The 115,343-nt window shown below is 42.5% G+C and carries 113 protein-coding genes, 1 riboswitch and 1 other annotated feature (2 of these 115 running past the window's edge); of the genes, 30 read left to right on the forward strand and 83 right to left on the reverse strand.

Annotation, left to right across the window (positions count from 1 at the left end; genetic code table 11):
• The 7 genes from ACQKMP_RS01850 to ACQKMP_RS01880 form a co-directional block, all read right to left on the reverse strand.
• On the reverse strand, positions 1–345 hold the beginning of the coding sequence (locus tag ACQKMP_RS01850; RefSeq protein WP_339803238.1) for an MFS transporter. Its footprint begins 909 nt before the window's first position; only the first 345 of its 1,254 coding nucleotides appear in the window; it begins with the start codon at positions 343–345; the stop codon falls past the left edge of the window.
• Between the two features lie 233 nt (positions 346–578).
• Complete coding sequence (locus tag ACQKMP_RS01855; RefSeq protein WP_042187644.1) at positions 579–1,343, reverse strand: ABC transporter permease; 765 nt, start codon at positions 1,341–1,343, stop codon at positions 579–581.
• Positions 1,340–2,284 (reverse strand): daunorubicin resistance protein DrrA family ABC transporter ATP-binding protein, encoded by a 945-nt coding sequence (locus ACQKMP_RS01860; protein WP_042187642.1) that lies wholly within the window; start codon positions 2,282–2,284, stop codon positions 1,340–1,342. The genes ACQKMP_RS01855 and ACQKMP_RS01860 overlap by 4 nt, the downstream gene beginning before the upstream one ends.
• 11 nt (positions 2,285–2,295) lie before the next feature.
• Positions 2,296–2,649 (reverse strand): DUF1048 domain-containing protein, encoded by a 354-nt coding sequence (locus ACQKMP_RS01865; protein WP_052404266.1) that lies wholly within the window; start codon positions 2,647–2,649, stop codon positions 2,296–2,298.
• Positions 2,642–2,971: a PadR family transcriptional regulator gene (locus ACQKMP_RS01870; RefSeq protein ID WP_042187640.1), complete on the reverse strand. Its 330-nt coding sequence runs from the start codon at positions 2,969–2,971 to the stop codon at positions 2,642–2,644. Before ACQKMP_RS01870 ends, ACQKMP_RS01865 begins: the two co-directional genes overlap by 8 nt.
• Positions 2,972–3,200: 229 nt before the next feature.
• Complete coding sequence (locus tag ACQKMP_RS01875; RefSeq protein ID WP_427468735.1) at positions 3,201–5,438, reverse strand: M56 family metallopeptidase; 2,238 nt, start codon at positions 5,436–5,438, stop codon at positions 3,201–3,203.
• Between the two features lie 5 nt (positions 5,439–5,443).
• Positions 5,444–5,821 carry a BlaI/MecI/CopY family transcriptional regulator gene (locus ACQKMP_RS01880; RefSeq protein ID WP_042187637.1) on the reverse strand — a complete coding sequence of 126 codons (378 nt, stop codon included), beginning with the start codon at positions 5,819–5,821 and terminating at the stop codon, positions 5,444–5,446.
• Positions 5,822–6,002: 181 nt separating this feature from the next.
• On the opposite strand from ACQKMP_RS01880, the gene ACQKMP_RS01885 reads away from it, so the two are divergent.
• Positions 6,003–7,493, forward strand: a complete 1,491-nt coding sequence (locus ACQKMP_RS01885; protein WP_427468736.1) for a 4-hydroxyphenylacetate 3-hydroxylase family protein — start codon at positions 6,003–6,005, stop codon at positions 7,491–7,493.
• 136 nt (positions 7,494–7,629) lie between these two features.
• On the opposite strand, the gene ACQKMP_RS01890 is transcribed toward ACQKMP_RS01885, so the two are convergent.
• Positions 7,630–8,889, reverse strand: coding sequence for an MFS transporter (locus tag ACQKMP_RS01890; protein ID WP_427468737.1), 1,260 nt, complete (start codon positions 8,887–8,889; stop codon positions 7,630–7,632).
• 229 nt (positions 8,890–9,118) lie between these two features.
• On the opposite strand from ACQKMP_RS01890, the gene ACQKMP_RS01895 reads away from it, so the two are divergent.
• Positions 9,119–9,700: a TetR/AcrR family transcriptional regulator gene (locus ACQKMP_RS01895; RefSeq protein WP_042187630.1), complete on the forward strand. Its 582-nt coding sequence runs from the start codon at positions 9,119–9,121 to the stop codon at positions 9,698–9,700.
• A gap of 119 nt (positions 9,701–9,819) precedes the next feature.
• Positions 9,820–10,197, forward strand: coding sequence for a PilZ domain-containing protein (locus tag ACQKMP_RS01900; RefSeq protein WP_042187629.1), 378 nt, complete (start codon positions 9,820–9,822; stop codon positions 10,195–10,197).
• 113 nt (positions 10,198–10,310) lie between these two features.
• On the opposite strand, the gene mnhG is transcribed toward ACQKMP_RS01900, so the two are convergent.
• The 7 genes from mnhG to ACQKMP_RS01935 all read right to left on the reverse strand — a co-directional run bounded on the left by mnhG (position 10,311) and on the right by ACQKMP_RS01935 (position 16,904).
• Positions 10,311–10,715 carry a monovalent cation/H(+) antiporter subunit G gene (gene mnhG, locus ACQKMP_RS01905; protein WP_042187627.1) on the reverse strand — a complete coding sequence of 135 codons (405 nt, stop codon included), beginning with the start codon at positions 10,713–10,715 and terminating at the stop codon, positions 10,311–10,313.
• On the reverse strand, positions 10,690–10,983 hold the full coding sequence (locus ACQKMP_RS01910; protein WP_042187626.1) for a Na(+)/H(+) antiporter subunit F1: 294 nt from the start codon (positions 10,981–10,983) through the stop codon (positions 10,690–10,692). Before ACQKMP_RS01910 ends, mnhG begins: the two co-directional genes overlap by 26 nt.
• On the reverse strand, positions 10,983–11,456 hold the full coding sequence (locus ACQKMP_RS01915) for a Na+/H+ antiporter subunit E (protein ID WP_042187625.1): 474 nt from the start codon (positions 11,454–11,456) through the stop codon (positions 10,983–10,985). Before ACQKMP_RS01915 ends, ACQKMP_RS01910 begins: the two co-directional genes overlap by 1 nt.
• A 5-nt stretch (positions 11,457–11,461) precedes the next feature.
• Positions 11,462–12,940: a Na+/H+ antiporter subunit D gene (locus ACQKMP_RS01920; RefSeq protein ID WP_427468738.1), complete on the reverse strand. Its 1,479-nt coding sequence runs from the start codon at positions 12,938–12,940 to the stop codon at positions 11,462–11,464.
• Positions 12,937–13,275: a Na(+)/H(+) antiporter subunit C gene (locus tag ACQKMP_RS01925; protein WP_076282807.1), complete on the reverse strand. Its 339-nt coding sequence runs from the start codon at positions 13,273–13,275 to the stop codon at positions 12,937–12,939. The genes ACQKMP_RS01920 and ACQKMP_RS01925 overlap by 4 nt, the downstream gene beginning before the upstream one ends.
• Positions 13,275–16,139, reverse strand: a complete 2,865-nt coding sequence (locus ACQKMP_RS01930; RefSeq protein ID WP_427469200.1) for a Na+/H+ antiporter subunit A — start codon at positions 16,137–16,139, stop codon at positions 13,275–13,277. Before ACQKMP_RS01930 ends, ACQKMP_RS01925 begins: the two co-directional genes overlap by 1 nt.
• Before the next feature lie 126 nt (positions 16,140–16,265).
• Complete coding sequence (locus ACQKMP_RS01935; protein ID WP_231573438.1) at positions 16,266–16,904, reverse strand: universal stress protein; 639 nt, start codon at positions 16,902–16,904, stop codon at positions 16,266–16,268.
• A 343-nt stretch (positions 16,905–17,247) separates the two neighbouring features.
• Between ACQKMP_RS01935 and ACQKMP_RS01940 the strand changes: the two genes are divergently transcribed.
• Both ACQKMP_RS01940 and ACQKMP_RS01945 read left to right on the forward strand, forming a co-directional pair.
• Complete coding sequence (locus ACQKMP_RS01940) at positions 17,248–17,580, forward strand: ArsR/SmtB family transcription factor (protein WP_341125390.1); 333 nt, start codon at positions 17,248–17,250, stop codon at positions 17,578–17,580.
• Between the two features lie 18 nt (positions 17,581–17,598).
• Positions 17,599–18,132 carry an SRPBCC domain-containing protein gene (locus ACQKMP_RS01945; protein ID WP_340969101.1) on the forward strand — a complete coding sequence of 178 codons (534 nt, stop codon included), beginning with the start codon at positions 17,599–17,601 and terminating at the stop codon, positions 18,130–18,132.
• 57 nt (positions 18,133–18,189) lie between these two features.
• On the opposite strand, the gene ACQKMP_RS01950 is transcribed toward ACQKMP_RS01945, so the two are convergent.
• From ACQKMP_RS01950 to ACQKMP_RS01970, 5 genes are read right to left on the reverse strand one after another with little or no spacing between them, the layout of a single operon-like run.
• Positions 18,190–18,933 (reverse strand): alpha/beta hydrolase, encoded by a 744-nt coding sequence (locus tag ACQKMP_RS01950; protein ID WP_427468739.1) that lies wholly within the window; start codon positions 18,931–18,933, stop codon positions 18,190–18,192.
• Positions 18,934–18,953: 20 nt separating this feature from the next.
• On the reverse strand, positions 18,954–19,754 hold the full coding sequence (locus tag ACQKMP_RS01955) for an alpha/beta hydrolase (RefSeq protein WP_427468740.1): 801 nt from the start codon (positions 19,752–19,754) through the stop codon (positions 18,954–18,956).
• A gap of 19 nt (positions 19,755–19,773) precedes the next feature.
• The gene (locus ACQKMP_RS01960) at positions 19,774–20,811 is read right to left on the reverse strand and encodes a FecCD family ABC transporter permease (RefSeq protein ID WP_231573437.1); all 1,038 of its coding nucleotides are present in this window, start codon (positions 20,809–20,811) and stop codon (positions 19,774–19,776) included.
• Positions 20,804–21,820, reverse strand: a complete 1,017-nt coding sequence (locus ACQKMP_RS01965; RefSeq protein WP_341054298.1) for an iron ABC transporter permease — start codon at positions 21,818–21,820, stop codon at positions 20,804–20,806. Before ACQKMP_RS01965 ends, ACQKMP_RS01960 begins: the two co-directional genes overlap by 8 nt.
• A gap of 13 nt (positions 21,821–21,833) precedes the next feature.
• Positions 21,834–22,847 carry an ABC transporter substrate-binding protein gene (locus ACQKMP_RS01970; RefSeq protein WP_339803195.1) on the reverse strand — a complete coding sequence of 338 codons (1,014 nt, stop codon included), beginning with the start codon at positions 22,845–22,847 and terminating at the stop codon, positions 21,834–21,836.
• 210 nt (positions 22,848–23,057) lie between these two features.
• Here ACQKMP_RS01970 and ACQKMP_RS01975 point away from each other — a divergent pair, with 210 nt between their 5' ends.
• Positions 23,058–23,192, forward strand: coding sequence for a hypothetical protein (locus tag ACQKMP_RS01975; RefSeq protein ID WP_339803192.1), 135 nt, complete (start codon positions 23,058–23,060; stop codon positions 23,190–23,192).
• A gap of 987 nt (positions 23,193–24,179) precedes the next feature.
• On the opposite strand, the gene ACQKMP_RS01980 is transcribed toward ACQKMP_RS01975, so the two are convergent.
• From ACQKMP_RS01980 to ACQKMP_RS01995, 4 genes are all read right to left on the reverse strand, one after another.
• Complete coding sequence (locus ACQKMP_RS01980) at positions 24,180–26,249, reverse strand: M56 family metallopeptidase (RefSeq protein WP_427468741.1); 2,070 nt, start codon at positions 26,247–26,249, stop codon at positions 24,180–24,182.
• A gap of 2 nt (positions 26,250–26,251) precedes the next feature.
• The gene (locus ACQKMP_RS01985; RefSeq protein WP_042187606.1) at positions 26,252–26,614 is read right to left on the reverse strand and encodes a BlaI/MecI/CopY family transcriptional regulator; all 363 of its coding nucleotides are present in this window, start codon (positions 26,612–26,614) and stop codon (positions 26,252–26,254) included.
• A gap of 143 nt (positions 26,615–26,757) precedes the next feature.
• Positions 26,758–27,150 (reverse strand): hypothetical protein, encoded by a 393-nt coding sequence (locus ACQKMP_RS01990; RefSeq protein ID WP_149644280.1) that lies wholly within the window; start codon positions 27,148–27,150, stop codon positions 26,758–26,760.
• 81 nt (positions 27,151–27,231) lie between these two features.
• Complete coding sequence (locus tag ACQKMP_RS01995) at positions 27,232–27,570, reverse strand: winged helix-turn-helix transcriptional regulator (protein WP_042187604.1); 339 nt, start codon at positions 27,568–27,570, stop codon at positions 27,232–27,234.
• A gap of 155 nt (positions 27,571–27,725) precedes the next feature.
• On the opposite strand from ACQKMP_RS01995, the gene ACQKMP_RS02000 reads away from it, so the two are divergent.
• Positions 27,726–28,454 (forward strand): SDR family oxidoreductase, encoded by a 729-nt coding sequence (locus tag ACQKMP_RS02000; RefSeq protein ID WP_042187603.1) that lies wholly within the window; start codon positions 27,726–27,728, stop codon positions 28,452–28,454.
• Positions 28,455–28,545: 91 nt separating this feature from the next.
• Here the strand turns inward: ACQKMP_RS02000 and ACQKMP_RS02005 are convergent, their stop codons facing one another.
• Positions 28,546–29,349, reverse strand: a complete 804-nt coding sequence (locus tag ACQKMP_RS02005) for a DUF2785 domain-containing protein (protein ID WP_427468742.1) — start codon at positions 29,347–29,349, stop codon at positions 28,546–28,548.
• A gap of 232 nt (positions 29,350–29,581) precedes the next feature.
• On the opposite strand from ACQKMP_RS02005, the gene ACQKMP_RS02010 reads away from it, so the two are divergent.
• Complete coding sequence (locus tag ACQKMP_RS02010) at positions 29,582–30,370, forward strand: tyrosine-protein phosphatase (RefSeq protein ID WP_379421782.1); 789 nt, start codon at positions 29,582–29,584, stop codon at positions 30,368–30,370.
• 86 nt (positions 30,371–30,456) lie between these two features.
• Here the strand turns inward: ACQKMP_RS02010 and ACQKMP_RS02015 are convergent, their stop codons facing one another.
• From ACQKMP_RS02015 to ACQKMP_RS02040, 6 genes are all read right to left on the reverse strand, one after another.
• On the reverse strand, positions 30,457–31,179 hold the full coding sequence (locus tag ACQKMP_RS02015) for a sensor domain-containing protein (RefSeq protein WP_052404263.1): 723 nt from the start codon (positions 31,177–31,179) through the stop codon (positions 30,457–30,459).
• Positions 31,180–31,305: 126 nt separating this feature from the next.
• The gene (locus ACQKMP_RS02020) at positions 31,306–32,445 is read right to left on the reverse strand and encodes a toxic anion resistance protein (RefSeq protein WP_427468743.1); all 1,140 of its coding nucleotides are present in this window, start codon (positions 32,443–32,445) and stop codon (positions 31,306–31,308) included.
• A 24-nt stretch (positions 32,446–32,469) separates the two neighbouring features.
• Entirely contained in the window at positions 32,470–34,158 is a 1,689-nt protein-coding gene (locus ACQKMP_RS02025; RefSeq protein WP_042187594.1) for a vWA domain-containing protein, read from the reverse strand.
• 13 nt (positions 34,159–34,171) lie between these two features.
• Entirely contained in the window at positions 34,172–34,918 is a 747-nt protein-coding gene (locus ACQKMP_RS02030; protein WP_331281433.1) for a hypothetical protein, read from the reverse strand.
• Between the two features lie 225 nt (positions 34,919–35,143).
• Positions 35,144–36,379: a molybdopterin-dependent oxidoreductase gene (locus ACQKMP_RS02035; RefSeq protein WP_042187590.1), complete on the reverse strand. Its 1,236-nt coding sequence runs from the start codon at positions 36,377–36,379 to the stop codon at positions 35,144–35,146.
• 45 nt (positions 36,380–36,424) lie between these two features.
• Positions 36,425–37,303, reverse strand: a complete 879-nt coding sequence (locus tag ACQKMP_RS02040; RefSeq protein ID WP_042193785.1) for a LysR family transcriptional regulator — start codon at positions 37,301–37,303, stop codon at positions 36,425–36,427.
• Positions 37,304–37,416: 113 nt separating this feature from the next.
• Between ACQKMP_RS02040 and ACQKMP_RS02045 the strand changes: the two genes are divergently transcribed.
• On the forward strand, positions 37,417–38,706 hold the full coding sequence (locus ACQKMP_RS02045; protein ID WP_042187588.1) for an adenylosuccinate synthase: 1,290 nt from the start codon (positions 37,417–37,419) through the stop codon (positions 38,704–38,706).
• A 77-nt stretch (positions 38,707–38,783) separates the two neighbouring features.
• Here ACQKMP_RS02045 and ACQKMP_RS02050 read toward each other — a convergent pair whose 3' ends face one another.
• Together ACQKMP_RS02050 and ACQKMP_RS02055 are read right to left on the reverse strand one after the other, a co-directional pair.
• On the reverse strand, positions 38,784–38,972 hold the full coding sequence (locus ACQKMP_RS02050) for a hypothetical protein (protein WP_076121390.1): 189 nt from the start codon (positions 38,970–38,972) through the stop codon (positions 38,784–38,786).
• A 190-nt stretch (positions 38,973–39,162) separates the two neighbouring features.
• Positions 39,163–40,350: a stalk domain-containing protein gene (locus ACQKMP_RS02055; protein WP_042187586.1), complete on the reverse strand. Its 1,188-nt coding sequence runs from the start codon at positions 40,348–40,350 to the stop codon at positions 39,163–39,165.
• Between the two features lie 240 nt (positions 40,351–40,590).
• Between ACQKMP_RS02055 and ACQKMP_RS02060 the strand changes: the two genes are divergently transcribed.
• Positions 40,591–41,127 carry a GNAT family N-acetyltransferase gene (locus tag ACQKMP_RS02060; protein WP_427468744.1) on the forward strand — a complete coding sequence of 179 codons (537 nt, stop codon included), beginning with the start codon at positions 40,591–40,593 and terminating at the stop codon, positions 41,125–41,127.
• 268 nt (positions 41,128–41,395) lie between these two features.
• On the opposite strand, the gene ACQKMP_RS02065 is transcribed toward ACQKMP_RS02060, so the two are convergent.
• From ACQKMP_RS02065 to ACQKMP_RS02095, 7 genes are all read right to left on the reverse strand, one after another.
• Complete coding sequence (locus ACQKMP_RS02065; RefSeq protein ID WP_081951105.1) at positions 41,396–42,802, reverse strand: GNAT family N-acetyltransferase; 1,407 nt, start codon at positions 42,800–42,802, stop codon at positions 41,396–41,398.
• A gap of 197 nt (positions 42,803–42,999) precedes the next feature.
• Positions 43,000–43,995, reverse strand: a complete 996-nt coding sequence (locus ACQKMP_RS02070; protein ID WP_042187584.1) for an ROK family protein — start codon at positions 43,993–43,995, stop codon at positions 43,000–43,002.
• A gap of 19 nt (positions 43,996–44,014) precedes the next feature.
• Positions 44,015–44,686, reverse strand: coding sequence for an N-acetylmannosamine-6-phosphate 2-epimerase (locus ACQKMP_RS02075; RefSeq protein WP_042193777.1), 672 nt, complete (start codon positions 44,684–44,686; stop codon positions 44,015–44,017).
• Positions 44,687–44,703: 17 nt separating this feature from the next.
• The gene (locus ACQKMP_RS02080; RefSeq protein ID WP_042187582.1) at positions 44,704–45,621 is read right to left on the reverse strand and encodes a dihydrodipicolinate synthase family protein; all 918 of its coding nucleotides are present in this window, start codon (positions 45,619–45,621) and stop codon (positions 44,704–44,706) included.
• Positions 45,622–45,680: 59 nt separating this feature from the next.
• On the reverse strand, positions 45,681–46,568 hold the full coding sequence (locus ACQKMP_RS02085; protein WP_339247595.1) for a carbohydrate ABC transporter permease: 888 nt from the start codon (positions 46,566–46,568) through the stop codon (positions 45,681–45,683).
• 12 nt (positions 46,569–46,580) lie between these two features.
• Positions 46,581–47,477, reverse strand: a complete 897-nt coding sequence (locus ACQKMP_RS02090) for a carbohydrate ABC transporter permease (protein ID WP_427468745.1) — start codon at positions 47,475–47,477, stop codon at positions 46,581–46,583.
• A gap of 125 nt (positions 47,478–47,602) precedes the next feature.
• Positions 47,603–48,994, reverse strand: a complete 1,392-nt coding sequence (locus tag ACQKMP_RS02095) for an extracellular solute-binding protein (RefSeq protein WP_339247592.1) — start codon at positions 48,992–48,994, stop codon at positions 47,603–47,605.
• Positions 48,995–49,288: 294 nt separating this feature from the next.
• Here ACQKMP_RS02095 and ACQKMP_RS02100 point away from each other — a divergent pair, with 294 nt between their 5' ends.
• The gene (locus ACQKMP_RS02100) at positions 49,289–50,917 is read left to right on the forward strand and encodes a response regulator (RefSeq protein ID WP_339247590.1); all 1,629 of its coding nucleotides are present in this window, start codon (positions 49,289–49,291) and stop codon (positions 50,915–50,917) included.
• A gap of 6 nt (positions 50,918–50,923) precedes the next feature.
• Positions 50,924–52,729, forward strand: coding sequence for a sensor histidine kinase (locus ACQKMP_RS02105; RefSeq protein ID WP_339247588.1), 1,806 nt, complete (start codon positions 50,924–50,926; stop codon positions 52,727–52,729).
• Between the two features lie 2 nt (positions 52,730–52,731).
• Here the strand turns inward: ACQKMP_RS02105 and ACQKMP_RS02110 are convergent, their stop codons facing one another.
• The 3 genes from ACQKMP_RS02110 to ACQKMP_RS02120 form a co-directional block, all read right to left on the reverse strand.
• Positions 52,732–54,303, reverse strand: a complete 1,572-nt coding sequence (locus ACQKMP_RS02110; RefSeq protein ID WP_339247586.1) for an ABC-F family ATP-binding cassette domain-containing protein — start codon at positions 54,301–54,303, stop codon at positions 52,732–52,734.
• 186 nt (positions 54,304–54,489) lie between these two features.
• Entirely contained in the window at positions 54,490–55,611 is a 1,122-nt protein-coding gene (locus ACQKMP_RS02115) for a DUF4179 domain-containing protein (RefSeq protein WP_427468746.1), read from the reverse strand.
• The gene (locus tag ACQKMP_RS02120; RefSeq protein ID WP_042187570.1) at positions 55,604–56,140 is read right to left on the reverse strand and encodes a sigma-70 family RNA polymerase sigma factor; all 537 of its coding nucleotides are present in this window, start codon (positions 56,138–56,140) and stop codon (positions 55,604–55,606) included. The genes ACQKMP_RS02115 and ACQKMP_RS02120 overlap by 8 nt, the downstream gene beginning before the upstream one ends.
• Before the next feature lie 224 nt (positions 56,141–56,364).
• Here ACQKMP_RS02120 and ACQKMP_RS02125 point away from each other — a divergent pair, with 224 nt between their 5' ends.
• Positions 56,365–56,733, forward strand: coding sequence for a winged helix-turn-helix transcriptional regulator (locus ACQKMP_RS02125; protein WP_042187569.1), 369 nt, complete (start codon positions 56,365–56,367; stop codon positions 56,731–56,733).
• A gap of 56 nt (positions 56,734–56,789) precedes the next feature.
• Here ACQKMP_RS02125 and ACQKMP_RS02130 read toward each other — a convergent pair whose 3' ends face one another.
• Positions 56,790–57,215, reverse strand: a complete 426-nt coding sequence (locus tag ACQKMP_RS02130) for a hypothetical protein (protein WP_427468747.1) — start codon at positions 57,213–57,215, stop codon at positions 56,790–56,792.
• A 201-nt stretch (positions 57,216–57,416) separates the two neighbouring features.
• Positions 57,417–57,700 (forward strand) — a binding site (T-box leader).
• Positions 57,701–57,802: 102 nt separating this feature from the next.
• On the opposite strand from ACQKMP_RS02130, the gene trpS reads away from it, so the two are divergent.
• Positions 57,803–58,798, forward strand: a complete 996-nt coding sequence (gene trpS, locus ACQKMP_RS02135) for a tryptophan--tRNA ligase (protein ID WP_042193769.1) — start codon at positions 57,803–57,805, stop codon at positions 58,796–58,798.
• 238 nt (positions 58,799–59,036) lie between these two features.
• Here trpS and ACQKMP_RS02140 read toward each other — a convergent pair whose 3' ends face one another.
• Complete coding sequence (locus tag ACQKMP_RS02140) at positions 59,037–60,269, reverse strand: aminopeptidase (RefSeq protein WP_042187565.1); 1,233 nt, start codon at positions 60,267–60,269, stop codon at positions 59,037–59,039.
• Positions 60,270–60,435: 166 nt separating this feature from the next.
• Positions 60,436–60,783, reverse strand: coding sequence for a hypothetical protein (locus ACQKMP_RS02145; protein ID WP_042187563.1), 348 nt, complete (start codon positions 60,781–60,783; stop codon positions 60,436–60,438).
• A gap of 149 nt (positions 60,784–60,932) precedes the next feature.
• Here ACQKMP_RS02145 and ACQKMP_RS02150 point away from each other — a divergent pair, with 149 nt between their 5' ends.
• Complete coding sequence (locus ACQKMP_RS02150; RefSeq protein ID WP_042187561.1) at positions 60,933–62,069, forward strand: VanZ family protein; 1,137 nt, start codon at positions 60,933–60,935, stop codon at positions 62,067–62,069.
• An 86-nt stretch (positions 62,070–62,155) separates the two neighbouring features.
• Positions 62,156–63,598 (forward strand): serine hydrolase domain-containing protein, encoded by a 1,443-nt coding sequence (locus tag ACQKMP_RS02155; RefSeq protein WP_379421799.1) that lies wholly within the window; start codon positions 62,156–62,158, stop codon positions 63,596–63,598.
• Between the two features lie 66 nt (positions 63,599–63,664).
• On the opposite strand, the gene ACQKMP_RS02160 is transcribed toward ACQKMP_RS02155, so the two are convergent.
• The gene (locus ACQKMP_RS02160) at positions 63,665–64,429 is read right to left on the reverse strand and encodes an exodeoxyribonuclease III (RefSeq protein ID WP_076283362.1); all 765 of its coding nucleotides are present in this window, start codon (positions 64,427–64,429) and stop codon (positions 63,665–63,667) included.
• Positions 64,430–64,587: 158 nt separating this feature from the next.
• Positions 64,588–65,004, reverse strand: a complete 417-nt coding sequence (locus tag ACQKMP_RS02165) for a hypothetical protein (protein ID WP_339247570.1) — start codon at positions 65,002–65,004, stop codon at positions 64,588–64,590.
• Between the two features lie 186 nt (positions 65,005–65,190).
• Between ACQKMP_RS02165 and ACQKMP_RS02170 the strand changes: the two genes are divergently transcribed.
• Entirely contained in the window at positions 65,191–66,360 is a 1,170-nt protein-coding gene (locus tag ACQKMP_RS02170; RefSeq protein ID WP_042187555.1) for an MFS transporter, read from the forward strand.
• A 106-nt stretch (positions 66,361–66,466) separates the two neighbouring features.
• Here ACQKMP_RS02170 and ACQKMP_RS02175 read toward each other — a convergent pair whose 3' ends face one another.
• The gene (locus ACQKMP_RS02175; protein WP_339803105.1) at positions 66,467–67,315 is read right to left on the reverse strand and encodes a helix-turn-helix transcriptional regulator; all 849 of its coding nucleotides are present in this window, start codon (positions 67,313–67,315) and stop codon (positions 66,467–66,469) included.
• Positions 67,316–67,439: 124 nt separating this feature from the next.
• Between ACQKMP_RS02175 and fabF the strand changes: the two genes are divergently transcribed.
• Positions 67,440–68,678 carry a beta-ketoacyl-ACP synthase II gene (gene fabF, locus ACQKMP_RS02180; RefSeq protein ID WP_339247561.1) on the forward strand — a complete coding sequence of 413 codons (1,239 nt, stop codon included), beginning with the start codon at positions 67,440–67,442 and terminating at the stop codon, positions 68,676–68,678.
• Between the two features lie 87 nt (positions 68,679–68,765).
• Here fabF and ACQKMP_RS02185 read toward each other — a convergent pair whose 3' ends face one another.
• From ACQKMP_RS02185 to ACQKMP_RS02195, 3 genes are all read right to left on the reverse strand, one after another.
• Entirely contained in the window at positions 68,766–70,232 is a 1,467-nt protein-coding gene (locus tag ACQKMP_RS02185; RefSeq protein WP_042187550.1) for a glycoside hydrolase family 43 protein, read from the reverse strand.
• Between the two features lie 187 nt (positions 70,233–70,419).
• Entirely contained in the window at positions 70,420–71,487 is a 1,068-nt protein-coding gene (locus ACQKMP_RS02190) for an ABC transporter ATP-binding protein (protein WP_042187548.1), read from the reverse strand.
• Between the two features lie 507 nt (positions 71,488–71,994).
• Positions 71,995–72,957: a phosphotransferase family protein gene (locus tag ACQKMP_RS02195; protein WP_052404261.1), complete on the reverse strand. Its 963-nt coding sequence runs from the start codon at positions 72,955–72,957 to the stop codon at positions 71,995–71,997.
• Positions 72,958–73,086: 129 nt separating this feature from the next.
• Here ACQKMP_RS02195 and fabV point away from each other — a divergent pair, with 129 nt between their 5' ends.
• The gene (gene fabV / locus ACQKMP_RS02200; protein ID WP_427468748.1) at positions 73,087–74,277 is read left to right on the forward strand and encodes an enoyl-ACP reductase FabV; all 1,191 of its coding nucleotides are present in this window, start codon (positions 73,087–73,089) and stop codon (positions 74,275–74,277) included.
• Positions 74,278–74,297: 20 nt separating this feature from the next.
• Here fabV and ACQKMP_RS02205 read toward each other — a convergent pair whose 3' ends face one another.
• The 5 genes from ACQKMP_RS02205 to ACQKMP_RS02225 all read right to left on the reverse strand — a co-directional run bounded on the left by ACQKMP_RS02205 (position 74,298) and on the right by ACQKMP_RS02225 (position 78,610).
• Positions 74,298–74,555, reverse strand: coding sequence for a DUF2164 domain-containing protein (locus ACQKMP_RS02205; RefSeq protein ID WP_042187544.1), 258 nt, complete (start codon positions 74,553–74,555; stop codon positions 74,298–74,300).
• Between the two features lie 97 nt (positions 74,556–74,652).
• Positions 74,653–75,621, reverse strand: a complete 969-nt coding sequence (locus ACQKMP_RS02210) for a sugar phosphate isomerase/epimerase family protein (protein WP_042187542.1) — start codon at positions 75,619–75,621, stop codon at positions 74,653–74,655.
• 26 nt (positions 75,622–75,647) lie between these two features.
• Positions 75,648–76,724, reverse strand: coding sequence for a Gfo/Idh/MocA family protein (locus ACQKMP_RS02215; RefSeq protein ID WP_427468749.1), 1,077 nt, complete (start codon positions 76,722–76,724; stop codon positions 75,648–75,650).
• A 22-nt stretch (positions 76,725–76,746) separates the two neighbouring features.
• A complete protein-coding gene (locus ACQKMP_RS02220) occupies positions 76,747–77,844 on the reverse strand; it encodes a Gfo/Idh/MocA family protein (protein WP_427468750.1) in 1,098 nt (365 codons plus the stop codon).
• On the reverse strand, positions 77,837–78,610 hold the full coding sequence (locus ACQKMP_RS02225) for a sugar phosphate isomerase/epimerase family protein (protein ID WP_427468751.1): 774 nt from the start codon (positions 78,608–78,610) through the stop codon (positions 77,837–77,839). Before ACQKMP_RS02225 ends, ACQKMP_RS02220 begins: the two co-directional genes overlap by 8 nt.
• A 320-nt stretch (positions 78,611–78,930) precedes the next feature.
• Between ACQKMP_RS02225 and ACQKMP_RS02230 the strand changes: the two genes are divergently transcribed.
• Positions 78,931–79,749 carry an AraC family transcriptional regulator gene (locus ACQKMP_RS02230; protein ID WP_042187534.1) on the forward strand — a complete coding sequence of 273 codons (819 nt, stop codon included), beginning with the start codon at positions 78,931–78,933 and terminating at the stop codon, positions 79,747–79,749.
• 110 nt (positions 79,750–79,859) lie between these two features.
• Here ACQKMP_RS02230 and ACQKMP_RS02235 read toward each other — a convergent pair whose 3' ends face one another.
• Positions 79,860–80,591 (reverse strand): class I SAM-dependent methyltransferase, encoded by a 732-nt coding sequence (locus ACQKMP_RS02235; protein WP_076282853.1) that lies wholly within the window; start codon positions 80,589–80,591, stop codon positions 79,860–79,862.
• A gap of 61 nt (positions 80,592–80,652) precedes the next feature.
• Positions 80,653–80,859 carry a hypothetical protein gene (locus ACQKMP_RS02240; protein WP_042187530.1) on the reverse strand — a complete coding sequence of 69 codons (207 nt, stop codon included), beginning with the start codon at positions 80,857–80,859 and terminating at the stop codon, positions 80,653–80,655.
• A 145-nt stretch (positions 80,860–81,004) separates the two neighbouring features.
• Here ACQKMP_RS02240 and ACQKMP_RS02245 point away from each other — a divergent pair, with 145 nt between their 5' ends.
• Complete coding sequence (locus ACQKMP_RS02245) at positions 81,005–81,685, forward strand: TIGR00266 family protein (protein WP_042187527.1); 681 nt, start codon at positions 81,005–81,007, stop codon at positions 81,683–81,685.
• A gap of 366 nt (positions 81,686–82,051) precedes the next feature.
• Here ACQKMP_RS02245 and ACQKMP_RS02250 read toward each other — a convergent pair whose 3' ends face one another.
• Positions 82,052–82,525: a Fur family transcriptional regulator gene (locus tag ACQKMP_RS02250; RefSeq protein ID WP_042187525.1), complete on the reverse strand. Its 474-nt coding sequence runs from the start codon at positions 82,523–82,525 to the stop codon at positions 82,052–82,054.
• A gap of 320 nt (positions 82,526–82,845) precedes the next feature.
• On the opposite strand from ACQKMP_RS02250, the gene ACQKMP_RS02255 reads away from it, so the two are divergent.
• Entirely contained in the window at positions 82,846–83,508 is a 663-nt protein-coding gene (locus tag ACQKMP_RS02255) for an S-layer homology domain-containing protein (RefSeq protein ID WP_042187523.1), read from the forward strand.
• 93 nt (positions 83,509–83,601) lie between these two features.
• On the opposite strand, the gene ACQKMP_RS02260 is transcribed toward ACQKMP_RS02255, so the two are convergent.
• From ACQKMP_RS02260 to ACQKMP_RS02270, 3 genes are read right to left on the reverse strand one after another with little or no spacing between them, the layout of a single operon-like run.
• Positions 83,602–84,354 (reverse strand): amino acid ABC transporter ATP-binding protein, encoded by a 753-nt coding sequence (locus ACQKMP_RS02260; RefSeq protein ID WP_427468752.1) that lies wholly within the window; start codon positions 84,352–84,354, stop codon positions 83,602–83,604.
• A gap of 14 nt (positions 84,355–84,368) precedes the next feature.
• The gene (locus ACQKMP_RS02265; protein WP_042187519.1) at positions 84,369–85,037 is read right to left on the reverse strand and encodes an amino acid ABC transporter permease; all 669 of its coding nucleotides are present in this window, start codon (positions 85,035–85,037) and stop codon (positions 84,369–84,371) included.
• 51 nt (positions 85,038–85,088) lie between these two features.
• Entirely contained in the window at positions 85,089–85,925 is an 837-nt protein-coding gene (locus ACQKMP_RS02270) for an amino acid ABC transporter substrate-binding protein (protein WP_076282859.1), read from the reverse strand.
• A gap of 223 nt (positions 85,926–86,148) precedes the next feature.
• A riboswitch (TPP riboswitch) is annotated at positions 86,149–86,252 on the forward strand.
• Between the two features lie 267 nt (positions 86,253–86,519).
• On the opposite strand from ACQKMP_RS02270, the gene ACQKMP_RS02275 reads away from it, so the two are divergent.
• From ACQKMP_RS02275 to thiE, 6 genes are read left to right on the forward strand one after another with little or no spacing between them, the layout of a single operon-like run.
• Entirely contained in the window at positions 86,520–87,215 is a 696-nt protein-coding gene (locus ACQKMP_RS02275; RefSeq protein ID WP_197071285.1) for an ABC transporter ATP-binding protein, read from the forward strand.
• Complete coding sequence (locus ACQKMP_RS02280) at positions 87,196–87,969, forward strand: ABC transporter permease (RefSeq protein WP_081951101.1); 774 nt, start codon at positions 87,196–87,198, stop codon at positions 87,967–87,969. The genes ACQKMP_RS02275 and ACQKMP_RS02280 overlap by 20 nt, the downstream gene beginning before the upstream one ends.
• Positions 87,966–89,000: an ABC transporter substrate-binding protein gene (locus ACQKMP_RS02285; protein ID WP_042187513.1), complete on the forward strand. Its 1,035-nt coding sequence runs from the start codon at positions 87,966–87,968 to the stop codon at positions 88,998–89,000. Before ACQKMP_RS02280 ends, ACQKMP_RS02285 begins: the two co-directional genes overlap by 4 nt.
• Before the next feature lie 41 nt (positions 89,001–89,041).
• Entirely contained in the window at positions 89,042–89,836 is a 795-nt protein-coding gene (thiM, locus tag ACQKMP_RS02290) for a hydroxyethylthiazole kinase (RefSeq protein WP_042187511.1), read from the forward strand.
• Between the two features lie 22 nt (positions 89,837–89,858).
• Positions 89,859–90,686 carry a bifunctional hydroxymethylpyrimidine kinase/phosphomethylpyrimidine kinase gene (gene thiD / locus ACQKMP_RS02295; protein WP_042187509.1) on the forward strand — a complete coding sequence of 276 codons (828 nt, stop codon included), beginning with the start codon at positions 89,859–89,861 and terminating at the stop codon, positions 90,684–90,686.
• On the forward strand, positions 90,676–91,332 hold the full coding sequence (gene thiE, locus ACQKMP_RS02300; RefSeq protein WP_156113226.1) for a thiamine phosphate synthase: 657 nt from the start codon (positions 90,676–90,678) through the stop codon (positions 91,330–91,332). Before thiD ends, thiE begins: the two co-directional genes overlap by 11 nt.
• Here the strand turns inward: thiE and ACQKMP_RS02305 are convergent.
• The 14 genes from ACQKMP_RS02305 to ACQKMP_RS02370 all read right to left on the reverse strand — a co-directional run bounded on the left by ACQKMP_RS02305 (position 91,313) and on the right by ACQKMP_RS02370 (position 106,111).
• Complete coding sequence (locus tag ACQKMP_RS02305; protein WP_339803072.1) at positions 91,313–92,005, reverse strand: pseudouridine synthase; 693 nt, start codon at positions 92,003–92,005, stop codon at positions 91,313–91,315. The genes thiE and ACQKMP_RS02305 overlap by 20 nt on opposite strands.
• 108 nt (positions 92,006–92,113) lie before the next feature.
• On the reverse strand, positions 92,114–92,296 hold the full coding sequence (locus ACQKMP_RS02310) for a DUF3934 family protein (RefSeq protein WP_042187505.1): 183 nt from the start codon (positions 92,294–92,296) through the stop codon (positions 92,114–92,116).
• Positions 92,297–92,411: 115 nt separating this feature from the next.
• Entirely contained in the window at positions 92,412–92,735 is a 324-nt protein-coding gene (locus ACQKMP_RS02315; protein ID WP_427468753.1) for a hypothetical protein, read from the reverse strand.
• 189 nt (positions 92,736–92,924) lie between these two features.
• The gene (gene asd / locus ACQKMP_RS02320) at positions 92,925–94,010 is read right to left on the reverse strand and encodes an aspartate-semialdehyde dehydrogenase (protein ID WP_076282867.1); all 1,086 of its coding nucleotides are present in this window, start codon (positions 94,008–94,010) and stop codon (positions 92,925–92,927) included.
• A gap of 125 nt (positions 94,011–94,135) precedes the next feature.
• The gene (locus tag ACQKMP_RS02325; RefSeq protein WP_042187498.1) at positions 94,136–94,738 is read right to left on the reverse strand and encodes a response regulator transcription factor; all 603 of its coding nucleotides are present in this window, start codon (positions 94,736–94,738) and stop codon (positions 94,136–94,138) included.
• Complete coding sequence (locus ACQKMP_RS02330) at positions 94,738–95,874, reverse strand: sensor histidine kinase (RefSeq protein WP_339271607.1); 1,137 nt, start codon at positions 95,872–95,874, stop codon at positions 94,738–94,740. Before ACQKMP_RS02330 ends, ACQKMP_RS02325 begins: the two co-directional genes overlap by 1 nt.
• Positions 95,875–96,035: 161 nt before the next feature.
• A complete protein-coding gene (locus ACQKMP_RS02335; protein WP_042187494.1) occupies positions 96,036–97,100 on the reverse strand; it encodes a fatty acid desaturase in 1,065 nt (354 codons plus the stop codon).
• A 169-nt stretch (positions 97,101–97,269) separates the two neighbouring features.
• A complete protein-coding gene (locus ACQKMP_RS02340; protein ID WP_427468754.1) occupies positions 97,270–98,868 on the reverse strand; it encodes a response regulator in 1,599 nt (532 codons plus the stop codon).
• Positions 98,869–98,884: 16 nt separating this feature from the next.
• Positions 98,885–100,231, reverse strand: a complete 1,347-nt coding sequence (locus ACQKMP_RS02345) for an ABC transporter substrate-binding protein (protein ID WP_427468755.1) — start codon at positions 100,229–100,231, stop codon at positions 98,885–98,887.
• A gap of 33 nt (positions 100,232–100,264) precedes the next feature.
• Positions 100,265–101,989, reverse strand: coding sequence for a cache domain-containing sensor histidine kinase (locus ACQKMP_RS02350; RefSeq protein WP_427468756.1), 1,725 nt, complete (start codon positions 101,987–101,989; stop codon positions 100,265–100,267).
• 83 nt (positions 101,990–102,072) lie between these two features.
• Positions 102,073–102,936 carry a carbohydrate ABC transporter permease gene (locus ACQKMP_RS02355; RefSeq protein WP_094868591.1) on the reverse strand — a complete coding sequence of 288 codons (864 nt, stop codon included), beginning with the start codon at positions 102,934–102,936 and terminating at the stop codon, positions 102,073–102,075.
• The gene (locus ACQKMP_RS02360; RefSeq protein WP_427468757.1) at positions 102,933–103,886 is read right to left on the reverse strand and encodes a carbohydrate ABC transporter permease; all 954 of its coding nucleotides are present in this window, start codon (positions 103,884–103,886) and stop codon (positions 102,933–102,935) included. Before ACQKMP_RS02360 ends, ACQKMP_RS02355 begins: the two co-directional genes overlap by 4 nt.
• Positions 103,887–104,042: 156 nt before the next feature.
• Positions 104,043–105,398, reverse strand: a complete 1,356-nt coding sequence (locus ACQKMP_RS02365) for an ABC transporter substrate-binding protein (RefSeq protein WP_341127938.1) — start codon at positions 105,396–105,398, stop codon at positions 104,043–104,045.
• A gap of 119 nt (positions 105,399–105,517) precedes the next feature.
• Positions 105,518–106,111 carry a manganese efflux pump gene (locus ACQKMP_RS02370; protein WP_042187478.1) on the reverse strand — a complete coding sequence of 198 codons (594 nt, stop codon included), beginning with the start codon at positions 106,109–106,111 and terminating at the stop codon, positions 105,518–105,520.
• A 182-nt stretch (positions 106,112–106,293) separates the two neighbouring features.
• Between ACQKMP_RS02370 and ACQKMP_RS02375 the strand changes: the two genes are divergently transcribed.
• The gene (locus ACQKMP_RS02375) at positions 106,294–106,506 is read left to right on the forward strand and encodes a hypothetical protein (RefSeq protein WP_042187476.1); all 213 of its coding nucleotides are present in this window, start codon (positions 106,294–106,296) and stop codon (positions 106,504–106,506) included.
• Between the two features lie 72 nt (positions 106,507–106,578).
• On the opposite strand, the gene ACQKMP_RS02380 is transcribed toward ACQKMP_RS02375, so the two are convergent.
• From ACQKMP_RS02380 to ACQKMP_RS02390, 3 genes are all read right to left on the reverse strand, one after another.
• Positions 106,579–106,743 carry a hypothetical protein gene (locus ACQKMP_RS02380; RefSeq protein ID WP_188114458.1) on the reverse strand — a complete coding sequence of 55 codons (165 nt, stop codon included), beginning with the start codon at positions 106,741–106,743 and terminating at the stop codon, positions 106,579–106,581.
• A gap of 173 nt (positions 106,744–106,916) precedes the next feature.
• Positions 106,917–107,510 (reverse strand): TIGR00730 family Rossman fold protein, encoded by a 594-nt coding sequence (locus tag ACQKMP_RS02385; RefSeq protein ID WP_379421812.1) that lies wholly within the window; start codon positions 107,508–107,510, stop codon positions 106,917–106,919.
• Positions 107,511–107,598: 88 nt separating this feature from the next.
• The gene (locus ACQKMP_RS02390; protein ID WP_427468758.1) at positions 107,599–109,155 is read right to left on the reverse strand and encodes a stalk domain-containing protein; all 1,557 of its coding nucleotides are present in this window, start codon (positions 109,153–109,155) and stop codon (positions 107,599–107,601) included.
• Positions 109,156–109,347: 192 nt separating this feature from the next.
• Here ACQKMP_RS02390 and ACQKMP_RS02395 point away from each other — a divergent pair, with 192 nt between their 5' ends.
• A complete protein-coding gene (locus tag ACQKMP_RS02395) occupies positions 109,348–110,019 on the forward strand; it encodes a tetratricopeptide repeat protein (protein WP_042187471.1) in 672 nt (223 codons plus the stop codon).
• 96 nt (positions 110,020–110,115) lie between these two features.
• Here the strand turns inward: ACQKMP_RS02395 and ACQKMP_RS02400 are convergent, their stop codons facing one another.
• The 3 genes from ACQKMP_RS02400 to ACQKMP_RS02410 all read right to left on the reverse strand — a co-directional run.
• On the reverse strand, positions 110,116–111,519 hold the full coding sequence (locus ACQKMP_RS02400; RefSeq protein WP_042187468.1) for a lytic polysaccharide monooxygenase: 1,404 nt from the start codon (positions 111,517–111,519) through the stop codon (positions 110,116–110,118).
• Positions 111,520–111,802: 283 nt separating this feature from the next.
• A complete protein-coding gene (locus ACQKMP_RS02405) occupies positions 111,803–114,964 on the reverse strand; it encodes an MMPL family transporter (protein ID WP_427468759.1) in 3,162 nt (1,053 codons plus the stop codon).
• Positions 114,961–115,343 carry the 3' portion of a MarR family winged helix-turn-helix transcriptional regulator gene (locus ACQKMP_RS02410; RefSeq protein WP_076282879.1) on the reverse strand. 73 nt of this gene lie beyond the right edge of the window, so 383 of the gene's 456 nt are visible here — the last part of the coding sequence; its start codon lies off the right edge, out of view — the gene reads right to left on this strand; its stop codon occupies positions 114,961–114,963. The genes ACQKMP_RS02405 and ACQKMP_RS02410 overlap by 4 nt, the downstream gene beginning before the upstream one ends.

Here is a 115,343-nt window from a genome sequence, read left to right on the forward strand (position 1 = left end):
TGCAGCAATGGCGAACAACAACCATATCTCATCATAACCAAGCAAAAATGTAATGGCTAAAATCAGTGTAACAAAGGCAATCATGGCATCTGCTATCATAATAAGATATTTCCGGTTGAAACGGTCCGCCCATACACCTGCAAACGGTGATAATAAAAAGGTAGGAATGAATCCACAAATAATAAATAATGTCATCATCATACCTGATTTTGTTGTAAGCGTAACGTACCACATAATAGCATATTGAACTAAAGCAGAACCGAATAACGAAAATGTTTGACTACTTAGAAAGATAATTATATCCCGTTTCCAATGTTTTTTGTTTTGTGCTTCGTTTGGTATCACTATAACTTACTCCCCCATTTTTAAAAAATATCCTTCATTCCCCATTCGCCTATTAAAATTAATTACCAAATCCGGTACTTCTAATTCTATGTACAAAAATTTTATATAAATCACATTTCTAGAATAGCACAGAAATATTCACCCCACCATTCAGCCAGCATCTTAAAATTAGCCTGTGCACACAAAGAGCCGGTATCCCCCTCTTTCGAGAAGCCACCGGCTCTTTTTTACGTCTATTTCATTCTCCGTTTATACACTCGCATTGCGGAAGCCCAGAAAAACGCAAGTATTGCTAAACTCCATAATACCGCCACAAGCGTAGTTTTATCTGCCGTTCCTCCGAGTAAAAGTGAACGAATACTCTCGATAAGCGGTGTCATGGGCTGATATTCTGCGAATACGCGTATAGCCGAAGGCATGCTGTCGGTCGGCGCAAAGGCAGAACTAACGAATAAAAGTAACATCAAAATGTAAGAAAATACTCCTGCTCCTTCGAATGATTTAGCAAGCAAGCCGAAGGTGACGGCAATCCAAGTAAACGCAAGTACGCTAAGCAACAAAATACCAATGGCTAATACCCAACCGAGCACATCCGCTTTCGGCCGAAATCCCATTCCGAAGGCAACAAGGAAAATGGCAAGCAATGAAATGACGTTAAAAACTAATGAAGCAACCACATGACCGCCTAGAATAGAGGCTTTTGCGATCGGCATGGAGTGGAAACGCTCGAATATGCCTTTCGTGAGATCGTTATTGATACGAAGAGAAGAATAAGCCACGCCACTAGCAATGCAAAAGAGCAATATTCCGGGCACAATATAATTGATATAGCTTACATCACCGGTGTTCATCGCTCCGCCAAAGATGTAAACAAAGAGCAGCATGATCATGATCGGCATGGCGATGACGGTAATAATCGTGTCGATGCTACGTGTGGAATGGCGAATGACACGCCCACTCATGACGGCGGTATCGCCTAGAAAATGAATGAATTTCATCGGGAGTCCTCCTTTTTGCTAGTGACGATCGCGAGAAAAACATCCTCAAGCGAGGGCAGTTTCTGCGCAAACTCGGCAATTTCTATGTCAGCTTCCGCTGCTTTCGTTAGCAGACGCATCATCTGTCTCGTACTTCCGTCTGTAATGACGGAGAGCGTGAGATTGTTCGAATCTGCAGTCGCGTTAAATTCCTTTAACAGATCTTGTGCTTGATTTAGCGTTGTTTCATTGTCGAATCGAAGCTCGATATGACCCTTAGGCAATCTATTTTTTAGCTCCGCGGGACTGCCGCTTGCCACGATATGACCTTCGTGTAAGATCGCAATTTGATCAGCTAGATGGTCAGCTTCCTCTAAATACTGCGTAGTTAAAAAAACAGTGACACCTGATCTCGCTAAATCCTTGATCATATCCCACATAGCAAGACGCGCTTGCGGGTCAAGTCCGGTGGTCGGCTCATCGAGAAAAATGACCGAAGGGTTACCCAATAAGCTCATGGCCAAATCCAAGCGCCGACACATCCCTCCGGAATACGTGGAGATTCGGCGATCGGCGGCATCGAGCAAGTCAAAACGACGTAATAACTCCTCGGCTTGTTTGTCAGGATCGGGCAAATGGCGGAGTTTGGCCATCATTCGCAGATTCTCGCGTCCGGTCAGGATATAGTCAGCGGTGACGCTTTGTCCTGTCAGGCTGATCTCCTTACGTACTTGCTCTGGTTGCTTAGTTACGTCGGCTCCATTAATCTTTGCGCTTCCGTTGTCGGGCTGGAGCAGGGTGGCAAGAATTTTAATCATAGTGGTTTTACCCGCGCCGTTGGACCCTAGAAGAGCAAAAGTTGAACCCTTCTGAACAGTGAAGTCCACCCCCCGCAACACTTCCACGTTCTTATAGGATTTTTTGAGGCCTATTACTTCAATCGCCCAATTGTTCGATGTCATCCTAATCCCCCCTATCTTCCAAGTTTTTTGTGAATGGACTCGTTCATTTTGGCTCGCATTTTCCCTGTCCAAGTCTGAGCGGAAACGTCCTCGAGCAGCCCGTCACAGAACGCCATTACGTCATTCCCTACGATCTCCAGAACATCTCGACCTTCAGCAGCTCCCATCTCAAACATGTCAAGCATTTCGGGAAACAGGTTGATGACGCTAGAATCGTTAGTTGAGAAGTTCAGCATGTAGCGCGATGCGATATTGTAAACTTCTCGGTAATCGTTCGGGAGCGCTTTTGAACGTTTTACGCACTCTTTATAAGCCTTTTTTTGTTCACGTAAATCTTTAAATTTAGCGAGCATGTTCTTATACACGGCTATCCTCCTTCAGTTGGGTAAGTCTTGACGAAACATATCCCCATTTCTCCCAAAACATGGACAGTTCCCGCCATCCCTCTTCATTTAAACTATAAAATTTCCTTGGTGGTCCTATTTCGGACGGTTTTTTCTCGATATCGACGAGTTTATTTTTTTCTAACCGTATCAAGATGGTGTAGACCGTTCCTTCAACAACATCTTCGAAACCGAGCGCATTTAGCGTTTTTACGATTTCATACCCATAGGTTTCTTTCCGGCTGATGATTTCAAGTACACAGCCTTCCAAAACTCCTTTCAGCATTTCTGTTAGGTTATCCATTTAAATCCTCCAATGCTACTCTGTATTGCTTAGTACCACTATATAGTAACACCGAGTAGTGGAATTGTAAATAGGAGGAAAAGCGGATTGCTGAAAATAAATACGACAGCAGTAGGGACTGGATTTGGTATGAGTGGAAAGCATTTGCTTTAAGTCAGTAACAATAAAGAAAGCCCGCGCTGGGCACGGGCTTTCTTTATTGTTACGAGGTTCTTCGACATCGACATAACTATTTATACGGATCAGCAATTTCTTCCCATTGACCAGTGAAGACATCCACTTTTATCGTGAACTCCCTGCCGCCTTGCCTAACATTACTGAACAAATAACCATCTCCAATAAAGCCGGAAATCCAATCCTCATCTATTGGCTCGAAGCCTTCTGTATCAAAGATTGGCTGAAGTAACTTATACAGCTCCTTCTTGTATTCCGTACCGTTAGATATGTTCCACAGATCTATCGCTTCTCGATTCACAAGGCTTCTCACTGGACTGCCAGAAGTTGTATCATGAACCGTTCCGGTAAGAGGATTAATTTTATAGCTAAGGCCTTCCCCTACGCCATTCGGTGGATCCATAAAATTAATCGTGTATTGATCGCCTTTTTTACCAAAAGTCCAGCCGCTAGCTGGAAGCTTTTTTTCCAGCAAGGACTTAATATCCTGTTCACTGTGCGGAGGAGAAATAAACGACCCATAGTACATCTGTACACTCTCAATGGTCAATTCCTTGCCGTAAACGACAATAACTTCAAGCGGAAACTCAGAGATGGATGCTGCACCTGCCAAACGAGCTACAATACGGTCCCCATCAAGCTCATACGAAACTACGGCGCCAAATCCAATCTTCTCGCCCCAAGCCCCCTCAGTGTAATCATACACTTTAGTCAAATGCTTTCCGTCTAGTTCAGCGGATACGTAAGTGTGGTTATTCCGGTGTGTAATGGAGGATTTCACCCTCCGATTTAGCGTCTTGACCGGGTCCTCTACCACAAGCTCTTCCAGAGTGACAGGCTGGAGCACATGAATCTCACTCATTGAGAGCCCTGTTCCAGTGCCGGTAGTAATACGAATAAAGATTTCTTTAGTACCATCCCCGTTAAGATCAGCTTCTTCAATGGAAGGAGGCCGCGTTTCATCTTCACCGGCATTCCACAAAAACGTTCTGTTAACCTCACCGCGCACATCTACCGTGACTTCATGCAAAAGTGCATGCTCAGCCGTGGGCTTTGCAGTTACAGTAATTCCGTTCTTCTCCGCTAATAGGGTTCCTTCGGGATCGATTGCAGTTGAATCTTTAGCCTGAGAAGCTGATGGGATAACAACACTCTTCTCCGGGGCTGACGTAGAACTCAGCTTTGCCCCAGTCAAGGTACAGCCACTTAAGACCATAATTACTGCTAACCCCAACACCGTGTTTTGTACAGTGATTTTTTTATGCCTGGTGATCATGGTTATCCTTCTTTTCATTTCCTTCTTGCTGCTTGAAATGCCGGCCGCACCAGCCACTCGGATTGGATCGGTCAATGTTTCCAATAGTTTAAGAAGAGTCCGTGCGTAGTCTTTGTGGTGCTCCGATGCAAGATGCTTTAAAGCCAGCGCATCACAGGCGACCTCTTGATCCCGTTTCATTTGGCTAACGGCATACCAAAGCAACGGATTGAACCAATGCAGGGCCAGCAGCAGTCCTGTCAGCAGATTCAGCGAAATATCACGACGTTTCACATGCGCCAGCTCATGCAGAAATATATGACGCAGTTCGTTTGCCTCCAGCGTGTGCAACATGGATGTCGGCAGCAGCAGCTTGGGGCGCATCACACCAAGCAGTGTGGGCACGGCAATCTGCTTCGTCTCAACCAGTTTCACTGGGCGCCTTACCTTCATCTCTCGTTGACACGTTTCGAACAACCACAGGATATCTGCGGAACGGATCTCCGGTTCCCGTCGAACCCGTGCCGTGAATCGCAGCTGCTCACGAACCGACAGACTTATCATTACCACTGCTCCGCTAAGCCAGATCAGAACCAGCAAATGCATCGGCGTCCAGCCTGTATTGAATGTCTCATAAGGATCGTAGATTTCCGGAGTCACCAGTGTCATACTATCTGGTCTCTCGGCTTGCTTTGAAGTTCCTGTTCCTGTTATTTCAGCGACCTTGGTCGAGTCCACCTCTTGAATGTTCATCCCGGACACAGGCAAATCACCTACATCCGGCTGCGCAGAAGGAATATTGAAAGTCAGAGCTGATTCTGTCTCCAGCGGAAACAAATTAAAAATGCTGAACGCACTTTCCGGTGTCCAAGGGACGGCTAACCTCACGATCAGCGGTATCCACAGAAGATACGTCCAGGTCGGTTTTAATCTATTCTTGATCAAGAAACGGGTTGCCAGGATCAGCAAAGCCAGCACGCTCGCCACAGCGAATAGTGACAATATCTTAACGAACAGATTGTATGCAGCTTCCAGCAAGCGACTCAGTCCTTTCGCTCATCCAAAATTCTCTTCAATTCTTCAATATCTTCTCGGGACAGCTTCTCATTCTGTAAAAAGTTGACTAACATCGGGCGCAGCGTTCCACCGTAGATCCGCTTCAGAAAAGATTGTGTCTCCGATTGGACGCATTCCTCTTCCCGCACCAGTGGGTAATACGAATACACCCTTCCTGTCTGGTTGTAACCGATAGCCCCTTTCTCCGTCAGACGCTTAATCAGCGTCCGCACCGTTTTTGGGTTCCAGTCCCGGCTGCCCTCCAGAGCTTCAACAATCTCTCCTGCCGTGCGCGGGGCTCCAGTCCACAGCACCTTCATTACTTCCCACTCGGCATCCGAGATTTTTGGAATTTCCGTAGACATAATCCTATCCGCCTTTCTTTCCATTGTATGACTATTTGGGGAGATAATTGTGAATATCCTCTTTTTATAGTTTAAATTAAGGTTGGCCCCTTCACTGACCCGGTGTATGGACAATGTACAAGAAGAATTATGATTACGTACATTAAAAATATTAATACAACTCTCCAAAGAGGTGGAATGTGTGCCTATTAAAAATGGTAATCAATACATCGAACGAATCGATCAGCAAAATATCAATATTTGGTACAAAGGGACGCGTATCGAAGGACCATTATCCAAACATCCTGCATTTCAAGGCCTCATACAAACACAAGCCGAATTGTACAACATGCAGTGTGACGAACGTTATTTAGCGCAGATGACCTACCCTTCGCCTGATACTGGAGAGCTTGTTGGTCTATCTTTTCTCCCACCCAAAAGTGTTGATGATTTAGAACGTCGAAGAAAAATGATTGAACTCTGGTCAAACAGACATCACGGTTTTTTAGGACGCTCCCCAGATTATATGAATACGGCAATCATGTCCCTGTTTACTGCTGCCGATATCCTTGAGGACCTTCATCCGAAATATGCTGAGAACCTCAGGAAATACTATGCCTACTGCCGAGATCATGACATAACTTTATCCCATGCATTCATCCAGCCTCAAGCAAGTAAAATATCCGGTCAAGTTGATGCCACAGAGGATTCTATCGCTGCTAAAGTCGTAGAAATCAAGGACAAAGGGATGGTTGTGACCGGTGCTTTTATGATGGCAACACAAGGGGCTACATGCGATGAAATGCTAGTATTCCCTACGCCTTCACCATCCCTTGTAGATGATGATAATCCCTTCGCATTTGCCTTTGCAGTACCTAATGATCTGCCTGGGATAACTTTTTTTTGCCGTGAAAGTTACTCAGCCACATCTACTTACGACCATCCCTTAAGTTCTAGATATGAAGAAATGGATACGCTTGTTATATTTGACCGCGTACTCATCCCACATGATCGAATATTTTATTACGGAGATGAGATCTACTGTGCCCGATTGTTCGGTGAGAGTCACTTTCATACCCATATGGGTCACCAAATCATCACCCGCTATATTGCTAAGACTGAGTTCTTTCTCGGTGTGCTAGAATCTTTGGCAGAAGAACAAAATGCTGAGCTCGAGTCCTTCACCATTCTGCCGATTTCAAGAATACTGACGTTTCTAGAAACATTCAAAGCGTTAAGACTCGCTTCTGAAGTAGGAGCATCCCACGATAAATTTGGATTTCTTGTTCCTGATAAAGGCCCCCTTCTAGCTTCAACCATTCACTTTTCAGAGTTTTATCCGAAGATGGTTGAAATGGTTCAAAATCTCAGTTCAAGCGGGCTTATCATGATCATCTCTGAATCGGACTTCAGTTCAAGTGCCGGTTCATACCTCCATCAGTATTTGAAGGGTAATGTCTCGGATGCTTGGTACCGAAATGCCTTATTCCGGGTCGCATGGGAACTGGGAGCGGGTGCATTCGGTGGCCGCCAAACCCAATTTGAGCGGTTATTTTTTGGGAATTCAGAAACAATGGCCTGGCGTATGTACAATAGCTACGATAATCATGAATACTTCCGTCAAATCATTCACGAATTTATTTCACCAGAAGACCCCCTCCCTAATTCAACAACAGATGTAGTTTCTAATTGAGCTTTCTTTTTGTATATTTTTCATGTTGAATTGAACTTTTCGAATTGCTCCCACGGCCAGGTGACATGAAATACTATAGCCCTGGCTGGAGCGTTAAGACTTAGAAATCGCACCTAATTATACGAGATCAGTGCAGTTACTCCTTTGTTAATAACCAAAAAAGAAGAGCCAGAGCACTCACAATTGCACCTAACAAACTCACTCCGTTCCAGCCAAAGTAAACATAGACACTGGTAGATGCGATCGATCCAGTGGCGCTGCCAATGGAATAAAAAATCATGTAACCGGCAGTAAGCCTACTGCGTGCCTCAGGTCGCAAAGTAAGGATCATGCTCTGATTGGTGACATGTACGGCTTGTACTGCAAGATCAAGAAGGATAATACCAACGATTAATGCAATAAGAGAATGTTGAACATAACTTATTGGCAACCATGATATGAGCAAAAGAATCAAGGCTACACCTGTGGTCTTCTGCCCTAAACCCCGATCGGCGAGGCGACCTGCTCGCGCTGCTGCTAACGCGCCTGCAACACCTGCGAGACCAAACGCTCCAATTGCAGTATGTGAAAGAGAAAACGGTGGGGCGCTGAGAGGTAATACTAGAGATGTCCATAATATACTGAAAGCAGTAAAAATCATCATGGCTAGTGCAGCACGGATTCTAAGAGTTCGTTCCTGAGCAAACAACGTGAACATTGAACGAATCAGCTGTAGGTAAGATAATGATTCTCTTTTATGCTCATAATGTGGCAACACCCGAAACAATACACATGCCATGATTAGTGTTAATACCGCGGAAACAAGGTAGACAGAACGCCAACCTGCTAAATCCATTAATACGCCAGCGAAAGTTCGCGCCAGTAGAATACCAATTACGATTCCACTTGTCACAACACCAACGACACGCCCACGTTCGGCTGGAGCAGCCAAAGTTGCCGCGAATGCAACGAGCGTCTGTGTCACTACGGCTAGAAACCCAACCGCTGCTATACCTATGAATAACACTATACTGCTGGTGGCAGTACCAACGACAATTAAAGCCAATACGGATAGAAGCATCTGTCCAGCGATCAGCCAACGCCGATTTAATAGATCACCCAGAGGCACTAGTAATAACAGTCCAAGTGCATAAAAAATTTGAGTGATTGTAATAACAAGTCCAACGAATGAATGAGAAATACCAAACTCGTTCGAAATAGCGTCCAGTAAAGGTTGCGCATAATAAATGTTAGCAACAACTATTCCGCAGGCGATGGAAAATAAAAGTGCCACATTACGAGATATTATTGATACAGGCACTGGTTCCGACGCTCTAAGCCCTCCTCGTACTTTTTCAGTTTTTTTGACTGTTTGATCCGCTATAATAGCTTTCGATTCCTCAACAGATTCCCCCAAAGATAACGCCTCCTGATTAACTTTTATCAAATTCATACATTACATACCAATCAGTACGTAAATACGTTTGACAAATATAACTCTAAAAAAAGATAACTGTCAAGAGATTAGCTTATAGAACAACCAAAAATTAGAATCCGACTATTTATACGTTCATTTCTTATTGACATAATAATATTCAAACCATAAAATAATATCATACCGTTCGATATGAAAAGAGGGAGTTAGTATGGCTCGACCACGTGAATTTGATGAGGAAAAAGCATTGGATGCAGCTATGCAAGTATTTTGGGAAAAAGGGTTCGAGGCTACCTCTTTAAGCGACCTGACATCAAGAATGGGTATTCAGCGGCCTAGCATCTACTCTACCTTCGGGGATAAAAAAGGACTATTTGAAGCTGCGTTGCGGAAATATACGAGTTCTCATGCTGCCTATGTTCGTAACAAGCTTCAAAACAATTCTTCTGTTAAAGAGGCATTCCGTGACTTTTTCGAAAATATAGTGACAAAAGAATATGGACAACATCCGAACTGGGGATGCTTTTGCATTAATTCGATGGTTGAACTTTCACCCCACGATGAGAAATTTGAGCTCCTGACAAGAGAACACCAGATGTATCTCTCGGTAATATTTCAAGAAACGATTGATCGGGGTTTGCGCTCAGGTGAGCTTGATTCAACTATTAACGCAAAAAGTTTAGCGCAGACACTAGTCATATCATTAATTGGACTTACTGTGATCATGAAATCCCGTCCTGAAAGATCATTTGTAGATAATTCTGTAAAAGAAATACTTACATTGTTACGATAAAATCAAAAATTAGATATGCAGCTTTTGTAACTTTGAAACTTTAATATGTTTAATAACTCTTCACTAATCCTGTTTTCCTGTCGATAATTTATAGTAGATGGAAAAGTATGGAGGAGCATATGAACACTAATCGCAGAACTGAACCTTTTCGATATACCCTTAAAGAACCTGTAACCCTTGATCTTCATATTCTTAGTATTAACGGAATCCAGGTTCCTTCTAAGCCTGTAAGAGCTGTACTGTTCAACATCAGTCGAACAGGCTGCCACTTATCGTTACCCCTCAACATTAATCCAGAAAATAACCTGGTACGGATTGGTATGGAAATGAATCTTACGGATGAATCTATTTACTTAGAAGGAATTCTAAAATGGAATAGAGAACAGCAGGACTGTTTCCATTACGGTATTCAATTAGACATACCTGAAGCTGACATTGAGTGTCTTCCGAGGGTGCTACGCAGGCTCGCTGGAGAAGGTAAAATATTGGTTCGTTGAGATGTTAACAAAAGAATAGTACTCCATTAATAAAAAAACAAACCCGCGTGTAGACGCGGGTTTGTTACAGTTTTTGCTGCTGTTATTGAAAATCAAGATAATTCCTAACACTTCTACCTTTGTTCTTGAGGTATATCTCGTTCAGGGGTTACTGGTATAACTTGCTCTTTCTCCAGCACCTCTTTTAAATCATCCTGAATTCTTCGATCCCAATGAGGAACACCGGAGCGATATGCCGCTCTACCTGTTAGGTGGGCGGATAAAGGTGCAGTTATAAATACAAAGACAATTCCTAGTAATAGCTTTGCACTAATATGATTCTGAAAAAATGCAAAATATAGAAATGCCCCAACTAAGACACATAACACACCGAGAGTGGCACTCTTCGCGGCAGCATGTGATCTTAGATAAACATCAGGTAGCCGTATCAAACCAATAGCACTAACGGCGCTAAGCAATGCCCCTGTAAGAATTAACAAGGCAAACAGCAACTCACCTGTAGTCTTGATCATTTCCATTTTCTAGCACCACTCCCTTTTCGATATATCTGGCAAAGGCTGTCGTTCCAATAAAGGAAAGAATTCCAATCAACAAAATAATTTCTATAAAAGCCTGCGTTTGGAGAAAGACAGATAACACGGCCACCATTGCTAGCAGATTAATTCCAATCGTATCTAGTGCAGCGACTCGGTCAGGTAAAGAAGGTCCTTTCACCAAACGCCAAGCACATACGCCTATAGCTAAAGCCATGATCGTAATGGATAGCATAAGAATAAAATGAATCATTAGCGGGTCACCTCCAGTATCGCTCGCTCAAAGGTATCACGGATATTTGCCCTGAACTGTGCAGGGTCATCAACATCCATTGCGTGAATATACAATGTCCGATTATCATCCGACACTTCAAGCACCACCGATCCAGGAGTGAGGCAGAGCATCGTGATTAACGTTGCCACTTCCCAATCTGATTTCAGCTCTGTAGTATATTTGAGGATAGCTGGACGTATATTAAGCTCCGGTCTTAGAACGGCTTTTACCACTACATAACTAGAAACGACCAGCTCCCGCAGCAGCAACAGGATTAGCTTAATGATCGCCCACACTTTTCCAAGATATAACCTGGGCCAAAAGCGTCGCATTCCGAGCAGAATGAGTATACCGAGCAGGAAACCAATGACGAAACGTGGCCCAGTCCAATCATTGTGCAGAAACATCCACAGGAATGCTATCATGAAATTCAATAATAGTTGAAAAGCCATAGTATCTACTCCTTCATGACAGCGTTAATGTATAATGCTGGATCGGCCAGTACGGCTCCGGCTTGGCTGACATATCCGTTTACCGTCTCAGCACCTACACCCATCAGAATTACAATCGCGAACAGAACAGCTGCCGGTGCCATCATAGCTTTATAATGAAGCGGTTTGACTTGTTCTTCCCTTTTCTCGCCACCCCAGAATACCTGCTGGAATACCTTGATCAAGGAATATAACACTATGAAGCTTGATGCAAGTGCAATTAGTGCCAGAGCCACATGATTCTGTCCAAATCCGCTACGCACCATCATCACTTTTCCAGCGAAACCACTAAGTGGTGGAACACCAACCAACGCCAAAGTCAGTACGAAGAACATCCAGCCGGTCCACGGATAGCGTCGGATTAAACCACCCATTTCTTTTAAGCGGTCGGTGCCCGATGCTGAGATAATCATCCCGCCCAGGAAAAATAATAATGCTTTGGCAACCATGTCATGCATTAAATAAAACACTACACCATTTAACGAATCCTGAGTCGCGACAGAAATCCCAAAAGCAATAAATCCAACACTGATGATGATATTATAATTAAAAATCCGCCCCAGATCGTTGTAAGCCAGTGCACCGATTGCACCAAGGATCATCGTCGCTCCCGCCATCCAGGCAATCAGTGAATGGGTGAGTCCCGGTTCTTGAATAAAAATCAATGTAAAGGTACGTGTAATGGCATACAATCCCACTTTCGTTAACAATGCTCCAAACAGTGCTCTAACAGCCACAGGTGGTGCACTATAAGAATCCGGAAGCCAGAAAAAGAGCAACAAACCTGCCTTTATCGAAAATACGATCAGCAGCAGGACCGCAATGACGTTCATTACACCGCCTTGTCCCGCCTCTGCTACACGCATAGATAGATGTGCCATATTCAGTGTTCCTGTCGCGGCATATAAATAAGCAAGCGTTGCTACAAACAAGGAAGAGGAAATCACGTTAACTAATACATATTTTAACGTCTCTCTCAGTTGACCTTTGGAGCCACCAAGTACAATTAAAGCGTACGAGGCAACTAACAGGACCTCAAAGCAGACGAACAAATTAAACAAATCTCCGGTGAGAAAGGAGCCAAATACCCCAGTTAATAGAAAATGGAAAAACGGATAGTAATAAAACCTTTCTCTTTCTTCCCCAATGCTGGCGAAGGAAAAAAACAGACATGCCGCACCAACAATAGCACCGACTAGCACAAGTAAGGCCGCAAACATATCGGCAACAAACACAATGCCATAAGGTGGAAGCCATCCACCCATATATAGGGTCTGGATGCCCTTTGTACTTACCTGGTACACAATGATGCCAGAAACCAATATATTTAAAAACACACTGACGGCACTGATAATACGTTGCAGATCCACTCGGTCTTTTAGAAAAATCAGTATAACTGCCGTAAAGGCCGGAATCAGCAGAGGCAGCACTAGCAAGTTGTTCATTGTTGTCTCTCCTCCTTGGTTCCTTCCACATCATCCGTGCCCGTCGAACGGTAAGTCCGGTATGCCAAAACAATGAAGAATGCTGTTACTCCAAAACTAATTACAATAGAGGTCAAAATGAGCGCCTGCGGTAACGGATCTACATACGCCTCCGCTTTTTCACCTAGCAAAGGTGGAGCACCTGTCTTGAGACCCGACATTGTCAGTAGCAGTAAATGAACACCATGGGTAATTAAATTAGTACCCAGCAGGATGCGTAGCAAGCTTTTGGAAAGGACTAGATAAACACCTACGGTAAACAATACGCCGATCGCCAAGGCAACAACAAGCTCCATTAGCTATCCCTCCCGATCGTAAGTATGATATTCATAGTGACACCAATAACAGCTAGATAAACACCAAGATCAAAGAACATTGCAGTGGTTAATTCTGTTTTGCCCATAAGCGGCAATTGGAAATACCCAAAATTTTGGCTCAGGAAGGGTACGTCGAATATAAATGAGCCAACCCCGGTAAGAAAAGCAATCGAAATCCCGATCGCAATTAACTTACGATAATTAATAGGCAGCACCTTCTCAACCATATCCATCCCAAAAGTAATAGCAAGTAGCACCAAACCTGCAGATGCCATCAAAGCCCCAATAAATCCGCCTCCCGGATTATTATGACCGGCAAAAAACAAAAACAACGAAAATATCAGAATGATAACGAATGCTACTTTAGCTACCGCTTGCAGTAACACATCATCACTTCGGGAATAACGAGGCTTATTATAGGGAACAACCCTCTTCAGTTGGTCTGCTGTACCCTCTCCATCCAACTGCAGCTTGATCATGGAATAAATAGCAAGTGAGGCAAGGCCTAGTACTGTTATTTCAAACATGGTATCAAAGCCGCGGAAATCAACGAGCAGAACATTGACAATATTTTTACCGCCACCCAAAGTATAGCTATTCTCCACATAATATTTCGAGATGGATTCGAACGGACTACTGCCTAAAGCAGCAAGTGCAACCAATGTCATCGTTACGCCCATCCCGATGGAAATAATTAGTTTCAGGAAATGCGCACGAGGTTTGAGCTTCTCTTTTTCCAGCCTAGGCAAATGCCTGAAACATAATAGGAACAATGTAACAGATACCACTTCAACAATCATTTGCGTAAGCGCCAGATCAGGAGCTCTGAACAGAACAAAGAGCAAAGTAACCATATAACCAACCATTCCTGTTAACAAAATGGCTGTTATTCTGGAACGCACAAACGGAATAGCTAAAGCACCTAGAAGCAAAACCATTACAGCAATAACCTCAAACAAAGAAAAAGGAGTATACTCAGTCGTACCAAGTGTAATTCCATCTGAATACCAGACCACACCGCAAATCGTTACGATCAAGAAGGAAAAAATATACATTAAATAATGTCTCATGGAACCAGTCATATAAGAACCAGTCACCCATCTAGACAATTTCTCAACCAGCCGGATTACTCCGTCATAGACTTGATTTAAAGTGTAGCCACTGCCCCATTCTTTATCGACCAGACTTAAGCGGCCATAGATTCGGTATACAGTAATACCAAGAATCACAACACCAAGTGTCATCCATACTTCTGGTGTAAAGCCGTGCCAGAAATGGATATTAACAACAAAAGGTTCCCCGGTCTGCAAGATAGGGTGAATAGCATTCATTGCAGGGATAATAAGTGTATTAGATAATATATTCGGGAAAAAACCGATAAATATAGACAGCACTGCTAGCAGGCACGGGGCAAGCAGAAGTCCAAATGGGGCTTCATGCGGTTTTTTGTCCAGCTTCTCAGGCTGATATTTTCCGAAAAAAGTGTGGAATACCAAAATCATACTGTATGCAAAAGTAAACACGCTGGCAATCCAGGCCAAAACCGGGAAGAGCGTAAACAACGAGGGAATAGAGAATATATCCAAGTTTCGGATATTCAGGACAGCTGTAAAAAACATCTCTTTACTTAAAAATCCTGAAAATGGCGGCAAACCAGCCATGGAGAAACTGCCGATCATCGCTACCGTAAAGGTAACCGGCATAATGGAAATCAGTCCGCCCAGCTTTCGCAGATCGCGGGTACCCGTCTCATGGTCAACTATACCGACCATCATAAACAAAGAGCCTTTAAAGATGGCATGGTTAATAAGGTGAAAGATAGCCGCTGTTGTTGCAGCAGTGTAAAAGACTGAATCTTCCCCTGCATAAAATGCCGCTGCCGATCCCATTCCTAGCAATCCCATAATCAGTCCAAGTTGACTAATCGTTGAATAGGCTAATAGAGCCTTCAGGTCCGTCTGCTTCATCGCCTGGATAGAGCCATAAATCAAGGTGATCAAACCGACGCCTGACACAACCCAGAACCACTCATATTGCCCCGCAAAAATAGGGCTGAAACGGGCGACAAGATACAATCCAGCTTTAACCATCGTTGCTGAGTGAAGATATGCGCTGACGGGTGTCGGTGCCTCCATGGCATCCGGCAGCCAGATATGGAACGGGAACTGCGCTGATTTGGTGAATGCACCTAATAGAATTAATAGCATCGCTGGAATAAACAACGCATGCCCACTAATATCGCCAACCTCGCTCCAAATTTCCCGAATACTAAAGGTGCCTGTCATCACATACAGCATTAAAAAGCCGGCAAACATCGCTAAACCACCAAATACGGTAATCAACATAGATTTAAGAGCACCATACCGCGATTTTTGCCGCCGATGCCAGAAAGCAATCAGCAGAAATGACGAGACACTTGTTAATTCCCAAAAACCGTATAGCACCATCAAGTTATCCGAGAGCACAACGCCAAGCATCGCTCCCATAAACAACATTAAATAAATATAAAAAGGGGTCAACGCTTCTTTTCGCTTGTCTAGATAATAAATCGAATAGATAATTACAAGACTACCCATTCCAGTGATTAACAAAGCGAACAGTAAACTTAATCCATCCAGATGGAAAACCAAATCAATGCCTAGGGAAGGAATCCATGAAACGGTTTCATATCCCAAATCCCCTCCCTTAATAACGGGAATCCGGGTTAAAAAATATACAAACAAAGCGAGTGAACCGGGGAAAACAAGCCATCCTCTATGAAGGTTGGATGCTCTCTTGGTCAAAAGTGCGATTACTAAGGCCATTAGAAACGGAACAAGTATGATTACATGCAGCAAAGGCAGTCCTCCTTTTCCACTTGAGCTTATCAAGTTGTGAACTTTAGTACTTACTTTTTTACCAAAAGCCAAAGATCATATGATTGGAAGGGCCCTTAATAATAGGCCCTCATGAAGATAAGGGCACGCCGATTATAAAGAATCGGTCAATGTGCCATCACAAATATGCAAATATCTAGCCTTTCCATCCTCTTGCTCAATTCTGAATAAACCGTTCTCAAATTCTGTGTGTAATTCGTGAAAGAACTTTCCTTTAAGTGAATACTCACCCTTAGGTTCATCACTGAGCTGATACTCATCCCCGATTTTGACCAGGTAGGCGATTACGCCTTCCTCATGGGTTTCTTCCAGCCCGGCGCGCATCCGTTGAACGGCAACTACATGCAGATCCATCATTTTCATTTTACCAATGAGTTCATTGATGAAATTGCGTTTGGTAAGCTCCTGCCATCGAGTCTGAGCAGATTGTCCAATTACGATCTGTGTAACCTCATTCTTTTCAGCTACTTCTACAATAATATCAGTTGTTTTTCGGCCTTCACGTTTCCGAATGATAAATTCTGCGCCAGCTTCATCGGCAAGACGTTTCCAAACCGTCATATACATTTCTTTGCTCTGATTATATTCATCATTGTCCGAACTATCGACATTTAATACAAACAATGGGGCCCCTATTATTTCAGATAGTTGCACACCACGCCGGATTAAACGCTCCCCATGCGGACCATAATGAACACAAACCATAATCTTTTCATTGTGTATGACCTTCACCCTCCTGTAACATGGCCAAGAAATACAAAAGGAGCCTACTGGCGTTAGGCCCCTTGCGTAAATCTAAAACCGATAAGTTATACTTAATTATATCTATTCCTATGTTTTTTGTAAAGTTTAATGGTTATCATGGAACATATTTCTACGTAATGATTGTACTATGCCCTTCTTTTGAAGTTATCATACAATGAAAATTTTAAATATCCCTTTACAGGAATATTCACTTAATGGTATATTGTAAATGCAAACAGGAAATACAAGGAAGTAGGCCTGTTGAGTCGCTCCATCATGGCCCGTCATATGAAATCCGAATCAAATCAATGAATCGAAGTGATGATTGTTTATGAATACTAACGTAATGAGTGCTTTAGCAGAGCCTAATCGTATGCAGATCGTTGAACTATTACGCGAGAATCCCCTAACCGTTGGAGAGATCGCAGAAAGTCTTCAGTTGCGTCAGCCTCAAGCGTCCAAGCATTTGCGTGTTCTCAGTGATGCAGGCCTTATTGAAGTTCAAGCTGTTGCTAATCGGCGCATTTGCAAGCTCCGCCCTGACCCTTTTAAGGAATTAGACACTTGGTTAGAATCCTACCGTCATATGTGGGAGGAACGCTACGATCGACTGGATGATTATTTGCAGAAGCTACAAAGCAAGGAATTAGATAATGAAAAGTAAACGAGGAGGATTTATCCAATGACAAATTCTAACCAAACCAACCAACTAGTATCCAAAGTTGAAGGCAGCACTCTAATATTAGAGCGTATTTTTAAAGCTCCACGTGAGCTAGTTTTTAAAGCTTTTTCTGAGGCTGAGCATTTGAAGCATTGGTGGGGGCCAAAAGGTTGGACACTTCCCGTATGCCATGTCGATTTCCGTCCAGGAGGTACTTGGCATTATTGCATGAAGTGCGAGGATAAGAGTCAGGGAGATTTCTACGGTATGGAGTCTTGGGGTAAGGCAATTTATGGGGAAATTTCGATTCCAGAGCAAATTATTTACACGGACGGGTTCTCAGATGCCGAAGGTAATATTTCAAAAGATCTGCCCGAGACACTAGTCCAACTAGATTTTATCGAGCTGGATGGTCAAACGAAGCTGGTTAACACCGGTAAATACGCTTCTCCAGAAGCGTTACAACAAGTGATTGATATGGGGATGCTACCGGGTATTTCACAAACCTTTGATAATTTGGACGTACATCTTGAGAATATACAGAAGCATAGCTAAGAGAAGATAAGATAAATAGGACGATGCAAGGATACTCTCTCCTGCTCGTCCTTTTATTCATTTTGCGGGAAATAAGAACCTGATGCTACTCGGAAAATATTGCAGAAAAAACGTGTCATTATGCGTGCCTAATGGATCTGTCTCAAACATCACCCGCTGATCAGCTCCATCTATCTTCTCTTTTAAAATATCAAAAGCACGTTTACTATTAGGCACCATGTCCTTTTGTGCATTAGTCTTCTGGATACCTTCCTCTTCACCTACATACATATAGACTTTGCATTCCCTATCTAACCTTGAAGTCTCCATATAATGTATAAAATCTTTAAACCACACAGACGCGGATATGAATATAAAATTATCAAAAACAGACTCTGTCTTGTACATCGCGTACATACTTATTAACCCACCTAGTGATACACCGCCTAATGCCAATTTGCCCGGCTCATGAGAGATGCGAAAGGAACGAATTATATGCGGGACCAGTTCCTTATATACGTAATCCAAATAATCATCCCCCTTGCCCCCAAAGGACCAATCCTTAAAAAGTGCAGGCATTTCCCAAGGTGTATATTCATCATTACGAAGCTGAGAATCAATCCCGATAAAAATAACCGGCTCTGTAATCCCCTCCTCCACATCCCTTTCTATATCAGCAATCGACTCTTTGAACAAGAAATCGCCATCCTGTAAGAAAACCGCCGGGAAGCTTCGCTCAGTAAACAAATGATATGCTTTAGGGAGATACACGATAATTTGTCGCCCCATATGTTCAAAAGCAGTAATTTTTCCTAACATCATCCTGCATCATAGCCCCTTCCTTAACAATTCAACATACGGAACGCTCTGCTCATGATGGTCGGTACTACTGACGCGTGGTTTTCATCTGGCGCTATGTAATGCTCAACCTGCAAATCAGACAAAGAATACTCACACAATTTTGAAAATAATCCTTTAGCATCATCGACCATAAACGCCTCTTCACTGCCCACTGTGATCAATAGCTTTCTTTTCTCGGATCTTATCGTTTGACCCTTCTTATAAAACGCCTCCGCATACGCCAAGATTTCATGATCATTCCACCAAATCGAGGGGCTAGAGGCCAAATAATACTGGAATAGCTCGGCACGAGTGAACAGCGTCCAGAGGACAAACAACCCGCTTAATGAGTGACCAAACAAAACTTGCTTATGCTGATCGATATTATATTTTTCAGAGACCAGGGGCATTAACTCTAACTCTAAAAAAGATAGGAACTTTTCAGCACCACCATGTGGTCCTATGTCAGCATTTTTCAATCGATCCGGATATACATACTGCTTCGCAGGAGGCGTGAAATCATAAAATCTTCTTTTGGAGACCTCATCATCCGAACCATAATGCCCAATGCCAATCACGATGGCTGGTGCAATCAAAGTTTTCGGCGCATTTCTTGACTGCAATTTCACGACATCCCGGCCCAATTGAAAATATGAATTACCATCGAGCATGTAATAGACGGGAAATCCATTCTCAGGGGCCTCTTCTCTCGGAATTGAGACCTTTATATCATACGTGTAGCCCATATACTGAGATTCTAGCTTCCATGATTCTGTGCGTTCGAGTTCAACTTGTGTTGACATATGTGCTGCTCACTCTCCCCTACACTCTTGACTTGGCTAATAAATATAAGAAATAGGGAATGCCAATAATGGAAACGACTATTCCCACAGGCAACTCTGCTGGCTGAAATAATGTTTTGGCAAAATAATCCGAGATCACAAGCAAGAACATCCCAACCACTGCACTGGATAACATAATATAGCGGTGATTAATCCCTACTAATCTTCTGGCGATGTGAGGAGCCATCAATCCTATAAAACCTATAGAACCGGATACAGATACACAGACACTTACAATCCCCACACTGCATAACAGAAAGATTAGCTTTTCTTTTTCTACGGAGATCCCCAAGCTTTTTGTGCTGGAATCCTCCAATTGAAAATAATTGAGCAAATAGCTTTTTCGATACATCACAAATCCTAAAATCAGTACCCAAGGTGTGATCATTATGATATAAGTCCAATTCGCGCTGTAAATACTTCCGACACTCCATACCGCAGCCATTTCATAATCACTTGCATTCATTTTTAAAGAAAGATACAACGACAACGCGCCAAAACCACTGCTTATCGCGATCCCTGTCAATATCAAACGTTGCATATCAAGTGCACCATTCCGCCAAGAGAAAATAAAGATAACCACAACTGCGGCAAGCCCCCCCACAAAACCAAAGAGAGGCATGGCTAGTATCGAAAACCAGCTTTCTTTAAAAAAAGTAACCCCTGACATCTGAAAGAAAAACATAAATGCAACGATGGCAGCTCCGGCACCGGCATTAATCCCAAGGATACCTGGATCAGCCAGTCCGTTTCGGGTAATACCTTGAATGACCGTTCCAGCCATCCCCAGACCTATGCCTACTAATGACGCAATAATGATCCGTGGTAGTCGAAATTGAAAAATAACCAGGTCAAATTTAGGATTGGGATCTATTCGCAGCAGCGTTTTTATCACATCCATGACAGACATATCAAAAGCGCCATTCGTTAGATGAAAATACCCCGCCACAAGTGTTAGCAGGATAAAAGCTAGTAGCGTCAATATATAGCGACTAAACTGTATTCTGCCTCTATCCACGTTGCTCTCCCCCTTTAACCCGAATTAAATAAAGGAAGAACGGGATTCCAATAAAGGCTGTCACAACGCCAATTGGCGTCTCAAACGGAAAGTTAATATACCGGCTTAAGACATCACAAAATGCTAAAAAAACAGCCCCAATGACTGCTGAGCAAGGAATGATGAAACGATAGTCGATACCAACGATAAAACGTGTAATATGAGGAATGATTAGACCTACAAAGGCAATCTTACCTACTAAGGCCACTGCTGTCCCGGTCAGACATACAACAGATAAAATACTGATGATTTTCACCCATTTTGTTCGTTGACCCAAGCTAATTGCCGTTTCATCCCCTAGGGAGGCAACCATTACAGATTTAGAAATACTAACTGCCAAGAGCAGACCAACGATTATAAAAGGAATGGACAATATTAGCATATCTGGATTTACAGTATGTATTTTCGAGCTATACCAAACGCTAACATTTTGTGAGACTTGAAAAAACATTGCTACTGCTGAGGCAATACTACTTAAAAATGTACCAATTACAGTACCAATAATGGCTAGTCTGACTGGAGATAAGCCGTTTTTGACCAATGAGCCAAATCCGAAAACCAAACCCGCTCCGATAGCGGAACCCACCATGGATAAAAGAATCATATGAACATTCGATAATCCAGGATAAAACACCATAGCCAACGTAATAACAAATGCCGATCCGTCATTTACTCCCATAATCGATGGTGATGCAAGATAATTCCGTGTAACGCCTTGCATTAACGCCCCTGAAACAGCTAGAGCCGCTCCAACTAATAAAGCGGCGATTACACGCGGTAATCTAGATGTCATAATAATGTTGTGGTCCACATTATTTGCATCGAAGTGTGTAATCGCCTGCCAGATTGTTACTATTCCAATATCCTTAACACCATATAAGACGGATACAACCATTGCTAATACGATGAATAATGGAGAAGTTGATAGGATCAATATAACTTTCCAATTTTTTGTATTCATCTTATTCATCGCACCTTCGGTTTTACTTCAAGAGATTTTCAATTGCAGCATCCAGGAATCTTACTTTAGACCAAGCTGTACCACCTTGCGCCAACGGATCAATTGCATTTACAAAGACATGATTGTTTTTGACTGCATTTACGCTTTTGAAGATCGGATTCTTAAGTAAATCATCAAGTGCCGTTGCATTATCCGTATTCTCGCTGGTCTCAAACTGCAAGAAAATATAGTCCGGATTAATTTCCGCTAAAGCTTCTAGTGAAAGCTCAGCTTGAGCTTTAGTAGTTGTTATTACTTCGGGAATGGTAGCACCTAAATCTTCGTAAATAACCGGATTCAGGTAAACACCCGCTGGGTACACACACATACTACCCTCACGAATACGAATAACTAGAATTGATTTATCTTTCAACTTTTCTCCAATGTCAGCCTTTGCACTAGCAGCTTTTGCTTCATAATCGCTAATAATCTTTTCTGCTTCTGAGGTCTTTCCGGATATTTGACCTAGTAAAAGCAGATTATCTTTCCAATTCGTTGATATATGTGAATAAGGAATCATCGTTTGAATTTTATTAAGCGCACCCGACACATCTTCACCAAACTTGGAAGACCCTAAAATAACATCTGGATCTAGCTGCAAGATCGCCTCATTACTTGGAGCAAATTTATCCCCCACTAAAGATGCACCCGCTAATTCAGTTGATAAATAAGCTGGAATGGCATTTGCTATGGCTAGCACGCCTACAGGTTTCACTCCTAGAATTGCAGCATCTTCCATAGATTCCAGACTTGCAGCTACGATATTGTGAATCTCTGTAGGTACAACATAATCCTTACCTAGATATGTAATGGTTTGTTCAGTGGCAACTGCCTCCTGAGCCGCATTTCCTTTGTTATTTGCATTTCCCTCAGCTGCTACCGCTGCATTATTTGCACTTTTTGAAGCTGCGTTATCCTTTTCATTGTTACCGCAAGCCGCCAAACTCAAAGCTAAAACCGCTGATACCCCTGCTAATAAAACTTTTTTCTGATTCATTTTCTATCTCCCCATCTATATTTTATTTATCATTCTTTATAGCAAAGTAATGATAATGAGAATCGTTATCATATTAAATCATATGAGAATAATTATCAATAGATTTCTTTAAATATATGAAATTTTGTAAATTGTCAGATCATTATAAAGGGAGAAATTTCCGCAGATGACGTAATTGTTAAAAAAGGAAATGGAGCTGGCGGTGCATCCGTGTCACATGTACTGCATCTAATGCAGGTTGGTCTTCAAGAGGCGTACGCTCTGGCAAAGTTTGTCGTGCTAGATGCACTCTCTGTCGTAGTTCGGAATAAGTTTCGTAAACAGTTGGGTCTGCCAGTGGCCTAGACTCTACCATCCTATTAAGAACACCGAAGGCGTTTATGCTTGCTATAATAGAATTTTTAAAATTTCTAGATTGCGGAGAAATGTGAAATGAACTCAAGGGATGGGCCTATATTCAACTGTTGGCCATGGGGAGCCCTGTTTTTAATTAAGCACACGCCTCTTTGGGATGACGGACCGAGCGAACCTTAAATCCTTAAAATACATGTTTTAGTCGAGCTTACGGACAAATGTATGCGAAAAACCGAATACAATGTGCCGACGCTAACGTAAAGGAGCCAATTGTATGCGAAAAACCGAATACATTGTGCCGAAGGTAACCTAAACGAGCCAATTGTATGCGAAAAACCGAATACAATGTGCCGACAGTAACGTAAATAAGACAAATGTATGCTTAAAACCGAATACAATTTGCCGAAGGTAACGTAATAAGCCAAATGTATGCGAAAAACCGAATACAATGTGCCGACAGTAACGTAAATAAAACAAATGTATGCGAAAAACCGAATACAATGTGCAGAAGCTAACGTAAATAAGCCAAATGTATGTGAAAAACCGAATACATTGTGCAGAAACTAACGTAAATAAGACAAATGTATGCGAAAAACCGAATACAATGTGCCGACGCTAACGTAATAAGACAAATGTATGTGAAAAACCGAATACATTGTGCAGAAGCTAACGTAAATAAGACAAATGTATGCGAAAAACCGAATACATTGTGCCGACGGTAACGTAAATAAGACAAATGTATGCGAAAAACCGAATACATTGTGCCGAAGGTAACGTAAATAAGACAAATGTATGCGAAAAACCGAATACAATGTGCCGACACTAACGTAAACGAGCCAAATGTATGCGAAAAACCAAATACAATGTGCCGGCAGTAACGTAAACGAGCCAGCGCCGATACACATGCAGAAGAACCCGCACCAAGTGCGGGTTCTTCTGCGCTTAAATATAAATTCAACTTTTTCATCAGCATATAAATTACGGCATATATTTCTCAGCAATGCTGGTGACATATCCGTCTTTTTTAGTAATCACACACGGGGGCACAAAATCAGTATATTGCTTGAAATATTCAATAAACTCCTGCTTGCTTAATTCTTTTAGAGCACCCGTATTAGCATCAACTATAGAATATCTCGTATCCTCTGTAACCTCTAATGGATCGGTATACGTATATTTGTTGAGGATATAAAATCCATTGGGCATATCCTCATCTGGATTAATATTCAACCCTTTAAAGCGAGCGGAATCCTCCATTGTTAGCCATTCAATGTTATCAAAATCAAAGGAATGATTCTCCAGGCTAAGATTAAAAACATAGCCCATTAATATACTCTCGGGTGTGATCGCAAAATCATCAGCTGTAGCCTCATAGTCCACCACAAGCTGATCCAGCTTAACATGCTGACCCATTCCAATATCATTGCTTATATAATTCATGGCGACCTGTAAAGGATCAAGTAGTGCTGGCTCCTCCCCCTGATCAGCTAATGTCTGCAGACGGGCATAATATTCAGCTATCATAACATCAGTTTGAGGTGTATTGTAATATTCATTTCCATTCGAATCCTTCCAGCGTTCTACGCTCCAAATTCCTGAATCTCCTTGAATAACAGGTTGGGATAACAACAGTTGGCTTGTTTCGCCTGTCGTTAAGGGGAATTTCACTAGAATATGCTTCCCACTATAAGTTTCATGCGGAAGGTGATGGTTTGCTTCAAGAAACACACGCACTGCAATTTCCTGACCGGCTGGTGTGGATATGTCATTCTCTCCACTCCTGATTACGCCCAAATATTGTGGTGTTGAATTCATAATGGAAAAAATAAGTATCGGTTTTCCCATGCTTCCTTCTTCGGTGATAAATCCATCAACCACATTTTCCGTCATCTTCAGCTTAGCTGGATCATCCGGTTTCAAGCGATATTCTAAACTCCAAATTTGCAAGGGTGTTGCAAACAGATCGTCGAATGACGCTATTTTTTCAAGCTTAGTAATTTTACTGTCAACCATCTTAACATTTGTACTATTCTCATAGTTCGTAATGTTCTGCTCCATAAATTGCTCGGCATAATCCTTTACGGTTAATGGATCATTTTTCGGATTACTTATGAGTCCGACACACAGCGCAGCCACGACTATGATTGCGACTAAAACAACCCAAAAGGCTGGTTTTTTGTAATTTAAAATATTTTTTATCCGCCCTTTCGTGTTGCTCTCTCCAAAGGCAAGCGGTGAACCGCTAATAAATCGTCTTCCAGTAGATAAGGACAAGAGTGAGGTCGAATATTCTTTTTTGATTCCGCTGCCCATCTGTCTTATGACGCTTTCGTCACAGGATTTCTCCATATCATCACTCATCAGATAAAAAGCAAGCCAAACCACTGGATTAAACCAATGTATACACAGAACAGCGAACGCGAGAGGTTTTATGATGTGGTCGCATCTGTGTATGTGCACTTGCTCGTGTTTGATGATATAAGCTTTTTCATGATCGGACAGACAGTTTGGAAGGTATATTCTAGGCTTAAGGAAGCCGAATACAAAAGGTGTGGAGATGCCGTTATGTTCATATACATTTTCGAAAAGAGGGGTTGCGGCTCTTAAGTTTCGTGAAAGTCGAACAGTGGCAGCAATGCTGTAGATGAGCAGCAGCCCAATCCCGATCAACCATATATATTGGCCTATGTTAATCCACGCATCTGAAGGATTTGAAGGGATTATACCACTTGGTGCAGCAGGTGAAGAGGAGATAGGTACGGCTGATATATTATTTACGGCTTGCTCGGATGTGTTGATTACATTTTGGATTTGAGGCGTTTGTGTGTATAGCTTATTTAGAGGTGAGTTCTGTACTTCAGATGGGATAAAACTAAATATACTCTCAATCGAGAACGGACACAGGAGTCGGATCAAAACCACAGACCATAAGGCATAGGAGAATATTTTGGGAACTTTTCTTAAGAACAGCCGTGCCACGATGATAAACACAATCACATAACTTCCCGTAATGCTCATGTTTAAAAGTTGTTCAAACAGCTGTTCCACCGTTACTCCTCCTTATGCTCATGGATTAGTCTTAGAACATCATCAATTTCGCTGTCGCTTAATTTCCGGCTCTTTGTGAAAGCAGCCAAAAATTTGGGTAACGAACCGCCGAAGGTTTCCTTCACAAACGCCTTGCTCTGCTCCGCATAAAAGTCATCCTTTTTGATAAGAGAACCTACCACACCATTATCATTTTTAAAAATCTCTTTAGCTTCAAGTCTTTTTAACATCGTATACGTCGTAGATTTCTTCCAGTTGAGCTCGGATTCACATAACTTCACCAGATTCCCTGACGGAATCGGTTCATGATCCCATATTAATTCCGCAAATCTACCTTCCATTTCGGTCAGTCTGAGATCCTTCAACCTTGTGCCTCCCGTTGGTCTACAATTCCTAGACCTTCCATTTGAATTAGAGTTTACAACTTGTAGACCGTTTTGTCTACAAAAATTTCCAGTACAAAAAAAGAGACTATGTCTTTGCAAACATCGCCTCATTGTTATCTTTATTAAGGATAAAACACAGATAAGTCACGGAACAATAGTCCGCTCTCTTCTAGTCTGTTAAGCACCTCTTCTACATCAGTTACAATATGGCTTTCTCGCTCATGAGCTGTATTGATTAACCACGGTTGCCCCTGTCTTAAAAAACAAAGATCATCGGGCACTCTAGTCTGCACCCATGAGTACAAGCTCGTAGAATAGGATAGTAGGATATCGACCGCATCCGGTGAACATCTAAAATAATAAACATCTGCATAATGTCCCATAAGCCGAGTTCCCGGCCAATAATCATCTTTGACGATCTCTTTGAGAAAAGGCTGTAACCGTTCCAATAGTTCATATCCTTCTGACTCTAACTCCATCTGATCCCGTTTGACCAAAATAAATTCATCACACACTTCCATAGCTACCTGTATCAGCGTCTTATAGGCCTGACCCGTTGGGTCCTGCAAAATAGTATTTATAATAATGTCCGCCCCTTACTTATTTGTATTATTTAAATACTCCTGATGCATCCTTCCCCAGCCACACATGCTATCCAAAACAGTAATTAGTGATTTGCCATGTTCTGAAATACTATATTCCACCCTCAATGGAAGCTCATGAAAAATCACACGATCGATAAGTTGATCCTCTTCAAGCTCCCGTAGTTGCTTCGTTAATGTCCCTTGAGAGACATCTGGAATGATCCGTCGCAGTTCGCCAAATCGTTTGGTACCATCTATCAATAAAATAAATAAAATGAGCGGCTTCCACTTTCCACCGATCTTATCAAGCGTTGTAAGCACTCCGGCCAATCTCGGCTCAAGTAAATCCATGTGATCATCTCTTTCGATAGTTATTCTATTTCACAGCTAGTACGAACAATCGTACCTAGTACGAAAAAAGTGCGTACTGTGCAGAATTTCTTTTATACCTAATAATAAAAAACAGAACTTAAAAGTCCATTTAACTATGAACGGAGTAGATAAAAATGTCCAGTATTTCATTAAAAAACCAGCGAATTGTCATTATCGGAGGAAGCTCCGGAATAGGGCTCGCGACTGCCAAACAAGCGCTTGAACAAGGCGCATATGTCATAATCGCTGGGCGTTCACAAGATAAATTAGAAAAAGCTCAACAAATTCTAGGGTTCGAATCTACCGAAACTCATTCGCTTGATAATCAAAATGAAGAAGACTTAAAGTCTTTTTTTGAAAAAATCGGCAACTTCGATCATTTGTTCACTCCCGGCGCCTCTTATGTTAGAGGACCGATTACTTCAAGCTTAGAGATTGCGCATAGCTGCTTTAATGCAAAGTTCTGGCCTCAATATAATGCTGTGAAATGCGCGATCCCATATATAAGTCCAACCGGCTCTATTGTTCTGATGTCTGGCGCATTCAGCCAACGACCTCTTGCAGACGGTGCCTCCTATGCAGCTTGTAACGGCGCGATTGAGAGTCTAGGAAAAGCATTGGCTGTTGAGTTAGCTCCGATTCGAGTAAATGTCATCTCCCCAGGCACCATTCATACCAACTTTAATTGGGTAGGAGCAGAACAAGAAACTAGAGACAAGTCTTATGATGAATATACGAATATGAATATCCTTGGCAGGGTAGGACATGCCGACGAAGCAGCACATACAACCATTTATTTGATGACTAATAACTATACTACGGGAAGCACCCTATTTCCTGATGGGGGTTATATTTTGCGATAAGAAACAAAAAAAGCCCATATATCTTTTGGGCTTTTTTTAATAAACATAATCCTATGTAAGCGCCTGAATCCGTACCTAACTTTTTTCTTAATTAGGAATAGTATACTTTTTCCACTTTATATAATGTATGCTCGATAGTTGGGCAGAGATCGGTATCTACTTTATAAAATTTAACTCGAAAGTATAAACTTTTCAGAAAGTTCTTTATATTATTTTTTTGCCTAAAGGCAGGAAGAAACTCTGGATTTTTCTCCACATCACCAAAACTTTGAATCCATTGCTCTACATAAGTCTGACTAAGTATTTTTCTATTTAAAACACTAATTATGGGTCTTACCATTCTCTCATCTTCCCCATCGGAGTAAATTCGATCTGTTATGATCATCTTTTCATAAACCAAATGGAGAATCGTTATGAGGTCATTGTTATCCAGTTCGGAACATTGAGCTAAATCGTCTAAAGCATCTGCTGCATGGGCTATAGCATGAGCCCAGCCTTTTTCTTCATCATACCCGCGGTAATCTCGCTCTTCTTGTACATTATAAAATACTTTCTCTTTTATCTGATGAATTTGCTCTCTTGAGAGAAATGGTGATTCTCTATGTCTCTCTAAGACGAGTGGTATGACTAGCATTGAGAAAGATCGAGTAAAGACAGAGTCTGTATTTGTTTCACCAAGCTTAAAATGCAAATGGTTATGATCCAAAATAACTGGAAGAAGTTGTTCTAGTTCATTTGCAGTTAGAGAATTACCAGGAATCCAGTGTGATAAGATTGTATAAATCAGGTCATCACGCAGCTCGGCATCCACAGAACCGATGTTATGTATCATTTCTTGTATCAACTGGAATGTATCGGGAGGTGCTTGGTAGCCATTTTCTTTTATTACTATCAACTTTTCTTATAAATTCATTTTACACACTCCTACTAGAATTTTTCCGTATACAGCGTAATAACGCGACAATTAACAGAGATATTAGTTTATAAAATGTCACACTATCCTTTCGGGTTGTCGGCATTTATCATGGTACTATATATAGTATTAAGGGCAAACTTTTATTGTTACGCGACACCCTTTCTACATTTTAGAATAGCCTATTCAATAACCAACCAAAGGTGGTACGAAAATGAACCAGAAACTAGAAACAACAGATTCTAAGCGTCGTGTTCTCCCCTTTAAAGGCGTCCTCAATTTCCGAGATATGGGGGGATACACCACCTCAGATGGCCGTAGAGTCAAATACGGTTTGTTTTTTCGATCAGCCGAATTAACAGGAATGAGCGATCAAGATATAAAGCTCTTTAAATCACTTGGAATTAAGACCATATTTGATTATCGGGGAATAGAAGAAATTCGTTTAAAACCAGATCCAGTCATTCCAGGAGTTAATAACATTTGTGTACCTGCGCTAAAACAAGAGGTGCCTGGAGACATGAGAGATGTGGTTCGTTCTGGATTCCTTGAACATTTTACGACAGACTTCTTGGTTAATATGTATTTGGATATGGCCTTTAATAACCCTTCCTTTAAGCGACTTATGGCAACCATTATGCTTCCAGATGAATTCAGTATCCTGCATCATTGTGCCGGCGGAAGAGACCGCACTGGCGTAGGATCAGCATTCATCTTCCTAGCACTTGGGGTTCCAAGAGAGACGATTATAGAAGACTATTTGCTCTCCAATCAGACACTGGGTCCTTTGAATGAACAAATAAAAAAGCAAGCCTCACAGCATCTGTCACCGAAGGAAGTCGATACTGTTATGGCTGCGCTTATATTACGCAGAGAATTCATGGAAGCCATTTTCTCTGCCATTGACGCGCGTTATAAAAGTGTAGAGATTTTCCTCGAACAGGAATTCGGCATGACTGCTGATAAGCGCAAGCAGCTACAAGCCTACTGTTTAGAAGCTTAACAACTTATTGAGCTATGGACTAATTCATTAAGATAGCGATAAAAGTATAAGAAGCGTAGCTCTTTAAGAGCTACGCTTCTTTCCAATTAATACTGACGTTCTTCCTCGTAGGATACAAACAACATTCTACGCTGTACATCCATCAACGATTTAATCACCCAAGTAGCGATCACAGAAACGACGAGTCCCGCTACAACATAGGAAATGTATTGCTGAGATAATGTCCAGTCGATATTAAATAAGGCAAACACACTATTCTCCAAAATGTTCAAATCCATCGTTTGCAAGAAAATCTGATGTAGCACAGGTAGTGTGATCAGACCTAGCGCAGCCGCTACCACAGTTATCGTTAGTGAGAAGAAGATAATGCTGGATACGAATCGTCCCATAATCAGCATGATGTTACGTGCAAACTTTGCACCATCAAAACCTAACTTCATGCGTTGCAGGAAGCCCGCTCCCTCTTGCTTCATATCCGTTCTGCGCTCTTCACTCGGTCTAGGAATATCCAGTAGTGATCTTACTAGCTCTTGCTCAAATTTCACAATGTAATCTAACCCTTTAGCTACTGCGAAAAACAAGGGTATACCGATGAAAATTGGTGTTAAAGCAATAGATAATGCTAATCCTGTCACCATAAACACGAAATATACAATCGTAATCGGCAAAGAGATTATAAAATACAACATACTCCGATAGGTCTTGGGACTTGATCGACGTTTGCCTGGTTTAGATTGTGATTTCGATTCTACGGGAATCTGCATGGAATCTACCGCTCCGATCGGCATTGTATACAACTTATCGTTCATTTCTTATGTCCTTCCTCTCACGTTATCAATTAATCTCATTATACGTGAGAAAGAGAAGGCTCAAAACAGTCTTAGGACCGGAGTCTTACCAGACTAAAGGCTAGGATGGGTTTAGACTGGAAATAGCTACAAGCCCAGCTTATTCCCCTTCTCGAGCCGCACGATCTGCTGTTCTCCGCTATCTGCCAGCTCTCTGAACTGGTTAATGGTTTCACGCATTTTAGGAAGAGCTTCCTGCTTATACGTACTTATCGAATCTAAAGCGGATAGCACATCTGTAAATGCCTGTTTTAAAGTATCTACTGAAATGCTAGATTCTAGGGATTGCTTATGGATCGCCGCCCCCTGATCTTTCAACATTTTTGAGGTGCCGCTTATTAGCGTGTTGGTTGTTTGATTTAGGAGTTCAATCTTTTTCAAAACAATTCGTTGATTATAAAGTGCACTGGCCACCGTAACGGAGATTTTCAGGGCAGAAACCGTAACATTTCTAGCTCTGTCCACCCCTCTAATTAGCTCTTTATTATTTCGTATAACCACTTCAATCGCCATAATTCCCTGCTGATTTACTACCAGCATCTGTTGCAGATCCATCACACGCTGCCGCAGAGGAAACAACACCTCCTCCGTTATGAACTTTACTCTTTCTTCAGACTCATTACGTAACTTGGCTGCATCTAGCTGAGCCTCAATCTCCTGATCCATCAGCATTCCCAGCTGAATTTCTTTCTGCAGTTTTTTAGTGAGCTCTCTAAGCGATTGCTGCTCAAACTCTAATGTAGTGTTATCATTTTTCAATACGGTTTTGCCTTTATCTAAAGAAATGATAATATCTGAGATTATAGCATCTGCTTTTTGATACTTCGCAAAATAACTCCGCAATGGGTTAAAGAACTTCCCTAGAAGACCACTTTTGGCAAAATCCACTGCACTTGGGTCTAAATCTTTCAACTGGAGGTTTAGTTCCGTTAATCCTTTAGCTACTTGCCCGCCTTCATCCCCTGTTTTTGATAAATTCCCTACAGAAACTTGCAAAAGAGAGTTCTTGTCTGAAGACGATCTCATGGTGCTCATCCCGAAGCTGTCTATGGATTGCAGCACTTCTTTTCGTTTATCCAAAGATTCTAAATCCAGCTCCAAAATCGTCGAGACATTGGTTATCGCCATTTCCTTCAGTTGCGTTACTTCCTGTGGCTCAGGTTTAACCTGTTCTTCAATCGCTGATTTCAATTTCTCCGGACTTACCACTTCCATCGTAAAAGACATAGAACCCCTCCTAAAAGTTGTAACTTACATTTGAACATTAAGCAGGTTTCCGATTTTATAGACTACGTCGTCTGTATCCGCGTTGATGTTAGCCGCTTCATTAATACTTGAAATGCTCTCCAGTGCTTTAATATTTGCGTTGTAGCCAATGGTGTAAATCGGAATTTTATAGGTTTCAATTAAGCCCCTGATATCGTTCAGTGAATGACCTTCATTCGTTTCTCCATCACTTAATACAAAGATTAAAGGTTTGATTTCCGGGTTTATCTTCATTTCGTCTTGAAGCATTTTGAGTGCCACCACAATTCCATCAAAAGTCGCTGTCCCCCCATTCGCCTGAAGACTATCTATCGCCCCAACAAACATCGACTGCTGATTCGTGTCATATTTGCCGATTGGAAGATTTATCGTAACGTTATCGGAGTAGGAAACAAAACCAATACTATTATCTTTGCCCAAGTACTTCTGTCCTGTTAATAATGATTGCTTTAAACGATTTAATGGCTCCCCGTTCATGCTACCTGAGACATCAGCTACAAATACTGCCGCAATGGGTTTATTGCCGTTTTTCTTCTCCTTCCACAGCTTTTGAGCCGAGGATAAAAGACTGCCATCCACTGGATTAACCTCCGAATGATAGTCATTCAGTCCATTAAAACCTTTTTCCTCACCCAAACGCTGATACTTATCCTGTTCAACAAACTCCGCGAATTTCTTAATAATGTCCAGCTTCTCTTGTGGAAGATCACCTAATGCGTAAAGGGGGCTGTCATGCCTTACACCAAAAGGAGTAAATACATAACTACCCTTTAGTTCGGGGGCATTTGCGTAAATTTGATACTCTAATACAAAAGCATCCAGCTTCCCCGTTTTAGCCGCATCACGCATTTGTAAAGTAGTCGATGCGATAAAAGGTACATTCGCTTGGAATTTCTCAAAGCCCTGAACCGCTTGCTCTCCAAGCAAATCAGAGCTGTCAAACGTCCCAAGTGCAGTCACAAGAAAGTTCAAACCTGTTGAGCTGGCAAAAGGATCTGTGTAACCCATAGATAATTCATTATTCGCTATCGCATCAGTAATCGTCTTAACGTTTAAAGAACCATACTTTTCTACTAACTCATCATATTTCGTTTTATTCGTGACAATACCGGCTACATTACCAATAAGACGATTGGTTATAAGCTGCGTATTCATTCCGTTCGCTTTTACCATCTCACCCCATAACTCATTGGATGGTGTAAACGCATCTGGTATATATTTACCAGACCTTATGTAATCCGTCGCTGTTCCTGAAGCAATATTGCGAATTTTTACTGAAACAGGTAATCCGTTCACTTCTATATTGGAACTATTAAAGTCTGTCGCCACTTCATTAAGCCATCCATCATTACCCGTTCCTGATTTCTCTGTGGATGAAAAGATTTCGACAAAGCTATCCGTTGTATTGGTTACTGATATAGGAAATTTAGAAATATCCGGTAAGGAATCACCAATCGCTACAGGATCAAGGTCGATTTGTCCTTTAACTTGCTCCGCGATATTTACGTTAATTTTTTTATAAAGTTTTTCCAGCCGCCTTCCTGCATCTTCTGACGAAACCTCAGTAGTGGTTTTACCTAAATTAGATGTTAAGGTGATCCCAAAATACACAAGAGCAAAAACTACCACTGTTATAATTCCGAGGACTAAAAATGTTCTCCCTTTCCTAGCCATTCGCATCTTCCTTTCATTGCTTATAGAATTTCGTCTGTTTGATCAATTCATCGATCTCCTTCATACAAGGCATATCTTCAACATCTTTATAATTCGTACTGTCTAATAGCGATATTTCGAGAAGTAATTGATCTAACTTCAGCAAAATCTCTTCGTTTGCACCGAGATAACCTGTTACATAAGCCAAGTATTCATTGTATAGCGCTGTTTTTTTCTGCACCAATTTATCCGAGAACTGCGCAGGTCTCTGCTGACTGGCAAAAAGGGAGAATTCCGAAGCGTCAAAAACACTTAACTTATTAAGTATCCCTCGGATATTCAGATAGAAAAGCTTCTCTACTTCATAACTGACCGCACCAAACTTCTTGTAGCTTAGCTCCGACTGCTCAAATCTCTGACCAAGGACAACCATTAACGTGTTTTTCTTCTTTTCCATCCGAATGACCTGATCCAAAGCCAGTGTAATGTCCTTCTTCAGCACCTTTACATTTTTGTATTGCGTGAGCGCTGCTATATAATCCTCATGCGTCTTTATCTCTTTTACAGGTGGAACCACCGAAGCTTTAAACAGCAAATTATAACTTCCATAAAGGACAACAAGAAGACTGATCACTACTAATGTCACGCCAAAGGAAGTCTCTAGAACGCTTACTCCCCCAATTTCGACCCCTAATAACCCTGGTGACAAAACGATAATATTCAGTAACACCACGCCAACTATAAGTCCTAATAGCTTTACGGATCTCGCACCGTTCAACATAAACACCTCCCTAACCGATCCGGTAACTTTTTCCATCATTTGCTTTATTTTATCAGAAACTAACTCACCATACTCCTTTTATTTACAAAAAAACTAATTTTCCGCAGATGATCTCTGCCCTACGTTGATTCACTTCTATATATATGGAATTATTTCTGTGATTACATCCCTAATCACAAAAAAACCTTAACAGGCCCAAAGCCCATTAAGGTTAAGTAAACTCATTTATACCCAAGCGTCATTCGAATAGCCTCGTTGCTCCCAGTATCCTGTATGCTCTCCCTCGATCAGTTCAATCCGGTTCAGCCACTTCACTGACTTGTAAGCGAACATTTTGGGGACAATTAGCCGAACCGGTCCACCGAGATCGCTTGGAATCGGTTTCCCATCATGCATCACCGCGACCATAACATCGTCCATATCCGCCTGCTCCAGCGTAAGGGTATCTGTATATACCCCATCCCCTGAGTAGAACTTCACTGTCTTTGCAGTGGACTTCACACCAGCCATTTGTAGAAGATCCTTCAGCTTGATGCCCTCCCAGGTATTCTTATAGACGGACCAACCTGTCACGCAGTGAAAATCACTCACTTGAACCGTACGTTGCAATTGAACGAATTGCTCCCAATTCCATGTAAAGCTCTGATCAACAAGACCATCCAACTTAAAGGACCAATTATCGTTCGTGAACTCAGGAATAGGGGTTACAGTATAAACACGGAATTGACCCTGCGACCCACCTCCAAGAGGCGGTGACGATGCCGCCAGTGGCTGCGGTGCTGGCAACAGCTGATTGCGGTCATTCTCGATTAATTTATCGATCGTTTCGCTGCCACCGATGTTTCCAATCGAGCTGCCTAACCATTTTACAAATGAGGGTCCGATTGTAAGGGCAAGCCCTACACCGATCGTCCCTCGAATGAAAGCTCTACGTGTATAGACTGGCTGCGGAGTATTCTGAGATGTTGTAATGGCACTCCCCTCGCTCTTGATGATCCTACGATTCGGCTCCTTCAACCACTTCACACGAGTCAATGAGTGATAGATAATGTAAGGCAGTCCAATCCATGTCAGGACATCATGAACGACCAATGAAAGATTAGATACTTGCGGTCCTACCGTACGAAACTGCCATAACAATACACCAGAAACGAACCACCCAAGCAACAGGAAGAGCACAACAAGTACATTGAACCGCTGCCAAGGTTTTTCCTTTAGCTGTTTCCAATGTTTACTGGCCAGCAGAAGATAATAGATCACTGGAAGGATAGATGCAATTCCTACCACAATATGCAAGCCTTTAATCCATACCCTGCCTTCACCGAGGAAACCTCGCCAGAAACCGCCTACTAGCACAAGCCCAGTCAAGGCCAATATCACGACGATCCAGCCGTTCCAGGTGTGAAGTGCACGCAGCTTTTTCCCGTATCCCTTACGTAGCCGACCAAGCAAATCACTCATAGCTTAGCCTCCTCCTCATGTGTATAATCCCGCACCCGATTTAATTTAGTCCAATAAGGTTAGAAAGGACTTTGATGCAGCAGAGAGTGGAACCCCTCGAAGAGTCGCTATCCCGATGTTACGCTCTGGAAATGGCGGATCTAAAGGGATTTCTACAAGCTCCCCACTTTTTAATTCTTCCCTTACATAATCACGAATAACAAAAGCTAGACCAAAGCCACGTAAAGCGAACTGAACAAGAAGATCTACACTGCCTAGTTCAAACTCTGGTGTTATCGTCACATGATTGGAGGCAAGAAACCCATCTATGTACTTTCTTGTGCTGCCTCCTGGCTCCAGGAATAATAATGGGTACTGCTTGATGTTTGCAAGCGGCATCGTATTATCTGCTAAATGACGGAAGCCCTTGCCTCCTACAAGACAATCTTGGAGCCGTGTACTCTTACGAAATTCAATCTGCTTGTCAGATGCCGGTAAGCTTACGATGCCGAAATCAATTTTGCCTTCTTTTAAAAGCGTGAGCGTTTCCGGTGTTGTTCGATTCGTAATATGAATACGTACGTTAGGATATTGTTCATGATATTGCTCGAGATAAGATAACAAGTAATATTTGCAGAGGGTATCGCTTGCACCGATATGAATCTCCCCACTATTTAAATTGTTCATTTCTGCAATCGCTCGCTCACCCATCTCCACATTCTGAAAGGCTTGCTCAATGAATCGCAGCAGTACTTTTCCTTCTGTTGTTAGATCCACCCCTCTAGAGGTACGGAAAAATAAGGGGCCGCCCATCTTTTCTTCCAATTGCTTAATCGTGTGACTCACCGCGGGTTGTGTGATATTCAGCCGTTCTGCTGCCGCAGTTAAGCTGCCTGTTTGTGCTACCCAATAAAAAGAGCGATACCATTCCAAGTTGATGTCCATTCCCAAGTCATTACCTCACCTTATAATAGATATTACATATATCAATTTTTCTAATGTTATATCTAGCATTATACTTAGACCTGTAGCCAATCACAAGCTTGGGAGGTAATCACGTGACCGTAATCGCAATTGTAGGAGCTAACTGGGGAGATGAAGGCAAAGGAAAAATGACAGATGTACTAGCCGCTCAATCATCCTATGTAGTTCGTTTTCAAGGTGGAAGTAATGCTGGGCATACTATCATTAACCAGTATGGAAAATTTTCGCTTCATATGCTGCCTTCTGGTGTATTTTACCCTTCAGTTACAAACATTATTGGACCAGGAACAGCTCTTGATACAGAAGTATTAGTAAAGGAATTACAAGCATTAGCAGATAGAGGGGTTCCACAGCCGAAGTTGTACGTATCTGAGCGTGCTCAAATCGTACTCTCGATCCATCGTTTGTTTGATGAGCTGGAAGAGGAACGACTTGGGTCACAAGGGTTCGGTTCAACCAAACGAGGAATAGCGCCATTCTACGCGGATAAATATGCGAAGCTCGGGATACAAGTTGCAGATTTGTTTGATCCCGCCCGACTTGAGAAACGTCTCGAACAATTACTTGCTTCAAAAAATGTATTGCTGGAGCATTTATATAAGAAAGCCCCATTCCAAGTCTCGGAATTAATGGCTCAGTTGCAAAAGGAAGCTGCGCAATTGGCACCATATGTTGCCAATACAACAGAAATACTACAAGAAGCTTATGCAAAAGGAGAAACGATTCTGCTTGAAGGGCAATTAGGCGCTCTGCGCGATCCTGATCACGGTATATATCCTTACTCTACCTCTTCATCGACACTTGCCGGATACGCACCTGTCGGCGCGGGTCTTCCTGCAGCTGCCATCACGAATGTCATCGCTGTAACGAAGGCATATTCAAGCTGTGTTGGTGCCGGACCTTTTGTATCTGAATTAGAAGACCCTGTAGCGGATGAACTTCGCACACGAGGTGGTGATGCTGGGGAATTTGGAGCAACAACGGGTCGTCCTAGACGTATGGGTTGGTTTGATGCAGTAGCTACACGCTATGGTTGCCTGATGCAAGGTGCAACGGAGGTTGTGCTGACCAATCTGGATGTTCTTGGTTATTTAAATGAGATTCCGGTTTGCGTTGCCTATGAGCTTGAAAATGGGGAAATCACCGACAAGTTTCCAGCAACCAATAAACTAAACGCAGCAAAGCCGATAATAACGTATTTATCTGGCTGGAACTGCGATATTTCCCATATCACGAACTTCAACGAGCTGCCAGAGCAAGCTAAAAGTTACGTAGACTTTATTGAAACGTCTATTGGAATACGTATTTCTACTGTTTCTGTGGGACCTAGACGTGATCAGGTCATTCATCGTACGCTGAAATAATTTCAAAATAAGGATGCCTAGTTGTACCTACATGCAAAATGCATATAGCTGCAACTAGGCATCCTTGCGTTACTCTTTTACACCAACACTGCATCCACTTTCGTCTGAGGCGCCTTGTCACAACGCTTACAAACCTTAACGACTGATCCGTCCGTTTTTCTTTTTGGATAAAGCAGTTTGATCCGTGTGCTCTGACAGACCGGACAAGTACCCCGACCCCTGGATGGTAAACTCCACAGTGCATGTCCACGTTTTGACTTTGCCATGAATAAACCCCTCATTTCGGTCAATAAATAGTCAACATTTCATTCTGAAAGTGCTTCTTTCAAAAGATATGCTTCAGAGACAGGCTCTATGACTAAATCAATGATGAGGCGTTCGAATATATGAAAAGGACGCCCGGTGATGAACCTGAAGGCGTCCTTTGATTTAAAATGAAGTTATAGTTCCCTTACATTAATTTGTGTAAATCATAGAGACAACACCATTTGTAAAGGTTACGTAATTATAATTTCTATATTGCCAAGTCTCAACTGTAATTCCACTGCCGGATAGACTTGATTTATCAATTGGAGTGCCCCAGCTTAATTCTACTTGCTGCTTCGTCATCCCTGTCGAAATTGTACCCGCCTTGATTTTGGCCCAAATCGCATTAGACCATTTATAGATTTTGGTAGGATCAGACGTAAAGAAATACTCTTTGTTTGCCAGATCGCGAGTGACCTGATCATATTCCATATCATAAGAATTCACAATTTTACCTGATGCCAATTGAAAAGAAATCGAAAACTCATTATCGTCGTTCACAAGAATATCAACAATCGTTGCTTTTTGGAATTTATAGTCGGAATCATACTGGTTGAACCAATAAGTCTTTCCGATTAGCTTGGCGAGGTCACCTTGAGATTCTCTTTTGGCTATTTTTAACGTATTTTTTGTGTACGCAAATAACTCCGCTTTACCGAAATTGATGTTCAAAGACTCATAATGAGCACCAAAGTCCAATACTGCTCCCAATGCTGTTTTTAAGAGGGTAGCAGGGAATACTGCTCCTCCATCCACGGTTTGCACTTTACCACTCATTTTCACCTTATTCCCATTCACCATAGCAATATCGCTGCCCAGTTGAAGCTGAATAGGCAAATCCCCTACACGAATTCTAAAAGTCTTAGTGGCTGTATTCGTCTGAATAGTTGCACCTAAACTCTTAAAGGTAGTTTGTACAGGCAAATACATCGTGCCATTGATTAATACACCTGTTTCGATGTCCTTATCAGCACTGATAGATAACTTTAACGTTTTGGAATTAGCTCCTGAACGTACGGTTACATTTGTTTCGCCAACGGCTAATGCTTTTATTGAACCATCAGGCAGCTTTTGCAATAAGTAAGGCTTCTCAATAACCATATCTGCTTGAGACAGTGGAACACGTTCGGATGAGCCATCTGGACCTTTTGCAAAAATCTGCACCGGAACCTTGTCACCAACGGTCATCTCCGTATAGTCCATCTTAAAGATTAGATCATCGTTGTTTTGAGTCGTAGTCTCTGCTTGTACACTTGTATCTGCTGCCTTCGCTGTATGAATTGGACCAAACATAGATACTGCCAGCGCTGCAGTGATGCCCCATTTAATCATTTTCATTTCCAAAATCCCCCTCTAGTAAATAAACCAATATTACTTTATCACAATTCCACTATTTTTGTAGATAAAAATGGAAGGTTGTTAAGCTTATATTTTTATAATGTGTAAATATTATGAAAAATAAAGGAAATTACATGGATCTACAAGAAATTACAGAGTACGTATAACAGAGTCTATGTAATCGTTTTTGGCGGTAGCAACTGAAGAACAGTTAAAACTTAAACCAGGAGTGTTATGTTCATGGAAATAGTATCGAACCGATTAATTTTAAGAGATTATACAAGCAGTGATTCTTCTTTTTATGAAGAACTAGAACAAAATCCCCTCTCCTACAAATATGAGAACACTGCACCTGATGCAAAACAAATTAAAGATGACTTCCTTTCGATCTTGTCTCAAGCAACAAGTGATCCACGGCAATATTATGATCTTACAATATGTACAAAGCTGGATATGAAGCCCATCGGTAATGTCAGCATAAAGTTAAACTGGGAAGAAATCAGAGAATGGGAAATCGGTTGGGTCCTACTCCCGGACTATTGGAAAATGGGATATGCAACTGAAGCCGTAAAGTCCCTGATAGGTTATGCCTTTAGCTCTCTTAATGCACATAGGGTTGTTGCTTATGCCAACGCCGAGAATATGCAATCTGAGAAAGTAATGATTAGAGCAGGAATGTTAAAAGATGGGGTTCTTAGGGAGACTAGATTCTGTAATCAGCAATGGTGCAACGAGATCGTCTATTCCTCTTTAGAGCAGGAGTGGGCTAATATTTGATGGTTTAAAACTGATTAGGGAAAAACTCCCTATAAAAAGTCGATATCCGCTAATAATGAATGAAATTAGGGAATTCCTCCCTATAAATCAGGCTAATTCCTTTGATTCTCATCAAATCAGACGAATTTAGGGGAGGTTTTCCCTAATTGTTCTATTGAAACTTCACTTGGAACTTCACTTGGATCATCATTTGGAACTTCATTTACAGGATAACAAGAAGTGCCGCTCCCGAGTAGTTAAAAACTACTTTTGGAACGGCCTCTTTTCTTTACACTATCAACTCACGTATAACTTCAACCTCATCCCTGCTCATTTCAACGAATCCAAGGGATGTATATAAGTTCGAAGCACGTTCGTTCTCTATTCGATGTCCAATAACGATTTTGTCGCAGTGATGTTCCGCTTTTATAGTTCGAATCAAGGCATCCATTCCGGTTCTACCGAATCCTCTATTCTGATATTTCTGATCAATCATAAAAGCCATAATCCAATAACTTCCGTCCTCAGGATCTACGGCATATACTGAGAATCCTACCAATTCTTCATCTGCGTATAAAGCCAACGGAGTCATTCCGCAATAAGCCGATTCTGCTAACCAATAGACTACTGGTACAGGAAAAACCGTTTTTTGCTCATTGGACACCTCTAATTGCGTACAGGCATACCAGTTATTCTCAGTGATTGTCTTCAGCGCAATATGTGGATGAAAGCCATCCCGAATACGATCACAGATTGCATCTAATTTAGCTTTAAGCTGTAGTGCCCATTCCGGACAAATAGAAACGTCCAAATTCTCTAAACTTCGAAGCAACCTAGCGAATCCATATAAGTCAGAGAACCTTTGGAATTCTGGCAATAACTTGATATATTCATCGTCCAGCCGCTTTACAGATCTATATCCACTAATAAAAAGATCGATGTTCTTCTTGCTCTCATCATCATTCTGCTTGGATAGATCTCTTAACGCTGATGTGATATCCATCGCAAACCAGTGATACATAGAGTCATCAAAGTCGATCGAACTATATCGAGACGTCTCTTTCATATAAAAGATATTGTCTGTCTCAAAATCAAAATGGATCAGCCCCGTATGTCCTACGCCAAAAGAGAGCTCACTTAACCACGCCTCAATTCGTTCATATTCCTTAAGCGCTTTATGCTCCTCGGGATGTCTTCTTAATACGGATAAAATAAATTGAAGCGAATCGACCCAGCTTTTACGCGCGGGTGTGCTCGGAGCATAAGTCTCAGATAAATTATGCAATCTCGCGAGCGTTTGACCCCAATGTTGGAACTGCAGCTCCGACATCTCTTCAAGCGGAACGTACTCCCCTTGGGCTTGTTCAAAAACAACCCCGTGATATCTACCATTTCCAGTTAAAAGGGTCTCAATCCACTTCCCTTGCATGGAGCGTACTGGCGCCACGGTCTCATAGCCCTGTTCCAATAAGTACATCATAAAATCTAGTTCAGCCTGAATATTCTCTGCGCTATTATCCTCTTCGTGAGTAAACCTTAAATAATAGTGCTTACTATTCCATTGAAACGTATAAATAAAATTGCTACTTGCTCTCACAAGCTTCAAAGTTCCAGGCTCATGATTCCAATACTTGATCATCTCTTTGGCAGGTAGATCGTTCTCTGTTCCCCTCACCATGTTCATTAAAGTCATCATTTCCGATAGTGCCTCCCGTAGTCATTGAGAGGTGTTCTTCCCTTACGAATACTGACCTCTCTCGGACTTCATTGTGGTGTTGTTCGTACTCAAACATCATCACTCCTTATAAACGGATTAGGGACCCCAGAAAGATTTGACCTTTACTCTCATCCCCTTTAACATTATCGGTAAATTATTCTATTTAATCAAGAGATTTAGATAAAGCCTTCATTACTAGATGAAAGGGATGGGACTCCGTACTCCCAGATCTGTAATGCCGCACCGATCATTCCACAGGAATTGCCACGATAGGCTGCTTCAATGCGGACGCCTTCCAGCATCGATGGCATCGTTCTCGTAGCCACTTCTCTTCTTATTCCTTCGAATAATAGCTCACCTGCTTCAGCCACTCCACCACCAATAACAATAACCTTTGGGTTAAAAATATGAATAAACGAAGCGATAGCTGAACCAAGCGCAGCAATTGTTTCTTCCATTACTTCTGTAGCTAGACGGTCTCCTTCTCTCCATCTCGCGATCACGTCTCGTGATTCTAAGTTATCAAGTGGCTCATTGTTTAAAGTTAGTTTTTCCCGCATTCGACGAGCAATGCTTGTGCCTGACGCATAATGTTCTAAGCAGCCTCTTCCTCCACAAACACAAGCAGGCCCTTTGAAATCTACAGACATATGCCCTAACTCTCCAGCCCCACCCCAAGAACCATGAACAAGGCGACCTTCTACAATAATTGCTCCGCCTACACCCGTTCCAAGTGCAAGACAGATAAAATCTTCTACACCTATACAAGAACCTAAATATTTCTCTGTTAATGCCAGTACATTCACGTCATTATCTACGATTACTGGAAGCTGGAACTGAGTCTGAAGCAACGCTTTCAAATCTGTCCCAGCATATCCAGGAATAAGCTCAGAGGCTGAGCGAATACTCCCTGCCTCCCAATCGATTTGTCCTGCCGTTCCTACACCAATCCCTTTAATCTGAACGCCTGCATGCATGGCTGTAGCTTCTTCTATTAACCTTTGAATAGCCTGAAAAGCTCGGTCCACGGTCTTCGTGAACCCAGCCTTTGTGCTCAGACTTACAGTATGTACTACGTCCCCCTGTGGTGTAACCAGTCCAGCATTAATTTTCGTTCCCCCGATATCCACTCCTACAGCATATTCCTTTAGAGGATCATAATCTTCTAACACGGACTCGCCTCCTTAAGTCTCAGCAATCGATCACGGCTTTGACATATCGTGAAGTGATCAACTGTGGCCTTGTAATCGCACTTCCTACAACTACATAAGATGCCCCAGCCCTCTTAGCGCTCGCCGCATCTTCCGGTGTCCATATACGCCCTTCTGCAACTACGGGAATCTTCACGAACTCGCATAACTGCTGAAGCAAGACAAGATCTGGTCCTTCTTGTTGTGTGCTGTATGGTGTATAGCCCGAAAGTGTTGTACCAATAAAATCTACACCTAATTCTTCCGCTGCCAGTCCTTCCTCCAAAGTCGATATATCTGCCATTACAAGCACACCCATTTGATGGGCATATGCGATTAAAGGCTTAACCGACGCTAAGCGACCTTCCCGATTCGTAACATCTAATGCAACAATATCCGCTTTAGCGGACACGATTGCTTTCACCTCATCCAGAGTTGGCGTAATAAATATGGCTGATCCGGGAATATCCCGTTTAATAAGTCCAATAACCGGTACATTTACTTCTTCTTTAATCGCTAGAATATCTGGAACCCCATTCGTGCGAATTCCAATTGCCCCTGATTGAACCGCCGCTCTTGCCATTTTTGCCATTGTATCCCCACCATGAAGCGGCTCATGCTCAAGTGCCTGACATGACACGATCAGACCTTTCATCGGAAAGATATCGCTCATTCGAGTCATTATAAACCCTATCCCTTCGCTTCAAGAATATACTCTAATATTCTATTGTTGAGAGCTTCCACCCGATCCTGATCCGAAGCATTGATGGGTAAAAGTGGCATTCTCGGTTGACCCGTTTCAAATCCACGCAAACTCAGAATTGCTTTGCATGCACCATATAATGATGGAAAGGATAATAATTCTACAATGAGATCATTGATAATGAACTGCCATTTCTGCGCCTCAGCCATATCGCCTTGCCCATAACATTGTTCTACTTTTAAAAATAGCTCGGGCATAACCCCGTAGGTTCCACCAATCCCACCATCTGCCCCAATGCTGCGGCCAGCTAAGTACTGCTCATCTGGTCCATTCAATACAAGAAAATCATTTCCACCTGCTGCCTTAAACTGCTGAAGCTCAAATGTACTTTCTGCTGAAATCTTCACGCCAATCACTTTATCCTGCGCGGCCATCTTCACTAACAAGCTTTTCGATAATTGAAAGCCTGTCGTTTGCGGGATGTGGTAGATAATAAATGGAAGTGAAGTACTATCAATGATCGCCTGCCAATGACTTTCAACACTGTCTGGAGACAAACGATAATAGATAGCCGGAACAGCCGATACCGCATGTGCGCCAACTAATTCAGCATGTACTGCTAGCTCAACACTGTCTCTTGTAGATGGAGCACCTACATGAGCAATGATCGTAAGCTCATCTCCTACTTCCGCTATAACTGCTTCGAGCATTTGTTTACGCTCTTCTACAGATTGCAGCATGCCTTCGCCTGAGCTTCCGCCAACATAAAGTCCTTTCACACCTGTAGAAGCATAATGACGAGCTAATTTGCGTGCCGCTTCTTTATCTATATTCCCCTCGGCATCATAACTGGAGTACAAAGCGATAATAATGCCTTTAAAAGCTTCAAGATCAGTTGATTTCATAAATAACAGCCTCCGTCGTTTAAGTCACAGATCATTAATTTACGTTGTTATAAGAATATTTAACCCTTAACAGCACCCATCGTAATCCCTTGTGTGAATGCCTTTTGAAACATTAGGAAAATCGCAATCATAGGAATTGAAGCTAACGCAGCTCCTGCCATAAGCAGTCCATAGTTCGTTGTGAATTCACCTCGAAGTGTCGCAACCCCAAGTGGCAAGGTCATCATCGAAGTAGATCGCGTCATGATTAGCTGGCTGAAATAATCGTTCCATGAAGTAATAAAGGTGAATATGGCCAGTGCACCAACTGCTGGTTTCAATAACGGTAAAATGATCGTTCCGAACAATCGAATTTCCGAGCTGCCGTCAATTTTTGCCGCTTCAATCAACTCTCCCGGAATCGTCTGCGCGAACTGTTTCATCAAAAAGACTCCAAATGGCCAGCCAATTGCCGGTAAAATAAGCCCTTTATACGTATTGACCCAACCAAAGTCAGCTAACATCGTAAACAACGGAACGAGAATAACTTGCTTAGGCAATGCCATAGCGGCAACAAACATCGTGAAGATAATTCCTCGTCCTGGAAATGATTTCTTTGCGAGAACATATCCGGCACAGGAGGAGACAATACAGATCGCAGCCATTTCTGCAAAAGCAATAATAAAGCTATTAAACATCCAGCGTTCTACGGGATTCTTAAATAATTCTGTCCAGTTCTGTAACGTCGGCTTTAACGGAAACCACTCCGGTGGGATAGTCGTTGCCACAGTTTGAAGTTTAAAGGCCCCTGACACTACCCAGTAAAAGGGAAAGATAAAAAATAATGTAGCCAAAATCAATAGGATTGTAGCGATTATTTTTGGAATCGTTAATTCTTTTTTCCATGCGCTTACTTTCTTAGACTGGATAATAGGTGCTTTCAGTTCTAATGGATTCTTAGAATTCATGATGTCCCCTCCTTAATACTCAACATCGCTGCCAAAGTATTTGAATTGAATGATTGAAATGATCCCAATTACAATTGCGAGTATGACGCCCATTGCAGAGGCATATCCGAAATGACCTAGCATAAATGCTTGTTCATATACACCGTACATAACAGTTGAAGTGCTATATACAGGTCCACCTGAGGTAAGGAGTTGAATCAGTGCAAAACACTGAAAGGTATTAATCGTGGTAATCACGATAATATATAAGTTCGTTGGCATCAGCATCGGCCATAATATTTTCCGGAAAATTTGCCAAGGGGTTGCTCGATCTATCTCTGCGGCTTCAATATAAGAGGTAGGAATGTTACCAATGGAGGCCACATACAAAATAATCGGTTGCCCTACAGAAGTCGTTATTAAGACCACGATAATTGCAAGTAATGCGGTTCTTGTATCCCCAAGCCATGAAACAGGCTCCATTCCAAATAAACCCGTCAAATAATTCAGAATTCCGTAGTTGGGATGGTAAATCCAGCCCCAAACGACTGTAATACTTACGACCGAAGATACGGCTGGCAAGTAGAACACACCGCGGAAAAACGATCTAGCAAACTCTTTTTTCTTATAAATATTCATGGATACAAACAGTGAAAAGATAATCACGATCGGTACGGTGATCACTACGAGTAATAAAGTATTTCCCATGGACTTCATGAAATTATCATCTTTAAATAATGAAATATAATTATCGAGACCAATAAAACTAAAATCTCTCAGCGAGTAATCAAAGAAACTAATATAAACCCCTTTTATCATTGGGTAGGCTACAAACAGAAGAAAAAATCCAAACGCTGGTAATAAGAAAAGATAACTCATCATCCAGTCACGTATCACATAACCTTTAATTTTGCGTACCGTTGTCCCCACAACCTTCTCCCCATTTCTCTGATGAAAAATAATGATATTTATAGGTGCGTAGCTTTAAAATTTTCATTTTTTTAAAAAGAATAGAGTGCTTCCCGCACTCTATTCTTTTGAACACCATTCACTATTTATTTCATAGCTGCTTTTGCTTTAGTAATAGCTTCGTTAGCCTTTTTAGCAAAACTATCCAAAGCTTCCTTGCCGGTTGCGCCTCCAGTTAAAGCACGTTGTAATTCAGGGAACCAGAACGTACGAATATCTGCATATCCATCAGCAATCGTAGGTGCATCTGTCGTAAATTTACGTGCATATTCAGCGTATTTATACTCTGGATCGTCATAAAGACCAGTAATCGAATTACGAACCGAGAGACCACCTGTTTGAATCAAGTTTTTCTTACCCCATACAGGATCATTAGCAATGAAATCAATCAGCTTTTTGGAAGCTGCAATCTTAGCTTCATCCCCATTGTTAAATACAGCCATACCGCCCAGATATGGTTCAAGCTTTGGTTCCGAACCATCTAGTGTAGGGAATGGAAGGAGAATATCTTCGAACTGTACCATTTTTTTAGATACGTTCTGTGCTTTTAGTACAGCGGAATAGTTAAGTGTAAAGGCCAATTTACCTTGCAGGAACAAATCGTTCACGTCAGCAGCCGCAAGTGAAGCTGCACCAGAGACACTGAGTTTATCTTTCGTAGCTTGGACAATCCAATCTAACGCTTTAGCAGCATTATCAGTATTGATAGCGACTGCTGAGTTATCTTCATTTAAGAATCGGGATACACCTAAGTTAGCAAGATAAGCGCGAGTGCCTTGGTCTCCAGCTTGGCTCTTCGCGAAGAATCCTGTAGGAATAACGTCCGGTGCCTTTTCTTTTACAGCTTCCAATGCCTTTTTATATTCTTCAAACGTCCAAGTTCTATCTTCCTTATCCAAAGGTAGTAAATCTAGAGCGCCAATCTTTTCAAAAATAGACTTATTAACAGCCATCATAAAAGGCGCAGTGTTAATCGGGTACATAAAGATGTTGTCGCCTACACTTGACTGCTTCCAAAAAGCTTCTGAAATATCATTCTTCACTTCATCAGTCACCATGTCGTTAAGCGGTGCAAGCAAATCCTTTTTACCCCAATCGATAATCCTTCCAGGTGCATCATAGATCACATCAGGTGCGGTATTAGAAGCAATTGCGACATTCAGTTTTTCAGGGCCGCCTTCAAAGGTGATCATCTCAAGGTTTACTTTAATTTCAGGATTCTTCTCATTAAAAGCTGCAATGATTTCCTTCTCATACTTGCCTACTTCACCATCTAAAGCTTGAAAGCTCGGAAAATTCCACCAAGTAATTTCTACTGGTTTAGCAGCAGCCTCAGTTGCTGCGGGCTCTGTCTTGTCAGCATTATTACTTGGTGTAACCGCTGAATTCGCTGTGTTCGTATTTCCACATGCAACTAACTGTGTACCTAAAAGTGCGACACCAACAATACTCATTAGCCCTTTTTTCATTGCTTTCATGTGCTACCCCCAATTATTTTTTGTGGAATAAAGTACTGCTCTCATTCCTTGCGCTAATCATAAATCAATTGTAAATTCAGGAGAATCCCACTCCTTTTACTTTTAGGGTTCATTTCTGACATATCCCTTCAATCCACCCCTCTTCAATGTTATAATACATTACATATTCCACCTATTAACAATTGAATTTATATTTTTTCACTTTTTCGCCTTAATGTAACCCTTTTAATCTTACATCTAATGGTATTCTCTTACGAGTGATCCACTATAATTCTAGTCTTCCGGAGGGATTTCATGTACAAACTAATGATTGTAGAGGATGAGCCATTAATACGAACGGGCTTAAAACATTACTTTGCTTGGGAGGATCTCGGGGTTCACAGCATTATTGAAGCAGAAAATGGAAAAGAAGGTATGGCCACCGCATTGCGCGAGAAGCCCGATTTGGTGATCACCGATATCCGGATGCCCGAAATGAATGGTCTTCAAATGATTGAGCAGATTCGCAATCTGCTTCCTGATACATTATTTATCATTTTGACAGGATTCAACGATTTCGAATACGCGCAGAAGGCTATTAAACTAGGGAATGTACATGCTTTTTTGCTCAAACCTTTGGAATACGAGGAAAGCCTCTTAGTGATACAAGAGTGTATGAACAAGCTCCAACTAAAGCGACAGGATAGATTAAAACGTTCTAATCTGGAAGGGGCACAACTTGTAAAGCTGTTATTAGAGGAAGAACATTCAGTAATAGATGATGCTGTTATCCATGAACTATGTAATTTCAACAGTAACTACTATCTTTATCTCCCCTTTGTTTTGACAGGGATCCCTATGAGAGAAACGCGCACTCCATCCACCCTGTGGATGAGAGAATATGCGGAGAAGTTCATTCATAATGCTGTGGATGAGTATCTTCATGCCTCTACACCGCACTCTATTTTTACATATTCATCTAAAACAAAGCTCTATGGTCTTATTGTATTGGGATCTCCGTCTTCTACTGACAACTTCCCTCTTCAAACTCAAGTACAGATACGAATCGATCAATATCTGAAGGCGCTTACGCTAGAACATCATCTAGGCCTCTATTTAGTTATAGGTAAGACGACGGAGAACCCTGCACAAATACATACTTTGCTGCACGATTCCGATCGAATGTTATATCAACGCTTTTACATGAGAGATTGCAGGTTATTCTATGTGCCACAATGGATAGAAAACTCAAATTCTCAGAAACCATCCCTAATTCAACTAGATGAGAATGATAAGAAACGGATGATCTCCTGTATCGAAAGTTCTAACGAAATAGAAACGCTCCAGCTGATGCATCGCCTGGCTCAAGATATTTTGAGTAAAACCGATGTCTCTTCTCCTGATTACTGGCTCGCATTTCTTCAGGAAATCATAAGTGTTATAATCCGCTTCGCCAATAAAAACCACATCCATATCGAAGGTGTGTACAGCGAAAAGCTCCTGAACCTTACGTTTGCGGATGATTTTGATTCGCTTGAGACGCTTTTTGACTGGCTTGGCAGGTGGATGATTCATTTGGGGATTGTTTATACCGAAGGACTGACACACAACCACCAACAGGATGTGATCATATTCGAGCATATTAAATCCTTCATTAAAGAGAATATTGATCAAGAAGTGACTCTGCAGATGGTAGCAGATCGATTCTTCTATAATCCGTCTTATTTAAGTCGCCTGTTCAAGCGGAAACTCGATAAGAACTACATGCGATTTGTAACCGAGATTCGGATGGAATATGCGCAGGAATGCTTAAAAAAACCGGAGATTCTAGTGACCGATGTCTGTACGATGTGTGGTTACAAAAGCTATAAGCATTTCGTGAAAACATTCCGAAGTATCACCAACATGACCCCATCAGACTATAGAAAACAATCAGGCTGGTGACCTAAAATGATGCAGATTGAGCAACCAAAGAGACGCTACCGGATGCGACATGTCAATCGTCAAATTTTCATGCTGATGATCCTGACCATTACCATTCCACTCCTGATCATATCCGCAATCATCTATATCTTTTCAAACCAAGCCGTCAAAAATGAATACCAGAGCAGCTCAAATCTGATCCTTAATAACCTCTCGTTCAACATTGACCAATATCTTCAAAGTATTGATAAAGGTACACTGAACGCACAGGTAGATAGCCAGCTCCAAACCGCACTTGAGCATTGGACGATCCATAAAGACGACGTCGGAAATGACCTGAATATTCAGTATGGAAACACGATTGAGCATTTCATCAGCGGGATTGAGATGACGATTAAAAATGTTGATAGTGTGCAGATTTTTTCGGGATCACGTGTGTTCTACTCTGCCAATTTCAATCGTGCGGATTATGATGTGAAGGATTATACCCAGGAGGATTGGTATTTACAGACCCAGCAGAAAAAAGGCGGAGTGATTCTATTTGGCAGCCATGTCCCCTTCTATCGTACCAATTCCAAACAATCCGTCATTTCTATTGCCCGGGTCATTAATAAAAAAGGAAGCAAGCAGCCCATTGGCGTCATGTTAATCGATATCCGATTGGATTCATTACGTGAAATCTTAAAGCTCTCGGAGAATAGCAAACGAAAATTCATTATTTTAGACGATAAGGGCGGTAGTGTTTACAGCTCAGATATCATGGAGACCTCACCCTTACAACCTATCCCTATAGAACCTCAGGCGCTTAATACTTTCATGAACAATGATACGGGAAGCTTTTATGGTACTTTTGACGATAAATACTCGTACATTAACTTTGTTACGTCTCCCTATTCCAACTGGAAGGTCATTCAGTATATAGATGAAAAAGAGATGACTAAGCAAGCCACTTTTCTCGGAAAAATCATTTTAACATTAGCGCTCTTGTCGCTTGTCACTGCGATCTTATTCATGTATATCCTATCGGAGCGTGTCACTAAGCCTATTATTCTTTTAAGCCGAAAGGTTAAGCTGGTGGGAATGGGGAACTTTGATGTGGATTTGTATAGTAATCGTCAAGATGAGTTTGGTGTTCTATACAATGGAATCCGAAAAATGGTGAAAGACCTGCAAAATTATATCGAGCGATCTTCTATGGCCAAAGCACAGCAAAAAGTAGCTCAATACGGCGCCCTTAAAAGCCAAATCAATCCACATTTCCTTGCGAATGTACTTGAATCTATTCAAATGAAAGCCATCATTAATGGGCAAAGAGAGATTGGCGAAATGGTGGGGATTGTAGGTAGATTGTTTCGGATTCATATCCAGACCGGAAAGATAACCGTAACCCTGCGAGAAGAACTTGAACACGTCCGGCTGTATGTAAAAATCCAACAATTACGTTTCGGGGACAAAATTCAATATATTGAACAGCTAGAACCTAATACCGAAATAATTAAAGTCATGCACTTTTCCCTTCAACCCATCGTTGAGAATGCTATCGTCCATGGACTGGAGTGTCGAAGTGAACCGGGTCTCCTTGAAGTCTCCTCGATGATTTCGGGGGATGACATGCTAATTATCGTTAAAGATAACGGAATTGGTATCGATGAAGAGAAACTTAAACAGTTACGTCTTCGTCTCTCTCAACCATCAGACACCCTAGATGAAGATCATATTGGTATAAAAAATGTTCATGATCGTATTCAATTTCATTTTGGTGAAGCCTATGGGATTGAAATCACCAGTCAAGTAGGTGAAGGGACGACCGTGATCATCCGACTGCCAGCATAATCCTAAACATTCTGCTCAGTGATTCCTGCTTCAGGATCGAAGGTAAGCATTTTCGTTGCTATTTTATCGATAAAGAAGCGGTCATGACTGACGGTAACTACGGCTCCAGGGAAATGAATGAGTGCCTGCTCCATCACCTGAATACTCGTCAAATCTAAATGATTCGTTGGCTCATCCAAAATAATGACAGCCGCGCCAGAGAGAAGGCATTTCGCTAACGCTACTCTGGCCTGCTGTCCACCTGACAGACTGCCGATCGTTTTGCTCAGATCCATTTCCGAGAATTGTAGCATCGATAGAAATTTGTTCACTTTTTTCCGCGGAGCATCGAGTCCCAGCCCATACACATTTACGGCATGACTGACTGTATCCTTAACATCGAGTTCGTCCCACATCTGATTGAAGTACGCGTAGCTGACCCCACGTTCCCAAGTCACACCACCCCTTTCAGGCTCTTCTTGCCCAGTCAATACCTTTATGAGTGTCGACTTCCCGCTTCCGTTAGGCCCCACAATAGCTATCCGATCTTCCTTTTGAATATCGAAGCTAACGTTCTGGAATATCGTCCGACCATCATAGCTTTGTCCAATTCCCTTCACTTCACCAAGCTTATCCGGAAACCGTAAATTGCTGTAGATATCGGTGATCAGTACGTTCACTGGATGAGGCTCCACACGCTTTTTCATATCTGTCAGTTTACGTGATAGACGATCCTTCGGGGACTTTTTGTTCCCGCGGGTTTCAATGGCTTCCGACTCCATAAGTAGAAGCTCTTCTTCCCACTCGAATTGACGATCAAGCACCTTTTTGCGCATCTTCTTTTTACGAACATAGTCGGTGTAATTGCCTTCATATTCCTGAAAATGATAATTCTCGATTTCAATCGTCCGCGTGACTACTCTGTCAATAAATTGCCGGTCATGGGAGATGAGAATCATCGCCCCATTAAAACGGTGAAGCCACTGCTCCAACCATACGATCCCTTCGATATCCAAAAAGTTAGTAGGCTCATCGAGCAATACGACATCGGGCATTTCAATTAAGACTTTAGCCAGTGCTGCACGGTTCCTCCAGCCTCCCGATAACTCATCTACAGGTTGATGTCGTGATCTTTCATTGAAGCCCAACTTCGTCAGAACAGTGTTGATTTCTACAGATACATTCCAGCCATCCAAATGATCCATTTGTTCAAAAAGCGCCGCTTGCCGCTCTAAAAGTGTATTCATCTGGTCATCATCCGTCACTTGTCCAAGCTGTTCCCCGATTTGGTTAAGCTCCTGTTCGATAAGCGCTACCTGCTCAAAGCACAATTCTAACTCTTGCTGTACAGACAAGGCCCCGGAAAGCTCCGAGAATTGAGAGAAATAACTGATCTTCACATTGGGATCTAACTCTACTTTCCCTGCTGTTGGCTCCTCTTTTCCCATCATCAGTTTAAAAACAGTAGACTTCCCCGCACCATTTCGTCCGATTAACCCAATCCGTTCACCCTTGTTAACTCGAAAATATATATCTCGAAAAATCAAAGTATTCTCATATTTCTTAGTTACGTTCTCCATACGGATTACGCTCAAACCTATCACCCCTAGTTCATATAGATCAAAATACAGCTCAGAACACTCAAAGAGCTATTATAGCACTATTTTAAAAAGGACTTTATAATCATATTTAATCTTCTAGAAAACAAAAAAAAGTCGCTGTCAGCGGACCTTTTTCTGCATTACGAATCCCAGCACATTCTCACTCTCATCACTTGCTGCTTATTTTTTCAAGATATCAATATACTCCTCTTTCTCGCGATCAGGCCCCGCATCAAGCTTCAAACGAATGAATTTTGGATGATCCAATACGTTACTGCTAAAGTTACTTATAAATCCGTCCTCACTGCCACTTCCGCCAATCGAATTATTTTTCAATTCGCGCTTCCCAACCCGCGATGTCAACTCACTGGGGGTCTTTCCAAATAACTCATTCCTGATCTCCCAATCGGTTTTTAATGCCTCACTTAACGTAAATTTAACTACTATACTTAAAGGAGATAGCTCCACCTGCGCAAGATTCACTTCATGTCCGTCAATCATAAAAGGCTGATTTATAACTACTGTCTCGGTCTTCTGTTCCCAGAATTTTGGATCAATAGCGAAGCTCACCTTTAAACGTTCAGAATAGCGCATGTCAGCTAGATCCGTTCCCGTTTTTGGTTTTGCTAGCATTCCTGGATCCACTGAAGCGATCTGAAAATTCGCCACCACCTCTTTTGGAAATGCTTTATCCTTATCTAGTGGATAGATAGTTTTTCCGAGCCATGTATAAATACTATCCACAGCATGTAATCCCATCCCACCTCTACTCCCATTTTTATCCACTACACTTTGTCCTGTCACAGCATCTGTCAGCCAAACACTATTCACATTGTAAATTTCCTGACCACCACTTGTAGTCCCTGTATATAGCAGTATAATTTTATTTTCATCAGCGATCACAGCATTTAGTGTGATTTTATATCCGTTTTTCTCAGCACTCTTATTCACGATTTGCACATAATCGTTTCGAATAGCAGATTCTAACGTAAGGGCATCAACATCAGATTCAGCCAGCTTCTTAAAAGGTTCCAGCACACCCCAATCACTTGATTCAATACTTGTAGAGGCTTGCTGTGGCATCAATTGGGTTGGATTGAAGAAGAGTAAACCTGCAATCAAAACAGATGCAGTCAGTACAGCCATAGCGCTTCTAGCGAACATTAGCTTTTTTCCGCGCTTTTTACCTAGTTCGAGTCCAGCTTGAATGGCATAGATTTGTGCGGCTGCACTCTCCATTTTTTGCTCATGTGGGATCCGTTCAGCATCGATTAACATGGCAAGCTCCTCCTGACTACTCATGGTTCCAATCACCCCGATTCTTAATGATCGTTCTTAACTGCTTGAGTCCTTTATGCTGCCATGTCTTGACCGTTCCTTCAGGTTTATCCAGTATTTTAGCAATCTCATTTAAGGTCATATCGTTGTAGTATTTAAGCAGCAGCACATGGCGATACTTGGGTTTAACCTGTTCAAGTGCCCACAGCATTTCCATCCGATGATGGCCAATGTGCGTAATCTGCTCTCCTATTCTCTCGTCAACAAGCGGCATGGAACGCTTTCTACGTCTTTGTTCATCTATACAGACATAAATCAGGATCCGAATGATCCATGATTTAAACGCTTTTGGATCCTTTAACGTTTTTCTTTTGATCCAGGCCCGGCAAGTCATTTCCTGCATCGCTTCAAGCGCATCATTCCGGTTACGCAAGTAGCTATAGGCAATACTGTATAGCTGTTCTCTATGTACCAATATAGAATCGTAGAAATCCGTCTCGCTCCGAGAATCAAGAATCGTTACCTTCTTCATTTCTGCATTAGTCATCGTCATATCCTTCCTTAGCCCCCTCTCCTAAACCTCTCATAGATTAAGACGGGGAGGGTATAGAAACGGTTTTTATTTGTATTAACTTTTTTGGGACTGAGCACTTAAAATTATAACATTCTATAAAAAAAGAACGATAAATGTTATGATAAGTAAAATTGGACATAATCAACAGTACGCACTTAAAAGTACCATAGGTACTAAAAAGTACCCATACATTGGAGGATATCATGACAACTATCAAGAAAAAATACAATATTTCTGTTGAGGCCACACTCGAAGTAATTGGAGGGAAATGGAAATGTGTAATTTTGTGTCATTTAACTCATGGCAAAAAGCGAACATCGGAACTAAAACAGTTAATGCCCGGAATTACTCAAAAAATGTTAACCCAGCAACTACGCGAACTTGAGGCCGATGGAATTATCAACCGGATCGTATACAATCAGGTTCCACCCAAAGTGGAATATGAGCTTAGTGAGTATGGTGATAGTTTAAGCGACATTTTAACTTCTCTATGTAATTGGGGAGAACAACATATCATTAAGCAGTATGGCGATAAATATGCTGTTTTAGAGGACAACATTTTAAATAAATAAATTTTACCCTATGAAAATAAGGACAGTTAAATCAGATTGATTTAACTGTCCTTAACTTAAATTACTCCGTCTCCTCCAATAGCAGTTGCTGTGAATGATATGGGGCCAAATAGATTTATAGGTAAGTTGCTATCATTTTGAATTACCAATTCATAATTGTGGACTCCAATATAAGGACCATCAACCCACTGAACATTTAATTGAATATCAGTAATTGTAGTAAAACGAAAAAAGGAGCTATAAATATCGACTCCTGCACGTCGGATTAAAACAAGAAATTGACTATCAGCAAGTGCAGTAAGACTAAAACTACCATTTAACTCGACTCTACTAGAGAAAGAAGCTGGGTTAGCTGGGCTAATATTTACTTGCGCTGTGGCAAGACCCGCTCCAGCTCCAGGAATCCCTGCAACCGTTGTAACAGCATTAAACGGGTCTAAAGGGATTTTTGCCTGTGAACCATAACTTATATTTGTCGCCATTTATCATCACTCCATTCCAATTACAAGGTTATACATTATTATATTGTGAATCAACAATGATAGATTGGACTTAATTGCTGATGATAATATACATTTAAGTGATACTTTGCTAGATCATATAAACCTAGATGCTCTGTATCATCATCTAATTTCCAACCATTGACAAACTCACTTATCAGAATTACAATTACCAAAATATCATGAACAACGCAGACAAAGGGTAAGTAGACAATCGAACATGGACTTCAGAGAGCCGGTGGCTGCTGCGAACCGGTGTCCAGCGCTTGATCGAATGGCCTTTAGAGTTGCTCTTCCGAACCATCTTAGCTGATGTTGTAGGGAAAGCCGGGTTTCCCGCCGTTATCAAGGGACCTGTATCGAGATTGTCTCAGACCTTCTCCGTACCGGTAAGAGAAGATCGTAATACTAACGAAACCTGGTTGCGCGATCATTTAAGGTGGTACCACGACAACTTCGTCCTTATTGGATGAGGTTTTTTTGTCATTTAAAGGAGGTGATGGCCATGGATGATGGCTGGTGGTGGCGACTCAATATTAATCAGAAGCGACAAAACAGGAGGAATTCAAATGATAAAAGAACGTGTATTAACTGGAGATCGAGTGACCGGAAAGCTGCACCTTGGCCATTACGTGGGCAGTTTACAGAACCGAGTGACTCTACAGGAGCAATATGATACTTTTGTGTTTCTAGCAGATATTCAAGCCCTAACGACTCACTTTGATCGGCCTCAATACCTTGGTCAAAACTTGAATGAAATCACACTGGACTATTTATCGGCGGGTATAAATCCAGATAAAGCCACCCTATTTATTCAATCTATGGTTCCTGAGATCGCTGAGCTGACCGTCCTATTCTCCATGTTTGTTACTGTGAATTCTTTACGGCATAATCCCACGATTAAAGCCGAATCGAAAAATTCCAGCTTAGATGAATTGTATTATGGTTTTCTAGGTTATCCAGTTAGCCAGGCTGCGGATATAACCTTTTGTAAAGCGACGATTATTCCTGTAGGAGAAGACCAGCTTCCCCATCTGGAGTTGACCCGCAAAATCGTACGTAGATTCAACGAACTGTACAGCCCCATCCTTGTGGAGCCCAGAGCGCTCATCAGCGAGACGCCAAGACTAGTAGGAACAGACGGCAATGCTAAAATGAGTAAAAGCCTCGGCAATGCTATCGAGCTGGACTCTACGAAAGAAGAGATCACCTTCAAGATCCGTAAAGCCACAACCGATCCAGCCCGTGTTCATAAAAATGATCCTGGGCATCCAGATATTTGTCCCATTTATGCTTATCATCGTGCTGTTCGTTCGCATGGCGCCTCAGAAATTCACGATAGCTGCGAAAGTGGCAGTATAAGCTGTTCTGCCTGTAAGCAGCTTATCACGACAGCTCTAGACCAGCTAATTGAACCAATGCGTGAGCGTCGCTCCTATTATGCTGCCAGACCCAAGGTTGTTGAGGATATCTTATTATCCGGAACTAAGCGTGCCCGCGATATTGCTCAAGAAACGATGTCCGAAGTACGCGAGGCTATTGGCCTTAATTATTTTTCAAAATAAAACTGATCTCTAAGGGCAATAAAAAAACGCCGGACTCTCTATTGGAGAGAGCGCCGGCTGTTTTTGCTTCGCTTGCAGCTACAAGCGTCGATCCCTCCTTGAAGCTATACTCTGGACCAGGGGTTAGGACTTTATACTTGTCCGCTTCTATATAAAAATACTTTCTATAACGTAAATCCTTTCTTCAAAAAAAGGCCGTAACCCTCCCCCCAAGGGATCATTACGGCCTTATTTTCACTTATAGCACCCAATTCCCTTTACGGAATACCGGCTCAATCGTACCATCCGCCAATTCTCCGTCAATATCCAGCTCAGCTGAACCAATCATAAAATCGACATGCGTTAAGCTGACATTAGCACCTCGTGCGACAAGCTCTTCATTCGTAAGCTTTGTGCCGCCTTCAATATTGACAGGATAAGCACTTCCCAACGCGAAATGGCAGGAGGCATTCTCATCAATCCCTGTATTGTAGAAAATTCGGTTCAAGCGAGAGATTGGAGAATCATGCTGCACTAAAGCCACTTCTCCTAAATAGGATGCACCTTCATCGGTTGCCAGCAGCGAAGTCAAATGCTCACGTCCGGATTCAGCTTCATATGCTACTACTTTTCCATCTTTAAAAGTGAAGGAAAGGCCTTCTACCAAACGTCCGTTCAGATTCAATGGAAGTGTGCTTCTAACGGTACCATTCACACCTGTACGATGTGGCATGGAATAGATCTCTTCCGTTGGCATATTAGCCACGAAATACACGCCTTTATCATTCTCTCCGCCGCCTCCACGCCATAAATGTCCTTCTGGAAGCTCCACATGCAGATCCGTTCCCGGAGCGCGGTAATGCAGGCTTTTATAACGCTTAGCGTTCATTCTATCCTGACTTTCTTTCAATTGACCGATATGCTCTCTCCATGCGGCAACTGGATCCTCGCTACCTACACGATTCATCTGGAACACCGCTTCCCACATAGCCTCTACTCGCTCTTCCTCTGGAAGATCAGCAAACACCTTGTTCGCCCAAGCACGCGTTGGAGCCTTAACGAGAGACCAGCTAATTTTGCTATTACGAGTATATTTGGAGTAGTTTTTGCGAGCAACAGCTGCCGCTTTAACTGCTCTTGACACTTTGGAAGAATCAATACCATTGAACAATTCCGGATCTGGTACTTTAATATGTAAGATGGCGCCGTTCTCTTCCGCAAACTTCTCCATCATTTCTGCTTGCCACTGTGGATAGTAATCGAAGGAATCTTCTGGGGCTTTTTCGTAACGAATACGTGTAGTCGCTTCATCGTCCCAATCAACGATTACATATTTAGCACCTGCTTCATAGGCTTTACTTACAATCAAGCGAGTAAGCTCTGCCGTTTCAATAGGTGCATGCACCATCAAAACTTGTCCAGGCTGTACATTTACCCCTACTTTTACAACCAGGTTCGCATATTTCTCTAACATGACATCAAAATCTTTCATGAATTCTCTTCCTCCATCTCTATGGTTGCTTTACTGTCGCACCAAAGCACCGGAGCTCCTTAACAGCAGACGGTCAGCTTCACTTCTTATTTTAACGCAAAATGCTAAGAGTTGCGATTCGATATAATAAAGCGGCCCCCATGAAAGGAACCGCTCACGTAAATCCTTATTTTTTATCCACTTGCAGCAACGTTACGGTCTTTAAAGAATAGGTATGCATAATCTTGTCCTCAGAGATTACGTTAAGCTTGGTCAAACTTGCTACCTTCGCGGGATCTGATTTGGAGAGCATACGCCACACTTCGGGGTCTGATAGGGTTTCATATAACTTGAGATCATCATATTCTTTGCGATTTTGCATCACTAGCTTCACTTTGTAGCTTCCGATTTCAGTCTCGGTAGCCCCCTGCTCACTACAATAGCTTAGAATATCCTGCCGAAGCTCTGCTAACTCTTTTTCAATTTCCTTTTGCTTTTGCTTCAGTCGATAATACTGCTGCACCTTTTTCTCCATCACTTCACGCTCCTCTATAGACATATGTATGCCGGAAGCGCTAAATAAATAAGTTGAGTTCCCTATCATAAAATTTTATAATGAGCCGGGAACGCTAGTTTGCAGCAAACTACATTATTCCACAAAAACAATGATTCGGCAGGTGACTTATGTTTCATTCTTACTTTTTCCCAATTTCTTATGCCTTTATGATGTTTCCTATAGCGGCATTGATCTTCACACTCCCTTTTCTAATCGTTCAATACCGTAGACACGGCTACATCCATAAGCTTAGAGCTTTAATCCTATACTTATTGCTGCTCTATCTGATGAACGCTTATTTTCTCGTTTTGCTTCCGATGCCTTCCTCAAGACATAATATGGCACCTTCGGGAAGTATGATGCAGCTCGTCCCTCTTCAATTCATACAAGATATTATAGATGGTTCTAAGATCATACCTGATCAGATTTCAACGTATTGGTCATTACTGCGCGAGCCTGCTTTTTTACAGGTGATATTTAACATCGCTTTGACCGTGCCGTTTGGATTGTTTCTGGGCTACTATTTCCGAACGCGCTGGGGAATGTGTATTCTCTTGTCTTTCATACTTTCGTTATCTTTTGAGGTCACTCAGGTTACAGGCATCTACGGCTTTTTTGATCATCCCTACCGTCTATTTGATGTCGATGATCTTATAACCAACACGCTGGGAGGGATCTTTGGATTCCGAATTTCTATCTGGATAAACGGGTTACTGCCACGCATAGAACAACTGGATACGAATATCGACCGTTCTGCCAAAAGAGTCTCCTATACCCGCAGAGGGATTGCTTTTTTCATCGATAGTATGGTGTGGATCATCGGGTTTGGTGTACTTTATGGATTCGATATAAAAAGTGCTTTCTGGATTGTAACAGGGATTTACTTCATCCTGATTCCAGCTTTCACTGGTGGGCGGACCTTAGGCAAATGGATTGTACGTATTCGGGTGACGAGCAAAGGTAATCGAGCTTCTTTCTGGGCGCTTATGATCCGATATGGTCTACTATATTGGATATTACTTGGACTTCACGCGCTTGTTATCGATTCTGATGTGACAGGGCTTCTATCTTCACCATTGAGAACGGTCGCTTACCTCATTGTTCTACTGGTCGATTTAGTTTTCTTTATTCATTTAATCATTAAGGTATTCAAAAAAGATGACCAGCTAATCTATGAGAAATTAAGCCGAACCTCGCATGTTATTTCATGGCCTGAGAAAAGATTGCATACCGATGCCTCCAACAGCAGCTCTTTAGAGGATTAAAAATCTTCATTTTATATAGTATTTATACAATGGAAATTATTATAAAATAGGAAGGCAAGGATTCTCAAAATTTAGGAGATGAATGAATGGAAACTACAAGTAGCTTGCAGTTGTCTAGAAGTCTTCCAGAAGAGCAGGGCATATCATCAGCCGCAATATCCAGCTTTATTGATGCAGTAGAGACGCAAAGCTTAGGTCTGCATAGCTTCATGCTCCTTAGGCATGGGTATGTGGTCTCTGAAGGCTGGTGGTCTCCTTATAAGTCCGATCTTCCACATATGCTATTTTCCCTTAGCAAAAGCTTCACCTCAACGGCAATCGGGATTGCGGTCACAGAAAAGCTAATCACACTCGACAATTCAGTCATCTCCTTCTTCCCTGAAGAGGCTCCTGCGACTATCACTGACAATCTATCCAACATGACAATCAGACATCTATTGATGATGGGTACCGGGCATGTCGTGGATACTATGGACACACTTCATAAAAGTGCAGACGGGAATTGGGTTAAAGCTTTCTTCTCAGTCCCAGTGGAGAAACAACCAGGTACACATTTCCTATATAATACCGGCGCCACTTACATGCTGTCCGCGATCCTTCAACGAGTTACTGGCCAAACACTGCTAGAATATCTAGAACCGCGTCTGTTCGCTCCGCTCGGTATTCACGGAGCAACTTGGCAGTCTTGTCCACGTGGAATTAACACGGGGGGATTTGGCTTAAGCATTACCACAGAGGATATCGCTAAATTCGGCCAGCTTTACTTACAAAAAGGGATCTGGAATAATCAACGAATCCTGCCTGAACAGTGGATTAATGAGGCAACTTCCAAACACATTTCCAATGGCGAAGGCGATCATGACTGGGCGCTCGGATATGGTTATCAATTCTGGAGATGCCAACACGGAGCCTACCGCGCCGATGGCGCATTCGGACAACTCTGCGTTGTTCTTCCTGATCAGGATGCGGTAATTGCTATTACTGCCGCTTCAAATAGTATTCAAGGTATTTTGAATGCAGTGTGGGAGCATTTATTACCCAATATGAAAGATGTCCCTCTTCTGGAAGAACAAGCATTAACAGCCAAATTGGCAGACCAATTAAAAAACTTATCGATAGACCCTCCACAATTGCAGCGGTCATCTTTTCAAGAAGATCAATTGAATGGTATAACCTATACACTCGATGACAACCAATTTTCACTAGCTACTATCTCTATCTCTTTCAACAATGATGAAGCTGAAGTTACTTTAATAACTAAACTTGGTGAAAAGAATGTCATCCGATTAGGCCGAGGACAATGGCTCGAAAGCTTTGCACTCATCCTGGAGCCTTCCATGAACCGGATTATGTCCAGCTTTACTTGGACTGCAGAAGATCAACTTCAGTTGTCCTTGCTATTTGTTGAAATGCCTTTCTTGATTACACTTGATATTAAAATTCTAGAGAACATGCTAATCCTTAAACAGCGGATTAATGTGAATATGGGACCGCTTGAATTCGATGATATTATCGGAAGAATACAATAGGTATAGTTAATAATAGAAAGGCCGCTTCGTCCTATGCAGGAACTTAGCGGCCTTATATCCCTTTTTTTATTCCGAAAAATCAGCTAGCTTCAACATGACTGGGCAATGATCACTACCCATGATCTGACAATCAATTTGGGCATCAATTACATTAGGTGCAAGTCTAGAAGAAGCTAAGAAATAATCAATTCGCCAGCCCACATTCCGCTCTCTCACCTTCGGCATATAAGACCACCATGAATACACTCCCTCAAGCTCCGGGTGAAGATATCTGAACGTATCTATGAAGCCCGACTCAAGCAGTGTACTCATTTTCCCTCTCTCTTCATCCGTAAAACCGGAGTTCCCACGGTTAGCCTTTGCATTCTTGATATCAATATCTTCATGGGCAACATTTAGGTCTCCACAGACAACAACTGGTTTACGCTTATCCAGTTCTAAGAGATAATTACGGAAACGGTCCTCCCATTCCATTCTATATGCCAATCGAGACAGATCTCGTTTGGCATTAGGCGTATAGACGTTGACCAGATAAAAATGTTCGAACTCTAATGTAATGATCCGGCCTTCTGCTTCTTCATCTTCTTCCATCCCATATCTCGCAGAGATCGGCTTGATTTTAGAGAATATTGCCGTACCGGAATAGCCCTTCTTCACTGCGTAATTCCAATATTGATCGTATTCTTCGCCATGCTCCAGTGTAATTTGCCCTTCCTGAAGCTTTGTTTCTTGAACACAGAAGATATCCGCATCTACTTCTTTGAAATAGTCATTAAACCCTTTTTTGACACATGCCCGAAGGCCATTAACATTCCATGATACCAGCTTTATCATCGGCTTTTCTCCTTGCATTTTGCTTTAGTTATACTATTACTGCGGTTATTATATCACTATAGTGAGCTGACGGGATATGTATAGCAGCAAAAGCCGCACCTCTCTCCATTGCGGAGAATTGGTGCAGCTTTTGGTTAATTCATACGCTAGCTAACTTATAGACCAATGGCTGTAGCTGTGAATGTAATTGGGCCTTTTATTTGAATTAAACTTCCAGCATTATTACTATTAGCAAATAGAACACCCAGTGTATAAATTTGGGTTCCCGGCAGTCCACCATCCACAGCAAGCACGTTTACAATCTGAAGGTTGTTACCAGGTTCGAAGAATCGATTGAGCGGGCTACTGTATACTTTTGTAGCACCTCTGTAAATATCTACGCGAATATCATCTGTAAATGAAAAACTATCAACACCGAAACTCGCTTTTAGCTCAACTCTCGAACGATAAGTTGCAGGATTAGCCGGATCAAGAAATACAGAGGTAGTAGTTATTCCTTGACCAACACCAACCGCCAATACTGGACCATCAACAGTTAAAAACGTAGAACCATAATCAATAATTGACGCCATTCTTAACACTTCCTTTCAAGGTTATACAACATTCTATGAAAATGAACTGAACCTTGAATGGATATATCATATGGGAGAATAGTATATTTTTATCATAGATTTATATCCTAATCATTCAACATCCGTGATACAATAACCAAATTGACACTATACAAATATTATTAAATACGTGAGGTAAAGAGACTTATGAATGCACCAACACTATTACGAGGGTTTAACTTTTTGTATTTTGCGTTGCTGGCTATGTTTATTCCTTTTCTGCCAGTCTATTTAGGGGAGCAGGGTCTTAACCCGGCGCAAATTGGATTCATTATTGGTACTGGAGGGTTTGTTACCATTATTGCTCAACCCTTATGGGGGATGATCAGTGACAAAACAAGAACGATCCGCAAAGTGCTGTTAATTCTGTTGTTATGCTCTGCGGTAACGGGATACTTTTTATTCGATTCTAGCAGCTACGTGCGACTTATTCTTTTTGCGATGCTGCTCTATTTCTTCTTAATGCCTATCGATCCGCTAGCTGAAAGCCTGAATTTCCGAATCTCTGAGGCAGCTGGAATTAGTTATGGTTCGATACGTACATACGGTGCGTTAGGGTACGGTGTTATGGCCCTACTCACAGGTTATGTGATGAGTTATTTCGGTTCACAAGGGATGGCCTTGCTGTTCGTCGCGATTAGTCTTACAAGCTTCGTAGTCAGCTGGTTCATGCCAGATGCTCCGGTGACCGGTAAACCGGTCACACTTGACAGCCTGAAGCATTTTCTTAGCAACAAAGAAACACTGCTATTTCTAGTGCTCATCTTTATTAGCTCCGTTCCCGCACGAATGAACGATACCTTCCTTGGAGTTTATATTCGCGAGCTTGGTGGTAGTCCTGAATTAGTTGGTCAATCGTTCTTTATCGCCGCAATGAGTGAAATTATTGTGTTCGCCTTAAGCTTTTGGTGGCTGCGCAAAGGAAAAGAGCTAATCATTATTTCGATTTCTGGAGCCTTTTATTTTCTTCGATTCTTTATTTCGGCCTGGATTTTGGATCCGCATTTATTAGCTTATTTACAGATTCTACAAATCCTTACCTTCCCGGTATTCTACTCTGCAGCTATTCAGTATCTATATAGTATTGTGCCTGTGGAATGGCGTGCTACGGGTCAAACTGTGTTGGCGTTACTGTTCTTCGGTGTATCAGGAATTCTCGCCTCTTATGCAGGTGGAGCATTATATGAAGCCTTTGGAGGTAAGGTCCTTTATTTAACAATTTCCGTGATGTCATTTATCGGTATGCTGTTCGGATTGATATTGTACAGAATCTATGGAAGTAAACACGCTAATAAAAAGAATATAGCCACTCATTAATCTTCCAGCATTCAATAGTCTTACACTTCAAGTTCATGCACTGTTGGTCGCAGCACTCTAGTTGATAATTCAGCTAGAGATGCTTTTCTATGAACTTCTACCTAAGTCATTCTTTATGCTGCTCCATAAGCTGTTTCAGTTTGATTTCAGTATTTGAATCCGCGGCAGGCGTATAAATACTACAACGTAAATCTGTGCTGCCTTGAACCTGTAGTGAAGTTAAATGAAATAACATTTTCCCTGCTTTGGCATGTCTGAATTCCAATAGCACATCTGGAGCAGAGCTTACACGACTTTGTTCCCACATTTCATTAAACGCTGGATGCAGTCCCTTTAATTCCTCAATAAATTCATCATACCAACGATCCTCTACATATTGTCCGTAATACGCTCTGAAGATGGATAGATAACCACTTACAAATTGTTCCCAATTTACAGCTAAACGTCTGAACTCCTTACGAACAAATAACAAACGAATCATGTTTCTCTCCTCGATGGGCAGCTTAGAGAAATCTAGAAACACATGTGCTGCAGCCTCATTCCAACCAACAATCCCGCAACGTCGGTCTGAAATAATCGTAGGACAAGTCTTAAGCTCCTGTAAAATTTTCTGTAGAGAAGGACTAATTACTGAGGATTCCTCTTGCTGAAATAGAACATTCCCTGTTCCAGTCTCTAGTGCTAGTGCAAAAAGATATTTCCGCTCATCATTAGTTAGCTTTAGGGCAGTCGCAATACAGTCTAGAACAGACGAAGATACTTTAATATCCCTGCCCTGTTCTAGCCACGTATACCAGGTACTGCTTACCCCCGCTAACTGTGCAACTTCTTCCCTGCGAAGTCCAGGCGTTCTCCTGCGCGTGCCCTCTGGCAGCCCAACAGAGCTGGGTGAGATCGCAGCACGGCGTGCTTTTAAGAAATCTGATAATGCCTGCAATCTCGTCTGATTAGCCATACGCTTCCTCTCCTCTCTGTTACATTCTTTAGTATAGTACAAATTATACTATGATAAACGATAACTTGTAATAGGATAAAATAAGTGGAAAAATACCTATATACACTTCTTGAGGAGGTTCATTATGGAACGCGTAGTTATTACAGGTATGGGCTTAATCTCGCCCCTTGGAAATACAATAGAACAATTCTGGGATCGTCTAGTTTCTGGTGAGTCGGGTATTTCCCCAATCACTTCATTTGATACCTCTAACTTTAAGACAAAGATCGCGGGAGTCGTGCATGATTTCGATGCGGAGGCCAGATTTGGCCGTAAAGAAGCACGCAGAATGGATAGATTTAGTCAGTTCGCTCTGGCAGCCGCTGAAGATGCCTGGACACATTCCGGTCTACAGCTTGATAAGATTGACAAGGAACGTCTCGGGGTTTATGTAGGATCAGGCGTTGGTGGAATTCAAACCTTGATGGAACAAGGGAATGTGCTAAAGGGCCGCGGACCAGATCGGGTCAGCCCCACTTTAATTCCCATGATGATCTCTAATATGGCTGCGGCGATGATCAGCATTAAATTAGGAGCTTTAGGTCCTACAATGTCTCCAGTAACTGCCTGCTCTATTGGAAATACGGCAATCGGTGAAGCCTTCCGGTTGATCCGTTATGGAGGTGCCGACATCGTAATTGCTGGTGGATCAGAAGCAGCCATTACTGAAATCTCTTTAGCCAGTTTCGGCAATGCCACCTCCTTATCCACTCGAAATGAGGAGCCGATTAAGGCGAGTCGGCCTTTTGACGGGGAACGTGACGGATTTGTTATCGGTGAAGGTGGCGGAATAGTTATTTTGGAGTCACTTTCTCATGCGCAGCGTAGAAACGCCAAGATTCACGGAGAGGTTATCGGTTATGGTGCCAGCTCTGATGCCTATCATATGGTCGCCACCCATCCAGAAGGAATTGGTGCTTATCAAGCGATGAAGCTGGCCATGAATGAAGCTAATCTCCAGCCCGAAGAGGTGGATGTAATTAGTGCTCATGCCACGAGTACAGTAGTAGGTGACCGCTCTGAGACCCTTGCGATAAAGAAGTTATTCGGTGATCAAGCCTACCAGATTCCCGTAACCGCTAATAAGTCCATGACTGGACACGCCTTAGGGGCGGCCGGTGGCCTAGAAGCTATTGCCCTAATTAAGAGCATTCAAGAAGGAATCATCCCACCTACCATTAATCAGGAGGTCAAAGATTCCATCTGTGATTTAGATTATGTCCCGAACATTGCGCGAAAATCTGATCTTACTATAGGCATGTCTAACTCCTTTGGTTTCGGTGGGCATAATGCTGTCATTGTGATTCGAAAGTTTGAAGATTGACCAATCATCCATAAAACGGGGTTCCGACTTAGTCATTCTTAGGACTAATTGGTACCCCGTTTCTACTGCCAATTTCAAAAAAATCTGTTATTCCATCGTTGATACGTGGCTCCCCCAGATAGAGATACCTTCCTTGGAAACCGCAGTAAACGTCATAACGTTACTAGCTGTTGCTTCATTCCACTCTTTCAGGAACACCCCATTATAAGTAGAACCGTCAATGGTAAGCTCAGCAGTATGATCATCAATAAGCTTCCATTTCCCTTTTACTGCTCCTTTAATCTTACCGCTCTTAGTGAATTCAATCAGCTCCGACTGCACGATATCAGCCGTAATGTCTTTGTTATGGTTTACATATTTATATTCGCCTGAAATTTGCTCTTTTGTGTATTTCTCTATGCTCTCTCCGCCATAGCGGTGCGGGGCTACAACCGGCCAGCCCTCACTGTTCATAAACATCTGATGAACTCTTACCTCATGCTTTTCTCCACGATTCGGGAACCGTGTATGGAAGATCAGATAATACTTGCCATTCTCTTCATCATAAAACGCTGAGTTATGACCTGGTGATACATATCCTTCTCCACTCACTGGCAGCTCGTCATCTGTATTCAAGAATTCAAAATTCCCCATTAGCTTCACTCCATAAGGAGCATATGCTGGATCATCGAACAATACGGATGGCGATCCTTGTGCATTAATCATATCTTGACCCTCAGAATCTTCGAAAGGTCCATCAGGCGCCTTTGAACGAGCTACACGGATGTTATATCCACCGTCTGCAGCCAGACCACCGTAGGATAGGAACAGATAGTAGTAATCCGTTTCCGGACTGTACAGCATATATGGAGCTTCTATCCGAGCATGGTTCGCACCCAAAAGCTTTTTGCCATAACCTTGATCTGGCAGCGGGAAGCCTGTATTCGCATCTAGTTCCATAATAAAAATACCACCGGAGTAAGAGCCATAGACCATCCACAGCTTCCCTTCTTTATCAAAGAACACATCCGGATCTACTACATTCGGCTTTTGAGTGGCATCATATATTTCTCCATCATCACCCTTGCCCATCATACCTGACTTCAGAATGATTCCTTTATTCTTATAAGGTCCCTCAATATTGTCCGACACAGCTATGCCGAGTGCAGACAACGGGGAATCCCCTTTACAAGCATTGTAATACATATAGTATTTGCCATCCGCCAATTGGATAACATCGGGTGCCCATAAGGTATCCGTCTGTGCCCATTTTAATGCTTCAGCAAACTCCTCTTTGACATTAGGAATGAGAACGTTTCCTTCTACCACCCCAGAGGACAGCTGAGTCCAAGACATCAGATCATTTGATTTAGCAGATGCTAAATGAGAGCCGAACACATAGTATTTGTTATCTGTCATAATGATCGACGGATCATGTACAGATACATTTTTGAAGACAGGCTGGGCAGAGTCAGCTACGTTATTTGTGTTGCTGGAACTAGCTGAATTGTCATTGCACGCGGTTACTGCTAATAATGAAACGCTGATCATTGTAGTCATAATTGCTTTTCTCATCGTTATACCTCCTATGTATGCCTTTTCATTTTGAAACGAAAACAAACAATAGTCAATCCTTTTATTTAACTAAGTTCGTATTAATTCATATTTATTTAAATAATAGTGAACATTCATACACATAAAAAAACGCCAAGCCATCGAAATGGCCTGACGTTTCTTTTATATTTTACGTAAAATAATCTCTTTAATTAGCGCCTTCTTGTACCAAAACTGGCTCTGGATAAGCATTCTTAAGCACACGTTGTCTGTTCTTAACAACTGCCGGCGGTTCCACCTTAGGAGCCATCGGATGCATTAGCCAAGACTTCACCATATGGGTATCCGAAACCTTATACATTGGAGGCTCTTTCTCCATATCGATTTGCATAGCGTAAGTGGAACGTAGTGCGAAAGCATCGCCCTTAGGCGGTTTGATCAAATCTGGAGGAGTACCAGGAATTGCTGTTAGCAAAGATCCTTTGCTCTCTAGACTTGGCATGGAAGCTAGCAAGCCCCAAGTGTATGGGTGTCTTGGATCGTAGAAGATCTCTTCCGCTGTTCCCATTTCAACAATTTGTCCAGCATACATTACAGCTACACGATCTGCCATTCTTGCTACAACCCCGAGATCATGGGTGATAAAAATAATAGCTGTATCAATCTTCTTCTGCAATTCCTTCATCAAATCAAGGATTTGTGCTTGGATGGTTACGTCGAGCGCAGTAGTCGGCTCATCCGCAATCAGAAGCTTAGGGTTCGCAGCAAGTGCCATTGCAATAACAACACGTTGACGCATACCACCACTGAATTCATGTGGATATTGATTGAAACGACGTTCTGGAGAAGGAATACCTACAAGATTGAGAAGCTCAATCCCACGTTTATTCGCATCAGCCTTGGAGATGTTCTCATGTTTAAGCAGCACTTCAGTAATTTGTCTGCCGACCTTCATCATTGGGTTCAGAGAGGTCATCGGATCTTGGAAGATCATACCGATCTCTTTACCGCGGATCTTCTGCATCTGCTTCTCTGTCTTGCCAATCAAATCTTGTCCATCGAACAGAATCTGTCCGCGTTTATATTCTCCTGGTGGTGTGGGAACTAGCTTCATAACCGCTTGTGAGGTTACACTTTTACCGGAACCTGACTCCCCAACAATCGCTAGAGTTTCACCTTTATCTACATGGAAGCTAACACCACGGATCGCTTGTACCTCTCCGCCGTGTGTTTTGAATGATATCGCTAAGTCTTTTACCTCTAAAAGGCGCTCCATCTTGTCACCCTCTCATTTCCTCGTCAATTATGATAATGATTCTCAGCATGTTGTAAGCAATAAGTATTATTTTATCTAGTTTTAAGGGTTCTAGTCAAGATTTTTCTGAAAAAAATACGGCTAACCTCACACTTTAGTACTAGATCTAATTATTGCGTGCTCAATAGTTGCGATAGCTCCTCTTTAAAATACGCAAATAGAGAATAAGGAAGAACTACTAGGTACTGCTAAATACAATAAATGGTATGGAAGGAATACTGCCATGATTCTAAAGCCCACTATCAAAATATACACGAATAATACAACCAAAGCAAAAGTTACATGGTCATGTACTTCAGTAAGCAATGCTATTTGTGCATAAATGATCATGAAACAAACGTAGTATTGACAGCGGCTACAGCAAACTTACGGTATCAATATGTACACTCAGCCGTTCAAATATAAGAATTCTCCCCTACTGTTGCTCAGTCTCCCTATCTGTCATGTTGTAGTTGTGTCAAAAATGTGTTAATTCATGAACCGCTTCCAGCCCTCAAGCAGATTATCATGCGCCCACTCAAGGTGACCTTGGCTATCGTACTTACGCGAATAACACTCGATGAAGTAAATTAAGTCGATATATAAGTCGTAGAGTTTTTTACGGGCATGTTCGTTTGGGCTGTCGAAGCTATTCCCGTAACCTCTGCAGAAATGCTCTGAATTCTCAATATAGCGAAAATAATATTCCATAAGTGGATCGCCCCAAAGTGCCCGTTCCCAATCAATCAATGCAACAATGCGGCCCTCTCGCACAAACACATTGCCATCCCATAAATCCCAATGTATTAGACGAGGCTCAACGACTGCGTCCATAACATGTAAGTGACTTTTGATCTCTGCCTCAACAGTTTCTAACGGAATGGGCATTTCTACCTTTAAACGACGTGCATCTTCAAGCAGATTCATTATCAAATGTTTAAAAGTTTCCCGCCATGAAGTTCCTTTTACTGGTGTGGACGCACTAAATAATCCGAAACGCTCACCAGGAATTTCATTAATTAAACGGGAATAACGACCTAACTCTTCCTCAATACTTATTCTCTGCTGCGAGCTTAGCGCTTCCTTAATTTCATTATAGGGCTGGCCAACTATTTTCTCCATGAAAAAAAACTCACTTGAAATCATTTCTTTACTGTTATCATAAGCGTATACCTCAGGCACAGGTACTGTCCCTTTTGACTTCATCAGTCGCATCGCCGCAACCTCTACAGACATAATATCATGCTCGTAACTAAGGGTATCTGCTTCAGCTGACGGTGCTATCTTAAGAATCATGTCTCTTCCATCTGATAATAAAAGGTCATATGCTGCGTTAAAATAGCCACCTGTCAGTTCAGTACTTCGCTGAATGCTCACATGGCTTCCAAAAGTAACACCTACCAAATCATTCTGTTGCTCTGTCGTTAATTTTGTTTTAGTAAAGCTCTCCAAGATCTCACCACCATAATGAAATAAGTATCAAAGGATAAACAATCCTTCTCCATTTGATTGAAAATTGTTAAAATTAGAACAAACGAGTCTCATTAGCCTGCTTTTTATGAAAGAGAGGAAACGATTAACATGATTATTAAACCTAGAACACGCGGCTTTATCTGTACTACCGCACACCCGCAAGGTTGCGCTCGTCAAGTAGAGCGGCAAATCGAATATATCCAGACACAACCCGAGATCAAAGGACCACGCAAGGTGCTTGTCATTGGCGCCTCTACAGGATATGGCCTCGCCTCACGGATTACAGCCGCCTTTGGGGCTGGAGCCAGCACAGTAGGCGTCTACCGCCAGAGCAGCAGCAATGGAGCCCGTACAGCCTCTGCTGGATGGTACAATTCAGCAGCCTTTGAGGAACTTGCAGAGAAAGCTGGACTTCAATCCTACAGCGTAACCGGTGATGCCTTCTCCAAAGAAACTAAGGATAGAACCATACAGCTGATTCGCAGTGAATTGGGACAAGTTGATCTAGTCATCTACAGCGTTGCTTCTGCCCGTCGAACAGATCCTGTGACGGGTGAAGTTTATAACTCCGTAATTAAACCTATAGGAGATACCTACACTAATAAAACCGTAAACTTTCATACGGGTGAAGTTAGTCAAATTTCTATTGAGCCTGCTACAGACAAAGAAATCGATGATACCATTCGAGTGATGGGTGGTGACGATTGGCAGCTTTGGATTGAAGCTCTCCATCAAGCCGGAGCTTTGGCCGATCATGCCACCACCATCGCATTCTCATATATCGGGCCGGAGATTACCCAGTCTGTATATCGTAAGGGAACGATTGGACGCGCAAAAGATCATCTAGAATTAACAGCACACACTCTTAACGATGAACTATCTAGTATAGACGGTCGAGCTTATGTAGCAGTTACGAAAGGACTGGTCACACAGTCTAGCTCAGCAATTCCTGTCGTCCCCCTGTACACTTCTGCGCTATACAAAGTCATGAAAGAGAAAGGACTTCATGAGGGTTGTATTGAGCAAACCTATCGGTTGTTTGCAGAACGTCTTTATGCGATCGAAGGGACTTCTGTGGATGAAGAAGGGCGTATCCGAATCGATGACTGGGAGATGTCCCCGGATGTACAGGATCAAGTGACTCGAATCTGGGATAAACTCACGACAGACAATATCTATGAATTGACAGATCTAGAAAGCTACAAACAGGAGTTTTTCCAGTTATTCGGATTTGAGACTGAGGGTGTAGATTATGAAGCTGAGACTGATCCAGACGTAACGGTTACCAATCAGCGGTAAACAATACATTATGTTGCGGACTATCTTCTAGCAGATGTTAGTGGTTGCTCAAGTGCATACAATTCTTCTTCAATGGAAATCATCTTTTGCTCAATCACTTTACGGGCATCTGCCAGTGCCTGATTATAAATATAAGGTGAGAGTTCTTTGAGCATAAAATCAAGAAGATTCTCACTTGCTAATTGGCCAATTTCGCTAGACAGCTCCGTTTCAAAATAATCCTGAATGCTGGATGTAATTTGTAGTTTGTGTTCTCTCTGTATTTTTATCGGCTGCATGATCGTCCTCCAATTTGTATGATTTAAAATTCAGATTATTAATACAGGAAAAATGACGTGCTTGCGCACGTCATTTCTTATATCTATACCCTTTAATCTAAACCCACCACATTTCTGCTAGTGGCTCCTCAATCAATACTTGTTGAAGGTTACTTACAGCTTTGGAGAAGCCTTCTTCCACAGACATCAATCCATCTTCATGCTCAATACTGACCACATAATCATATCCTACCAAACGAAGAGCGCTCATAATATCAGCCCAAGTCTTAAGATCATGTCCAAAGCCAACCGAACGGAACTGCCATGCACGGTCAAGCATTTTGGTATAAGATTGCATATCAGTTAAGCCATGCATATTGACATTGACTGGATCAATAACTGTATCTTTAGCGTGGAAGTGATGGATTGCGCCTTGGCGGCCTAAAATATGAATTGCCTGCACTGGATCAATTCCTTGCCACCACATATGGCTCGGATCAAGGTTAGCTCCGATTACTTCACCTGCAGCTTCTCTCAACCGCAGTAGAGTAGCAGGTGTGTGAACGGAGAATCCGCCGTGCAGCTCAAGACCAACCTTCACATCATGCTCTGCGGCAAAGGCTCCCCATTCAGTCCAGTAAGGAATCACTTTATTTTCCCATTGCCAATCCAGAATTTCTTGATAATCATTTGGCCATGGAGCTACCGGCCAGTTCGGATACTTGGCACCCTCATGATCACCTGGACAGCCAGAGAACGTATTAACGACTGGAACTCCTAGCTTCTGCGCCAATTTGACCGAGTTCACAAAGTCCTCATGATCCTTCTGGGCAAGCTCTTTTTGTGGGTGTAGGGGATTTCCGTGACAGCTCAATGCACTGATCGTCAATCCACGGGATTCCACAGCATGTTTGAATTCTTTCAATGCTGTCTCATTCTCGAGAAGCATCTTAGGATCACAATGGCTGTTACCAGGATTCCCTCCTGTACCAATCTCTACCGCCTTTAGTCCTTTGGACGCTACATAATCAAGAGCATCCTCCAGCTTGCGACCCCCAAACAAGACCATAAATACTCCAAGTTTCATTGTAAGTCACCTCTTTTGTAAATAGTTTACTTACCTTCACCATACATATCGAAGTCTTTTACTACTTGGTTCTTCTCAGCAGATTCAAAAATAGCTTCAATCAAATTCTGAACACGCATTACTTCGGCATTCTTAACGATTGGCTCTGCTGTTCCCTCAATAACGGCTGCGAAATTGTCATAGAAGCTAGAGCCTAGCTCCGCAGGTTGAGGTAAAGCTTCTGTAATTGTAGCCCCTTCTGAAGGAGGCGCCATTGTTTTGGTTAATCCAACACCAGCACGTATAGGCTTAGGCTCGATCTTTTCACCTTCATTGTTTCTGGTTACTAAACGTCCAGTTAAAGACCAATCTTCGATAATACCCGTTCCTTCAATACCCTTCACATACCATCTAGGCAGCGTAATAAAGTTAGTTGTCCCAACCTCAACGATAGCTTTAATTCCATTCTCAAATTGCAGGATGGCTTCAAAGCCATCATCTACATCATTGCCTAGAATAAAGCTCAGACTGCTGCTCACACTGATGACTTTGCTATCGATCATAAATAAGAGCTGATCTAATAAATGAACGCCCCAATCTAGCAGCATTCCTCCACCTTGTGCCTTGACATGGCGCCAGTCTCCTGGAATACCATTCGCTCCATGTACGCGAGATTCAAGCTGGAACAAAGAACCGATGGTCTCTTGATCATACATTTTTTTGATGGTTAAGAAATCCTCATCCCAACGTCTGTTCTGATGTACCATGAACACACGTCCTGCTTCATCCGCAGCATCCAGCATATCTTGAAGCTCTTCCTTGGACATAGCGACTGGCTTCTCACAAATAACATGTTTGCCAGCTTGTAGCGCACGTATAGCGATTTCTTTGTGTACATCGTTTGGTGTCGCAATAAGAACAATCTCAACTGCAGGATCTGCTAATACTTCTTCATAACTTTCATATACCTTGTAACCAGCATTGATGGAGTCCGCACGACGTGCTTCAAGCAAGTCGTATGTCCCTACCACTTCTAGGGAGTTAGTCTCCTTAATTAATTTCGCGTGATAACTTCCCATTCCACCAAAGCCAACGATGACTACGGAATGTATCTTTGAGCTCATGACTTCCACTCCTACTTCCCTATTAATTATCTGATGTGCCGTCAAAATACACAGCGCGACCTGTACGTGAAGATTCATAAATAGCTTCCAAGATTTGAGTAACAACGAGGGCCTGCTCAGGTTTAACTACAGGTTCCTTGTCTTCTCTAACCGCCTCAAGCCACAAGCGAGCTTCACGATCAGATTCATTTTCCTGTCCACCATCAAAGAACGCTACTCCACCAGCAGACAAGTCTACTTTGGTCTCATACAGACGTCCACCACGGTCACCGTTTAGGCGCAGACCATCCTTCATATCTGCACCACCTTCTGTACCTGCAAGAAGCGTCTGAGCTTCTCGATATTCAGATACATTTAGTGCCCAGCTGGATTCAAGTACAATTGTAGCACCATTTTCCATGGTAATAAATCCAAAAGCTGAATCTTCTACCTTAAATTGCTCAGGATCCCAAGGACCAAAGGCATTTCCAGCGTTCTTTCGGTTACTCAGCTTATGGAAAGATGAGCCCATAACACTGCGTGGTTTATAATTATCCATCATCCATAAAGTAAGATCAAGTGCATGCGTACCGATATCGATCAGTGGGCCGCCGCCTTGCTTTTCTTCATCCAAGAACACGCCCCAAGTAGGAACCGCACGACGACGAAGGGCAATTGCTTTTGCATAATAGATATCACCTAGTTCGCCGTTTTCGCAGAGTGCTTTAAGGTATTCACTATCCGAACGATAACGGTTCTGGTAAGCGACAGACAACTTCATCCCCGTACGCTTCGCAGCATCCAACATTTCTTGTGCTTGGGCAGTGGTTTTAGCCATTGGTTTCTCGCACATTACATGGTTACCTGCATCCAATGCAGCAATAGTAATCACGGAGTGACTGTCATTTGGTGTACATACATGAACAATATCAAATCCGCCAGCTTTCAAAAGCTCAGTGTAATCTGTATAAACAGCAGCGCCTTCAGCGCCATAAGTCTGAGCGGCTTTCTGTGCACGCTCTTCTATGATATCGCAGAAAGCTACCATTTCAGCATCCTTCTGACGTGACAAACTTGGCATATGTTTCCCATTTGCAATACCACCGCAACCTACAATAGCAATTCTCAACTTATTAGACATTAACTTTTCCTCCTTGATTTGCGTATGCTTTTACCCATTTCAAACTATCTTCTACACTTTCTAATGGTGAACGACTGCAGAAATCCTGCTCTACTACCGCCCACTCCACATTTGCCTGTACAGCTGCATTTAAAATTGCAGTAAGGTTCACTTCACCTTCACCTAGTACAACAGTTTCCGGAGATCCGTCTTCTTTTTTCTTCAAATCCTTCAGATGGATGATCGGCAGTCGACCTGCGTATTTATTGATATATTCAACTGGATCATAGCCTGCATGATGTACCCAGCAAGTATCCATTTCCACTTGCAACAGGTCAGCCGGCACCTCTTCAAACAATCCATCAAAAGCAGTACGGTCACTATCACCATATTTATCTGTTAACTCGAAATCATGATTGTGATACAGAAGAACTGCTCCGCCCGCTTTGCACTTTTCTCCAATAACCTTCAGATTCGCGGCAACCTCTACATAGTTACGTTGTTCTTCTGACAAATAAGGAACAATCAAATTTGGATTTCCAATCTCAAGATTGTAAGAGATCTCTGCTTCTGTATCATTCAGCAATGTGTCATATGGACGATGTGCGCCGAGCGCAACCAGTCCAAGCTCATTTAGCAATTGTTTGACTTCTGCTGCAGTGCGGCCGAAATAGTGAAAAAACTCTACGCCTTTATATCCAAGGGCTGCTACCTTACGCAGTGTTCCTTCAAAATCCTGTTCCAATTCTTCTCTAAGCGTGTACAATTGCAGACCTATCTTCAGCATTTTCTAATCACTCCAATGGGTTTAGGGTTAGCTTACTAATTCATTTAAACTTCTTTCTACTGCTCGTCCCCAAAGAGATCAACAGCAGCAATCACTTGAACAATAATGCTGTTGCAGAATTGACTAATCTGATTCCCATTAGTTTCCTTCAACTGCCATCCTTGTTTGCATAGCTAATATCGACTCCGTATAGCGTGGATGGTCGATTTCTTTCTTTATTGCTTAGGTACATAGTAATATGAAAGCGTATATAATAAAATGAATAATATGATTAAAACATGAACAATCTGATTATCATTTCTAGACATCAAGGAGGACACATGAATCAATCAACTACCTGTCACGTTTTATCTGCTGGATTTTCCTTTCACCGCAAACCTTTTCATATGTCACATAGCCATGGAAATCAGAACTATTTAATTCGTCTGCAAACAGAGGGCCGAAGCCGAGCAATGATCGACGGTGTGATGACTCCAGTGGAGAGCGGCGATATCATGCTGTTTGCTCCTAATGATCCTTACTATTTAATCATTGATAAGGAAGAGTATCCTGTAGGTAAGCCGCGGATTGAAAGCGGAGATTATCATATTTTTTGTGAAGGAACCTGGATTGTTGAATGGTGGGAACGTGCTCAGAGACCCTCACTCTTAAGTGTGCCACTGAGTGAGAATTTCCTCGGCTTATTTCGTCAGCTGATTCTTGAGCACAGACGTCTTTCCGATTTCTCACCAGCGATATCTGCCTGTTATCTGCAAATCCTGTGTATGGAAATCGACAGACTCATTACAGATCAGCCAGCGATTACGCCTAAAGGCTATCTAGCTTACCGAATGAAGCAATATGTTGAGGAGCATGCAACCTTACCTTTTCTGTTGGAGGATGTTGCCGCACATGTAGATATTTCCGTCTCCCGTGCCGTTCATTTATTTAAGGAGGCCTTCGGGACCAGTATTATCAAATATGTAAATGATGTCCGGCTAGAGATGGCAAGAGAACGAATAACCTTCAGTCCGATGCCGCTGGAGCAAGTAGCTGAAACCTGCGGTTTCGCGAACTATACTTATTTTCACCGTGTATTCCGAAGTCGTTTCGGCATGTCCCCTAGACAGTACCGTGTACACAGCAGAACTCAAGTATAATATAGAGGTGAATTGCATCAACAAAAATAGGGCTATCCCTATAGTAGATAAACTACTGAGAGGATAACCCTCGTTTCTATATTCAAACAATAGTCATGTTAATGAGATGATTATTCTTTTTCAGCTGAAATAATCAGGAACATCGGTCTGCGATCCTCGTCCTTCATCCACGGATCATCGCTCATTTCATCAGAAGGCTTAGGCTCCTTAACTGCTTTGATAGCAAACCCGGCTCCAATCAAGTCATTGAAGTAGGTTGAGATTGTACGATGATATTTAATCACATTTTCTGTTAAGAAGGTCGTTTCACGCAATCCCTCAGACTGATAATGATCTACAGGCCAATGAAGACGATTGCCTTGGTCATCCACATACCAATCCTGTTCATTTCGAGAAGTAAAGATGGGATGCTCCACTGAAAATATAAAGCTGCCGCCTGGCTTAAGGTAAGTATGAACCTTGCGACAGATAGCTTCAAAAGATTTTACATAATGCAAGGCCAATGAACTGATGACCACATCAAATTGTTCGCTCGCAAATTCAATATCCTCAATCGGCATCTGGATATAAGAAATAGCTGGATCGTCTGTTTTTTCACGCGCTTCTTGAAGCATTTTTTCAGAGATATCTACGCCAACGACTGAGCTTGCCTGCTGCTCGCGTGCATATAGACAATGCCAGCCAAATCCGCAGCCTAAATCAAGAACACTTTTATTATGTAAGTCTGGGATCAGAGGTTGTAATACATGCCATTCTCCAGCTGCTTCAAGCCCACCAATGGAACGAGGCATTTGTTTATAGGCTGAGAAGAAATTCGTATCGTCGTATTTATTTTGTTTCATCAGTTATATATCTCCTATCCATAATGTCTTCCATCAGTATATTCTTAGTGACACATTATTTTCAAATCGCCAAATAAAAAGGAGCATCATCTTGGAAGATCCGCTCCTTGTGTTTGTTCTTATTCAATTGCTGTTGTTTGCTCGGCGTTAACCGTACATGCTGTGAAATGGCGCCATAATCTCCATTGGATCTTCGACTTTGAGCTGCGCACCAGGTTCCTGAGCGCTCTGCCTTTAACAAGGCTTTTTGAGTCTTGGTTCGTGCCATGTGGCACCACTCTCCTATTCATAGATGAACTATTAGACAACTACAGTTTAACATAATACAGACTATGAGCGCAGCCAGAATTCCGTTACAATGAGATCACTGCTAGTTTTCTTACTTATCTAAATAGATTCGGAGGTTTTTAGTGATGAAATACGATGTTTTGTACGAGGGTGCTTTTGCAATGTTAAAGGTATATTTGGACCCCGGCGAAAGTGTTAAAGCTGAGATGGGCGCAATGGTTGCCATGTCTCCTAACGTAGAATTAAAAGGAACCGCTGATGGAGGCGTAATGCGGGGTCTGGGAAGAATGCTGAGCGGTGAAAAGTTCTTCTTCCAGGAACTCAGAGCTATCCGTGGTCAAAGTGAGGTACTATTGTCTCCAGGATCATTAGGTGATATCCAAGCTATCGAATTAGATGGATCCTATAAGCTGTTAGTTCAAAAGGACGGATTCTTAGCCGGTACGGAAGGCATTCAAGTAAATACCAAAATGCAAAATTTAACACGCGGACTTTTCTCTGGAGAAGGCTTCTTCATTGTAGAAATCAGCGGCAGAGGAACAGTATTCCTGTCCTCCTTCGGAGCGATCCACGCCATTAATTTAGCACCTGGTGAAGAGATGATTATCGACAATGGACATCTCGTCGCTTGGCCAGATTATATGGACTATAAGGTAGAAAAAGCAGCCTCGGGTTGGTTGAACAGTTTAACCAGTGGTGAAGCGCTTGTCTGCCGATTCCGCGGAGAAGGTGTAATCCTCGTTCAGAGCCGTAACCCTGGGAGCTTCGGAACGTGGATTAAATCCTTCGTGCCCACTCGAAGCTAAGAAAAATGACACAGGATTTCCCGTAAGTAGGATTTCCTTTAACAGTTTAAAAGGCATTGTAGCGCTTCTCTGGTTTTTAAAAAGCGCTGCTTTGCGTGCAAATTAAGGAATATCTCCCTATAATTCAGAGATTTCTGCGCATTTGACTACTAATTAGGGAAATCCTCCCTATAATTCAACTGATTTGTTGTGAAATATAGATATTTCGCCGATTTATAGGGAGGATTTCCCCATTTCCATTCATATCGGCCAATTATCAGTTATTTAGAGGGAGTATTTCCCTAATTACTCTCCGAAAAAGAGGCCGCCCCATGAGTAGCATTTACTACTTCTGAGGCAGCCTCTTCTTTTAATTAGAAAGCGGGATTATGAGACCGCTTTGTTTGCTTTTTCTTTTTTGCAGCCGGTTCGTTTACATGTGTCATAAGTACCCTTGAAATCTAGGCGGTGATCCGTGACGTTAAAGCCATATTCACGTTCCACTCTTTTCTCCAGCTCCACAAGCCAGTCATCCTTAATTTCCTCCAACCTGCCGCACACGCTGCATATCAAATGATGATGCATGTGAGAATGATCATTCCCGCGCAGATCGTAACGAGCGACTCCATCTCCGAAGTTCATCTTTTCTACAATGTGAAGCTCGCATAAGAGCTCAAGTGTACGGTATACCGTTGCCAGCCCTAAATGCGGATAACTGTTCTTGACAAGCATATATACTTCTTCTACGCTGAGATGATCTTTCTCATTATCGAGCAATATGTTCACTATGGCCTCACGCTGGGGCGTTAATTTATATTTTTGCGCCGCAAAAAGCTGACTGATATTTGAAATTTGATCCATTTGATCTCCTACCTTCCCGGAATGATTTAACATCCGTATCCACTGAGACGCACCCATTTATGCATCAAATATTAAACGTAAATAGTAATCTTTACGATATAATCATATCAAAAATAATCACGAATGAATAGAGCCTGACATCATTATAACATTTCAGCTCTCTTATCCAAAGTTCTTTCATCCATTCCTGCCTATTTTTCTGCCAAAATCTACTTTTTCGTGAAATATTATAGGTTTGACCGCAACCTTTCCATATTTTTCTGCGTTTAAGTTTGTGATAGCGGCCACGAGGCCTATCCATACAACGAGGTGAAATAACCATGAATATGAAAAAAAGAACATTAGCCGCGATTACAACCGTTACGATTCTCTCCTTCTCTTTGGGTGGCCAAATATTTGCAGCCGGAAATACCTTTAAGGATATTGATAATATAAACGGCAAAGAAAAAATTATTTCTTTAAAAAATCAAGGCTTGATCAAAGGGGTTAGTGAATCCCAATTCTTGCCCAGCTCCAAAGTAACAACAGCACAAGGGATCCAGTTCATTTCGGGTGGACTCCAGCTTAGTCTCGCGGCTATTGATTTCAACAAAGCTCCCGTTGCCAGTGGCTTGTTCACGAAAGTCAAGGATAAAGCTTGGTACGCTGAAGCCTTTATCAATGCGTATTACAATCATGTCGAGCTTCCTAAGGACATTGATCCAACCAAAACAATGACCAAAGAAGAGTTCACCAATTATCTAGTGCAAGGGGTCGAAGGCATTGGGAATCTGCCGATGATCAATATAGTGCCCGTAGATATCGCTGACGATGCTGCGCTGAATCCTTCTTATCAAGGCAGCATTCAACGTTCTCTTAAATACAAGATTAATAGTTTAGACGCCAATGGGAAGTTTAATCCAAAAAGTGAAATCACTCGCGCCGAAGCTGCGATTATGCTCTATAATGCTTTGGAATTTCTGAAGACCGGTATTAAATCCTAACCTAGAAGCGACACACCAATAACATTGAATGGTAAACAAGAAAAAGCAGCCCAGGTATAGTCCTGGACTGCTTTTTTGCGTCTTGATCGTCTTCTATACTTCTTCTCCACTAATTCTGTTCAGAAATTGTAGAGCACGAGGATGCTGCGGATGCTCAAGAACTTCTTGCGGAGTCCCTTGCTCTAGAATATGGCCTCCATCCATCAGAATGATCCGGTCAGCCACATCCGCAGCAAATTTCATCTCATGGGTCACTATCACCATAGTCATTCCCTCTGCCGCTAACTGTTTAATAACCTTAAGTACTTCCCCCACCAACTCTGGATCAAGCGCAGAGGTAGGCTCATCGAACAACAGCACCTCTGGATCTACTGCCATGGCACGAGCGATAGCTACCCGTTGCTGCTGGCCACCAGACAGTTGGTGCGGATAAGCATCCGCTTTGTCCGCCAAGCCAACTTTAGTTAACAACTGAAGGGCACGTTCGCGTGCTTCGTCCTTGGATCGTTTCTGGACCGTCACCTGCCCTTCCATCACGTTGCCTAGTGCAGTCATATGCGGAAAAAGATTATAGGACTGAAAAACCATCCCTGTTTTATGGCGTAATGCCAAAATGGACTTCTGGGGGATTTTCTTGTTATCCGTGAAATTAATTTTAATATCACTGAGCGATAAGCTTCCTTGATCAGGGACTTCAAGCAGATTAAAGCAGCGTAAAAGCGTTGTTTTGCCTGAACCCGATGGGCCAATAATGACCAGTACCTTGCCATGTTCCATTTCGAGATCAATGCCCTTTAATACCTGCAGCTCACCGAAGGATTTATGCAAATTAAGTATTTCAATCATAATTGTCTCCCCCTTTAGCTCGCAGAGTAACGACTCAGTCGTTTCTCCAAGTAATTTTGCAGTGCTGATAACACTGAGCAGAATAGTAAATAGAACAATCCTGCCTCGCAATAGATCAGCAGTGGCTCATAGGAGGTGGAAGCAACCTGCTGTGCTGTTCTGAACATCTCCGTATAGGTAATGGTCGCTGCCAGTGAAGTGTCTTTGACCAAGCTAATAAAGGAATTCGATAACGGCGGTACAGAAACACGGGCAGCTTGTGGCAGTATAACGCGGCGCAGTGCCTGGGTACGAGTCATCCCAACGGAGAAGGCCGCTTCCCACTGACCTTTATGTATAGACAGGATAGCAGCACGTATAATTTCTGATGAATAAGCCCCTACACTAAGCGTAAATCCAATGGTTGCGGCTATGAAAGGGTCTAGCACGATTCCAACTGCCGGCAAACCATAGAAAATAATAAACAGTTGCACCAACAAAGGGGTTCCACGAATGACCCATACATAAAAGCGAGCGATCAGCTTCGGAAGTACCCACGGGGAGAGACGAGCTAATGCAGTCAATATCGCTAAGATCAGTCCCAGTGCAAATGATATCAATGCCAAAGGAATGGTAAAAGCCACCCCAGCTTTTAGCAGGGGTAGCAGTGAATCTAAGAAAATTTGTATTTTGCGGTCATCCATTTTTAGACATCCTTTTTTGGCTCCAAGCTGGTTAGCTTCTGAAACCTTGTATTATTTTGAAACGTCAGCACCAAAGTATTTCTCAGAAATCTTTAAGTATGTGCCATCGCTCTTCATTTCAACAATTGCATCACTAACTGCTTTTACCAACTCATCGTTGCCTTTTAAGAAAACAGCTGCGCTTTGCGAACCGTCAGGAATCTCATCTACCACTTTAATTTTCACATCAGGCTTTTGCTTTTTCAGGTCCAGATAAGACAAACCATCATTTACAGTCGCATCAATACGGCCTGAGGTCAATAGGTCCATCGCTTGATTGAACCCGTCTGTAGCAACGATTTCAGCACCGTTCTCACGGGCGATATCGGACAGGTTACTGGTTAGAGATTGTCCAGCTTTTTTACCCTTAAGATCTGCAAATGTTTTGATATCCTCATTGTTTTCACTCACTATCAATACCGCTTTAGATACGATATACGGTTCAGAGAAATCATATTTCACTTTACGATCTTCATTAATGGATACTTCGTTAAAAATAACATCAAAACGCTTGGCATCCATCCCAGCAAAAATGCCGTCCCACTGTGTCTCAAAAAATTCTGGTTCAACACCGAGGCGCTTCGCTACTTCCTCAGCAATTTCTACGTCAAAGCCGGTCAGTTTCCCCGAAGCGTCATGATAAGTAAAGGGTGCATACGTCCCTTCTGTTCCTATACGCAATTTGCCGCTAGCTTTAACAGCTTCCAGACTGTTTTGCGCAGTGGCTGTATTTCCACCATTCGTTCCAGCTGAAGAATTTTTAGAAGTATCGGTATTCGAATTATTGCCGCAGGCCGCTACAAACACCACGGTTAACGCCAATAGAATAGTTAAACTTAATTTTTTCATTATTAATTCCCCTCTCTTTACCCGGAATTCATCCGGTAAATTGTATACTACACTGGCTGATGTTTACCGTCAATGATTTTTTCCGATTATATTCATCGGAATTGTAATATTAGGTAAATCTCTACCCTTATATTACCCATTCTTAGAATAATCCTTCACAAGATCCTCTCTTTACATCTCAGAAAGATATGGTATATTTATAAACAAATTAAATATGGACCTGTTATTTCACTAGGGGAGTCGGCCGACTGAGACGGAGCTTCAAGCTCCGGACCCTTGGAACCTGATCTGGATCATACCAGCGGAGGGAAGTGGAGCAGAATTTTCATCCCATGCATTTTTAGTGTTCCTATGCTGAATGAACTTTTTGACCCATTTATTTCCCACCGGAAATGAATGGGTCTTTATTTGTTTACAATCAATCACAAAACTTAAGCGTAGGCTTCCGAAGCAAGTTTTGTACGATGCTTTCCAAGAAGCCAACGCTCACAAAACTTTTTAGGAGGTTCGATCATCACGACAATCCTATCCATTCAATGCTTAACCTACTCTTTTCCGGAATCAGAACAACCCCCTGTATTCGCAGATCTATCCATGGATATCAGGCAAGGTGAGTTTGTTTCTGTCATTGGGGCTAGCGGATGCGGAAAAAGTACGCTTTTCAAAACTATAGCAGGCTTGCTCGAACCCACTCATGGGAAAATAATAATTCATTCGAACTCGTCATCCTCTACTCGCTTAGGTCAGATCGCATACATGCCTCAGCAGGATTTGCTGCTGCCTTGGAGAACCGTGCTCGACAACTGTCTTTTGCCCTGGGAGATTAAACCAAGGTTTAGTAAACAACAGACGATCTCTCACATTCGGGAAATGCTGTCACGCTTCGGTTTGGCCGATGTAGAGAAGGCTTTTCCCCATGAGCTATCGGGTGGCATGAAACAGCGAGTCGCATTTCTACGAACGCTTGTAGCTGGCGGCGGGGCCGGTCTTATGCTGCTAGATGAGCCATTTGGAGCGCTCGACGCTATGAGCAAACGTGAGATACACCGTTGGCTGTTGGAGCTTTGGGATGAGCTGGATCAAACAGTGATGCTCATCACCCATGATCTAGAGGAAGCGCTGTTACTAAGCGATCGGATTTATTTATTGTCTGGAGGCGTGCATAGCGAATTACAGGAGATCATCGTTGATTTACCGAGGCCAAGACATTACAAGATGAACTATGAACCCCGGTTTATAGCGTTACGGGAAGAGTTGGAGCGGAGACTGTATGCATCCCATACCTTTTAAAAAATATTTAAACAATTACGGCCCCTTCATTCTACTGCTATTGTTCATTCTTGTGATCTGGGAATCAGCTGTTCGTCTTCACTTGATTCCAGCCTTTATTCTACCTGCACCTTCTTCAATAGGTATCGCATTGATCGAACACAGGCAATTACTCAGACCGCATTTAATGGCGACACTGCAGGAAATATTGGTAGGTTTTGTTCTCTCGGTTATCTGTGGTTCACTGCTGGGCACCGGAATGTTCTTGTTTCGCCCCCTTGAAAAAGCCATCTATCCGTTCCTTATTATCAGTCAGACGATCCCGTTAATCGCGCTATCCCCCATTTTTATTATGTGGTTCGGGTATACGCTGTGGAGCAAAGTGGCTGTTGTGTTTCTAACTGCTTTTTTTCCAGTCGTTGTGAGTACATATGACGGACTTCGTACAAGTGGTCAAGCCTACAAAGACTTATTGTTAACATTTGGCGCAAACCGCTGGCAACTGCTTGCTAAAACCCAAATTCCGCTGGCGCTGCCCTCTTTTTTCTCAGGACTAAAGCTATGCATTGTGTACTGCGTAATTGGAGCAACCATCGGCGAATGGCTTGGAGGCAGCAAAGGACTCGGTTACTTTAGCCGAAGGATGGCCGGAAATATGCAAAGTGCCGAAATGTTCGCCGCTGTATTTCTGTTGTCCGCGCTCGGTGTAGTGTTGTTTGTGATGATAGCTCTGCTCGAACCATTATTTTTAAAGAAAAGAGGATCTAAGCAATGAATGATTTGAATTTCCAAAGAAAATGGCTTATTCCCGTATTTCTCATATGTTCACTCCTAATCTTCACCAGCTGCGGAAAAGCATCCAATGTAAGTAGTCCTCCTGCTAATTCATCTAATAACGAAATTATACAAACACACAAGCTGAAGATTATGCTCGATTGGTATCCCAATGCCGTTCACTCTTTTTTATATGCTGCTGAGCAGAATGGTTATTTCCAAGAGGAAGGTCTGGACGTAGAGATCCAAATGCCCGCAGACAGCAATGACGCACTGAAGCTTGTAGCAGCGAATCAAATCGATTTAGCGTTTAGTTATCAACCTCAGGTGCTCATGGCACGCAGTGAGAACATTCCAGTACGTTCGATTGCTGCGATTGTGAGACATCCGCTTAATCATTTAATGGTACCTCAGGCTGGAGACGTTCATAGTCCCAAAGACCTCATAGGTAAACAGATTGGGTATTCTTCCATTCCTCTTTATGAAGCCATGATTCGTACGATGATCCAAAACGATGGGGGTGACCCTAAGGCCAGCAAATTAATAGACGTAGGCTTTGACCTTATTCCGGCGATTGCGACGGGGCAAGTGGATGCCATTATGGGAGGGTTCATTAACCACGAACAATTAATCTTGGAAAAAGAAGGTTATCCCGTGAACTCGTTCAATCCCACGGATTACGGAGTCCCCGATTATTATGAGCTAGTCCTTGTCGCCAGCGATCAAGGAATACAAAATTCTGAATCCTATTTCAAAAAGTTTCTAAATGCAATTACAAAAGGACAACAATTTGTGCAGGATAATCCGGAAAAAGCGTTAAATTTGCTGCTTGCACACGAAGATGAGACCTCTCCACTCGATAAGCAAATTGAAGAGAAGAGCCTAGCGATTCTACTACCGTTAATGAATGCGGGTGATCAAGATTTTGGATATCAAGCGCCAGCGTCTTGGGAGAAGGTAAGACAGTGGCTATCGGACAATGATTTACTGTCTACTGACATCAAAGCTGAGGATTCTTTTATTAATCTTTAAACATTAGCTATTCGCTAATAAAACTTGAGGAGGAATAAATCATGAGTTATCTATCCAAAGTACGGGAATCCAATCCACTGGTCCACAATATCACCAACATCGTCGTAGCCAATTTCTCAGCCAACGGTCTTTTGGCGCTGGGTGCCTCCCCCTTTATGGCGGATGCTCACGAGGAAGTGGTCGATATCGCCGCATTTTCATCTGCTGTAGTTCTAAATATCGGCACACTGAATGACTATGCCATTCAATCCATGGTGCTCGCGGGACAATCTGCGAATAAGCACGGCGTTCCCTTAGTTCTTGATCCAGTGGGTGCGGGAGCCACTTCTTATCGAACAGCGGTCACTCAAAAGCTAGTGAATGAGATGCAGATTACCGCTCTACGTGGCAATGTAGCTGAAGTTGCCAATGTCATTGGTGAAAGCTGGTCTATTAAAGGGGTAGATGCAGGCGAAGGGGATGGCGACGTAGTCGTCTTGGCTGAGACAGCCGCGCGGAAGTTAGGCTGTGTAGTTATCATCACCGGAAAAGACGATGTCATCACAAATGGATATAACACCTACATTGCCAGCAATGGTCACCCAATTCTAACGAAAGTAACGGGAACCGGTTGTCTGCTAAGTGCAGTAGTCGGTGCATTTCTAGCGGTAAGTGAAGGAGCATCTCTTGAAGCCGCAGTCGAAGCTCTCTCCTTCTATGGAGTGGCTGCTGAAATAGCCGCTGAACTAACGACTGGACAAGGTCCGGGGAGCTTTCAAATCGAGTTTCTAAATCAATTGAGCTTGGTCACAGCTGAAACTTACCAAGATAAATCAATAATCAAGCAACTCAGATAACAACCCTAAGGAGTGAACAATGATGATATCTAAAGCTTTAACTATAGCCGGCTCGGATAGCGGTGGTGGCGCTGGCATCCAAGCAGATCTAAAAACCTTTCAGGAGCTTTCTGTATATGGAATGAGTGCTCTTACGGCTGTGACAGCCCAGAACACCCTCGGAGTTCAAGGCGTTTATCCGTTGACACTGGAAGTTATTACTCAGCAGCTTGATTCCATTGGACTTGATCTGAAGCCGGATGCTGTGAAGACCGGGATGCTTTTTAGCAGTGACATTATACGTATCGTAGCAGAGAAGATCCAGCAATACAGCTGGCGTAATCTTGTAGTTGATCCTGTGATGGTTGCTAAAGGAGGTTCCACGCTGCTACAGCAAGAAGCTGTTCAGTCCTTAATCAATCATCTCCTCCCGCTAGCCTTAGTGACGACACCCAATATTCCAGAGGCTGAAATGATTACCAACAGAAGCATCACTACTATAGACGATCGTAAAGAAGCAGCTAAAATCATTCATGCCATGGGCTCTAACTATGTAGTGCTAAAAGGTGGGCATGATACTTCAACTAAGGCTGTTGTGGATCTCCTATATGATGGTCACGAATTCATCTTTATGGAGAGTCAACGAGTTCAGACTAGACACACGCACGGCACAGGCTGCACCTATTCAGCAGCAGTCACTGCCGAGCTTGCCAAGGGCAAAACCGTTCCCGAAGCAACACACATAGCTAAAGCTTTTATACAAGCGGCGATTGAAGACGAGCTGGGCATAGGGGCTGGACATGGACCTACGAATCATTTTGCATATCAGAATAGATTGCGAGGGATGAACCTTGAAGCAAATAGACAGTGATCAACTGCGGGATTTATTAAAAGTCTATTTCATTATGGGCAGTGTGAATTGTCGGATAGCCCCAGCCAAGGTATTAAAAGAAGCCGTCGCGGGAGGCATAACGATGTTCCAATTTCGTGAAAAAGGTACGGGGGCATTAACTGCCCAAGTTAAATTTAATTTAGGAAGACGGCTCCAAAAGATATGTCGTGCTAACGGAGTCCCTTTTATCGTTAATGACGATATTGATCTAGCCATCGCCCTTGATGCGGACGGCATTCATGTAGGACAAGATGATACCCCTGCGCTAGCGATTAGGCAGTTGCTTGGCGAGGATAAGATCGTTGGTGTGTCCGCTCATTCGCTCGCCGAAGCTCGGCAGGCGATAGCGGATGGAGCCGATTATCTGGGCATTGGTCCTGTTTATCCTACCTCTTCCAAGGAGGATGCCCAAGCTGTTCGAGGCACATCAGTTATTGAAGAAATACGAAACAGCGGCATTACGATTCCTTTGGTTGGCATAGGCGGGATCACGGTGCACAATGCAGCACCAGTACTAGCTGCGGGTGCGGACGGTATCTCCGTTATCTCAGCTATTGCGGGCGCTGAAGACATCGCCTTGGCAGCCAGAGGATTTGTTCACGAAGTTAATTTAAGCGGGTCATAAGCTCACTCAGCTCTTCTCCGCTCAAATGCCGCCATTGTCCTCGCTCCAAACTATCAAGTGTAATATTCATGATTCTTATACGCTCTAGCTTTAGTACTCTATATCCTAACTCCTTGCACATTCTGCGTATTTGCAGATTAAGGCCTTGAGTTAGGATAATTCTAAACTGACATTCCGCGATCCGAGAGACCTCACAAGGTTTTGTTGTGACGCCAAGAATATCCACACCACTAGACATGGCATGTATGAACTCTGACGTTATTGGCTTGTCTACATGAACTACATATTCTTTTTCATGCCCATTCTCGGAACGCATCATTTTGTTTACGATATCTCCATCGTTGGTTAACAAAATGAGGCCTTCCGAGTGTTTATCTAATCTGCCGATCGCAAAGATCCGTGAGGGATAACCTACAAAATCTATAATATTCCCGGCCACATTTGGCGCAGCTGTACAGGTGATGCCTATCGGTTTATTCAGCGCGAGGTATACCGGCTCCCCTTTACTGCTTGTTATGGGCTCTCCATCAATCCATACGATATCCTCTGGCTCTAAAAGAATATTCGCATCACAGACGATGCCGTTAACAGCGATCCGCCCTGCGGCAATGAGTCGTTTCGTTTCCCTTCTGGAACAGAAGCCTGTTTCGCTTATATATTTATCGATTCTCACTGATGGTCCTACTTTCCTTCTGATACTTGCATCTATCCATAAAAAAACACCTGATTTTAACGATCAAAATCAGATGTTAACCTTCAGGAATAATTGATTTCAAGGGAGCTATTTCGAGCTTCCGCTTTTTTTCACGTTATTGCCCTTGCTTCCACTTGCATCTTTAGCGCCTGGACCCGTGGTTGGAGCACCTTTTGCAGGTTTAACTGGTTTTGCTGTTTTGTTCCAGCGTGTCCAGCCCTTACTCCCCGTACCTCTGCCCGTGCCGCCACCTTTACTTTTTGCACCCATCATATCACTCCGTCAGTCATTCAGAATTCGTATAGTTTATACACTTCATCTATTTTACCACACTCTCAAACTTTCTGGTTAAGTAATAGCTCAGCTTCGACTAACGATACTCTGACTAATATTTAGCATCTTTATTCATTTCATGAATATCAAAGGTATCTTCATGTATTTCAATGGCGATGACAGTACCCTCTTTTTCGAAAAATTGCACATGCCCTAACCGCTTATCCTCCAGCTCCACCCAGCCAGCATCCTCTAATTTATTAAAATAGCTGTCAGGCCGGTAAAGACCTTGTTCTCCCCCTATATTATCCAATTCGTACTTTACGCCTATTTTTATATTAGGGTTACTTGAAGTTGTCGTCACTTCGATTTCCTTGGCGTTCTTCGGAACAGGAATTTCAGCATTGATAGAAGATATTCCGTACTCTTGCTCCACTTGAGTTGATGATGTACATCCGCTTGTGAATAGTATTAAAGGTAACCATAAAAAAGCTAATAAATATTTATACAGGCATATCAGCTCCTTCCCTAGCTTATTCTACCAAATAAATCCATTAAAAAACACCCCATCAAAGTAAGCTTTGATGAGGTGTCTATTTCGAATCAGCTTTACAGCTTATCCATTTTATTTAGGCTGAATATAACCTTCTGCTTTCAGAAGCTCAGCGATCAATACAGCACCACCAGCTGCTCCGCGCAGGGTGTTATGGGAGAGACCTACGAATTTGTAATCATAGATGGCATCTTCGCGAAGTCTGCCCGTCGATACGCCCATACCATTCTCAATATCACGATCCAGTTTGGTCTGTGGACGGTTCTCCTCTTCGAAATAAGTAATGAACTGTTTAGGGGCGCTAGGCAGTTCAAGCTCTTGAGGACGTCCTTTGAAGCTATTCCAGAGTTTCAGAATCTCTTCTTTGGATGGCTTTTTCTCAAAAGAAACAAATACAGCAGCCATATGTCCATCCGCTACAGGCACACGGATACACTGCGAAGTAATGGTTGGCGCTTCACTTTTTACGATACCTTCTTCTTGCACGCTTCCCCAGATGCGCAACGGCTCTTGCTCGCTCTTCTCTTCTTCGCCACCAATGTAAGGAATCACGTTGTCCAGCATTTCAGGCCAGTCAGCAAAAGTCTTGCCCGCACCCGAAATTGCTTGGTAAGTGGTGACTACAACTTTAGATGGGTTGAATTCTTTAAGTGCATGAAGCGCAGGCACATAACTTTGAATGGAGCAGTTAGGTTTAACCGCAATGAAACCAGTCTCAGTGCCCAGACGTTTTCTTTGCTGCGCAATAACCTCAAGATGCTCTGGGTTAATCTCAGGAATGACCATAGGCACGTCCGGTGTCCAACGATGCGCTGAGTTATTAGAGATAACTGGAGTGCCTGTACGAGCATAAGCTTCTTCGAGCGCTTTAATCTCTTCTTTTTTCATGTCTACTGCGCAAAAGATCAGGTCTACGTCCGCAGCTACTTCTTCTACCTTAGAAGCATCTTGAACCATAATATTCTTCACGTTCTCAGGCATTGGAGTGGATAGCTTCCATCTGCCCTTGGCCGATTCTTCATACGTTTTCCCAGCAGATTTCGCACTGGCAGCAATCGCAGTTACTTCAAACCAAGGATGATTCTCTAGAAGGGCAATAAAACGTTGTCCTACCATACCTGTGCCGCCAACTATGCCGGCTCTTAGCTTTCTTGACATCAGAAAATACACTTCCTTTTGATTAACTGTCCTATTGTGAATAATAGGCCGATAATTAATGATATACGGGTCGAGAACATTTGGCGAGTGTTAACATCAAAATAACATTAAAAAATTTAATATTTTCATTTAAACCAGCCTTTTTCCTTAAATCGAGTGATCGCTTCAATCCGATTTCCCACATCCAGCTTATCGAGGATAACAGAAATGTAGTTCCGTACCGTACCAGTGGTAATGTACAGCTCGCTGGCAATTTCTTTCGTATTTTTGCCATCGGCGATCAGGCCGAGTACTTCCTTCTCCCGCTGAGTCAATGGATTCACTTCACCACTGTAGGCTTCATCCATCAGCTCCGGTGCATACATGCGTCTGCCTGCCATAACATTCCGGATAGAGAGTGCCAGCTCTTCACTAGGACTGTCCTTCAGTAAATAAGCATGAACACCCGCTTTGAGCGCACGTTCGAAATATCCCGCCCGGGCAAAGGTCGTTAATATCATCGTTTTGCAGCCGCTAGTCTTCAGGGCTTCTGCAGCGTCGAGACCACTCATTGCCGGCATCTCAATATCCATAATACAGATATCCGGTTTAAGCTGCTGAACCATTGCAACAGCTTCTTCCCCATTACTTGCTCGGCCTACGACCTTCATATCCTCTTCTAAATCAAGCAAAGAAGCCAACGCCCCGAGGAGCATTCGTTGATCCTCAGCGATTACAATTTTAATCATTATAGGATGACCTCCTGTTCCTGATGTTTGAATGCATTGGGTACTTTAATCACAATTGTAGTCCCGCTATCTCTCACGATATCCATACAGCCATTCACAAATTCAAGACGCTCTCTCATGCCTTGCAGGCCATGGCCTTTAAAATAAAGATCATTCCCAGGTATACCGGTCCCATCATCTTTTACTTTAATGACTAGATCCGTCCGTGAAGGTTCAATCAGAATAGAGCAAGACTTTGCCCCGCTGTGCTTCACAACATTAGTGACAGCTTCCTTTATACACATGCTGAGGACATTCTCCGTAATCAATGAGGTATTTGTTAGCTTCGGGTTCCCCTCCAGCATATAATCAATCTCCGCAGCCGCAAGGAACTGCTGAATATGAATCAGTTCATCTTCAAGCCGAATGCCACGCATTCGTGTAACCATCTCACGAACCTCTTTCAGCGCACTTCTCGCCGTTTGTCGAACATCATTGATCTCTGCTTTTGCTTGGGTAGGATTAGAGTCGATTAGCTTTCCTGCCAAATCACTCTTCAGACCAATTAATGAAAGCTTCTGACCTAATGTATCATGAAGATCTCGCGAAATCCGTTGTCGTTCTTCAAGCTTAACGAGTTCGGATATCCGTTTATTGGCGTCCTCCAATTGGTCTTGCAGCTTCTCTTGATTGTTACGGTTGTAGGTAGTGATGGGTAGAAGAATCACTGCAATCATGCTAACAAGGACGAACGGAAGCTGGCTAATAAACACTGAATTACGCGAGAGCAGCTCATAATTGATTGTAATGATCGTAGTTAACAGATGTATGGAGTACAGTGTGAAGAACCCCACTCGATTCTGTATGTTCCCGATAAAAAAGGCTAGAAAAAGTGCAAAATACATATATCCGAACAAAAGCGTCATCGTTATAGACACTAATATTTGAACACTCGTCCAGAAATAAACCAGCCACCCCTTAGAAACAAAGGAAAGCACATAACAAACAAAAAATACAGCAATCATCAAGATTCCCCAAACTACTTGGTAGGTAGAGGAGGAGCGAAAAATAAAATAAAACGGTAGAATGTAAAAAACGACCCACACATAAGGGCTGAGACCTGTGCTTTTATGAAAAATATGATGCCACTTTTGCATGACCGCTCTCCTTTTTTCCATACATTACTCTCCTTATTCTAGCACAAATTCAGTGAAAATCTGTTGAACCACTACGATAAATAGAAAAAGATTAGAGCCACGAATGATTTCTCCGGCTCTAACCTTTCTATATAATCCTATTTTGTTCGAACCTATAGTTATTATTCTCCTTGGAGTCTAGTCTTATGAACTTGCAGGACTTCTCCCGCTACCTTAGGTTTGCTTAGTCTCGACTTTACCTCTTTAAAGCTGATGAAGCACTTATTCTCCTCATCCCAAAGACGGAAGTGTAGAGCCTTCAGGCTAGTGCTAAGCGTTATGGTCGTCGCCTTTTGCAATGGTGGCGTAGCATTATGTGCTTTTTCTAAATTATAGTTGGGTACCTTTGGACTTAAATGATGGACATGGTGGAACCCGATGTTCCCTGTGATCCATTGCAATAGCTTAGGTAGCTTGTAATATGAGCTTCCCTCTACTGCAGCCATAACATAACTCCACTCCGATTCATTCTCGAAGTAAGAATCCTCGAACTGATGCTGAACATAGAACAACCATATTCCGAGAAAACCGGATACAAAGGCTATTGGCAATTGCACCATGATAAAGGCTTGCCAGCCGATCGCCCAAATAAGCAATCCGTAGAGAGCTGCGATAGATACATTTGTTAAATAGGTATTCATCCGTTCTTTACGTCTAGCGCCTTTAGCATTAAAGCGATATTGAATCATAAAAACAGCAATAGGTCCTAAACCGAACATCACGAGTGGATTACGATAAATCCGGTAATACAGACGTTTCCAGGATGAAGCTGCTTCATATTCATCGACAGTCATAATCCATATGTCACCAATCCCTCTTTTATCGAGGTTACTGGAGCTGGCGTGATGAATGGAATGACTATGCTTCCACTGCCGATAAGGAACAAGTGTAAGTACACCTGTAATCGTTCCGATAATGTCATTCGCTCTACGATTTTTAAAGAACGAACCATGTGTGCAGTCATGGAAAATAATAAAAGTTCGGATTACAAATCCTGCTGCAGGAATGGCCAACAAAAGGGTGAGCCAGTAGGAAACGGATAAAGAGAAATAAGCTCCGCCCCATAACAGCACAAGTGGCCCTAAAGTATTAATGAGCTGTCTTATGCTCGCGTTGCGGTCGTTTTTTTCGTAAGGGGCTACACTTTTTTTAAGACTGGAGAGCTGTGATGTCTGTTTTGTAGTCATCTTTATCGTTTCCTCCTTGATGTGTCTGGCTAAGGATCTTTTTATCTATCCTAAGTATAGGAGATAAAGTGTCATCCTATAAGTCATAAACATCAAGTAAAGGGTATGATAAATGTCATACTTATGCCCTATTTTCCCCCTTTTGCTATGCAATCCGTGTACTTTTTCGTTAATTAACCTGCCTCGTATGCTCTTCACGATATTCCGTAGGCGTCTGACCGCTAGCTTTTTTAAAGACTTGAGTAAAATATCGTGGATCCTGATAACCAACTAGTGGAGCGATCTGATATACCTTCACATTACTACTTTGCAATATATCCTTCGCCTTCTCCATTCGACAGTGAGTCACATACTCCAAGAACGTATAGCCTGTTATTTGTTTAAATAAAGTACAAAAATGACTGACACTAAGATCGGCAAGCTCCGATACTTCTTCAATACTTAAGTCTTTATAGTAATTACTCTCGATATAACGTTTCGTCTTCTCGATGGAACTGCGTGTGTCTTCCCGATTCACAGGTTTACTACCTTGATCCAATCGCTCCCCAAATTCTTCCTTCAACGCAGACATCATTTCACTCAAGGTAACCAAATGGTGCAGCTTACTTAGTAATCCATGTAGAGACCAATCCGAATTTAGATTCAAATGTTCAAAATGTCTGTATAACACAACAACCATTTCCACAAGAAGACGTTCTGCTATCTCTTTAGGAATAGCTTGAGCCTCAATATATAATGCCAACTCATCAAACAATGATGACATTTGGTTTCTATTCAAGGTACGAATACTCTCTATCAACGAGGTCTCCAGTTCTTTTGGATATTTCACTTCTGTATTGCCTGCAAAGGTTGTTTCATCATCTATATACACCCCGGCAAGACCATAATAGAAACGTTGATACAAAGCCTTCGCAGCCAATGGATACACCGTACTTAATTGATCAATCCCTTGTGTACAGCGGCTGATTCCTACAGAGCAGCTTAACTTGGAATATCTTTTGATCCCTGTAATTAAATGTTCACCTAGTTCTCTTCTGCTCGCGCTTAAAGATCCAGGAAAGAGCAATATCCACTCCCCGTTATGAAAAGGAAAGACTGTAAGTACTCCATGTTCCAGAGACCACTCTTCAACAATATTACGGATCGCAAATAGCCACAGCCGCTTTTCTTCCACACTCCACTGCCCAGTAAGCACAGAATAATCATCCAATTGGACAACAGCCATGAAATATCCACTCTCAAGTTCACTGTTCTCCAGCCATTTCAGGTGTTCAAGCGGCCTTGCATTTCCCAAAGTAATTTCAGCAAACATCCGTTCACGAGCTAGCATCGACAGCATCTGAACGGAATGCATCATCTGATCGTTCTCTTTTTGCTCATCCAGCCTCGTTTTCGCTCGGTATAGCATTTCAACCAGTTCGTCATGGTCGATGGGTTTCAGCAAATAATCAAAGGCTCCTTGACGCAAAGCTTCTCTCGCATATTCGAACTCCCCATAACCACTTATAAAGATAAATACCAGCTTAGAATTCTTTGGTAATACTTCCTTCATCAAAGTGATTCCGTCAATCACAGGCATACGGATATCGCTGATTATAATATGCGGTGTAGTTTCTTCTATTAAGCGGAGGGCTAGTTCTCCATTTCGAGCCTCTCCCACAATTTCCATCTGGAGATCATCCCATGGAATAGCTACTTTTAGACTACGAAGAATAATCGGCTCATCATCTACGAGCAGTACTTTATATTTCTCTTCTATCTCATCCATTCCAGCACCTCCATGCTTATTGAACACTTGAGTTTTGGATCAGATTCCAGTATTCCATCGATGATGCCTGCACTAGCTTTAAAGCGTGATCTGCAGACATTTCTTCGTTAATCATTTTTTCGATGACACTTAGGAACATTTTCTTAACTTCAGGTGATAATACGTTATCGTAAGGCACAAAGCTCTTGCGGTTCACTTCCATCATTTCCATCACTTGCGCGAATACCGGACCGGTCTTCTCCGGATCAAAAGCAATACGAATGGATGGAATTCTCAGTCCTTCATATACAATTCGGGTCTGAACTTCCTGCGTGTAAAAAGCCTTCATAAGATCCAAAGCGGCTTCCCGTTTAGCTCCATTTAGTTCGGAGGAAAGACCGATGCCGATGGTATATCCCCCTGCAATCGAAGGCTCCTCTCCTTGCTTCAAGGCAGGAAATGGAATAACGCCTACCTCATTCTGAAAATCTGCTGGAGCCGCACTACCAGAAAATAAATTGATATCCCAGTTCCCGTTTAAATACATCGCAGCCTTGCCGCTTGTAAACAAACCGACTGCATTTTCAGTTGAGAGATCATTAGACTGGGGACTAAAGGCACCTTCTTTTATCCATTGATCCAAATGCTCAAAAGCCTTTAAATAGGACGCATTCTGAAAGCTCGCTTGATCTTCACCTGTGATTAGCTTTTGGAACACTTCGGAGCCAGCATAACGATCCATTAAATAATGTGCAAAGATCCCGGCAGGCCAGCGATCCTCGTTCCCGAGTGCAAACGGAATGTATCCTCCAGCCTTGAGCCTCAGTATGACATCATCGAGTTCTTGAAGCGTTGTAGGCGCCCCTAGACCAAGCTTGTTGAAAATAGTCTTATTGAAATACAGTGGTTCAGCGTTTCCTTCGATGGGCAATCCATAAATATGGTTGTCAAAGGTCCATAGATGCAGATCCTTGAATTGATTGGTTAGACCGTTCTCTCGAACAAAATCAGTCAGATCAACCAGCCGATTGGAGCGCACGTACGGCTCTATTTCAGCTCCACCAAATAAAACAAACATATCTGGTGGCGTGCCAGTAACCATCTCGCTTTTCAGCTTTTGTTCACGGTGTATCGTCTGGTCTAGTCCTTCAAAATTGACTTTCACATTCGGATGCGCAATTTGGTATTTATCCACGATCTCTTCAAAGATAGCCAGCAGTGGCCGATCATGCTCTTTGATCCAGAAGTGACGGAAAGTCAGCGTTATTTTTTCTGGTGAATTATCTTCAATCGGTTCGTGATCTCCTAACGTAATAAATAGAACAGCGCCAGATATCAGCACTAGATATATCCACATCCAGCCCCACTTCAATAACCACTTCATGTCAATCTCCCCCTGTTTCCTCTGTATGATCGATTATGGCAGTATTTTTGGTATTCGGATTCGAATCGTTGAACCAAATCCAGGGGATGAACACACAAGTAAGCCATATGGACTGCCGAATCTGATATTCAGGCGCTCATGAACATTCTTAAGCCCTACACCACTATCACTATATTTCTTCTGGCCGCCTCCCTCGTTATCCCATAGATTCATCATCTTGGCTAAGTCGAAGCCCGGACCGTTATCTTTTACGATAATGATCATATCCGTACCCATTTCATAGGCTGTGATTTCTATGATTCCAGGGTCCTCCATCGGCTCAATTGCATGGTACAATGCATTCTCTACAATGGGCTGAACAATCAGCTTTTGAGTCATAAACGTTCTAAGACTCTCAGGAAGATTTATAATATACGAGAATTTATCCTCGAAACGAAACTTCTGAATATCCAGATAATGGCGAACATGTTCAAACTCCATTTGCAGAGGTATCAGCTCTTGATTCTGACTAATACTGATTCGCAGCAGCTTGCCGAGTGAAATGACCATTTTACTAATATCTTTATTACCTTGCAGCACGGCCATCGAATTAATCGATTCCAGTGAATTATAAATAAAATGAGGATTAATCTGCGCCATTAATGCCTTCATTTCCGCTTCCTTTTTGCGACCCTGCTCCGTCTGCACTTGCACAATCAACTCGTTGATCTGTGTGCTCATCCGGTTAAAGCCATCAATCAGAAAATCACTTTCATCATCCGCACGATAACGTGTAGTGATAGGTGTAAATATCCCCTGCTTCACCCGCTTCATCCCGTTGACCGCGCTGTTAATGCTATAAACGAGCCTTCTAACAAAATATCGGTCAAACAAAATGGCGGATAACAATGAAACCGTACTCAAAATAATCGCAATATTACGAATAGATATAGATTCCGAAGAGATTAGATTCATCGGTGTAATCGCTGCCAAATACCAGTCTTTATTATGTGAAGGAAGGAAGGTTATGAGTGATTTTTCCCCCTGATAGTTGTCGATGTAATAGTTTTGTTCCTTGGCATAATCATTTTCTAAAAAAGGGAACTCCGTGCGCTGCCCAATATGTTCACCGGATTTGTTAAAAACGATATTCCCCAGCTTGTTCACCAGCAGAATATCACCCTTCTTAAGCGTTGCTGCCTCCCAGAAAATCTGATCCAGTAAATCAGGTTTAACATTAACGACCAAATAGCCTATATCTTCAAGAGAATAATAATCTTTGATTACTCTGGCTTGCACAAGTACCGGATGGCCCGATAACGCCGAACCGTTCTCACCAGGTCCTGACCATACAGGGCGACCCTCAGCACTTTCCATAGTATGAAACCAGCTCTGCTTCTTCATCTCCTCAAAGGACATCGGCGCATTGTATTGATAAAGCAACCGATCTTTACTATATAAACTAAATGAAGTAATCATCGGGTGATTAATGAGTAAATTGTTGAGTTCCTGCTTGCGATCATAGGTGAGCACAAAGTTAGTCTGCTTTAGCGATTGTTGAATAACCGGTTGTGTGATCGCAGAATTTGAGATCGAGGAGATCTCACTAAGGGCGAATTTGAGCTTTCGATCCGTTTCGAGTAGTGAAACCCAGTAGAAGTTACTTGATTTTTTCTCCATAGCGTTAGAGAAGTTAACGTAAGTAACAATCCCCATCAGAATCACTGGAATAAAGACGAGAAGAATAATAGCGAACAAGATTTTACGGCGGAGCTTCATGGTATTCCCCTTCCCCCTGCTGTCTCTGTCCTCTAGTATTCTTCACGAAACCGCCCATTCCCTTGTAAATGTTAAAAGTAAAATCAGCTCTTAATAGCTCCTGAGGTTAGTCCTGCAATTACCCAACGACTAAATAACAGGAAGACGATCAGCAGTGGCAAGGTCGCCGTAAACGTAGCTGACATGATCATTCCATAATCCAGACCGTCGCGATTGGAGAATAACTGCTGGAGCGCGATTTGTATTGTAAAATGTTCTTGGTTCTTTAACACAACCAAAGGCCAGAAGAAGTCATTCCATACGGTCATAAAATTCAGTATTCCTAATGTTGCCATAGCTGGAGTGATAACTGGAATGGCGATGTTCCAGAAGATCCGGAAATGCCCTCCGCCATCAATCCGTCCAGCTTCGATTAGTTCCGTATGTACAGCTGTAGAGATATACTGCCGCATCCAAAAGATCCCAAAGGCATTAACCATAGCCGGAACAATCAGCGCCTTGAAAGAGTCGATCCAGTGGAGCTTGGCCATAATTACATAAGTAGGTAACACACCAAGCTGCTGGGGTACAAATAGAGTGGCAATAACAAAGTAAAACAGAATATTTTTAAACGGGAATTCATATTTAGCAAAAGCATAACCAGCAAGTGTACAGAAAAATACGACCGATATGGTTACCATAGACGAGACGAATAATGAGTTTCCAAGGGCTTGGAAGAAATCCGTTTTATCCAGAACCCGCTGGAAATTATCAAAAAACTGGTTCCCAACCGTAAGCAAAGGGGGGACATGGAATACTGCGCCCCTATCATTTGTGCCAACTACAAACATCCAGTAAAAAGGAAAGATGGACACGAGTGCACCAAGAATCAGAATGAGATAAAATCCTACTTTGCCGAAAATCCCAAGATCATCCGGATCTTTTTTTAATAGACGCACAGTACTCACGCTTTACCCCCTCCTGTATCTCCACCCATGCGGTTTGAAACCAGCATATTAAGGACAGAAAATATAATCGTAACCACAAACAGCAGGACTGCCGTAGCCGCCGCCGTACCGAAGAATCCATTGCGGAATGCCTCGCTATACAAATAGGTAACCATAGTGATGCCTTCTTGGCGTGTAGATCCCGTTCCTGATTGTCCTAAGAATACATAAGGCTCAGTGAACAGCTGCAGGGCGCCTATAGTCGAGAGCAAAGTGACAAATACGATGAACGGTTTCAGTAATGGCAATGTAATGAAGGTTAATTGTTGCCTTCTGTTCGCTCCATCAATACGGGCTGCTTCATACAAATCCGTCGGAATACTTTGAAGTCCTGATAGAAAAATAATGGCATTATACCCTGTCCAGCGCCACATCACCATGGTTGAGATCGCGATTTTGACCCCCCACCAGCCAGAGTTGAAGGCCACACTATCAAGCCCTAAACCACTGAGCATCCAGTTGATCATCCCGTTGTTCCCAAACAGCGTACTAAACACTAGGGTAACCGCAACGATAGATGTAATATTGGGCATGAAAAAGAGAACACGGAACGTTTTCTTGAAACGAGTCATCCCCGAATTCAACAATACGGCAATCAAAAGCGCCAATAGGATCTGTGGAACAGTTCCGAGCAGTCCCATAATTAAGGTGTTGCTAAAAGAAATCCAAAAGGTAGGGTCGCTTGTGACCAATTCATAATTTTTCATTCCTACGTATTTCATAGGATTCAAGGCATCCCATTTAAAGAATGAGAGGTAGATCGTAAAGAAGATCGGATATAGTCCAAATATCGAGAACAGAATAAAAAAAGGAGAAATGAAAGTATAAGCGGTGATGCGGCTCCTTCTTTGTTCAGTTAAAAACGGGCGCTTGCTCTCGGCATGCGGACTCGAAATAACAGGCTCAGCCATGTCACACCTCCAGGTAATCTAACGTATTAAGCAAAAACATCTTCGGCGTCTCTATAAGGACGCTAAGCGTTTATGCCAGATAAATCCGAATTCATAGAGAATACCGTTCTCCATGAATCCGGACCTTCTAGAAATAGAGTGCTTTTATTAGAAATCTTAACTGCGTTCAGCCAGTGTTTTCGCTTGTTTTACAGCTTCATCCCACTCTTTATCCGGATCAGCCTTTTTCTCCAGCACATTTTTCAGTGCATTTTTGAAGAAGGTATCGGTTTGGTCATGAAGAGGACCGTAGTATACAGGTTTTACACGATTAGCAGCTTTACCAAATTCAACAGCCGTTTGTTGTCCACCGAAGAATTCATCCTTGAAATCTACGAATGCCGGATCTTCGTACAGGGCAGGTATAGAAGGCATCAATCCTTTAGTTTTAAATGATTCCAGTTGATTATCCTTGTTATCCATCCATGCGATAAAGTCATAAGCTTCTTTAGAATGCTTACCTTCTTTAGGGAGTGTCAAGAACGAACCACCCCAGTTACCAGCACCTTCTGGAAGCTGCGCGATTTTCCATTTGCCAGTGGAGTCTGGAGCATTACTCTTAACATTCCCTGCCATCCAAGCAGGTCCCATAACCACTGCAAATGATCCGTCGTTCATCCCTTGTCCCCATTCAGGAGACCAGAGCATCACATTGCTGATCCAGCCTTCTTGGATACCTTTAACTGTGAAATCATAAGCTTTGCGAACTTGCGGATTAGTGTCTCCGATAAAGCTGCCATCCGCTTTGCTGAAATAGATTTCATCCGCAGATTGGTCACGTAATGCGTTAAATGTAAGATCAGTAAGGTCTACAAACGGTTTGCCTGTCTTTTCCTTGAAAGCTTTGGCTACAGCTGCGAACTTGTCCCAAGTATCAATCGCTGCGCCAAATCCTTCGGAGTCACTTGGCAATCCTGCTTCTTCAGCCAAATCTGTTCTGTAATACACAACCGTTGGACCGATATCTGTAGGAAGACCCAGCTGGAAGCTTCCATCTACGGAAGAGGCTTGTTTCCATTTCCAATCCAGATAGTTCGCTTGAATATCTTTGGCTCCGAGATCATTCAGGTTATAGAATTTATCTTGTGCATTGATAAAACGCTCCATGAAACCGATTTCAAGTTGGAAAATATCTGGTGCGCCCGACCCCGCCGATAAAGCAGTGGTCAAATTATTATGGTGAGCCGTTTGGTCACCGGTATTTTGAACCTTGATCGTAACGTTTGGATGTTCCTTCGTGTACTCTTTCGCTAGATCCTCGTAGTTCACGTTACCGAGTGTCCAGAAAGAAAGTTCGATTTTCTCAGCAGGCTCAGTACCCTCGTCTTTTGTAGGTTCATTTGTGCTTGCTGCGTTGTTACCTGTATTTTTACTTGATGCATTATTCTCGGCGTTGTTGCCTCCGCATGCTGCCAGTGAACCTACAAGCATGATAGCGACTAACGAAAGCGCCAAGTGTTTTACTTTATTCATTCCCCTGTACCCCTTTCAAAGGTTTCTCTTACAAGATTTAGTGTACAGGGTTTATATTCTTTTTTTGAGGAGGCAAACTTCCGATTTATGGTGGAAATATTTACGAACTCAAGATCAGCTTAAATCAATATTTCATACAGACCTATGCCTACTAATAACAATCCACCGATAAGATCAGAATGTTTACCTAGCCAAGTTTTGGACATTCGATTCCCGATTTTCATTCCGGCAGCAACAGTGATAAACGAAAAGGCACCCACTGAGATCGCTGTGAATGTTGCGTTCACGCCGCTGATCCCTGCTCCAAAGCCTGTAGCAATACAATTGATAGCTAGCGCCACACCCAACCACACCGATTCTTGCCATTTTAAAACATGACGATAGCCAGTATCTGTAGATGATGTGCTGAGCACGTTGGCCTCTATATCCATGCTTACACTTGAAGTTGGTTTCTTATACACAGTTCTAATACTCCAGATTCCCATAAACAGAATCAAGCAGCCACCGATGGCATTGCCAAGTGCCTCCGAGAAATATTCTGATACATATTCTCCTGAGGTAATTGAAAGGAAGGTAGCCAGCATCGACAGAACAGCAATAATCAGATTAGAAAATGGTGTAATTCTTGTGGACCTAGCACCAAAGGAAACGCCTATTCCTAAGTTATCCAAATTTGAAGCCAACCCAATAATGATGATGGAAAGCCAATGCATATCTAGACCCCCTTAATACATTCATAACTATGTTATGTCTGGGATGGGCGTATAGAATTTTGTCCAAATGTGCTGCTCATAAAATGTTCGTCAGCTTCATTTATATTGGATTTCTCATGCTTCCACAGGTATACTATTTTTATTTCTAACTTCATTAAATGATCAAAAGGAGTTAAATACTTATGCCAATTAACCGCCCGCTGCTAACAGACAGCGATTTCCAAGAAGCCGTTGACCGCAAACTACCTGTTCGTGTATTTCAGGACGATCATTTGGTGAATTCAGGGGCCACTGTTGTCCGCTTCACCGATTCTGATGTAGTTATTCAGTCGAGGGTTAGCGATCTGACTTATTACGCTCGTAAGAGTTGCCAATTTTATGAGGTTAGACCCTAAAAAAAGCCGGAACACAGTGACCCTTGGGATCAATGCGTTCCGGCTTTTTTCAGCAGACATATGTAGTAGCTCTTACTTAATATTTTTGTATGTGCCATACACTTTCATTTTTTCATTCAAGACTTCCTGAAAACTCTGCTTCTTCTTATTAGATCTCTCTTGTTTAGGATTGACCACGGGCTGAGGTCTAAAAAACTGATGATTGTAAGCCATAAGATTATGTACCATCACATTCATTGAATTCCAACCTCCTTAGGTAATCATTTCCTGAAATACGCAGAGCAACCACTACTACTTAAAAGTTACTTACCCAGCAACATATAGACCGAAACAAGTTTATCACATGTTCATATGAAAACAACCTCCAAGCTGTAAAACAGCTGGAGGTTGTTTAATTTCTGTTCATTTTCTCAACGCTGTGATGGAAATCTAGCGTTCCCAAAATCTTTATTACTATGATCAACTTGACCTCTCATCAGTTCAAGCAAATATTCGGGATCAGAGTTCATATCTAACATTTTCAACGCATTTTTTGGAGCAAACCCTTCACTTACACTGTGAGTGATCATGGCTAACAGTGGATTAAAATAACCTCTTATATTCAGCAGCCCTATAGGCTTCTGATGAATCCCAATCTGCATCCAGCATAGAATTTCAAATAACTCATCAAAGGTTCCGAGACCACCCGGCAGGGCAATAAACGCATCAGCCATACCGCTCATAACGGCCTTTCGTTCATGCATACTAGAAACCTCAATCAGATTCGTTAGCCCAGAATGCCTGATTTCATCTTTAAAAAGATCCACTGGCATGATACCGACGACTTCACCACCATTTGCCAACACTCCGTCTGCCACCTGTCCCATCAGGCCATTTCTTGAACCTCCATAAACCAGCCTACAACCTTGTGCAGCTATATGATAACCCAACTCTCTAGCCATTTCTGTATATTCTGAATTAAGACCTGGATTCGAACCGGCGAACACACATATTGTAAAAGCCATACCTATCACTCCAGACTGGTTATTATGGTTCAATTGAGATAATTCACTTATTGTACATCAGAATATTAAAATAAGTGTTAAATGAAAGTCATCTTTTTGTTTGTATCGTTAATTGGTACAGTTTACTATTCCACTCTGCAGTAACACCTAGTGCCTTAGCCAAAGCTGCCGCTGGAACAAGTGATGCATAACTTACTTTAATGGCTCCCTCTTTAAAGATGGTTTTCTTACCTTCTTTCAAGAGCGTCATATCGCCGTCCCATGAGAGGGTGTAGCCCAGATTTTCCGCCACTTCCCTGATCGGTACTCTTACACTTCCATCCAAGAATATAGCAGATTGCGCGGAGTCGATCTTCTTCCCATCCACGATTACAGTAACAGGCTTCAAGATAGGTGATATAGTAAAAGGATGTGAATCAAGCGCACTGATACCAAGTTGACCAAACATATTCGTCCCCCAAGCTACTGCTGTCCCATCCTTCAAAACTGCATATTTACTATTTTCCCCCGTGGCAAAAGAAATCGGATTGCTCAAGCCTTTGATTTGTTTAGGTTTAGTAAAGACCCATTTACTGTCGGTTGATGATTGGGTACTCCAAGTCCACACGGTGCCATCTTTTTTAACAGCTACAAAGCCACCTAAATCCAGCGTAAGTTTGGAGATCGGCTTTATGACTGTGATCTTTTGCAGACCTTGCAATAAAGTGCCAGCTTTCCATACCCAGTATTCTCCTTTTTTATTGGCAACAAGATTGAACCCATTATTCGTCTGAACAGATACAATATCCGTAAGACCTGGCATCTTCTTCATCATGATTTCGTTATAATTATTGCTGTCAACCGTTGCCCAGACACTTCCAGTCTCAGTTAACGCCAGTATACTCCTCCAGTTCATAGAAACGGACTTCACATGGTATAAATCCTTGACTGGGGTCGGCTTCTTCACCGCTTTTGTATTCTCTATTTGCGGGTTAGCGCTCCAAATCCAAAGAGTACCGTTGGTGCGAATTGCGGCCTGATAGTCACTGTTACCGACCCACATTACCTCACTTAAACCCTGAACCTTGGTAGCAGCAGGCAACGCTGTAAAACCTACATCAGTGATTTCTGGAGGATTCCACTGTAGTACGCTTCCATCCTTTCTCAAAGCTAAGGTATTGTGTATGCCTGAAGCTATACTGACTACATCGGTCATCCCAGAGATAACCTGAGGAAGCAGCACCTTGTACTGTTTAGTGCTTACCCCATTGCCTGCTTCTATAGCATTCTTATCCCGGTAATCTCCCCAAGCTTTAACCGTCCCGTCTTCGTTCAGCGCAACATAATAAATTCCACCGATCTCTAACTGCTTCGTACGATCAAGCGCTGCTATGCTATGGGGAGTAATCGTCCACCCTTCAGGACCTGCAGTTCCATTTGCAAATTGTCCAAAAACATTGCTCCCCCAAGACCATACGGTTCCGTCAGTCCCCAGTGCGAAGGAGCTCCCTCCCCAAAATCCAGAAGTGGCAACAATCTCCTTAATTCCACTCAGCTTCGCGGATGAGGGATCCGCGCTTATCACTTGTGGGACTGACGTAACAGCCATAAAAGTAGAACAAACAGCCAAACTAAACAGCTGTAGCTTCCTTGCTAATAAGTTCATCTTGTTTTTCCCTTCTTATGATATTATTGTAATTATTATTCATCTTACACTAAGACGCTATTAAGCTGCTCAAAGTTGTATAATTTTAAAATCCTGGGATTCAGATTGCTTTGAATTATGTTATAATTACGCTGCCTTGGATCTACTCTTTTCAATCGCAATACCGGAACCAAATGATTATGGAGGGAAGTTATGCTTAAATTTATAGGTGTTTTACTGCTCTTCAGATTAGTGGGCAACCCTTTTCTGGCTATATTCATCCTGCTTCTTATCTTGTATTTCTTGGATCGGAGATATGTGGGCATCTTCCCCAGCATTACAAAGCCCTTCAAAAGAATGCGTCAAATTTCCAAGTTACGTACAACCATTTCTTTAAATCCTAATGATGTTTCATCCAAATTTGATTTAGCGCGGAGTTTGACAGAACGTAAAAAATACAGGGAAGCGAAGGATCTCCTACTGCAAATCGAGGACCGTTATGAACAATCTGCTGAATATTGGGTAGAACTCGGACATGTGAATCTTAAGCTAGGCGCTTTGGAGGAAGGCGAAGCACAAATGCTTCGTGGTCTGGAGATCAACCGTAAGGCTCGATATGGACAGCCATATCTTTGGTTAGCGGAAACTTTCCGCCATACGAATCATGATAAAGCATTGCATTACGTTACTCAGTATCAAGAAATCCAGTCTTCTTCTTCTGAGGCGTATTATCTGGCAGGCTCGATGTATAAAGCGCTTGGCAGATCAGAGGATGCGAAGCGAGCTTTCGAAGAATCCACCGCTGTTTATCGTTCACTTCCTAAATATAAAAAACGGCAGGAGCGCGGTTGGGCGTTGCGCAGCTTTTTCGCCAAGATGAAATAAACTTGACGACTCCTTAACCCAAAAAACGGAGATCACTTCTGATTATCAGAAATGATCTCCGTTTTTTTATAATAAATTGGGGGGGAAACGATGTTATTAGTTCGTCACTAATTTCCAAAGCGATAGTGCCGACTCCGGATTCCAGTTGGTATCACCGAAACTTCTAAATGTCACTCGAGCTTCATAAACGTTACCCTTGTATTCAACTTTTGTTCCTACAATGTACAACCCGGTTGCATTCCAAGCTGCTACATCTGGTAATACGGGTTTCACAAGGGTTGTGACTGTATACAAAGAGCTCTTGTCTGAAATATTACCAGCAGCGTCTACAGCTCTCACATGATAATTGTACGTAGTGGAAGCTTGCACCGTTAAATCCGTAAAGGAAGTTCCCTTAGTTTGGGTCAATTCAACACCCTCTCGATACACAACATAATGATCAACACCTACATTATCTTGGGCGGCGTTCCACATCAGATTAACACTATTGTGCTTCACAGACATGGTATGCAGCCCCTCAACCATCGAAGGCTTCAAAGTATCTGGTGTTTCCACTGGAGGTATAACCACTTCCGGGTTTGGTGTGCTAACAACAATAATATTACTTGCGCCTGACGTGTTTCCTGCACGATCCACCGCAACACTATAATATGTATAAATTTTACCTGGTTCTACAGTAATGTCTTTAAAGCTCGTTGTTGAGGATGTTCCGATTTGTTTCGCTATACCGACGCTATCCCCGCGATAAATCATGTAATGATCTACGCCTATGTTATCTGTTGCAGCATTCCACATAAGATCTACACTGCTCGATTCTACACTCATCGTGTGTAACCCCGTTACTGTTGACGGCTTCTCCGTGTCTGGTTGTACCCCAGGTCCTGATTCACTGTTCTTTAGATTCACATCAATGACTTGATAGAAGGCATTCGATGTATCATCGATATCCCACACTGCCAAAATAACATGGTATCCACTGCGGTCAGTTGGGACATTTACTTTGTGCGTCACAGAACGCTCAGGCTGTTTACCGCCATTTTCAAAAGTTCCAATAAGCTCTAAATCGGAACGTTTAATTGGCGTATTAGGATTCCAACCTTTTTTCGTAATATAGTAATGCCATTTTGTTGTTCTATGTTGTGCTGTATGATACCAAGTGATGTCATTGACTCCGCCAACCATATCGTGCTTAATCCAACGATCACTTGATTGTTGATCCAGAATTCCTCCGAACATGCCACCCGCAGATGCAATCTTCCCGTCCGCAGGTCCCGCCAATGGGAAACCCTTTGGTGCCTCTAGACTCTGTGGCTCATATTGAACTGAACCCACATTATTCGCTGCACCAAGCTTCGCACGACTTGCTGGTTCGGATACATAACCGTGTCCTAACGCTTTATCGGTATCGATAAGTCCTACTCCGGCAATAACCCCCGCAGTAATAACAAATGGAGCAACCTTCTTTGCGATACTGCTGTTCTTCATGCTTACTTTCATCATTCATCATCTCGCTTTCTAGTTGTAATTTGGAGACTTTGAAAACGAATCCAGTGTTATTATAATTTCCTAAAAACATAATAACAATAACCTAAAGAACCAGACGACAATGGATAAAAGACCCATGACAATTGAACGGATTAGTAGTTCTCCCCGCTAATAATGCCCCATCGAAACGATTCATTCTACTCAAATAAAAAGTCAGCCACCGATAAATATATCGGTGGCTGACTGCAAAAAAACAACTTGTTATGACTTCTGATTCATAAATGGGGTATAGTCCCATTTACATATTTAAATCCTGCTTGTTAGCTTCTCCGCTCTGTTTAACCGAAAATGGCCACCAATTCCCTCGGCCGAAGACCCGTACCATTACAGGGACAAAGAACGGCAGGAAGATTAAAGCATACAAGGCCAATCCTACGAGCACCACTGTAGCAATCTGCATCATCGACAATACCCCAGAAGGATACATCGAAGCGAAGGTACCACCCAGAATAACTACAGCTGAAAGGATAACTGTACCCATATTGCGCATAGCGTGTAGAATCGCTTCTTTTACGTCCCATGTTTTATTTTCGTTAAACCGGGCCATTAAGAAAATGCTATAATCCACACCTAGTGCAATCAGCATAACAAAACTAAAGAATGGCGTCGTCCATGTAATCCCTTCATAGTGCAGAAGATTAACGAAAATAGCCTCTGTAACGCCCAACGCTGAAAAGTAAGTGATCAAAAGTGAAATGATAAGGTAAATCGGCATTACGATTGAACGGAGCAGCAACACTAATATGATGAAAATACCGCTCAGCATCAAGATTACTGTACGCGTATAGTCTTCATTGGAAATATTCCGCAAATCGCTTTGACTGCTTGTAACCCCGCTAATAGCTGTTTCAGCATTTTCAAGCTTCGTACCTTTAACTGCACGATCTACTGCTGCTTGAATATCACCCACACTATCTATAGCCTCTGAGCTGTAAGGATTCTCGGTAAATACCACATCCAACGTCATCACCTTACGGTCATCAGACAAGTACGTATCAAATACCTGCTTTATACCTTCAGCTTTAAGTGCCTCAGCTGGTACGAAGAATCCGCTCAGCTCTTCATCCTTAGCCGCTTGAATCTGATTCAAGTATTCTTGTGCCGAGCCCAGACCGCTTGTAATTTGCTTCAATCCATCAGCACTATCGCTTAGTCCAGTGGTTAAGGCTCCAATCTGACCTGTCAATTCACCAAAACCATCTGCAAGCTGCTTCTGTCCGCCTTGCAATTGATCAAGCCCACTTGTGATAGATGGAATCTTATCTACGATCTGTCCTTGACCTGCTGCCGCCTGATCGAGTCCAGCTTGCAGCTGACCGATTCCAGCTACAAGCTTAGCTAAACCTTGTGCGAGAGCGGTTTGCCCAGCCGCAGCTTTGGCATAACCGGCATTCGCTTCATTTAAGCCAGTAGCTGCACCTTTAAGCTGTTCTGAAACCTGACCAAGACCGGCTGCTAGCTGCGCTGCACCCGTACCACTTTGTGCTACTGTACCTTTGATCGTCAAATAATTTACATCCTGAACAATTTCCGGATAACTGCTCTCTAGGCCAGCGAAGGAACCGTCCAGTCCTTTTAATGCCTCTGCAACACCTTGTAGCTGCTTCGGAAGCTGTCCGAGTCCTTCATCCAGCTGGGTTAAGCCTCCACCGATTTTTTTATAGCCCTCAAGTAACTTCGCATTTGCATCTGCTAACTGTTTAGCACTTGTTGCTGCCTGCTGAAGACCGGATTTGATATCTCCTGCACCCGCTGAGCCACTCTTAATCCCGCTCTCAATCTGGGTGAGCCCAGCGCCTAAAGCAACAATTCCGTCTTTGAGATCCGCTGTGCCCTCTGTCAGCTTAGCACTCCCTGCAACAGCTTCTGTAAGTTTAGGAGCATTATCGCTAAGCTGTTTACTAGCTTCAGACAAGCCGGTCTGAATCTTGGTCAGACCTTCGTTACTCTGGTCCAGTCCATCAGAAAGTGTACCGACCTGATTCGGAATCAAGAAATCACTAATCAGCTCACCTGTTGGACGTGACATGCTCCGAACAGATTTTACACTATCCACTTTTTCCAGCTCGCGGCTAATTTTCTCCGCAAGTCCCAGATATTCTGAATTGTCCATACGATCATCATTCTTGATAACGACCTTGCCAGGCATCGATTCACCTGGTCCGAAGCTCTCCGAAATAATATTAAAACCTTTTACCGAAGCATATTCCGAGCCAATTTCCTCCAAGCTGTTAAAGGACAGCTTACCACTATAGGTAACTAGAAATGGGGATACGATTACTGCAACGATTAGAAGTGCGGCCCACGGTCTTTTTAAAGAAAAAGAACCTGCCCATCCCCAAATACGGCTCTCACTATGCTCCAGCTTGCCACGGGAGGGCCAGAATAGCTTTTTGCCTAGAACAGCCATAAAGAATGGAACAATCGTCACAAGTGCCAATAGCATAACTGCAATACCAACTGCAACAGCTACTGCTGAACGATAAAGGATAAATTTCGATAACCCAATCGCTACAAAACCTACAAATACCGCTAAGCCCGAATAGAACACCGTTCCTCCAGCTTTTCGATAAGTTGCAATGATTGCACTTTTAGTATCTTCTGCGGTCATCAATTCTTCTTTAAAGCGACTGATCAGCAGAATACAATAATCCGTACCGATCCCGAACATGACCGCAACCATAAAGATTTGAGTAAACGTTGATAAAGGAAAATCATAACGATCCACCAAAAAAGCCACGACAGATTGGGATACAATATAGCTGATACCCACGGTCAGCAGCGGTACAAAAGGCGCTACGAACGAACGAAACACAACGAATAGAATAAGTAGGATAAAGACAACTGTAATATACTCCGACTTCTTTAGCCCTGCTTCTGAGCTTGCAATCATATCCTCTGTAATCAGACCTTCACTGGTCAAATAATGATCTGCTTTAACACCTGAGAGCATCTCATCCACTTTATCTGGCAGCGCAGTAACAGCCTCTCCTTCACCTTTTACGGACAACGCCACCATAATAGTCTTGCCATCTTTGGCAATCAGTGTATCTTTAAGCTCACTTTGTGAAAAAGGATCGGTGATGGAATCTAACTGCAGAGCTTCCTTATTCGCAGCCAGCTTCTCAACGCCTTGTTGAATACTTGCTGTTTCTTCCGCTCCGATTCCCTTCGGGTTATTGAACACAAGGGCTACTTGATGGAGTGATTCGCCTCCCTTGTCACTTGATGCTTCCTTCATGATTTCTGCTGCTCTAGATGAAGGGTATCCCTCTGGAACCGTAACCTGCCCCTTCTCACGGACAAGATCAGAGAAAGACGGGGCCGTCATCACTAGCACCACCGCTACAGCGAGCCAGATTGCGATAACCGCCCATCTTGCTTTTAGAATCGTCTTCATTGGCTCTTCCCTCCATTATCATTCTGAATTAGACTTGCCAGTTTCTCAAACATCATGATGAACGTCTCAATATCCTTCTTTTCAAAATGAAACAAATACGGGGCCACTACTTCATGTACTTGCGACTCAGCTGCTTCAAATACTCTTTTACCATGCTCTGACATCGATAAATACACCTGACGACGATCATTCTCGTCACGAGTTCGCTCGATAATGCCCGCTTGCACCAGTCTGTTGATTATTGCTGTAATGGAGCTTTTACCCACGCAAAAAGTTTCTGCTAGATATGTAGACGTACATTGTTCCTGAGCATTAATCAGACGAAGAATTTGATACTGATCATTCGTTGTATCTGCAGCAATGCTATCTTTAATTCTTG

The sequence above is a fragment of the Paenibacillus sp. NPDC101420 genome, assembly GCF_050277435.1.
Taxonomy (GTDB): Bacteria; Bacillota; Bacilli; order Paenibacillales; family Paenibacillaceae; genus Paenibacillus_AQ.

What these genes read in the sequence shown, in the direction of transcription:
- ACQKMP_RS01855 (WP_042187644.1), bottom strand. Translation starts at nt 1,343, where the DNA reads ATGAAATTCATTCATTTTCTAGGCGATACCGCCGTCATGAGTGGGCGT.
- ACQKMP_RS01860 (WP_042187642.1), bottom strand. Translation starts at nt 2,284, where the DNA reads ATGACATCGAACAATTGGGCGATTGAAGTAATAGGCCTCAAAAAATCC.
- ACQKMP_RS01870 (WP_042187640.1), bottom strand. Translation starts at nt 2,971, where the DNA reads ATGGATAACCTAACAGAAATGCTGAAAGGAGTTTTGGAAGGCTGTGTA.
- ACQKMP_RS01880 (WP_042187637.1), bottom strand. Translation starts at nt 5,821, where the DNA reads ATGTCTACGGAAATTCCAAAAATCTCGGATGCCGAGTGGGAAGTAATG.
- ACQKMP_RS01895 (WP_042187630.1), top strand. Translation starts at nt 9,119, where the DNA reads ATGGCTCGACCACGTGAATTTGATGAGGAAAAAGCATTGGATGCAGCT.
- ACQKMP_RS01900 (WP_042187629.1), top strand. Translation starts at nt 9,820, where the DNA reads ATGAACACTAATCGCAGAACTGAACCTTTTCGATATACCCTTAAAGAA.
- mnhG (WP_042187627.1), bottom strand. Translation starts at nt 10,715, where the DNA reads ATGGAAATGATCAAGACTACAGGTGAGTTGCTGTTTGCCTTGTTAATT.
- ACQKMP_RS01910 (WP_042187626.1), bottom strand. Translation starts at nt 10,983, where the DNA reads ATGATTCATTTTATTCTTATGCTATCCATTACGATCATGGCTTTAGCT.
- ACQKMP_RS01915 (WP_042187625.1), bottom strand. Translation starts at nt 11,456, where the DNA reads ATGGCTTTTCAACTATTATTGAATTTCATGATAGCATTCCTGTGGATG.
- ACQKMP_RS01920 (WP_427468738.1), bottom strand. Translation starts at nt 12,940, where the DNA reads ATGAACAACTTGCTAGTGCTGCCTCTGCTGATTCCGGCCTTTACGGCA.
- ACQKMP_RS01925 (WP_076282807.1), bottom strand. Translation starts at nt 13,275, where the DNA reads ATGGAGCTTGTTGTTGCCTTGGCGATCGGCGTATTGTTTACCGTAGGT.
- ACQKMP_RS01940 (WP_341125390.1), top strand. Translation starts at nt 17,248, where the DNA reads ATGAATACTAACGTAATGAGTGCTTTAGCAGAGCCTAATCGTATGCAG.
- ACQKMP_RS01945 (WP_340969101.1), top strand. Translation starts at nt 17,599, where the DNA reads ATGACAAATTCTAACCAAACCAACCAACTAGTATCCAAAGTTGAAGGC.
- ACQKMP_RS01950 (WP_427468739.1), bottom strand. Translation starts at nt 18,933, where the DNA reads ATGATGTTAGGAAAAATTACTGCTTTTGAACATATGGGGCGACAAATT.
- ACQKMP_RS01955 (WP_427468740.1), bottom strand. Translation starts at nt 19,754, where the DNA reads ATGTCAACACAAGTTGAACTCGAACGCACAGAATCATGGAAGCTAGAA.
- ACQKMP_RS01965 (WP_341054298.1), bottom strand. Translation starts at nt 21,820, where the DNA reads ATGAATAAGATGAATACAAAAAATTGGAAAGTTATATTGATCCTATCA.
- ACQKMP_RS01970 (WP_339803195.1), bottom strand. Translation starts at nt 22,847, where the DNA reads ATGAATCAGAAAAAAGTTTTATTAGCAGGGGTATCAGCGGTTTTAGCT.
- ACQKMP_RS01995 (WP_042187604.1), bottom strand. Translation starts at nt 27,570, where the DNA reads ATGGATTTACTTGAGCCGAGATTGGCCGGAGTGCTTACAACGCTTGAT.
- ACQKMP_RS02000 (WP_042187603.1), top strand. Translation starts at nt 27,726, where the DNA reads ATGTCCAGTATTTCATTAAAAAACCAGCGAATTGTCATTATCGGAGGA.
- ACQKMP_RS02010 (WP_379421782.1), top strand. Translation starts at nt 29,582, where the DNA reads ATGAACCAGAAACTAGAAACAACAGATTCTAAGCGTCGTGTTCTCCCC.
- ACQKMP_RS02015 (WP_052404263.1), bottom strand. Translation starts at nt 31,179, where the DNA reads ATGAACGATAAGTTGTATACAATGCCGATCGGAGCGGTAGATTCCATG.
- ACQKMP_RS02020 (WP_427468743.1), bottom strand. Translation starts at nt 32,445, where the DNA reads ATGTCTTTTACGATGGAAGTGGTAAGTCCGGAGAAATTGAAATCAGCG.
- ACQKMP_RS02025 (WP_042187594.1), bottom strand. Translation starts at nt 34,158, where the DNA reads ATGGCTAGGAAAGGGAGAACATTTTTAGTCCTCGGAATTATAACAGTG.
- ACQKMP_RS02030 (WP_331281433.1), bottom strand. Translation starts at nt 34,918, where the DNA reads ATGTTGAACGGTGCGAGATCCGTAAAGCTATTAGGACTTATAGTTGGC.
- ACQKMP_RS02035 (WP_042187590.1), bottom strand. Translation starts at nt 36,379, where the DNA reads ATGAGTGATTTGCTTGGTCGGCTACGTAAGGGATACGGGAAAAAGCTG.
- ACQKMP_RS02040 (WP_042193785.1), bottom strand. Translation starts at nt 37,303, where the DNA reads ATGGACATCAACTTGGAATGGTATCGCTCTTTTTATTGGGTAGCACAA.
- ACQKMP_RS02050 (WP_076121390.1), bottom strand. Translation starts at nt 38,972, where the DNA reads ATGGCAAAGTCAAAACGTGGACATGCACTGTGGAGTTTACCATCCAGG.
- ACQKMP_RS02055 (WP_042187586.1), bottom strand. Translation starts at nt 40,350, where the DNA reads ATGAAAATGATTAAATGGGGCATCACTGCAGCGCTGGCAGTATCTATG.
- ACQKMP_RS02060 (WP_427468744.1), top strand. Translation starts at nt 40,591, where the DNA reads ATGGAAATAGTATCGAACCGATTAATTTTAAGAGATTATACAAGCAGT.
- ACQKMP_RS02065 (WP_081951105.1), bottom strand. Translation starts at nt 42,802, where the DNA reads ATGATGACTTTAATGAACATGGTGAGGGGAACAGAGAACGATCTACCT.
- ACQKMP_RS02075 (WP_042193777.1), bottom strand. Translation starts at nt 44,686, where the DNA reads ATGAGCGATATCTTTCCGATGAAAGGTCTGATCGTGTCATGTCAGGCA.
- ACQKMP_RS02080 (WP_042187582.1), bottom strand. Translation starts at nt 45,621, where the DNA reads ATGAAATCAACTGATCTTGAAGCTTTTAAAGGCATTATTATCGCTTTG.
- ACQKMP_RS02085 (WP_339247595.1), bottom strand. Translation starts at nt 46,568, where the DNA reads ATGAATTCTAAGAATCCATTAGAACTGAAAGCACCTATTATCCAGTCT.
- ACQKMP_RS02095 (WP_339247592.1), bottom strand. Translation starts at nt 48,994, where the DNA reads ATGAAAGCAATGAAAAAAGGGCTAATGAGTATTGTTGGTGTCGCACTT.
- ACQKMP_RS02100 (WP_339247590.1), top strand. Translation starts at nt 49,289, where the DNA reads ATGTACAAACTAATGATTGTAGAGGATGAGCCATTAATACGAACGGGC.
- ACQKMP_RS02105 (WP_339247588.1), top strand. Translation starts at nt 50,924, where the DNA reads ATGATGCAGATTGAGCAACCAAAGAGACGCTACCGGATGCGACATGTC.
- ACQKMP_RS02115 (WP_427468746.1), bottom strand. Translation starts at nt 55,611, where the DNA reads ATGAGTAGTCAGGAGGAGCTTGCCATGTTAATCGATGCTGAACGGATC.
- ACQKMP_RS02120 (WP_042187570.1), bottom strand. Translation starts at nt 56,140, where the DNA reads ATGACGATGACTAATGCAGAAATGAAGAAGGTAACGATTCTTGATTCT.
- ACQKMP_RS02125 (WP_042187569.1), top strand. Translation starts at nt 56,365, where the DNA reads ATGACAACTATCAAGAAAAAATACAATATTTCTGTTGAGGCCACACTC.
- ACQKMP_RS02130 (WP_427468747.1), bottom strand. Translation starts at nt 57,215, where the DNA reads ATGGCGACAAATATAAGTTATGGTTCACAGGCAAAAATCCCTTTAGAC.
- trpS (WP_042193769.1), top strand. Translation starts at nt 57,803, where the DNA reads ATGATAAAAGAACGTGTATTAACTGGAGATCGAGTGACCGGAAAGCTG.
- ACQKMP_RS02140 (WP_042187565.1), bottom strand. Translation starts at nt 60,269, where the DNA reads ATGAAAGATTTTGATGTCATGTTAGAGAAATATGCGAACCTGGTTGTA.
- ACQKMP_RS02145 (WP_042187563.1), bottom strand. Translation starts at nt 60,783, where the DNA reads ATGGAGAAAAAGGTGCAGCAGTATTATCGACTGAAGCAAAAGCAAAAG.
- ACQKMP_RS02150 (WP_042187561.1), top strand. Translation starts at nt 60,933, where the DNA reads ATGTTTCATTCTTACTTTTTCCCAATTTCTTATGCCTTTATGATGTTT.
- ACQKMP_RS02155 (WP_379421799.1), top strand. Translation starts at nt 62,156, where the DNA reads ATGGAAACTACAAGTAGCTTGCAGTTGTCTAGAAGTCTTCCAGAAGAG.
- ACQKMP_RS02165 (WP_339247570.1), bottom strand. Translation starts at nt 65,004, where the DNA reads ATGGCGTCAATTATTGATTATGGTTCTACGTTTTTAACTGTTGATGGT.
- ACQKMP_RS02170 (WP_042187555.1), top strand. Translation starts at nt 65,191, where the DNA reads ATGAATGCACCAACACTATTACGAGGGTTTAACTTTTTGTATTTTGCG.
- ACQKMP_RS02175 (WP_339803105.1), bottom strand. Translation starts at nt 67,315, where the DNA reads ATGGCTAATCAGACGAGATTGCAGGCATTATCAGATTTCTTAAAAGCA.
- fabF (WP_339247561.1), top strand. Translation starts at nt 67,440, where the DNA reads ATGGAACGCGTAGTTATTACAGGTATGGGCTTAATCTCGCCCCTTGGA.
- ACQKMP_RS02185 (WP_042187550.1), bottom strand. Translation starts at nt 70,232, where the DNA reads ATGAGAAAAGCAATTATGACTACAATGATCAGCGTTTCATTATTAGCA.
- ACQKMP_RS02190 (WP_042187548.1), bottom strand. Translation starts at nt 71,487, where the DNA reads ATGGAGCGCCTTTTAGAGGTAAAAGACTTAGCGATATCATTCAAAACA.
- fabV (WP_427468748.1), top strand. Translation starts at nt 73,087, where the DNA reads ATGATTATTAAACCTAGAACACGCGGCTTTATCTGTACTACCGCACAC.
- ACQKMP_RS02205 (WP_042187544.1), bottom strand. Translation starts at nt 74,555, where the DNA reads ATGCAGCCGATAAAAATACAGAGAGAACACAAACTACAAATTACATCC.
- ACQKMP_RS02210 (WP_042187542.1), bottom strand. Translation starts at nt 75,621, where the DNA reads ATGAAACTTGGAGTATTTATGGTCTTGTTTGGGGGTCGCAAGCTGGAG.
- ACQKMP_RS02215 (WP_427468749.1), bottom strand. Translation starts at nt 76,724, where the DNA reads ATGAGCTCAAAGATACATTCCGTAGTCATCGTTGGCTTTGGTGGAATG.
- ACQKMP_RS02220 (WP_427468750.1), bottom strand. Translation starts at nt 77,844, where the DNA reads ATGTCTAATAAGTTGAGAATTGCTATTGTAGGTTGCGGTGGTATTGCA.
- ACQKMP_RS02225 (WP_427468751.1), bottom strand. Translation starts at nt 78,610, where the DNA reads ATGCTGAAGATAGGTCTGCAATTGTACACGCTTAGAGAAGAATTGGAA.
- ACQKMP_RS02230 (WP_042187534.1), top strand. Translation starts at nt 78,931, where the DNA reads ATGAATCAATCAACTACCTGTCACGTTTTATCTGCTGGATTTTCCTTT.
- ACQKMP_RS02235 (WP_076282853.1), bottom strand. Translation starts at nt 80,591, where the DNA reads ATGAAACAAAATAAATACGACGATACGAATTTCTTCTCAGCCTATAAA.
- ACQKMP_RS02240 (WP_042187530.1), bottom strand. Translation starts at nt 80,859, where the DNA reads ATGGCACGAACCAAGACTCAAAAAGCCTTGTTAAAGGCAGAGCGCTCA.
- ACQKMP_RS02245 (WP_042187527.1), top strand. Translation starts at nt 81,005, where the DNA reads ATGAAATACGATGTTTTGTACGAGGGTGCTTTTGCAATGTTAAAGGTA.
- ACQKMP_RS02250 (WP_042187525.1), bottom strand. Translation starts at nt 82,525, where the DNA reads ATGGATCAAATTTCAAATATCAGTCAGCTTTTTGCGGCGCAAAAATAT.
- ACQKMP_RS02255 (WP_042187523.1), top strand. Translation starts at nt 82,846, where the DNA reads ATGAATATGAAAAAAAGAACATTAGCCGCGATTACAACCGTTACGATT.
- ACQKMP_RS02260 (WP_427468752.1), bottom strand. Translation starts at nt 84,354, where the DNA reads ATGATTGAAATACTTAATTTGCATAAATCCTTCGGTGAGCTGCAGGTA.
- ACQKMP_RS02265 (WP_042187519.1), bottom strand. Translation starts at nt 85,037, where the DNA reads ATGGATGACCGCAAAATACAAATTTTCTTAGATTCACTGCTACCCCTG.
- ACQKMP_RS02270 (WP_076282859.1), bottom strand. Translation starts at nt 85,925, where the DNA reads ATGAAAAAATTAAGTTTAACTATTCTATTGGCGTTAACCGTGGTGTTT.
- ACQKMP_RS02275 (WP_197071285.1), top strand. Translation starts at nt 86,520, where the DNA reads ATGGATATCAGGCAAGGTGAGTTTGTTTCTGTCATTGGGGCTAGCGGA.
- ACQKMP_RS02280 (WP_081951101.1), top strand. Translation starts at nt 87,196, where the DNA reads ATGCATCCCATACCTTTTAAAAAATATTTAAACAATTACGGCCCCTTC.
- ACQKMP_RS02285 (WP_042187513.1), top strand. Translation starts at nt 87,966, where the DNA reads ATGAATGATTTGAATTTCCAAAGAAAATGGCTTATTCCCGTATTTCTC.
- thiM (WP_042187511.1), top strand. Translation starts at nt 89,042, where the DNA reads ATGAGTTATCTATCCAAAGTACGGGAATCCAATCCACTGGTCCACAAT.
- thiD (WP_042187509.1), top strand. Translation starts at nt 89,859, where the DNA reads ATGATATCTAAAGCTTTAACTATAGCCGGCTCGGATAGCGGTGGTGGC.
- ACQKMP_RS02310 (WP_042187505.1), bottom strand. Translation starts at nt 92,296, where the DNA reads ATGGGTGCAAAAAGTAAAGGTGGCGGCACGGGCAGAGGTACGGGGAGT.
- asd (WP_076282867.1), bottom strand. Translation starts at nt 94,010, where the DNA reads ATGTCAAGAAAGCTAAGAGCCGGCATAGTTGGCGGCACAGGTATGGTA.
- ACQKMP_RS02325 (WP_042187498.1), bottom strand. Translation starts at nt 94,738, where the DNA reads ATGATTAAAATTGTAATCGCTGAGGATCAACGAATGCTCCTCGGGGCG.
- ACQKMP_RS02330 (WP_339271607.1), bottom strand. Translation starts at nt 95,874, where the DNA reads ATGCAAAAGTGGCATCATATTTTTCATAAAAGCACAGGTCTCAGCCCT.
- ACQKMP_RS02335 (WP_042187494.1), bottom strand. Translation starts at nt 97,100, where the DNA reads ATGACTACAAAACAGACATCACAGCTCTCCAGTCTTAAAAAAAGTGTA.
- ACQKMP_RS02340 (WP_427468754.1), bottom strand. Translation starts at nt 98,868, where the DNA reads ATGGATGAGATAGAAGAGAAATATAAAGTACTGCTCGTAGATGATGAG.
- ACQKMP_RS02345 (WP_427468755.1), bottom strand. Translation starts at nt 100,231, where the DNA reads ATGAAGTGGTTATTGAAGTGGGGCTGGATGTGGATATATCTAGTGCTG.
- ACQKMP_RS02350 (WP_427468756.1), bottom strand. Translation starts at nt 101,989, where the DNA reads ATGAAGCTCCGCCGTAAAATCTTGTTCGCTATTATTCTTCTCGTCTTT.
- ACQKMP_RS02360 (WP_427468757.1), bottom strand. Translation starts at nt 103,886, where the DNA reads ATGGCTGAGCCTGTTATTTCGAGTCCGCATGCCGAGAGCAAGCGCCCG.
- ACQKMP_RS02365 (WP_341127938.1), bottom strand. Translation starts at nt 105,398, where the DNA reads ATGAATAAAGTAAAACACTTGGCGCTTTCGTTAGTCGCTATCATGCTT.
- ACQKMP_RS02370 (WP_042187478.1), bottom strand. Translation starts at nt 106,111, where the DNA reads ATGCATTGGCTTTCCATCATCATTATTGGGTTGGCTTCAAATTTGGAT.
- ACQKMP_RS02375 (WP_042187476.1), top strand. Translation starts at nt 106,294, where the DNA reads ATGCCAATTAACCGCCCGCTGCTAACAGACAGCGATTTCCAAGAAGCC.
- ACQKMP_RS02380 (WP_188114458.1), bottom strand. Translation starts at nt 106,743, where the DNA reads ATGAATGTGATGGTACATAATCTTATGGCTTACAATCATCAGTTTTTT.
- ACQKMP_RS02385 (WP_379421812.1), bottom strand. Translation starts at nt 107,510, where the DNA reads ATGGCTTTTACAATATGTGTGTTCGCCGGTTCGAATCCAGGTCTTAAT.
- ACQKMP_RS02390 (WP_427468758.1), bottom strand. Translation starts at nt 109,155, where the DNA reads ATGAACTTATTAGCAAGGAAGCTACAGCTGTTTAGTTTGGCTGTTTGT.
- ACQKMP_RS02395 (WP_042187471.1), top strand. Translation starts at nt 109,348, where the DNA reads ATGCTTAAATTTATAGGTGTTTTACTGCTCTTCAGATTAGTGGGCAAC.
- ACQKMP_RS02400 (WP_042187468.1), bottom strand. Translation starts at nt 111,519, where the DNA reads ATGATGAAAGTAAGCATGAAGAACAGCAGTATCGCAAAGAAGGTTGCT.
- ACQKMP_RS02405 (WP_427468759.1), bottom strand. Translation starts at nt 114,964, where the DNA reads ATGAAGACGATTCTAAAAGCAAGATGGGCGGTTATCGCAATCTGGCTC.